The following is a 115343-nucleotide window of genomic DNA, read 5'->3' as shown; positions in this document are numbered from 1 at the left end:
GCCGTAGTAGCAGTATTGACTGAATATAACCATTTTCATCATCTGTGGTGCGGCGCTTGCGCTGCATGTATGACTAACGGGCAGGATAGTTCCAAAATGTGGTAGTATAAGAGGGGTAATTTGAGGGTGTGATGAATCCGTTATATTGAGGAGTGATAAATTGAGGCAAGCAGGATTAGTTTTATTAGTGCTAGTAATAATCTCCTTAGTGTCAGCATGCAGCAGTGGCAACACAGATAAGACCATGAGGTCCGAAACTCCCGTGGAAGCCCTCGAAAAAGGCCAAGTGAAAAAGTCTTTCAATAATGATATAAACACGAATCCTGTTGAGGAATACGTTGAAAAGTTCTCTTATCTGAAACAGCTATCTTTAGAGAAGCAGGAGGCTTTTACTCGATTTAAATCTGAGAGGAACTTGCAAGACCTTTACAATTTCACCCCTGAGGACATGGTGCTGATTTATCTTTACTGTCTATCAATAGGCGATCCAGACTTGATATATGAGATTACTTTTAATGGGGGGCAACTTCCTGACCAAGATAAATTTCGGAAAGATTATTTCGAGTATGCAATGAATTATGATTCCGAAACAGCAGTACATTACAGATATTATGATTCTATAAAAGTGGATGAGAGTACGTCCGAGGAGAATAAGGTAACTGTACTTATTACGGTTAGTATAGAAACAACGACTCATTCCATGGCTTTAGGGCTACAAAAAGAGGATCAAGTATGGAAATTGGATATCTACCATTTGATAAAAGATTATATAAATAAAGCAAGTAAAAACAAAACATAATAGGTTGATTCAGGTAATAAAAGCTATTTCGTAAAACACTGTTAAGCTCCCATGAAAATTAAATTAGCTCAAAACCTGAAAAAGAGCATAATAAAGCAAACCCAGAATAACACTTTTAAAAAAAGGCTGAGCCTCTTGAGTAATCATATAAAGATTGTTAGGTCTTTTAAGCATAAAAAACATCATAGATAACAAACAAAAAGGCAAGGCTGGTGCAACAACCAAAAAAGGATTAATCTCCCATGAGTGCTACCCATATAGGGTGCGACAATCTGTGATGCACCGTGGTGGTCGGAGTCAGACTAACGGTTGGGCTCTATGGCACCATAGCTTATCGACCTTCTTCGCCAGCCATAGTAGAAGTATAGACTGATTTTCCCATTTTCATCATCTGTGGTGCAGCCCGCTCTTGGGCTGCATGCATGGCTAACGGAGAACGATAGTTCAAACAACTAGGGAGCAGACCGCTATGAGCAGCTGCTCCCTTTCGCATTGAAGTAACGGGCAGGAAAGTACAGGGACCATGTGGAATAAATATACAACTATAGCGTATTAGGGGGTCTTGGAATGGGGTTTCCGACACATATTGTATCGGCAGGCGGAATTGTAGAAGATGGAAATGGAAATATCCTATTAGTAAAAGCCCATGACGATGGTTGGGTGTATCCTGGTGGGATAACTGAAGTTGGAGAAAACCTGATTGATGGCGTGATTCGTGAAATCAAAGAGGAAAGTGGAATAGACGCCACTGTTAGCCATTTAATTAGTGTTGTATCGAATACAGCGATCCATAAGTGGTATGACGGTGTGACTGATGTTCCTACGAAGGTCATGTTTGATTTCGTGTGCAAAGCTGTAGGTGGAGAGTTAGCTACTTCTGATGAAACGAGCGATTGCAGGTGGGTTCCAAAGGAAAATGTTCTGGATTTGATTTCTTTACCCGCAATCCGCATGCGTTATGAAGCTTATTTGAACTTTAACGGATCTGTGAATTATATAGAGTTTGTCCCTGCGACAACGTCAGAATGTAACGTCAAGCTTCATAGGCATGTTTAGTTGTACGAGGGCTCGTGTTTTAAGAATCTTTGCACTCCCATGAAAATTAAATCTGCAGTTATTGTAAAAAAGGCAAAGTAAATAAGACGCAGTCCATTCATTTTTTTGAAGGTCACAGCATCCGAAATAAGGAATATTGGTATATCAATGAATTAAGAGACTTCTGCAATAGTTACAGAATAACCTAAGTTTTCTAGTCGTCGAACTGCGTATTTCACAATAGATTGTTGCTTCTGTTTGTCAAAGTAATCTTCCCCTAGGTCCACATACATTTCTTCACGTGTTAACAGATAGTAGGCTATTCTCAACATAGCATGCGCAACAGAGACCGCTGCTCGTTTCCTTCCTTTTCGCGCTGCTGTTCGTCTATACATGGCACCGAGATAGTTCTTTGACGCTGCAACAGAATGGGCTGCTTCAACTAAGGCGGACTTCAGATATTTGTTTCCATTTTTAGCTTTAGCAGATTTTCTCTTTCCTGCATTTTCGTTATGCCCAGGTACAAGTCCAGCCCATGAGCATAAATGCGCAGCACTGGGAAACTGTTTCTTAATATTGGTCCCAATTTCGGCTAAGATTTGTTCTGCCATTCGAGTAGCTATTCCAGGAATTGAATCTAAACGTTCGACATCGTCATGAAATGGAGTTACCCTCGTAGCGATTTCCTGATCTAGAATCACGATTTGTTCACTTAAAAAATCAATGTGCGTTAAAATAGTCTTAATCATCAAGCGTTGGTGAGGGTTTACATAGCCGTGTAGAGCGAGTTCAAGTTCATCCTTTTTTCGCTTCATTGTGCGTCTAGCGAAGTTCGCAAGTTTCTCAGGATCATCTTCACCATCAGCAATGGCATGAAGCATATCACGAGAGGAGACACCCATAATATCAGAGACAACAGAGCTGAGCTTAATATGGGCTCCTTCTAACACTTTTTGAATTCGGTTATGTTGTCTAGCCCGTTCTTCAATGATACTACGACGATATCGAACAAGTTCTCGAAGCTCCCGTTGATTTCGATCTGGAATGAAACTTGCTTTAAGCAGCCCATGACGAAGAAGCTTTGCAATCCATTCTGAGTCCTTGACATCTGTTTTACGCCCAGGCAAAGCTTTCATATGTTGGGCATTCACCACTAAAAATTCAATTCCTTCGGCTTCAAGTAAATTAACAATAGGCTTCCAAAATACACCTGTGCTTTCCATGGCAACGTGAGTACACTCATGCTGTTTAATCCAGTCAATTAATTGTAATAGAAACATAGTTTTAGTTGAAAACGTTTGAATCTCCTTTCCGTTAGACGTTAGAATACATGCGGTAATATTATCCTTATGGATATCCATACCACATGCCCGTTCAATTACGATTTCCACCTTAAAGCATCCTCTCTACGGCTAAATTAGAAAGAGGCTGGTGCAACAATCAGAGTAGGATTAATCTCCCATAAGTGCTTCCCAATAGGGAGCGACAATCTGTGATGCACCGTGATCGTTGGAGTCAGACTAACGGATGGGCTCGTAGGCACCATAGCTTATCGACCTTCCTCTCCCAGCCATAGTAGCAGTATTGGCAGATATAACCATTTTCATCATCTGTGGTGCGGCGCTTGCGCTGCATGTATGACTAACGGGGAACGATAGTTCAACGGATCATGGAGCAGTATGCCAGCGTTGAACCAAGGAATTCTGCATATTATTCCATCTTATGTAGTGGACTTGGCTGCAAGGATGGATAACGGGTGCTTAAGCTGAAGAAGAAGTTTTTGGTCTAAGAACAAAATATTATTAAAAAAACTCGCCGAATGGACGAGGAGGCCACTGAAAAACGTGTGTTTTAAGAATCTGTAAAATGAGCTTAAACAGCTAAAGGCGAATTCCCCTCCATTCTGAGTGAGAATTCGCCTTTATTTTATGTATTCCTCATGCTCTTTACTTTAATAGCGTCAATATCCTTCTCTTTAAAATATTCACTTTCTTGGAAAGTTTGCTGCTCACTATGCTCCGTGGATTTGATGCTCACTGAATAGGTTTTTGATTGTGCTCCCTCTTTATAACATCCTTCTTTGTAGGGGCATTGCTTACACTTATCGATATCAAAATAATAAGTATCCTTTTGATTTTTTCCTACATTCTTTGTCCCCGTACGTGCCCTACGAATTGCCATATGCCCTGCTTTACAAACGTACATCCCTGCATCTTTATTAAACTCAAATTCATCTTCTTTTTTACGAGTACCCTGAGTAATCTGCGGATGTAATTTGGATATGAGTTGCAATTCATTTTGTTTGGCATACTGAATATTTTCTTTCTCAGAATAGGCTGTGTCGCCAATGACTGTATCGATATCCATGCCCGTTTTGCGACTTTTTTCGATTAGTATTTGGAGTTGTTTCCCATCACTTTTTTCACCTGTTGTAACTACGGCAGCTGTAATAATACGTTCTTCATTCATTGCAATATGTGTTTTATAGCCAAAAAAAGAAGAGTCGGCTGTTTTGTGACCCACACGTGCATCTGGATCATTAGAAAATTGAAGGTGCTCCACGTGATCTTCTACGATTTCCTTTAAGTAGTTCAACTTTTCCTTTACCTTTGGATATTCGCGGATACTTTCTTCTTTTTCCACGGCGTCAATTACTTTTTGGCAATAGTCCAGTTCATCCACTAATTCGTTTGTAGTTGTTTTTGGCGGGAATTTATCTTTCATGTTTTCATTGATTTGATAAACGGCCTTGCGCAACAGCTTAGACTTCTCCATCAATATTTCTTTGGGTGATTGCTGATTGAATCGTGATTTCGTGTGGGTAGCATCCACAATAATTGCGCGGCTCTTAATGATTTCTTTTTCCAATGCAATTTCCACCGTTTTTTGAATCAGCATGTCGAGCAGGTTCACATCTTTCAACCGAAGTTTACGAAACTTCGTGAGTGAACTAGGATTGATGACCTCGTCTTCAGGCGCCATATCTAAGAAGTATTTGAGCGACATGTCATATTTAGAACGTTCTACGACATCCACATCGGATAAATCGAAAATCGATTTTAGTAATAAATACTTGAACATACGAATAGGAGGCACGGCATTGCGACCATTATCTAGGCAATATTTATTCTGTAATTCTTCATGAACAAAAGAAAAATCTACGAGGTCATTTATTTGTCGTAGCATATTATCTTTAGGTACGACGATATCGTAAATCGCCATAAATGGACTGAGGTTAAGGGATTGTTGGTTTGAAATCATCCGAGTCACCACCTGAAATTAATACAATCATTATACAGCAAAACAGGACACCCATCCTCGAAAAGATCGAGGATGGGTGTCCTGGAATGGAGTTTTCATGGGCCTCCAAAAGGGGCCTTTATAACTTGAACTTAAAAACATTAGAGGGGCGTAGCGAAGGGGAAATTTGGAACTGGAGGAGCGATAGCGACCGCCTTTGTCTCCGGATTTTAACCGCTAACAGCGGTACAATTCAGGAAATCTGGAGACAACAGCGGCCGGAAGTCCAAATATTCTCCGTAGTTACGACTGACTCCTTAAATGTATGATCTAGAAAGAACTTTTTCAGTGGCCTCATGGACGAGCCTTTTGTGTTTTTATATGCCAATTAATATTCTAAACAGGAATTTTCTATAATAACCCCTAACACAAAACTATAATTCTATAGGGTGTGGTTTGGGCGGGGATACTTTTTGTGGCAGGTCCGTAAATAACAATTAGATCTCGGTTCGCAGGGGTTCTTGAAAAGTGTTGCCCATTTGTTAATACTATTTGAGTATATGGAGAAATATTTAATCGTAATCGTCCATCACTACTCTCCAACTCAGTATTAAAATAATCTACTTTTACATTCTGATATGGGCTATTTTTTACCATGACAAGTGCTTGATATTGTGGAGGGTAAATAAGAAGAGCAGGTGCATTTCCGTCATAATATCCAGTCACGTGATCTCCTACTGCCACTATTACATGGTCTACAAAATAAGTTGTGGGTGACACCACGAAATTTACTAATGCTCCCATTCCGTTTTCTACAGATATTAATTTATAACAACCTTCTACTTTTCCATTTTGACCTGTAAAAAAATCATTAATCATAGTAACAGTCCCGTGGAAAGAATAAAAATTTGTCATACAATACCTCCTTTTGCTTTATAAAGATAATGCACTATTCGTAAAGTCAAATAACCTGTGTTTACAGTATGAAGGTTAATAACTATATGATTGTGCAGATGCCCATAAAGGAAATTCCTCAGTGAATAGTGTGAGTTTATTGCGCTAACGGAGAACGAGAGTTGAATAACACACATTGTTGAGCAGGCGTTACGACAGCCTGCTCATTTTACAATTGTTCTCTACAAGTAAATAATTGTGACATTTTGTTATTATTAGATGAGTAGCACCCATAACTAAGAGAAGAAAATCTATAATAGAAAACGTACTGAAAAGCGAGGTAAAACCTTATGACCCAAGAAGAAGTATTAAGTGGCGGAAATATAAACCATATCGTCCGTATAGGAGACACTGTTCGTCGCCCTACGGGATATTGGAGTCCAAGTGTACATGAACTACTCAAACATTTGGAAAAACAAGGATTTGAGGGGGCACCAGTTTTTTTCGGAATCGATGACTCTGGTCGTGAAATATTGACATTTATTTCTGGAGAAGTCCCAGGGAACGATTATCCAGAACTTGAACCGTACATGTGGTCGGACGAAACGCTTGTGGGTTTGGCACGACTTTTGCGTCGTTTCCATGATGCGACTAAAACGTTCACTCCCAATACGGAGGACAGATGGCAGCTTAGCTATGCCGACGATGCAGAGCACGAAGTGATATGTCATAATGACGCAGCATTGTATAATGTTGTCTTTCAAAAGGGGGCTCCTGTGGCGCTGATTGATTTTGACATGGCTGGCCCAGGGCCGCGTCTGTGGGATATTGCGTATACTCTTTACACATCGGTTCCTCTTGGTTGGTTTACGCCTGACCGTTCTTCTGGAACAACGGAAGTAGTAGCGTACCAGCATGAAAAACATGTTGCAGAGCGACGTCGGCGAATTCATTTGTTTTTTGAATCTTATGGAATTCCTGTCCCAAATAATCTGCAAGAGTGGATTATTCAACGTTTGACTGTACTGTGTGATACGATGAAAAATTTTGCCGTTAACGGAAACCAAGCCTTTCAAAAAATGATTGATGAGGGTCACTTGGCGCATTATGAGAGTGAGATTCGTTTTGTAACAGACCATTTCGAAGATTGGATATAGAAATCGAATATTGAGCCCGGGACACTATAGCTCAATAAACACACTAACAAAGGCTGCCGGCATGATCGGTAGCCTTTGTTCACCTAAACATTCCTGTTAGGGCTAAGAAATAGACTTTGCCAAAAAAGGAGCGCCTCGGTATGATGGGTTTGTCCACGGGTTCGAAACCCAACACCATCAAGGAGGCGCTCTTATCATGAAGTTTAAACAATCAGAAGCACAAAATCAACGAATTGAACGAATTACCACTTCTTATCTTGTAGTAGGCATCGATATGGCCAAGGAAACACATGTAGCACAGGTAACGAATTATCGTGGAATCGTGCTGACGAATCGGCATCTATCGTTTAGCAACACCATTGAGGGCTTTGAAAGGCTGCAACGTTGGATGGAAGCCATCCAGCAAAAGCACCGTTTAAGCAGCGTAATCATTGGTATGGAGCCGACAGGGCATTATTGGTGGAACTTGGCCAACTGGCTTACACATAAAGGATTGCAAATCGTCTTAGTCAATCCAGCAACGACCAAGCGCAATAAAGAAAACCGTGACAATTGCCAATCGAAGAGTGACCCAAAAGACGCACTTGTCATTGCAGATGTAGTAAGCCGTGGCTACTACTATGAACATACGAAACAGACCCACGTGTTTCAGCGGTTACGAACCCTGATGAGTGATCGAGAATTTTGGGTTACGAATAGTGTTCGGTTACAAAATCGCATCATTCGTTGGCTGGATATCCGCTTTCCGGAGTACAGTTCGGTTTTTAAGGATTGGACCTGCAAACGTTCGATGGCCACACTGAAGGAGTTTCCTACGCCTCAGGATCTTGCAGGGCGGTCTATACCGGAGATCATTGCGATATGGAGAAAACATATGCAGCGAGCAGGCGGTTCTTCAGGCACACAAAAGGCGGCTGAGCTCATTGCATATGCTAAGCGGAGTGTAGGAGACGTTACAGCTTTAACTGAAGCAAAGCAAGATTTTGTACGTCTAATCACGGAGTTCGAACGAATTACGGATATGTTAGTAGACATCGAAAAGCAACTCCGCGCATTGCTAGAGGAGATTCCCATGGCCGCCCAGCTCCGTTCCATTAAAGGCCTTGGTCCGATCTTTGTCGCGGCCATCTTAGCAGGTGCAGGTGACCTTAGACAGTATGAACATGGACGTCAGTTACTGCGCAAAGCCGGTCTAAATCTCGCAGAAAGTACATCGGGGAAAAGGAAAGGACAGATCATCATCTCCAAACGAGGAGACTCCAGCCTAAGGAAATATCTATACTTAGCGACCATTCAACTCATCGGAATTAATCCGATCTTTCAAGAATTACATCAGCACAATGTTCAAGTAAAGCACATGAAAAAGCAACAGTCTGTCTTCAAGCTTGTGGGTAAAGTAGCGCGAATTCTGATCGGTATGGTCCATCGAGCAGAAACATTCTCTCCCGAAAAAGCCAGCTATCTCGTTTCACAAGCAGCTTAAGGTATTACCCGTCACGTATATTGATTCGTTCGCGGGATTTTGACAAAGAAAGCACGGAGAACCGAGTTACTGCCCAAAAAGGGCTTAGACCCGTCCGCTAAACGCAATCGGTCTCCACACCTTGGATAAGTATGACGATGGAATGTAAGGGCATAGACCCGTCGAGTCATGGGATGGTAAACACCAGGGCAATTTGTGGAGTTTGCGTGCAGTAGAGTGAAGCGATAAGGAATGGCTGAAGCGATTCCTCTGTTCCCGCATGCCCAAATACTGGACTGACGGCTCTCGCCTCCAGCTTTCCCCACCTTTAATACTAATCCATGGTGATGAAATCCTGCGAATGAGTGAGTATATGTGAGATAACCCATTAAAACTGAGGGACGGGCAGTTTAGCTTAATAATGATGTTTAATCGGGGAATGTTAGAGGAGGAATTTTCCAATAGGCGAATATGATATATAAAGTAAATTACCGAAAAGGGGCATTTTAAAGTGGAATTAAAAGAATTAATTGATCTTCTTACCATCACGGAAGTACGTGGTAATGTGAATGTGAATATAACTGGAATCAAAATGAATTCACAACATGTAAACCCTGGAGATCTGTTTATTTGTGTTCCTAGTATACCTGGCTTCCAAGAAGATCGTCACTATTATGCTGAGAATGCAATCGAAGCTGGGGCGGTCGCCCTTATAGTGGAACGTGATATTAACGTATCTGTACCGACCGTCAAAGTGCCTGATTCACGATATGCTATGGCAGTAATAGCTTCTCATTTTTATGGTTATCCGAGTCGTGACTTAAAGCTGATAGGTGTTACTGGAACGAATGGAAAGACCACTACAAGTCATATGCTTGAATCGATATTGGCGCATGCAGGACTCCGTACGGGATTGATGGGGAACCTTGGGACAAAAATCGGTTCAATGACAATGGAAACTGATATAAATACCCAAGAGCCTCCTGTTTTACAGTCAAATTTAAAGAAAATGAAAGATGCTTCCACCGATTATTGCGTTATGGAAGTGACTTCTCAAGGGTTACATGTAGGACGTGTACAAGGTTGTGAATTTCGAACTGGAATTTTCACGAACTTAACACAAGATCATTTGGACTATCATGGAACAATGGATAATTATCTTGCAGCAAAAGGTTTATTATTTTCAAGAATAGGAAATTCTTTTTCTCCAGACCTATCTCAACGCAAGTTTGCCGTTTTAAATGCAGATGATAATGCATCTTCAATATTCCGTAAATTAACTGCCGCACAAGTCCTAACTTACGGAATTGTTAATGAAGCAGATGTTATGGCAAAGGACATACAGTTGAATGCTCAAGGAACAGTATTTAATTTAGTTTCCTTCGCAGGAACGATATCGATTAAATTAAAAATGGTAGGGACTTTTAATGTGTATAACGCGCTCGCTGCCATAACAGCTTCATTAGCCGAACAGATCCCTCTAAATGCAATCCAAAAAGGGTTGGATAGCCTTAATACTGTGCCTGGCAGAATGGAAGTCATCAATGAAGGACAGGACTTCCTTGTGCTTGCTGATTACGCTCATACCCCTGACGGGTTAGATAATGCGCTCTCGACAGTTCGTGAGTTTGCGAAGAGGAGAGTTATAACAGTTTTTGGTTGTGGTGGTGACAGGGACCGCACAAAACGTCCGGTTATGGGTACTATCTCAGCAAAGTACAGCGATATTGTAATCGTTACATCGGATAATCCAAGGTCAGAAGACCCAACACATATCCTAAAGGATATTGAAGTTGGATTAAAAGAATGTGGAGTAACAAATGCCACTTATGAACTCATCGAGGATCGGAAAAAAGCTATAACAAGAGCCATTCAAATTGCTGAACCTGGGGATGTTGTACTTATCGCAGGGAAGGGGCATGAAACCTACCAAATTTTAAAGGATCGAACGATACATTTTGACGATCGAGAAGAAGCCAGAAAAGCGATTCAAGAAAAAATGTCGGTATAATAGCAGAGATGATTATTGCACTAACATGAAAATTAAAAGGCTGGTAGTCGAAGGAAATTAACAGCACTAAATAAGACGCGGCTCATTCATTTTTTAAAAATATGCAGCGCCTAGGATATTTTTGATCCGTAAATCAGGAGACTTCTGAAATTGTAACGTTATATCCTAAGGTTTCAAGTCTTCGAACCGAATTCCGTACAATAGCTCCAAGTTTCTGCTTATCAAAATAATCTTCACCTAAATCTACGTACATCTCTTTTCTTGTCAGAAGATAATAAGCGATTCTCAACATGGCATGAGCTACTACAATAGCTGCTCTTTTCCTGCCTTTTCGTGCTAAAGTTCGCCTATACATGGCACCAAGATAGTTTTTGGAAGCACCAACGGAATGTGCAGCTTCTGTTAATGCAGATTTTAAATATTTGTTTCCTTTCTTTCCTTTAGAAGACTTCCGTTTGCCTGCGCTCTCATTATGTCCAGGTACGAGTGCTGCCCAAGAACACAAGTGAGCGGCACTTGGAAACTGGCTTTTAATATTTGTTCCTATTTCAGCTAAGATTTGTTTAGCCATTCGAGTGGCAATTCCAGGTATAGAATCTAATCGTTCTATGTCTTCCTGATCTGAGTTGACTCTCTCGGTAACTTCTTGATCTAACTTCGCAATTTGTTCGGTGAGGAATTCAATGTGGGCTAGAATGGTTTTAAGCATCATGCGTTGATGTGGATTTACGTAACCTCGAAGAGCGAGCTCGAGTTCTTCTTTCTTCTTTTTCATGGTTCGCCGAGCGAAGCTTGCTAATTTCTCCGGATCTTCTTCACCATCTGCGATGGCGTGAAGCATGTCCTTTGACGAGACCCCCATAATATCTGAAACAACAGAGCCCAGTTTGATGTTTGCTCCCTCAAGCACTTTTTGAATCCGATTATGTTGTCGGGCTCGTTCTTCAATGATGCTTCGGCGATAACGAACTAGTTCACGTAATTCTCGTTGATTTCGGTTTGGAATGAAACTAGCTTTCAGAAGTCCATGGCGAAGAAGTTGGGCAATCCATTCTGCATCTTTGACATCCGTTTTACGTCCTGGGAGAGCCTTCATATGTTGGGCATTCACGACTAAAAACTCAATATCTTCAGCTTCTAATAGGTTAACAATGGGCTTCCAGAATACGCCTGAACTCTCCATTGCTACGTGGGTACAACCATGTTTTTTAATCCAGTCAATTAATTGCAATAGAAATACGGTTTTAGTAGAAAACGTTTGAATCTCCTTTCCTTCGGGTGTCATTGTACAAGCGGTAATGGAATCCTTATGGACATCCATGCCACATGCGCGCTCAATGAGTATATCCATTGAAAATAAATCCTTCCTACGGCTTTTTATTGGGGGCTGGTGCAAAAACCAAAATAGGATTAATCTACCATGAGTGCTTCCCGAAAGGGAGCGACATTCTGTGATGCACCGTGGTCGTTGGAGTCAGACTAACGGATGGGCTCTAACGCACCATAGTTGATCGACCTTCCTCTCCCAGCCGTAGTAGCAGTATTGACGTTTTTAATCTCTTTTCTACATTTTCATCCTCTGTGGTGCAGCGCTGGGCTTGCGCTGCATGAATGGACGGGCAGTTTAGCGTAGTAGTTAGGTTGATTTTGTTGTGGTAAAATAAGTAAATACTTATAGTGATGGGGGAGAAGCCTTGGTAGATAACGAATTGTATGTATATCACATTGTTACTAAGAAAAAAATGTCTCTAAGACAGGTGATATACTTTGATGACAACCAAAAAAACACCCTGTATCACTTCTTTTTTGAGAAGGAACGTTTGAATTCCAAAGGCGAAGACTTTATTCAGATTCTATACGGTCATTATACTGATGAAGGCTTGAAGATGAACAAAGAAAATGCCGAAATATCGATCAGTTATGTAGGGCAGACAATTAGAGCTATCAGAGAAGTTATAGTTGAAATGGTAAGACTACAAGAATATCCTGAATACCCTTCAAGATTGTCCTGTTTATACGCTGCTAAAAGCTATGAAGACGCATTGAAATGGAAAGATATATTTGATTCATACAATCGAAAAGTTTTACAACTTGTTAAACTGCGGGTTGTAGGAAGTTTCTTTGAGGGCGATGGAAACCTTTTACCGAAAGAAGATGGGGTTCCCTTTTCCTTAAAAATCGAACAGGCTAGGGCGTATTGGAAGGGAAATGTTAAAAATGAACTTCCTGAGCTTTTGATTAATGGAAAAATCGAGGTAGTTGAAATTCTTAAAGATTTCTCCGTTTAATTTACAAGCGTTGCTGAAAGCTGACCAATTATCTAAAGAATGTATGGGTAAAATCAATGTGTACTTAAATAAAGTTAGGCAGACAGAAAAACAACAAACTTCGTTCTACAATCACTAAAGACTAGGCTGGTGCAAAAACCAGAGTAGGATTAATCTCCCATGAGTGCTTCCCGAAAGGGAGCGACAATCTGTGATGCACCGTGGTCGTTGGAGTCAGACTAACGGATGGGTTCTAAGGCACCATAGTTCATCGACCTTCTTCGCCAGCCGTAGTAGCAGTATTGACTGATTTTACCCTTTTTCATCATCTGTGGTGCGGCGCTTGCGCTGCATGTATGGCTAACGGGTGACGATGGATTATTAACGACATAAGGGCAGCCGGTCAGTGGATCGCTGCCTTTGTTCAACATAACGGGCAGGATAACGGAATAAGACATGTAATTTATATAAGTAGCGTTTTAGTTGGTGAGCAACTGAAACAAAATCAAAATTTTGATAAAGATCTATGTTTCAACTTTGCAAAGGAAAGCATTACAACCAATAGGCAAGAGAGGAGGAATATAAAATTAACGTCAATTCGATAAAAAATGAGCTACTCCAACTTGAAAAAAGGTTATTAGAACCTGAGGTTCGATCTTCAGCAAAAGAGCTTTCTAAATTACTTGCGGATGATTTTTTTGAATTTGGTAGCTCAGGAAAGATTTGGAGTAGAAAGGAAGGGCTTAGCCCGAATGGAATTGGTGTCGTCAGAATGCAACTAAGTGATTTTGATATTTATCCTTTATCTGAAGATATAGTCTTAACCACTTATAAAATATTCAACGAAGAAAAAATGCAGCACTCGTTACGTAGCTCAGTGTGGAAATATAAAGATACAAAATGGCAGATGGTATTCCATCAAGGTACGCCTATTGTTTAAGCTAACGGGACACGAGAGTTGAGGAGCTTACTTGGAGGCAGCTCCTTTTTTTGTTGAACAAACGGGCAGTAATGCGAAATCTAAATTAGGTTTACATTCCCAAAGAGATGATGGAGTAGTGTTATGAAAAAGAAGAAGCAGTTGGTAATCATTGGAATTGTTATTTGTAGCCTTATTATAAGTTTATATTGCTTTTATAACTCATTCAAACCAGGATATGTATTTGAAAATGGTACATGGAATTATGTTTCCTATAATGAAGCCGTTGGCAGAAGAGTTAGTCCAATCAAAGTAAATAAGGATGAATTCAAGGTTTTAAAGTACAGTGATTTTGCAAGAGATAACAATAGTGTGTATTTTAAAAACCATAAAATGGAAGGGTCTGATCCTGAATCCTTCAAAATTATTAGCACCAAAGGCAGATATCATTACGCAAAAGATAAGAATATTGTATATATTTACGTTAGTGATGACTGGTTAATATTTAAAGTAATCAATGCAGACCCAGAAAGTTTTAAAGTACTGGAGTATCCTTATTCAAAAGATAAAAACGATGCTTACTGTGGTAGCTTACCACTTTATGTTGATGATGTTTCTAAATTTGAAGTCATCGAGAGAGCACGTTCTTCAACTCTATCTTCGCGTTCCAGCTTCTTGGGTAAAGAAAATGACCCGACAGATAAATCATCAGAGTATGAACGTAGTAAACACGAATATAATCGTAAAAAGTATGGGTTTATTACTGATAGTGTTATTTACTCTGAAGATGGAAAAGCAAAGACGGATAAACTTACTTATATAGGATATAAATTAGTAGAAGATAAAAGATAAAGAGTAAAAGTTATTGATGACAGATAGTGCAGAGACCCATATTATTCATTCAACTATCGGGACACGTTAGTCCAGAGATCCTGGGAGCAGTTTGCCGCCGCGGCAGCTGCTCCTTCTGTCGTTAATACGATAGGGCAGGATAGCGCAGTAACATTGTGGAATAGGATATTGATTTTTATGTTATTTATTCAGGAGGATTTTTTATTGTGGGTTCTGAACAGGATTTTAAAAAAAGGGTACATGAAGTTATTACACAGAAACAATTATGTTCAATTATGAATGACACTAAGTGGGGAATCTTACAAAATGATGTACTAAATAAACTACCATTTACCCCTCCATATCAAGCTAAGTATGTATTAGACGATATACTTTATCCAGAGAACTTCGAAAACGATGTCTGGTATTTAGGGGATTGGATAGAAGGACTTTCACCTTTTTATTCAGTAGAATGGATACGGGTTAGACCAAGGTATCAGAAGCACAAGGGGAATCTGCTTCCTCCTGAATTAATTGACATAACTAAAGAATTTCTTTCAATTTTACATGAATTAAGAATTCCATATAGAGAAGAAAATAATACATTTTTCATTTATGGATATATTTCAAATACAGACTCACTTTCCAAATGATATCTTTAGTATAACTCGATAAATGAGCATCGTAGATACACTAGTTAAATGGAATATTCTAAATCATGAAAGGAGAAAAACATGTCTCAATTCCCTACATTAGAAACAGAAAGATTTGTACTTAGACAGATTAAACAAGATGATTCAAAAGAAATTTTTCAATATTTCTCTAAAGATGAAGTTACGAAATTTTATGATTTGGAGAGTTTTACGAATATCGAACAAGCAGAAGAACTAATTCACAGATGGAATCAGAGATTTGAAAATAATCAAGGAATTCGCTGGGGAATCACTTTGCGGTCGGAAGGCAGTGTAATTGGAACTTGTGGATTTCATGGTTGGGCGAAAAATCATTGTAAGATTGAAATTGGGTATGAACTAACACCAGAATATTGGCAGCAAGGTTTTATGACTGAGGTGATCTCTAAGATAATTGAATTCGGATTTAACAACCTTGGATTAAACCGAATTGAAGCGTTTGTAGAACCAGAGAATATAGGATCAAGAAAGGTACTTGAGAAAGTTGGGTTTAGAGAGGAAGGGATATTAAAGGAGCATTTTTATTGGAGGAATCGGTTTGTTGATAATGTCCTGTATGCGTTGCTTAAGAAAGAACATAAGTTTCGTTAAGTAGGAGTGACACAATAAGAAACTGGCTTCAAGAGCATTCCGCTAACGGGACACGATAGCATCATGACGAACAGGCAGTCGGTATTATTGGCTACCTGTTCAATTATCGGGCAGGTTAGTTTAAAAGTTTCGCGAATACCCTACATATGAAATTATTTATAGAGTCCGTGAATAAGACGTTATTGGAAATAACGCCAAGATACACAAATGAGGAGTACAAAATGATGAATAACCGATTCTCAATGCCAAGTAAATTAGTAAATCAGTCAGAATTACTTAAAACTACAATCATTGAAAAAGGAAGACATTATCAATCTTTGTACATTTTAGAGTTTGATAATTCTGTAAAATATGTGCTGAAAGAAAAAAACGTTAAAGATTCTGGAAGTTTAATGGACGAAGCAGAAAGGCTAAAATGGGTAAATGATGTGATTCCTTCTCCTAAAGTAATAAGTTATCAGGTGGAGAATGGAAAGGAATATTTAGTTATGACCTATATAGAAGGTTGTACTGCGGAAGAATACCAGCAGGAAGAGGGAGATAAAAGTCTAGGCTTTATTTTAGGAGAAGGTTTAAGAACAATACACAATGTTCCCATTGATAATTGCTTTTTCAATGATTTTTTGCCAGAAAAACTGATTGATATGGTCAAAAACAATATTAATGAGAGAAAACATGAAGTCATAGAGGCTATTAATAACTCATTTCCCAACCATACTATTGAGCAACTGATTGATTTTTTGGAGATGAATAAAGCGTCGACAGAGGAACTAGTTTTTACCCATGGTGACTATGGATCTGGAAACGTTATGATAAATAATGGACGTATTGAAGCATTTATTGATTTAGGAGCATCAGGGATATCAGATCCATACTATGATATTTATTATCTTGTAAAAAGTCTTACTTATTATACAGATAGGAAAGAAGAAATAGATGAGTTTATGAAAGGATATGGAATATCTGAATTAGACGAGAATAGAATGAAATTTCATCAAATCATCGATACTTTATTATTGTGATTTATATAGTATTAACTCTAAGAAGGCGTTGACATCCTGTAATACCGTTTTCCTGCTGAGTCGTATTCACTCCTTGATTCTGTCCGAAGCATTTCTAGGAAGAGCAATCAGGCAGACAATTCTGCATGGCGAAGTCCGTCGGACCCGCGCGTCATATCGTTTAGCTAACGGGAAACGGTAGTTCAATTACATTAGGGCTGCCGGATGGCAGCCTTTTCTATACTAATGAACGGGCAGGATCGTGTCTGGATAGTGGAGATTAAGGACCGTGCAACCGCTTCATGTTTGGTATAATACATGGTACAAAGCATTCGAGGAGATGTTCATGATTAAAATACTTGTGGTGGATGACGAGAGTAGCATTCGGGCGGCTGTAGCTTATGCGCTGCGAAGGGAAGGGTATGAGGTGGAGATGGCTGCGGACGGAAAGGAAGCGCTGGATAAGGTAGAGACTTTTCGCCCTACGGTGATGGTGCTCGATGTCATGATGCCACGTGTAAGCGGTTATGACGTATGCCGCAAGCTGGATGGTCGGCCGCGGCCTGCGATTCTGTTGCTGACCGTCAAGGATGATATTGTCGATAAAGTGTTGGGACTGGAGCTAGGCGCTGACGATTACATGACCAAGCCCTTTGATATGCGGGAGCTTCTGGCCAGGGTCAAGGCGCTATCACGCCGGGGAGGTTATGTCCAACAAATGCAACTGGAGCAGCAGGATGTGTTGAGACTGGGAGAACTGTCCGCAGAGCTGTTCAGCCGCGCGGTTTCTATTCAAAGCGAACTGCTGGATTTAACGCCTAAGGAATTTGATCTATTGGTATTGCTGATGAGCAATCCGGGGCGGGTCTATTCACGGGAAATGCTGCTGGAGAAGGTGTGGGATATGGATTTTGCGGGTGGCACCCGCACGGTGGACATCCATGTGCAGCGTCTACGCAAAAAGCTGGGCAGTCACCACGGGCTCATTCAAACCGTTTACGGTATTGGCTATAAAAGCACGGGGTCACCCTAGATGGCCGGCAAATTTCGGCTGGGCCTGAAGGGGGAAATGTCGTTGTTACTCGCCCTGTTGCTCGTATTTATCGTAACCTGCCTGAGCGTGCTGGTGCTGAGCGGTATCCGGGAGAACCAGCGAACGATGCTGGAGCAGTCTTTTACCCGACAGGTAGAAGCCGCCAATCTGCGCGTTCGGGAGGAATATCTGACCGGAAGCAGGATTCCGCCGGATCAGTTTATGAAGCAGACAGGTCAACGGCTGGCCGTGGACTTGGGCGCACAAAGCGGAATGGCGGTGACGGTGTATGCGGTGGATGGCTCATTTGCCGGCACCTCGCTGCCATTTCAGCCTCGGGCTGATGTGCAGGATGCTCTGCAGTTTACGGCTCAGGGGCAGTTGGCATACATTACCGAAGGGGATCAGCTGTTGTTCCTTGCTCCCCTGTACAATGCCGAGCAGCGTCTGGGCACGGTACAGTTTCATGCTTCGCTCGCCGAGCAAAATGCATTTTACGCCCGAATTCGCCAGTTGTTTCTTCTTGCTGGTGCCACCGTGCTGGGTGTCGGTTTCCTAATCGGTTACTTGTATGTCCGGCGGCAGGTCAATGTCATTGACCAGCTGAACAGGGCGGCATCGCAAATTGGTCAAGGGGATTATCTATCGGCCCCTTCGGTAGTCAGAAAGGATGAGCTGGGCGAGCTTGCACAAGGAATCTATGAGATGAGCAGCAGCATTTCCACGTCTGTCGGTGCTCTGCATGAAGAAAAGCAGAAGCTGCTTGAAACGGTTGGGCGGCTGCGAGAACTGGAGCAGCAGCAAAAGCAGTTCATCGGCAATATCAGCCATGAGCTAAAGACGCCGTTAACCTCGATTATCGCGTACGCCGACCTGTTGACTATGTACAGCGATGATCCTACCCTGCTGGACGATGCCGGAAGACGCATCCATGTGGAGGCACAGAGACTGTACAGTCTTGTGGAGAGGGCGCTACAGCTGTCAGCGATGGATGTTTACGAGTTTGAGACACAGGCGGAAGCGATTCCGCTGTGTCCCTTGCTGGAGGAAGCTGTGGCCCGGCTGCAAGGAAAGGCGGGCAGCTGCAAGGTTACGATTCATACTTCGCTTGTTGAAGGTGAGGTGTGGGCCGATCCTGAGAACGTGATGCACATCATGCTGAATTTACTGGACAATGCGATAAAATATAACCGCCCAGGCGGACAAGTTCACCTGCTGAACTACATTGCAGAGTCAGCAGACGGAGCACGCCGGATGATTATCGAGGTTGCCGATACGGGAATCGGTATTCCGGAGAAAGCCGTATCCCGAATATTCGATCCGTTTTATACGGTCAGTAGAGACCGGTCAAGAGCTAGCGGTGGAACTGGACTTGGGTTAGCCTTAGTTCGCAATCTGACCGAGAAGCAAGGTGGAACGGTGCAGCTTGTAGAGACGGGACCGGACGGTTCGCGTCTCAGGGTGGAGCTTCTACTGCATGCCTTCGGTATGGAAAGGACAAAATATATACCAAATGACGAAGCCCGGAATGAATGAGATCATCCGGGCTTTTCGCCGTGATTCAGACAATGCCGGCTTCCCGGATTGTTTACAAGTTCGTTACAAGCCGGATATGTTTATGCAATATTGTCTCTCTATACTAAAGGCCATGGGGGAGCTTTACATCGGGTTGGATCGAAAGGAGACAACAACTGGATCAAGCGGCCCGGGTCACAATAATTTTTTTGAGCAGGAGGTCCCTGATGAACAAAGGGAAATACATCGCCGGTCTGATTGCTATGACCTTGCTGTCTGCGTGCATCTTATTCGGCTGTAACGCAGAGCAGAAGGGCAGAACAGCACAAGTACGCAGCACGCCGGATACAACTGGCCAACCCCGCTCAGGGGCAGGAGGTGGAAAACGTGAACTGACAGTAGTCAAAGAGAGCAAACCGCCTGCTGAGCAGGGAATTGCCGTGCAGCGCATACACCTGATTAATGGCGCAAATATCGAGAAATGGCTCTCAGACCATGAACTGGAGATCCAAGTCACCACGGTGGAGAAACAGGCCACCGCGACGAAGGAAGCGCAATATATCTACCATAGGTTCCGATTTGATCTGGAGACTGGTGAGCGGCTGAGTATCAAGGAACAGACAGGAGCGGATCAGAGAGAAGTCATCAAATCTTTTCTATCGCCAGATGGGAAATACAGCTTCATTCAGACCTGGAAGGACAAATATAAGGCCGTGAATGAGATCAAAAAAATGGCTACAGGGGAGCGGCATGAGGTCGCGGTCGACAATTATATGGAAAGGGGCGGCTGGCTCAATAATGACTCCTATGTTCTTGCCGCCGGCTCGATGAAGGACCGGGGCGAGATATGGAACATATCCGTGGACGGTACCCGAAAGAAGATCGAACTGCAGGATCCTGATGTTGAGAGCTTCACCGAATTTGCTACGGGCAACGGGAAGATTTATTACACCGATGCCAAGAGCCGCATGAAGAGCTTCACCCCCACACAATCCCGGCCAACCTTGCTTGCAAAGGATGTCTCCACCTTGAGTCTGTCCCCTGACAGTCAGCGGATTGCTGTCTCCACCTCAAGGAGCGGCGGGCAGGAAGACTCGCGCCTGCTCATCTACGATACGGGTGGTCATGTACAAGGCTTGCTAATCGGTAAGGGCGATTTGCTGTCCCATCAATCCTGGTCCCCCGATTCCTCCAAGCTGGCCTTCGCGGTCTATACCGAGGATAAGGGCGGCATGAATGGGATCTATATCTTTGATACAGTCTCCGGCAAGGTATCGCCGCTAGGGTTATCGTATTACCCGGTATACCCGCTGAGCTGGAACCCTTCTGGCAATAGGCTGGGTATTACCGTGGACGATAAAGAGAAGCTAATCGTCACGCATATTGTGGATTTCAAAAAATGATATTGTTCAGAAAAAAGGAGAGATTCGTTGTGAAAAAAACACTTTTGACCGCCATCGTATTGGGAATGACTTTATCGGGAGCTGTCGGCGTGTATGCCGGAAGCAAGCTGGAGAAGATCAATGCATATCTGAATCACGGCATTACCTTTGTCGTAAACGGAGCAGATCAATCCTTAACAGACAGTAACGGCAAAAAGCTGGTGCCGATCACCTATCAGAATACGACGTATTTGCCGGTGCGGGCCATCTCCAACCTGGCTGGTATCAATGTAGGGTTCGATGCCGCTAGCCAGCAAATTCGGCTGGAGACGGAACAGGACAGCGATAACCCCGCAGATAAATGGACAACCATCAATTACAGTGAAGCACAGATCAAAGCCATCAAAGAGGCATACGCCAAGTTTGAATCTTTTGAGACGGCCTATGCTCCACAGCAAATGGCCAAACACGACAGCTACGTTAAAGCGGCAGCTACGGGCGATGGAGTCAATCTGATCTTTAAGCAAATGACCGTGAATGTGTCGCCACGGGATTATTCTGATGGCTATAAATCCAAGGAGGTTAAGCTGTCCAACGGCGTTAGCGCGAAGTGGTATACGCCTTCCAAAACGCCGTTGCTGGGTTTCCAATTGGACGACCGGACGGTGACGATTAGCTCCCCTGACGGTTCCCTGAGCAGCAATCAAATTGAACAGGTCGCTGTTAGCGTAGCTGAACTGAAGTAAGGAGTAGAGGGATCGCAACAGTACAGTTTTTTTAAACGAAAAGGAACTGATATGCTCCCCATACAGTAGACAGGTGAAATAGAGAAGACAGCGATCTTAAATGCGAAGCTAGCAGAACGTTATAGCCAGCATCCTGCGGTTATAGGTTGGCATATTTCGAATGAGTTCGGTGGCGAATGTCACTGTGATCTTTGTCAGAATGCTTTTAGAGATTGGTTAAAGGTCAAATACAATAACAGTTTGTATGAGGTGAATCATGCTTGGTGGGCTACTTTTTGGAGTCATACCTACACTTCATGGACACAGATTGAATCCCCGGCTCCACATGGAGAGACACAAGTACACGGCTTGAACCTCGACTGGCGGCGGTTTGTCAGCGAACGGACGCTTGACTTCTGTCAGCATGAGATCAATGTTGTTCGTCCTTACAATCCTGCACTGCCTATTACAACGAATATGCATATGATCGATGGCATTGATTACCGCGAACTGGCCAAAATTCTGGATGTTGTCTCATGGGACGCTTATCCAGAATGGCATTATACCGAAGATGGTGACGATGCTAGACTGGCGGCATGGACAGCGATGCACTACGATTTAATGCGGTCTTTTAAAAAGAAACCGTTCCTGCTCATAGAAAGCACGCCATCTCTTACGAACTGGCAATCGGTTAGTAAGCTGAAGCGTCCTGGCATGCACAAGCTGTCTTCGCTTCAAGCGGTAGCACATGGTTCGGATTCCGTTCAGTATTTCCAATGGCGTAAAAGCCGGGGCTCTAGTGAGAAGTTCCACGGTGCAGTTGTTGACCATAGCGGCCACTCCGAGACTCGTGTGTTTAAAGATGTAACTGAGGTAGGTAAGACACTGGCGGGAATGACAGAAGTAGTAGGTACATCAACTCCAGTAAAAACAGCGATTATTTTCGATTGGGATAACCGTTGGGCGATCAAGGATGCGCAAGGCATTCGTAATTCCGGATTGCGTTATGAGGAGACTGTACTACAGCATTATCGTGCACTTTGGGAGCTGGGCATTCCAGTTGATATGATCGGATCCGGGGATGATCTGTCCGCTTACAAGCTGGTGATCGCACCTATGTTATATCTGATCAGCGAAGAGAATGGAAAGCGTATCGAGAAGTTTGTTGAGCAGGGCGGAACTTTCCTAGCAACCTATTGGTCTGGTGTCGTTAACGAAACGGATTTATGCCATTTGGGCGGATTCCCAGGACCACTGCGTAGAACGCTCGGGATTTGGGCAGAGGAGACAGAGGGGCTGCATAGCCGTGATTTGAATGGTGTTGTTATGCAGGCAGGCAATTCACTTAATCTTAGTGGAGATTATGATGCGCATGAAATTGCTGAGCTGATTCATCTGGATGGTGCGGAAGCATTGGACAATTATCGCAGTGATTTCTATGCCGGTCGTCCAGCTCTTACGGTAAATCGTTTCGGTGAAGGAAATGCGTACCATCTCGCTACTCGTGTGAAAGACGCCTCTTTCTACGTTGAATTGTATGCTGCAATCACTTCTAAGGCGGGAATTACCCGTGCGCTTGATAGTGAGCTTCCAACAGGCGTGACGGCGCAGCTTCGGACGGATGGAGAGAGCGATTATATTTTTGTGCAAAACTTCAGCGGCAGTCCGCAAGCGGTCAAATTAGATGGAGAAGAATACACAGATATGAGCTCAGGTACTGCTGCTCCAGCTGTATTGAATCTAGCAGTAAATGATCTCGCAATGTTGAAGCGCAAATCGTTAGTATAAAAGAAGGCAGGACCTGAGGGATTCAGGTTCTGCCTTTTTAGAATCAATCCGCGAATCGTCCCATCATAATGGTGTTATAGAATTTCCCGTCCCAAAGGATCTTATCGTTCTTTAATGTGCCTTCGATCTCAAAGCCGAGCTTCTGATAAAGTCTAATAGCTTTGTCGTTCGTTTCTAGGACACTCAAAGTGATCTTTTGGATACCAGTGGAGTCGGCCCAAGCAATAGATTCTGCTAAAAGATTCTTTCCAATTCCATATCCCCAATAATCCTGTAGCACACATACTCCGAACTCGACTTTATGAGCGAATCTTGTTAATGAATGGCCTTCGCATCTAGAGAACCCAACGATTTGATCATCAACTACCGCGACTAGAAATAAGTTTCTTGGTTTCTCTGAATCAGATTGGATAAGCTGCTGAAACCCTTTTTCGTCTATAAAAGCCTCACCTGGTTCTCTGTCTAAATTCTCGGTCTCGCCATCGATTTGTACTCTTAATTTGGACAATGCCATAGCATCCGTAGTGATTGCAGATCTAATGGTGTATTGGATTCCTTTCACGGTAAATGTTCGTTGATCAATAATCATTTGTCCTCCGTTACTACTGGTGATTTTAGAAATATAGCTTCGATACCCTCGATAATACGAGTATAATAACCCACATCATGGGGTACAAAATGGGTCATGTCTACATCCTGCTGAATGGTAATTCTATGTCCGTGCGGATCGATTCGAAAACCGTTGATTTGTAGACTATGTATTTCTCCCTGCCAAAATCTCCGGAAATCAGAGAACTTGGTTTTGACAATACCGGCGACCTCTTCTTTTTGCAACTGAAAATCTTCTAGAGAATAGGGATTGTAATAAACAAAAACATGTGCACGCTCATTATCGATAAGGTTATCATTTCTCATACTATAAGGAATTGTTCCTAGCGGGATCAGCTCGTCAAAAGTTAGCTCCAGTCCCAGTTCTTCTTGAACCTCGCGTATTCCACCTTCTACAGTTTCGTGTGCTAGCAAATGTCCGGCGGCCGTGATGTCCAGTAATCCCGCATAATCTTGTTTCTGTTCACTGCGAAGCTGTAAATAGATATAGGGTATTTCCTGATCTTTGCTTATAAACCAGCAGTGGAAAGTCTCATGCCAATGTCCTAACTGATGTACCTCTTCACGTGGGGCCGTACCTATTCGGTTGCCTGCCTCATCAAATATGATAAGTATCTCATTATACATAGGAAAGCTCCTTTGTGATGATTTCTTCTGCCTAAAGCCTATCATAAAAACTTTCGAATTACCGTAAGTGTTAGAGGGGCTCATTGACAACAGCAAAAATGATATGTATATTTTTGGATGTTAATCAAAGGAGGAGTTAAATGAATTTAGTAGCCATGAAGCAGAAAGACTTGGACACTTTAAGTGATGAAAGACTAGGATGGGCCTGTATGGAGCCTACCTTTCAGCAGATTCGCGGAAAATCTCCATCGATCAAATCCGAGGTGATCTCAAAGCTCACAGATGGACAGAAAGCACTTTGCATGTTCAGGGTGATGTATGATCACAGCCGTAATTCCGAAGGGGAGTATTATGCTTGGATCTCCTTCTTGCAAGACCTACCGGGGTATTGGACAGGGGTGATGGGAGGTATTCGATTTTTTGGCGATGATCCAATGATACTTTTGCTTCAGGAAACAAAGGCATTTCTCGAAGAAAGAAACAATAGACTTGGAGTACAGTGGGTTGATGCTGCCATCACGGACCTCGATCGTGACCCTGAGTTGTTGAGTGAGATAAATGATTTATTTGAACGTTTTCAGAACATTGCTGCAGATAGTCACAGGTTGATTGGTGATTATATTCGGGCACATCCGGGAGAATTTATGGAGACAGAGATTCAGTGAACTAATCCGTGGAGGACTATATGAATAAGAGATACAAATTTATTCTTGCATTGAGCATAGTCTTAGTAATCGCAATTATTGCAATCATTTATATACCAAGAATGAAGACTTCAGTTGAAAATGTTTTATTTGATCATATTGATAAAAAAGAGATAACCGAAATTCGAATTAGTAAATCACCCGATTATCAAGATGTTATTGTGAAAGATAAAAAAGTAATTGATGAACTAATAAGTAGTTTTTCCGAGATCAAAATAAGAAAATCCAGAATAAATAAGTTTGAGGAAGCATACTGGATAATTATAAGGATAGGCAATGGGAAATCATATTTAATAAATCTTTATGATAATAATTCTATTGCTATATATAATCCTGATAAAACTAAAAACAAACTTAATACGTATAAAATAATTAGTGAGTATGACTTAGATCCCATTCGGCAGTTAATTAGATAAATCTATTAAAAAACCCGCTGCTTGAAGGCAGCGGGTTAAATATTTTAGGTTGTTTATCTAGCCAACCATCCGCCGTCAACATTAAGAATATGACCATTCAGATAGTCGGAAGCTGCGGAAGCCAAGAATACAGCAGGACCCTTAAGATCTTCTGGTGTTCCCCAACGTGCTGCAGGGATACGATCTAGGATAGCGTCTGAACGATTTTGATCGGCACGGATCGGAGCGGTATTTTCAGTAGCCATGTAGCCTGGTGCAATCGCATTGATGTTCAGACCGGAGCCTGCCCATTCATTGGCAAAAGCTTTAGTAAGACCTGCAACCCCGTGCTTACTTGCGGTGTAACCAGGGACATTGATTCCACCTTGATAGGAGAGCATGGAGGCGATATTAATGATTTTGCCGGATCCTCTTTCCAGGAAGTGGCGACCAGCGATCTGAGACAGAAGGAACACTGTGTTCAAGTTTAGGTTAATAACATCGAACCAGTCTTTTTCACTATGGTCTTTTGCCGGAGTACGGCGGATCATCCCTGCACAGTTCACGAGAATGTCGACATGACCGGTCAGTGCAAGTGCTTGGTCAAATGTGTTTTGCAGGTTGCTATGATCACTTAAGTCAGATTCGATGCTAACCGCTTTTACGCCAAAAGCTTTTGCAGCGTTTACAGTCTCTTCACTTGTATTAAGAGATACGGATGCGATATCCGCACCTGCTTCTGCGAACGCAAGGGCAATGCCTTGTCCAAGACCTTGTGCTGCACCGGTTACGAGTGCTGTTTTACCTGCCAAGCTGAATAATGATGATGACATATAAATTACGCCCCTTTATTAGGTAGATTCATATTCTGGATTACTCGCATTCAATAGTCACTCCTGCTCTACGGAATTGATCAGCTGTATCTGGAGAGAGTCCTTTATCTGTTAGAATAACATCAACCTCTTGCAGAGAAGCGAACGTACGCAGTGCAGTTTGGCCGAATTTATGATGATCCACAACCGCGAACACCTTACGGGCTGTAGATACAAGGGCTTGCTTGAACTCAATTAAATCTCCTGTATAAATGGAGAGTCCATTTTCAATATGAACAGCTGTCGAGGACAGAAATGCTTTTTGAATATTAAGTTGTTGCACATAGGAGACGGCTTCAGGACCGGCCAACATATTGCGGACACGGTAACCCCCGGGAACAACAAGACGAATATTATCCTTGGGAACCAGTTCGCTGATGATGTATACATCATTGGTGACAACCGTTAGAGGCATATTGTCCAGGCGTCGAGCAATTTCAAGCGTAGTACTTCCACCGTCAAGTGCTATGATATCGTCCCGCTCAATATGGTTAAGTGCGCGCAAGGCGATCTCCGTTTTCTCGTCGGAATACTTATCCAGAGGATCCTTTGAGGGCAAAATACCAAACTGGTCGCTTTGTGCTAGCACGGCTCCGCCATGTACTCGCACGATCAGTCCTTGCTCCTCCAGCTTGCTTAAATCCTCACGAATTGTTTTTCCTGTGACCTGTAGCTTATCGCTCAGCTCATTCACCGTTACATCTTTTTGGTTCAGCATAACTTCCATAATCATCTCGTGTCGTCGTATCGGGTTCATCCGCTTGCCTCATCTTTCCGTAATTGATTTATCTCTATTGTAGTTCTTTCATGGATACGGGGTCCATATCATCATATCTTTTATTATCGCCAGCCATACTCCAGATAAAAGTATAGTTATGAGTACCAACACCACTGTGGATGGACCAGCTTGGAGAAATAACCGCTTGTTCGTTTTGCATTACGATATGGCGAGTTTCATTAGGCTCTCCCATTAAGTGGAATACAACGGAATCGTCCGGAAGATCGAAATAGAAATAGGCTTCCATCCGGCGTGGATGTGTATGAGCTGGCATCGTATTCCACATGCTACCTGGCTTCAGTTGAGTCATTCCCATAACTAGCTGAGCACTTTGTACGCCATTTGTATGAATGAAGCGGTGAATTGTACGCTCGTTGGAGTTCTCCAAACCGCCCATCGCACCGGATTCGGATTCAGCCAGAGTGGTTTTGGTAGTTGGATAGGACTGGTGAGCAGGCGCAGAATTCAAATAGAATTTGGCGGGCTTGGAAGCGTCTGCACTTTTGAAGATAACATCTTTAGAACCTTGACCGACATATAGACATTCTTTGAAATCTACTTCATATTCTGTACCATCAACAACAACCGAACCTTTACCGCCAACATTGATGATCCCCAGCTCACGGCGTTCCAAGAAGTAAGTAACCCCAAGTTCTTTAAGGTCAGTTGTAAGTACAACTTCTTCCTTAACAGGATTAGCGCCACCAACGATCATGCGATCTTCATGGGTAAGTACAAGCTTCAGCTCATCTGGTGCAAAAATGACAGGAATGTGGAATTCCTTACGGAGGCGCTCAGTGTCAAACTGCTTAACTTCATTAGGATGGGATGCGAAACGTCTTTCCATGGAATATTCAATCTCCTTCACAAGCATATTTTCGTTCGTATGGGTATAATTTACTCCATTTATGTTCATATTACAAGTGTTTGTTTTTAATTTGTCGTTCACTTTAGTTTATTATTAGTTTTTAACAATTGCCAAATGAACAAAAAATGTGCACAATAGAGCTGAAATGCTTAGTTCTCATTTATAGGATTGTTATCATACTATTGAAAATTGAGATGTGGGAGGTTGAACTTGAATGCTGGAGTCGAAGGGTATTCAGAGTACTTATCAGGACCGTCAACAAGAAATCATTATAAGTATAGCGCTGGAAGCGCAGAGACGACCTCTGCTTGAGAGTGGACTCTGGTTCCACGATGATGTGCGAAATAACTTTTATTATGCCTCGTATCTTTTTGCAGCTGCAGTAGATGATTCTTTGTCGTTGCCTTTTGACCGTGAAGAAGCGAAGCAGAAGGCACAGGATGTGCTGCTTGAGACATTAATGCTACAGAATCGTCAACCTGGCACGGAACTATACGGGCACTGGCCGCTTGGATTGAATCCGGTTCCACGTGAAGCTTCGCCGCATGTGTTGCCTGTGGAAATTATGGGTAGCTTGCTTGTTTACTTTTGCAAAAGATATGGTGGAGCACTAAACGCTCAACTTCGCATTGTCCTGAATACAGCATTTGGACATATTTATCGGAGTAATTTCTTCCGTAAGCCGGTAGTAACCTTTGGACATCATGAAGCGAAATATACAGCAGCAAAGCTGATTTTTGGTACTATGTTTGCAGATGATGTGCTAGTTGAGGATGGTCGGCAAAGCCTGAAGGATACATTGACATACATCCGTTCTAAGGGAATGCCAGAATACGGCAGTCTCCCATGGTTCTGGCATTGGATACAAGCGTTTACCTGCGCTTTGGAGCTTGTCCCAGCAGAGGATACGGATTTAATAACTACTCTTAAAGACATGCTTGACCATCTTTGGAATGTAAGAGCAGAGTTTTATTTACGTGGAGCTTGGGTGGGTGCACATTCTAGAGGTTGGCCACATGATGTACCAGGTGACGCTAATGTGCTTCATGATTATGTTCAATTCGGAGATTTCCAGTTACCTGAGGCGATGCCACGCACAGAATATGCTGGATTGCTATTCTATAAAGCACCGGATGAAGTATTAACAGCAGCAATGAATCGCCAGACGCCAGTGGAAGCTACCAAGATTACACAGAAGGTAGTCCCAGCAGATCCGAACGCTCAACCACTGCTTCATTCCTATGCCTATATTACAGAGGATTTTGCAGCAGGTGGGATGTGGGAGCGAGTAGAGGAATTCGATAATGAGCAGCTTCGTTGGGCTTTTTCCCTGCCTGTGAATGGAGAGGGAGGAGCCAACCAGCTGTATTTCTTCCACCCAGGTCAAGGTTACAATGAAGGAGACCCTCGACACCAGAGTCGTTATATGGAGGTCCTCTATCACAAGAATGTCATTATTTCTTTATTCCCCATTCCTCAGGGTGAAAAGAATACGATCATCGGTGTTCTCCCCCATGGTGAGTGGATGCAAGACCAGAATGCATTGTTCGGTCAGGTTGCAGATACCTATTTCGCAATTTATTTATCTCATTCATATCATCTGCAGGAACGTCTGGGATATATTGAGGTATCCGCTCAAGGGATGCCGGGAGGAGTGATCGTTGAGGCGATCGGTGTCAAGGAATCTGCTGAGCGTGGCATAATCGGACTGGATGCATTCGTAATAGCTATGGCCCATAATGAACCCCAGTTTGAGATGGGAGACGGATTGGCGGCTCATTATACCACCAGTAATGGCGATAGATTGCATTTGAGTATGGAGGGTGAGTCAGAGCTACCGCGAGCTTTGCTGAATGGTGTAAAGATTTCTTTGGAGAACTATACGGTTTAGTGGGACCTAACCATAGTTGTGAGTAAAGTTAGGATGGAGTCGACCTTAAGGTCGGCTTTTTTTATATGTAAATATGCGATAAGATCCGTTAATATCCCATTTCCCAATAGAGTTCCGTGTACCAAAAGGTCCGATGACATTCTAATGCATTTACTGCAACAGAATTTGTTATTACACCTGATTTGATTGAATGAAGTGCAATAGAATCTAATTATTGCGTATACTACACTGCCGCTTCATCTGGAAATTTAATCCTAATAAAAAACAGCTTTCCTTTAAGGGCAAGGCTTTCGCGATGTTATTAGTAATTAATTACATTAATCCCTAAATTATTGAGAGACATTTATCACAATAAAGGTTAATATCTAAGTGAGACAAATGAATGAATGCGCTTTCTTAAATCCAATCAAACCTAACTCAATGAATGCGAGGGATTTACTGTGACAGGAACTGAATTTCGTGTAGAGAATGATTTTCTAGGTAGCAAACAAGTAGATAAGGACGCATACTATGGGATTCAGACATTACGCGCAGTAGAGAATTTTCCAATTACGGGTTATAGAGTGCACAATGAGTTAATCAAAGCGATGGGGATCGTAAAGAAAGCCGCTGCGCTTGCAAATATGGAAATTGGCAGGCTCTATCGTGGGCTTGGAGAAGTTGTTGTTAAAGCAGCGGATGAGATCATCGAAGGTCAATGGCACGAACAATTTATTGTAGACCCTATACAGGGTGGTGCAGGTACCTCGTTAAATATGAATGCCAATGAAGTCATTGCTAACCGAGCATTAGAACTGCTTGGTCATGAGAAGGGAGACTATCGCCATTTGAGTCCCAACTCTCATGTGAATATGGCGCAGTCTACAAATGATGCATTCCCGACGGCCATTCATATTGCCACGCTTTCTCTTTTGGAACAACTGCTTGTGACTATGCGAAGAATGCATGGCGTGTTTGCAGATAAAGCCAAGGAATTCGATCCGGTTATAAAAATGGGACGCACGCATCTGCAAGATGCAGTGCCGATTCGTCTGGGCCAAGAGTTCGAGGCTTATCGCAGAGTACTTGAGAGAGATATCAAACGTATTGAACATACACGCCATCATTTGTATGAAGTAAATATGGGTGCAACTGCTGTAGGAACTGGATTAAATGCTGACCCTCGATATATCGAAGTGGTTGTAGAGCATTTGGCTGAAATAAGTGGATTGCCATTAGTTACTGCAGATCATCTTGTGGATGCTACGCAAAATACAGATGCATATACAGAAGTGTCTGCTTCCCTAAAAGTATGCATGATGAACATGTCTAAGATCGCCAATGATCTGCGGCTTATGGCCTCCGGCCCACGGACTGGATTTAATGAGATTTCACTGCCAGCTCGCCAACCTGGATCTTCTATCATGCCAGGAAAAGTAAACCCAGTTATGGCTGAGGTTATCAATCAGGTGGCTTTTCAAGTGATAGGGAATGACCATACGATCTGTCTGGCTTCCCAAGCAGGTCAACTGGAGCTAAATGTTATGGAGCCTGTGCTAGTGTTCAATCTCATTCAGTCCATCAGCATCATGAACAACTCCTTCCAAGTCTTCACAGACTTCTGTCTGGCTGGTATTGAAGCCAATAAAGAGAAGCTAGAGCGGGATGTGGAACGGAGTGTCGGAATCATTACCGCGGTTAACCCACATTTGGGCTACGAAGTGGTTTCTCGTATTGCTCGTGAGGCGATTTTGACAGGAGAGTCTGTACGGGAATTGTGCCTTAAGTATAATGTGCTATCCGAAGAAGAGCTGAATCTGATTCTGGACCCTTACGAAATGACGCATCCGGGGATCGCAGGCGCAACTTTATTGCATAAAGAGTAGGGGATTTCCTAAACATCAAGCCCTGACTTGGTCATCCGTCTCCTACAATATTTTAAAAGAACCTACTTCAACGATGGTTAGAAGTAGGTTCTTTTGCGTTTCAGGCTTACAGGAAAAAGAATGAGCGTAATAAACCACGCTTCCTTGGTGGAGAGGGTAACCTTGTAGTTGTAACGGGATGGGAAGCTTCATTAGACGTGAAGGCGTTGCCTTTTGTAACTTGCATTGGTTCTAGGGATGCCGCTAATTGTTTGATCATTATGCGCAGATCCTCAAGCTCCTCACGCTGCTGAAGCAACTGTATCATGACTACTTCGTCGGCTTTTTGATCGAGTGTACGTTCAATATAATGAATCCGGGACAATATATCTTGCATAGGCTCAGCGTCTGTGGGATGAAGTGGATCTTGCGGTGACGTGGACATCTGATTTTCGTTCGATACAGTTAATTGCATGCTTTCCAGTGGTTCTCCGTGATTAATGCGATCTTTAATATGACTAAGCAAGCTGATTTGCTGCTCTGAGAATGTATAGTGGCCAAATCGGTCCTTTGGAAAAAAATCAGGGAACATAGCAGCCCAACGTTTGATCGTTGTTTGGCTAACAGACAGCAGCTCTGCGGCATCCTTTGTTTTCAGAATTTCCATTTTGATTCCTCCAGTTCAGGTAGTCATGTTATGAGTAATTCGTTATTTAGAAGCGGCTCCCTGCACGGTTGACAAAGGAAGTGCGGATTCGATAAACAAAGTGTAATTACGAGCAATCTCACCATTCTTGTATTTCACTATCTTGCTTTTACATTCTAGAATGAGTACAGATGACCCTGAAGCGGGGTATACTTGGTTTAGAGGTGAAGCGTATGGATAGGAGTGGAGAAGTGGAAAAGATGACCGAGGAGCAATGGCAAGCTATTTTGCAAAATGATGCAGCCTATAATGATAAATTCTTCTATGCTGTGAAGACTACGGGAATCTTTTGCCGACCTTCCTGTAAGTCCAAAGCACCTAATCGAGAGAATGCACGTATCTTTCAAAATGCAGAAGAAGCGCTAGAATCTGGATTTCGTTCCTGTAAAAGATGCAAACCGACGGGTGAGCGACTGCCTGATAAGGAATGGGTGGCTGTAATAACTGAATATATCGACAAACATTATCAGGAACCTCTTACTCTTGAAACGTTGGCTGAAGTGTGTCATGGCAGTCCCTATCATTTACATCGAACCTTTAAGAAAGTTTTGGGAATCACTCCAGTGGATTATATACAACAAAAGAGAATCGATAAGGCATCTGAATATTTGGTTACCACGGAGCGGGCAGTAGCTGACATTGGATTACACGTGGGTCTGCCAAATACTTCGTATTTTATTACCTTATTTAAGAAAAAAATGGGGCACACCCCAACGCAGTATCGTCAGCTTAACAAATTAGAATTAACGAATCATTCTGAATTATTTTTGGAGGAACAAAAACATGGAGAGTAGAACAAATGCGATCATATACTGGACATTGCTAGCTTATAAGGAATGGAGTTTCTATATCGTAGCATCGGAGAAAGGATTAAGTTATGTGGGGTCGCAGCAGAAGCCATTCGAAGAAATGAGTGAGTGGGTTACGCGTCGTTTTCCTGGAAATGAACTGGTGCAGGACGATGAGAAAATGGCGTCATATGTACAGGAACTGATCGAATATTTGCAAGGGAAACGGCAGATGTTTAGTATTCCTTTCGACTACCATGGGACTCCATTTCAACTTACAGTGTGGAAAGCACTTTGTGAAATTCCATATGGACAAACGTGGTCTTATTCGGACATCGCCACATATATTCAAAAGCCAGCTGCAGTACGCGCGGTAGGGACGGCTATTGGTGCGAATCCAATACTAATTACGGTTCCTTGTCACCGAGTAATTGGCAAGAATGGAACATTAACTGGTTACCGTGGGGGATTAGAGATGAAGACGAGGCTGCTTAATTTAGAGAGTGGAAAGCTTGCTCAAGAATTATGAACCATGAGATCCAGTACAAAACCCCAAAGACCTTACTAAATAAAGGGACGGGTTATCTGAACGGTTACAGTCATTCCTTAAATCCATATACCGGCTGCACTTATGCTTGTTCCTTTTGTTATGTGCGTCAAATGCCCGTTTCGCTATTTCGCAAAGAGGAATGGGGAACATGGGTAGATGTCAAACAAGAAGCAGCAGCTATTTTACGCAAAGAACTCCAGAAAGCTAAGTCTAAGGGACCGGTCTCCATCTTTATGTCGTCAAGTACAGATCCGTACCAACCGATTGAGCTCAAGGAGCAGGTAACAAGAGCTTTGCTGGAGGTTATGTTAGAGAACCCGCCTGATTTTCTGTTCGTGCAGACGCGTAGTCCGCTCGTACGCAGAGATATGGATTTACTATTACGCTTAGAAGGTAAGGTTCGCGTGAGCATGACAGTAGAGACGGACCGTGAAGATATTCGCCAAAAATTCACACCCAATGCTCCGCCCATTTCTGCAAGATTAAAGACACTGCAATTACTGCGTGAAGCAGGCATTCCTGTTCAGGCTACAATCGCTCCGGTATTGCCAAGCAGCTCGTCCTTTCCAGAGATTCTAAGGGAATTGGTGGATAGAGTCTGTATCGACGATTATTTTATGGGAGATGGCAGTGGGGGCAAACGTACACGGAGATTAGGTATTTATTCCCTTTATGAAGAGTTGCAGCTAGAAGATTGGTATGATCCAGCGGCATATCGTAGGGTGTACGATGGACTCCGGAGTGTTTTTAATGAAGATGAGCTTTTCTTGAGCCAGAAGGGGTTCGAGCCTTAAACTGAAACATGTTATAATAAACGAGAGCATTCATACTTAGTATTTTAAAATATAAGAAAGTATACGCTTTGCATCTATATGTTCTTATATTTCTCGCATATACGCTTTGCGTCCTTATAAGGACGCCGAAGGCGTTTATGCTTGTATACTTAATACCTGTAATCGCTTATTGGAGGAGTAGAGTGGCAAAAGCAAAAGTGGCCAAGCGGCCCACAAGAGATGAATTTGTACTTGAGGAGCTAGGTAATCAATTAGTTGAAGCCAAGCAAGAAGGTTCTGAGATTTTATTGACCGTATGGGGAAAAGAAGAACAGGTGCGCGGAACGATTGTAGAAATGGACTCGCGGACTGGAAAAGTACACATCAGTAAAAACGAAGGTATCGAAAAAGTTCCGTTTATGGATATTATGCAAGTTAATTATCCCAGAGATTAATGGGAACGCAGCAATAAGAGGTCCTGTGAGCCATGTTGGCTTTGGGGCCTCTTTGACCATAAAATATCGAATAGATTATAGAGAGGTAGATCAGATATGGCAGTAACCAAAACCAACGCGATACGAATTCTAGATGCGAAGAAAATTGGATATGAAGTGTTTGTTTATGACAACGAGGATGGACTAATCCATGGTACGGCAGTTGCGGAGAAGATTGTAAAGGCGGCAGAGACGGTTTTTAAAACTTTGGTCGCTCATAGTGGAGCAAATCTTTATGTGTTTGTAATTCCAGTTGCCGAAGAGCTTGATCTAAAAAAGGCGGCCAAGGCCGCCGGAGAGAAAAAGATTGAGATGTTGCCAGTGAAGGATTTGCAGAAGTGGACAGGTTATATCCGTGGTGGATGTTCACCAGTCGGTATGAAAAAGCTATATCCAACGTTCATTGACATCAGCGCGGAAGGGCTGGAAACGATAGCCGTCAGTGCTGGAAAGATTGGTCAGCAAATGGACGTATCACCGCAGGTTCTTGCTGGGGTAATAAATGCAAAATTCACAGATCTAATTAAATAGATGAGCAACAAGAAGACCTAAATACTCCTTCAAGGCTGTGCCTGTAGTGGAGATTGCTCCTGGCGAAGGAGTGAACTTTGAGGGTTGCAGCGAAAATTCAGCGCTGGCGATATAATCAGTAGGATAAGCTTGCGCTGTTAGCCCTGCATTCTTGAAGTGCTGCATCGCACGGGGCATATGAAAGCCAGAAGTGACTAGAACAGGACGCTTAAGTCCTTTCGCTTGTAGGATTGCGGCGGTATTTACAGCATTCTGCTCCGTGTTGAGGGATTGATTGTCGGTCAGGATATCCGCTTCGGAGATGCCTAGTCCGAGCAGTTGTCTTTTGGCGATATCCGCTTCATTACCGCTGTCAGAGAAGACTTGTCCACCAGAGAATAGGATGGGTAAACCACTGGCATTATGTAGTCGTAGAGCTGTAATTAGCCGATTCGCTGCTGATCCATATAAGTTGCCCTCGCCATCAATATCCGGTGTCCCAGAGCTTGCGCCTCCACCAAGCACGACGATGACATCTCCTTGCAATGTATCCGGTTGTGGATATTTTTGTTCTAAACCTCCGATTAACGCATCACTGACTAAAGGAGTCATGGAGAAATACATAAGCAGTGTAACGCCAAGCAGAACAAGTGCTGGACGACGATTCTTTTTCCATAACCAAATGACAAGACCGAGCAGAAGAATGATGAATAGGCCTGGAGGAAGCACAAAGCTGTATACAAATTTGATGATGTAAATCAACAGTATCAACCGCCTTCGTAAAATATGAGTACAGGTTGTATTGTAACATGAGATGGGGTGTTCTAAGTTGCACTAAAGACCGGAACGGTCTTTTTATTTGATGAGATACCAAATATAGAGCTAGACTGGGAACGGAGGATTTCCCAATACACCATTGAGGAAGGTGAGACGATTGGTTAGTTTTCCTGTTGAAGAGCAATTGTATAAAACTACGCTAGAGCACGGTCAGTTAAAGTTGTTTATATACGCAAATCCCGAGTTTATGAAGGTGCGACCTGCAATTCTGTTTTTTCATGGTGCGGGATTTTCAACCAATAAAGTCACACCGAATCAATTTCAAAACCACGCCAATCATTTTGCTTCACTAGGTTATTTATCAATTTGTGTTGAATATCGACCGCTTCAAGTTGAAGGATTATTTTCACCAATCGATTGTATACTTCATGCGAAATCAGCAATTAGATGGGTCCGAAACAAATCAAGTTCATTAGGAATTGACCCTAATAAAATTACAGTAGCAGGTGCCTCTGCTGGTGGTTATTTAAGCCTTTGCTGTGCGATGCTGGAACAATTTAATGATAATTCTGATGACTTAGCAATTAGTTGTGTTCCAAATGCTGTAGTTGTTTTTAACGGTGGAGTGGACACTATCCAACTTATTACAATGTTCCCAAGCTTAGCAGAAGAACTCTCTCATGCTTCGCTTATACAACATGTTAGAAGTGATTTGCCGCCGTCTATATTATTCCATGGTACATTGGATGAGAATGTTCGACATGAAACAGTTAAAGACTTCGTGGAGAAGATGAAACAGAGAGATAACGACTGTACACTGATTTCGTTTGACGGTATGGGTCATGGATTTTTTAACTTTGGTCAGCATGAAAATATACCTTACGAAAGAACAATTAATGAGACCGAGCGTTTCCTAAGGGCTAATATGATGTTATAGGCTTTATTCGTTTAACGGGAAAGGTTAGTTAATCGAAACAAGGAGTAGATTGCCGCGGCAGCTGCTCCTTGTTTTATTAAGCTATTTGGCAGGATAGTTGAATAAATGTTTAATATTTCTCAGGAAGTTGTTAGATACATAGTCATTACAAGGGTGCGTCCGAAACAAAAAAGTTTTTCCTAAACTACCCAACCTTTTTCGTTTTCGCTGCAGTATATATTTGAGTGCCACCGATAAGAAGGGGTTTTAGAACATGAATAAACAACATGCTGACCGTGTCATCAAGGATTACATCAAGCCGCTATATGGTTTTGCTTTGAACAAAACGGGAAAGATCGCCGAAGCTGAGGAGCTGGCGGGAAGAATTACGCTGGAAGTATACCAAGCGCTTCTCAAAAAGACAGAGTTACTGGATCTGAACAGCTACGTCTTTAAGATTGCGCATTATGTGTGGGCGAGATTCGTAGGCGAGAAAGTAAAAGCTTCCAACCAAATGCGGATTGATGACTATGAGGTGTTGGCCGGAGACGAGGGCTTCGACGAGATCATCCGTCAAGAAACGGCTGGTGCATTGCGGCGGGAAATAGCTTTTTTATCTCACCAGCAACGGGAAATCGTTGTCAAGTACTATTACGGTCGAATGAAAATTAGCGAAATCGCGGCTGAGATGGGTCTTTCTAGCGGCACGATCAAATGGCACTTATTCGAAGCGAAAAAGGAGCTGAAACACAAGATGAACACAATTCGATCGATGGGTAATCTCGGCATCAATCCGATTCGCATGACAGGTTTAGGGCATAACGGATCCCCAGGAACCAAAGGCGACACCGCCGACTTTTTAGCGACGGCGATCAGACAAAACATCGCTTTCTCAACTTATCACAAGCCGCTCACGGTTAATGAAATCGCCGAAGAACTGGGCATTTCACCTGTATTTATCGAGGATGAAATCGAACTACTGGAAGAATATGGTTTTATGGATAAATTATCGGGTAGAAAGTATCGTACCAATATGTACATTGATGATCCGTCCCCAATGAAAAGCGAGGTACTGTACCCATTGTTCAAAGAATATGCGGAGATTGCGGTTGAGCATTATTTCAAAATGTTTTTCTCGATGGATGAAGTGTTCCAAGAGACAGGTGTCTACATTCCAGGCGGCGATGTCAATCTACTGTTGTGGAGCCTCATTCCGTATGCTGGTAATCAATTGAGCTTCAAAGAACTCAATAGGGTTAGCCATGAAGAGGTTTCCGTCAGCCGCAAAGATGGCGGCCATTACGCCGCTCATGCAACGATCCACAGAGAATTTGACGTCAGTTTTGATCCTAAACAATATTATTATAGTGGAGATATGAATCGGGATTCGGATGAGCTTGCACTAAAGGCATGGCAGGTCGATACGTGGTGGTGCGGCAGACAGGACAGTTGGCGAGACAATCTGAGTTCGGATTTCATCAGTCTGATGCATGTGATCAATGGAGATTTACCGCAAAACGATGTGAACATTGACGCCTATCGCCGTCTTTTCGACAAACAATATTTGCTGCGAACGGAATCTGACCTTGAAGTTAACATTGTTTATTGCAAGGATAAGCAAACAGGAGAACGACTGCATGCGGCGATTCCGCAACCGTCCGAACGAATCAAAGAAGCTGCCACGAAATTAGATCAAGCTGTTTATCAAGTGAACCTCGATGGACAACCAGATCATGCGCATAAATATGTGCGTTACTGGTCACAGAACTGCATGGCGTCGGGAACAATACTTGCTTTCGTACTCAAATATTTAGTCGACATCAGCATGTTAAAAGTTCCTGATCCGCATCGGAGAAATGGCATTTCCACAATCATGTTCATGAATCAAAGCTAGCTTCAAATTAATCACAAGAAAATGAAATATTTAAAGTACCAAAGACCTTTCAAAGCTGAAAATAAAAAATGAGGCTGGTGCAGCAACGAGAGTAGGATTAATCTCCCATGAGTGCTTCCCAAAAGGGAGCGACAAACTGTGATGCACCGTGGTCGTTGGAGTCAGACTAACGGATGGGCTCTAAGGCACCATAGTTGATCGACCTTCCTCTCCCAGCCATAGTAGCAGTATGGACAGATTCGTCGATCCATTTTCACCATCTGTGGTTCAGCGCTTGCGCTGCATGTCTGGCTAACGTGCAGGATAACGCAATCATGGCTTTAAAGTTTGGCATGGTCCACCATAAATTATCGTACAACTTATCAGATTGGCTAGCATTTATATGGTAATATGATGGTAATTAAAGTAATTAAATTGTAGTGAATTTATATTAGGCATATCGAAAGGTGGGATACCAATGGGATACATACAAAACATACGAAAAAAAATTGGTCATGACAGGTTGATTGCTGTGGGCGCAGGTATCTTCGTTTATAAAGATGGAAAAGTGCTTTTGCAGAAGCGAAAAGATAATTTGTGTTGGGCATTGCATGGCGGTGTTGTTGAAATGGGTGAAAAAGTCGAAGACGCCGCAAAACGTGAGTTATTTGAGGAAACAGGCTTAGTTGCCAATAAACTTGAACTATTAGGGGTTTTCTCAGGTGATGATAGGATGTATACATACACCAACGGCGATGAAGTATACATGATAGGAATCATTTATGTGTGCAATGATTTTTCAGGGAAGTTATTATCAGAAACCGACGAAACTTTGGAAATTAAATGGTTTGACATTGATAATTTGCCGCAGGAAATAAACCCACCAAACATAAAACCTCTGGCAACATTCGTTGATTTTATTAAACGCACATAAATGGGAAGGGGATTTATTAGTTTTTCTGAGGAACAAAGTAAATAAAAGAGTAAGTTCTAACGAAGAATCCATTCCATTATCAGGAGTGGTTTTGTGCTTATATATTGATATATTTTTTGTGGTCAACTGTACTTTTGTGTTTGGATATATTACGGTGAACTTGTAGAATTACGGTCATTGCGTTAACGGAAAACGATAGTGGAATAGCGGTTGCTTCGGCAGCCGTTTTTTTATTTGCTCAACGAAAGGGCAGGATAATTTAGTTATATCCATACTTTACCTCCACTTACATGGTAAAATACACCAAGTAAGTTCTGCTCTTATAAACTGCTTATGGCCAAGAGTTCTTTGCGTCTTACATCTGTCCATATTTTTGATGATATTTTTTTCATTCAAAACATTTAGTTGAATCAAATACCTTAACTAGAAGGAGTAAATGAAATGATAGAATTATCTAAAGAAGAGTACGCTAACGTTTTGCCGCTGCTGAAAAATCTAGCGTATGAACCTGTGTTCGCATATTCCGTTATTGACCAAAATCAATCTGGAAAAGTGTTTGTTGATTCCAGCGTAAATCCTACCTGCAGTCTTATTATCAATTCATATGGACAATATTTTTTGGCCAGGAGTGGAGACAATGAACGCTTCATGAATGATGTAGTTGGTTTTTTGCTAAATGATCAAAACCATTCAAATTACTACGATCTTTATGCTTCAACACCAGAACTATTATTTCAAATTAGCGAAAGATTAGCGGGAAAGACTGTATTATTACACCGATCTTCTTTTACTTTCGATCTATCCAAATTCCAACATCTAAAAACCCTTAACGCATTGCCAGAACAATTTGTACTGGAACGAATGGACGATACGCTGTTCGATAAATATAAGAATGAAATGGACTCCTCATATGACTCGCTATGGAGTTCGGCACAACAGTTTATGGATCGAGGGTTTGGTTATTGCGTTCTGAAGGATGATCATTTTGCAAGTATTTGCAATTCTTTTTTTGTAGGTAGAGGGTACGCAGATCTCGATATTGTAACCGTGGAGGAATACCGGAATCAAGGGTTAGCATCACTTACGGGTACAGCTTTTATCAAACATTGTTTGAACCATAATTTAGTACCGAATTATAATTGTGACGCAGGTAATCAACGATCGATCCAGTTAGCGACAAAGTTAGGGTTTGTGAAAAACAATAATTATCCAATGTTATGGTGGCATCAGGATCAGAGTATAATAAGTGATTATTTGCAAAGATTCAATTATTCAAACCATTCAATCGAGTAGCACAAGGAGTTTGTTGTTACGCTAACGGGACACGTTTGTTGAATAGCCAGGGAGCAGATTACTGCGGTAGCTGCTCCCTGTTTTCATTGAAGTAACGGGCAGTTTAATTCAAGAGAAACTAGGATGGATTTATGTGGTAAAATATAAATATTTGATATATTAGGAGGAAACCTGTAAATGTATGATATTTGTATTAAAGAAATTACAAAGGATAATTGGGAAGAAGCATTTGAGCTATCAGTACACGAGAGCCAAAAAACTTTTGTTCCTAATGTTGCAGAATCACTAGCGTTTGCTTATATAAAACCTTGGGATGAGGCTTTAGACCCTTATGTTTTGTATGAGAATAATAGAATTGTTGGTGCGTTTTATATTAGCTATACACCAGACAGTGAGGATAATTATTGGATTTGTGGATTTCAGATTGATAAGGCACTTCAAGGTAAAGGGTACGGAAAACAGTCTTTAAATAAAATTATTGAATTTATAAAAGAAAAACACCGTAAATGTAAGGTTATATCTTTAACAGTAGAGAAAGAAAACAAGCAAGCTATCGATTTATATGAGAAAGCGGGGTTTATAAGCCAAAATCAAGTAAATAGCTATCAGCAACCTATATATAAGTTAAAGCTTGAATAATTAATACTTTCCATTATTCAACTCCCATGAAAATTAAATTAGCTCTAAACCTGAAAAAGAGCATAATTTTTCATCTTCTGTGGTGCAGTGCCGCTCTTGCGCTGCATGAATGGCTAACGGGCAGGTTACCTCAATAAACTAAGTGATGGATAAAATGTAAATATAAGAGTTTTATCCTAAACTATTGGAAAATATTGTGGTACAATGTCCTTATTCGGTTGTTTCAAGGGGAGGGAAGATACCGTGCTAAATACTCAGGATATTGCAATAGAAGCATTAAATTGTTATTCAATTACTTATCAATCAATAGCTCATATTGGCCAAAATGCAAACACCATCTATAAAGTGACAGATAAAGAAAGTAACTGCTACAGTTTGCGAATACATCTATCAAAAAATGATTCGATGGAAAGTATTTGGTCTGAGGAAAAAGTCATCCATTCAGAAATGATTTGGCTGGAATCATTAACAAATGATACTGATCTGGTGTTGCCATCACCTATAAAAAATAACATTGGTGAATATGTTACTAAGATAGCCGAAATGAACTGTACATTGGTAAAATGGGTTGATGGTGAGCAAAAACAATTTGTTCCAACAGTCAATGATGCCGAGTGCGTAGGCGAATTGATCGGAAAGCTTCATAAACAATCATCTTTTTGGAAGATTCCGCCATCATTTACTCGACCGTCCTTTGATACTTCTAGAATTTCACAATCATTAGAAAAGCTCAAACAGCTTGCTAACGGTGGTGAGCTCAATAAAAATGATGTGGAAATTCTGCAATTGGCCGGAGAGTGTGCAATTTTAATGATGAACGACATAGAAAGAACACCTGGCAATTGGGGGATAATTCACGCAGATTTGATTCCAAGTAATTTTGTGTTTCATGAACAAGAAGCTAGAGCCATTGATTTTGGAGCTTGCGGGTTCGGATATTATTTATTCGATTTAGGTTGGACACTTTCTTATATCCACCCAGCGTTCAGAAGCCAGTTGCTAAAATCATACGAAAAACAATTCGACCTGCCTCATAACTATGTTCAACAATTGGAAGGCTTCTTTTTAGCAGCCCAACTCGAAACAATGAATTTTTGGCTTGGGTTGCCTGAATCTAATGAGTGGTTACCCAGTCACATTAGTAAATTAGCAAGTCGGGAATTTAAGTTATATGTAAATAAAGAAGAATTTCTCTTAAGTGGTACTCCTTACTGGGAGTAGTTTGTTCATCTAACGGGGAACGTTAGTTCAATAAAGCAAAGGCAGTCTAAAACTATACGTTCTTTGAACAATGAAAAAAAGGATCAACCAGAATGAACTGGTGTTTTTGGTTTTATAAGTATTTCTGTAGGAGTTGTATCGTAAGTAACTTCCGTCGCGCCAGTTATATAACACAATAAAGCTATTGGCTGTTATGAGGTAGAGGGGTTATAGAGAGAAATATGATTTTAGAATCTGATAAGGCTTTTTAACTTGGAATTTCCTTAACGTTGTAAATCCGCATTTTCCTGACGAACTCCCTAGATGAGCTGTTAAATTGAAGTTCACAACGGTAAGACTCCATCAAGTATACAATCGGGAAAGCGAACGTAAGCTCTTTTATACTGCATGTACGTGCGCAATGCATCGGCTTTTGCTTTATAAGACAGGGGAATGTACGCCATTTATTCAGGCACTGAGTACGACCTTGTATGAGGTAGATCAAAGCGTTGCAAGATAGCTCAATAAAACAGTGGCAGTCTAGGATTTTTTTTCCCATCCAAGGCTGCCGCTGTTTCTATTATTGGGGTCAGTATAGTTTCATTGGTAAACTATTGACTTCATATCTTGTCGGTATGGATCACCAATCCCAAACTGTAAGAGCTATTAAAATAGATAACACCATAATAGGCAATAACATGATACATAGTGAAACAATTGATGCAATAAATTGAAATATGACACAGAACTATTACACTATTATTGACTAAATCTCCATATAGGTGTATTATTACACTACAACAAGAGGGAGGAGATCATTTGGATAAAAAAGAGTTTATTAAACTGGTAAATGCTAAAATAAAGCTCATCCGTATTGAAAACGATTTATCACAGGACAAAATGTCTGAAATTATCGGTTTATCAAAGAAAACATTAGTAGAAATCGAAAAAGGTAGAAGCACCCTCACATGGGCAGGTGCAGTTTGTGTCGCAACGCTTTTTGAACATAGCGAGATTATCCAGATGACGTTTGGGGATGCTGTTAACGAAATTATCAAGACAGTCGCTTTTACACATTACACCAATAGTCCCCCCAAGACTCTAGGAGGGAAAGTATGGTGGCGACAAATAAGAGAGTTAAATGGTTATAAAATACAACAAAATGTTCTTTCTCAACATTATAGAATGCTAGATAAAGAGAACGGTAGAATATGTAGTTCATTTGAATTGGATGAAATCGAAAAAAGATTTACGGAACTGATAAAATCGTTGGAGTAGACTTACTGAAAATTATTGGATTCATAGCAAACTCTGATATCAAACAATGGAAGGAATTGAGTAATATGAAAAAAGTGACCATCACAACACTAGCTATCGTTATGGCAATGGGATTTTCAACTTATACATTTGCAAATACAAATACAAAACCTGAAGTCTCCAAAGAGGAGCTAACGTATCTCAAATCAATTAATCCAAGTATTACAAGCACAAAAGTGGATTCGCTAATGAAACAAAGAAACCAATTAGACGAACTGTATAAACAATTTGAGAAATTAGAACTAGATTATGGAATTCTCGTTGATAATACAAAAGATCCAAATAAAGAACCGAAAATTCTGGATGACTTAACAGCAGAGCAGTGTGAAAAACACTTTCAGTTGAGCGACAAAATTTGGAGTGAAGAGCTACGGTTTTTAGATGCTCAATATAAAGCTGGTCTCATAAAGGAAGATGATTATAAATTGGATAAGAGGAATTTCGAAGATTTAAGAGAAAAAGATTCATTAAATAACGCTAGTTGATGCCACACGGGATTTTGAATATGACAACTGTCAGAGGACAAGAACATACACACATAAAAAGTCGCCATAGTGGCGGCTTTTTTGTATTCGTTTGAAGGGTCTTGACCATGGTTTCTTCAAAATTATCAGTAATACGATTGTATAGTGCTGAAAAAGGAGAAACATTAATAAAAAGGCAGTTATCTTCAACTACCTTCTACTAATGGTTATTAAGAAAATCAATGTGCTTTATAATATCTCGATTGGATACTCAAATCAAGATGAGATAGAACTATGGGAAATGTTGAATTTGAATGGCGATATATTAATAACTAGTCATGATTAACCTATCTGATTACTATAGTTTTCTTGCTTTGATTACAAAAGTTACAGGAAGCATCTTTGCTTTTTTTGCAAAATCGTCGTTATCGTCTCGCGATTGCATAATTTCATCATCAGATTGCTCAATCATTTCTTCAATGACAAAACCCGCTTTTGAGAGCGCATTCACATAAGTTGATAGTTTACGGTCCGATAGTGTTAGCGTACTTTCGTCAAGAGATACCGAATACCAAGATTCATCGAAATAACATTTTTTAAAAACAAGCATATCATTTTCTGCAACAACACATTTGTGTATAGGGTGAGACCAACTGAAAATAAATACGCCGTCTTTTTTTAGGTAAGAAGCAATCCTGCTAAAAGTACCCTCAAGGTCGGTTGTCCAGCCTATCGCATAAATCGAATAAACAAAGTCAAAATAATCTTCAGGTATGCCACATTTTTCTTCCATGGGAGAATAGATTAATTTTGCTGAAAGACCGCACGCCGTCAAATATTGCCTTGTCTTTTCGATTTGGTTTTCTGATAGATCCATACCCCATAGTTCAGATGCTTTGCGTTCCCCGTGATATTGCAAAGATTGACCGCTTCCACAGCCTATCTCCAGCATCTTTTTTCCTGAAACATCGCCAAAAAGTTGGCATTTTTCTTCTGAGACAAATGCTCCATATAAAGGAAGTGCGGTTGCTCCTAAAATATCATTTCCTTTTGTATCCCAAAATAAGCTGTTTGTTTCATGAATAACATTCTTGTCCATGTCGACCGAGATGGCGCTGCCAACCTCGCCAGCGCCTATAATGTTTGTTCTATAAACAGAATTCTTATCCATGTCGGTACCATCCTCCAATATAAATAATATGAGTCTAAACGTATATCCCGACTTGCGCGTTATCCAAATAACACATATCGAACACGAACACTCTGCGCTATTGATCCCCAAATAATGTACCATTTTTCTATGAATACATCCACCTAAAATCTTCCATCCGGCATCCATTTGATCTCGCAGACTTATTACGCTAACGGTCAGGATACTTCAATTACTGTAAAGAAAATTAACCTTGCAGATGATCGAATACTCACCTAATATGGAATAATGTGGATGCCATTTTCAGGAGGGGAAGTATGATTTCAGTCAGTCAAATGAAATTCGAAGATTCTTTTAGGCTACGTGATATTGATCGTTCAGAAACGATAGATCTCATCTATAAATGCAAGAACGGATTTCTTGAGGAAATTATGGCAGAGCATGAATGCCCTAATTGGGTAGAAGACGAATATAATGAAATTATTTCACGGTATGAGCATGAACTCAACAACGGTGGGACGGCGTTCGGTGCGTACAATGGGGATAAATTGGTTGGATTCGGTGTCTTAGCTAATAAATTTAGAGGGAAAGAGCATAACCAACTTCAGATAGATCTTATGTATGTAACCCGCGAGTACCGCAGACAAGGAATAGCTAGCCGAATATTGGACGCGTTAAGTAAAGAGGCAATTGAAAAAGGAGCGGAGTACTTATATATCTCCTCTACTGAAACTGAATCCGCCGTAAAGTTTTATTCAAGTCATGATTCTAGAATCACGTCAGAAGTTGATGAAGAGTTATTTGAAAAAGAACCAAATGACATACATATGATTAAGAGACTTTGAAACTTAACTAGCTGAAGACAATAGATCAATCACGAATGACGGCAGTCGGCCATACGATCGGCTGCAGTTTTCACATAAACCGTAAGCACTTCCAGCGACAGACTAAGGGTAAAATGTGAAGCGATAGCAACACGGATATAAATTGCAATATATGTAATTATAAAGGATGCTTCCAAAAGCGTGGATTTCATTAATAAAAATGATAATGGAAAGTTGGAGGATTATGTTGAGTGAAGTGTTTTTGGTAAGTCCAACTATGGAATTAAGGAATGAATACCTCTTATTCTATCAAGAGTGGGTAGAAAGCGGGGAAGATATGGTTCCTTGGGTCATAAGTAAAGACCCTTCAGATTTTAAAGCGATGGTTCAATCTTTAGTTGATTCTTCAACAGGAGAAGGTCTTCCAGAGGGATGGGTACCTGACACAACATTTTGGTTAGTAACAAACAATAATAAAATTGTAGGTGCTGTGAACATTAGGCATAAATTGACACAAAAACTGCTGAACTGTGGTGGGCATATAGGTTATGGAATCCGCCCATCGGAAAGACGAAAAGGATGTGCAACTAAATTATTAGCATCATCATTGGAAAAAGCAAAGGAACTAGGGATAAATAAAGTCCTTGTTGTTTGCGATGAAAGTAATTTAGCATCTGAAAGAACAATTCTAAAGAATGGCGGAGTAGCAGACGCAAGATATGTGGAAGAAGACGGAAACGTTATAAAAAGATTCTGGATTGATGTGTAACAAGACCTAGTGTTTGATAAAAGAGAAGTTCAATTAAAGAAACCACTCCATTGCGTCAGGAGTGGTTTTGTCTTTATGACTGATAAATATTTTGTGGTCAAATTGCACTTTGTGTTTAGATACATTACGGTGAACCGCATCATAAAGTGTGTGAAGTCGCTTAACTAAAGGAGAACGCTAGTTTAATCAATATTCTAAAACCTCCTATTAGAAGCAAACTAGAATTAATTGCTCTAGTAGGAGGTTTTATTATGATTTTAAGCGAACTTTGGCGTCATTATGAAGCGGACAAGTGACTCGAGGGGTTTAGTCCGAATACATTGAAGGCACAGATGCGGAAGGAAATAATGTGGGGGTTTGGGGAGCGATGAGTGACTTGAGTGGAAATTTTGAAAGGTGGAAGGAAGGAGGTAAATATTTAGCAGAATACGAAGTTACTGACGATTCACTTCCTCCAAATGGATGGACGAAGTGGACTATCCCTGCATTCAAATATGTTGTGTCTAAATGTACGCAGGAGTCATATCAAGACGTTTTGAAACACATGCTTTCGAACTACGTGCCAAAGAACAATTATGTAATTTCCGGAGCAATTCAAGAGTTTTATAATCCAAAAGATAGTAGTGGAGAATTGTATTTATACTTTCCTGTTGTTTCCACGACAGTTTCTCCTTGTTGTTGTTAAGCGATAGGGCAGGATAGCTCAATAATTTCACGAATACTCTACATATAGAGTTATTTAAGAAGTTCGTTAATAATCCGTTATCTGAAATCACAATAAAACCAAATTGGATGGTGAAAAGATTTGAAAGAAAGAATTATATTATCTCAGGCAACTTTAGACGATGTAGAATTCATTGTTGATAAAAAAACTTGCACTTCCTTATGGCACTTCGAAGATTCTATTTCATCCGATAAGGAAGCAGTTAGGAAGAATGTAGTAGAAAAAATTAATAGTGATTGGTATAAACAATACATAATAAAGCTTGATGATCCAAAAAAAACACCTATAGGAGAACTGCATATTCATTGGTATGTAAAAGAGCGTGAAAGTTGGGAAATTGGTTATTGTATCTTTCCTGAATATCGAGGGCATGGATATTCTGTAGAAGCTGCAAAAATAGCGTTGAAGTATGCTTTTGAAGATTGGAATGCGCATAAAGTGGTTGCTATGTGCAATGAATTCAATATCGCTTCATACAAGGTGTTGGAAAGGACAGGAATGGTCAGAGAAGGGGTATTTAGAGAAGAACTATCCTGGCAAGGTAAATGGGTAAATCAATTCTTTTACAGTATACTGGACAGTGATTATCGAGAAATGAATCTGTAAGGGCGGATGTGCTTGAAAAGTGATTTTACACTAGTTTTTTGAAGGAAGCTTCTTAGCTGCCGCTTTCCGAGCGTTGAAGCATATCATATTAAGCTCCCATGAAAATTAAATTAGCTCTAAACCTGAAAAAGAGCATAATAAAATAGACTCAGAATAACACTTTTTAAAAAAAGGTTGAGCCTCTTGAGTAATCATATAGAGATTGTTAGATCTATTAAGCACAAAAAACATCATATAGACAACAAACAAAAAGGCAAGGCTGGTGCAACAACCAAAAAAAGGATTAATCCCCCATGAGTGCTACCCATATAGGGTGCGACATTCTGTGATGCACCGTGGTGGTCGGAGTCAGACTAACGGTTGGGCTCTATGGCACCATAGCTTATCGACCTTCTTCGCCAGCCGTACAAACAGTATAGACAGGGGTACCCATTTTCATCCTCTGTGGTGCAGCGCCGCTCTTGTGCTGCATGAATGGCTAACGGGAAACTATAGCACAACGACAACAGGCTGCCGGCATAATCGGCAGCCTGTTACGCTAACGGGCAGTAGAATACAACAAGGAAGGTAAGCGAAATGTAAAAACAATTTGACATTATTTCTGCGTTGTTTTATGATTCTAAATGTAAAAAGTTTTTTACATTTAGAAGGTAAGGTGATTTTTTATTGAAGAATAACATTAGGGATATTAGAAAAAGAATGAAGATATCTCAAGAAGACCTTGCAAATAAGTGCGGCGTTACAAGACAAACCATTAATGCCATTGAAAATGATAAATACGATCCCACGTTAACTTTGGCATTTAGATTATCTTTTCATCTTGAAACTACAGTTGACAAATTATTTACTTTCGAGGAGGACTCAAAATGAAACTGCGTAAAGCTGATGAAATGGAACAATGCCAAACTGAAAAATCCGCCAAAAATGCATATATATTTTTTACCCTAGCATTGTTAGTTTGGTCTTTATTCAACTTTTTCACTAAAGGTGAAACAGGTTGGGAATTTCCAATCTTGATGATAGGTAATACAGTCTTCTTGTGGTCAAAAGTTTTCTATAAAAGAAAAACGCAATGACAAAGACATGTTCGTTATTGAGCTCCCATGAAAATTAAATTAGCTCAAAACTAGTAAAAGAACATAAGAAAGAAGACCCAGAAAAACACTTTTTAAAAAAAGGCTGAGCCTTATGTGTACTTAAATAAAGTTAGGCAGACAGAAAAACAACAAACTTCGTTCTACAATCACTAAAGACTAGGCTGGTGCAAAAACCAGAGTAGGATTAATCTCCCATGAGTGCTTCCCGAAAGGGAGCGACAATCTGTGATGCACCGTGGTGTCGGAGTCAGACTAACGGTTGGGCTCTATGGCACCATAGCTTATCGACCTTCTTCGCCAGCCATAGTAGCAGTATAGACTGATTTTCCCATTTTCATCATCTGTGGTGCAGCGCTTGCGCTGCATGTGTGGCTAACGGGCAGGTTAGTACCAATGGACGTTGTACAAATTCAAATATAATCATTTTCATGTTAGTTCATACCAAGTGTTGTACTGTTAAGTTATGAATAAGAGTTGAACACTTGTTTTGATAACGGAGAGCAATTAATAAAATAAAAGACAAAGGGCTATCCAGCGGATGGCTGCCTTTAAGAAAGAGAGTATTTATGCAAATAGAATCGCTTATTTATAGCGATAAGTTGTGGCAAGTCGTTGCTGAGTATGCGCAGAATTGTTCATGGAATGCAGGAGTCAATTTAGCGAAACAAATGAAAAAATGCCATTTTTCAGACTGGGAAAGAGTTTTTGCAGCACTTGATGGTGATCACATTGCTGGTTATTGCACTTTAGCAAAAACCGACTGTATACCTGATGTTTCCTATACACCTTATATCGGGTTTGTGTTTGTGGGAGAGCAGTACAGAGGCAATCGATTAAGTGAAAAGTTGATTTTATCTGCCTTGGCATACGCGAAGGAACTGGGTTTTGATAAGGTATACCTTGTCAGTGACCATGTTAATTTGTACGAAAAATATGGTTTCGTGAAGATAGATGAGAAAGAAGCACCTTGGGGAGCAATGGAGACCATTTTTATGCACCTGACGTAACGTGCTGCTATCTATCAAAGAACCACCCCGAAAGGGAGGGACTTAAAACTTGCCGTTACATATAGCGCGGTGAACCTTATCGAAAATAAGGTAAAGGTCATTCCGCTAACGGAGAACGTTAGTTGAATAGCACATATTATTGAGCAGGCTGCCGAAGCCTGCTTATTTTTGTTAACCTAACGGGCAGGCTAGCGTAAACAAAATGATCAAAAGTATTAACCATACGTAGTTAATTACATTTCGGGATTAGCGCAATGATCTTCGGCAGCTTCGTTTGGTTAACGGGGGTAGTTTAAGTAAATGTAAATATTTACTTGCGAACTAATGTTCGGTATAATAAACTTGATTCCATTACAAAAAGGAGATGTTGGATATGTATAAACACATTAAAGATTTTGCCGCAACTTGGCAGAATGAAACGGAAGCAACAATGCGGACACTGGAGATGCTGACCGACGAGTCTCTTGGCCAACAGATAACAAGCGATCATAGAACGCTTGGACGTGTTGCATGGCACCTTGTACAGACGTTGCACGAAATGCCATCTCGGACGGGACTGTCTTTCGAAGGACCGGGCGAAGATATGCCGGTGCCAGCTTCGGCAGCAGACATCGCGTCAGTCTATAAGAGGACCTCACAAGCGCTCCTTGATGCTATACAGTCCAGTTGGAAAGATGAGAATCTGCTTATCATGAGCGATATGTATGGTGATCAATGGCCAAACGGCTTAATGCTGGATATTCTCGTAAAGCATGAGATTCATCATCGTGGTCAGATGACAGTCCTGATGCGTCAGGCAGGCCTTCGTGTGCCGGATCTTTACGGCCCGACAAAAGAGCAGTGGGCCGAGTACGGAGCGCTACCTCCAGTAATTTAGAGTAAGATTATATCCGCTTTGGCCGTTTGGCTATAGTGGGATTTATAAGTATTTTATCATAGGATTGAAAGTGGTGGCTTGAATCATAGACAAGAGGATACCATCGGACTGAAACTGTTGATTCTATTGAACTACCATGAAAGAACGGGTCAACTTTCATGCTCTGTGGTGCATTGCAGAGCATGCATGGATGGCTAACGGGTAAGTTGAGCCACGCGGATTGAGGTTAAGATTTATTGAACTACCATGAAAGAACGGGTCAACTTTCATGCTCTGTGGTGCATTGCAGAGGATGCATGGATGGCTAACGGGTACGTTAGTTGAATAGCACATATTATTGAGCAGGCTGCCGAAGCCTGCTTATTTTTGTTAACCTAACGGGCAGTATAACGTAGTGGCATTCTAGATAAAGATATAGCTAGGAATTCCGATAAATGCTAATAAATATTGTTATATAAAACAATCGCAGCTTTTAAATTACTAAAAGGGTTTTTTTCACGCGTAATATCGCTCCAAGTAATGCTCAAACTCAATAGACGCCTGCGTTTGGGCAAGTTCTTCAATCAATCTGCTTCGGTCCCACAGCGTAACGCCAAGTTTGCGCGCTGTTTTGGCGGCGGGCGCCGTTAAGGTGGAGTTCGTGACCACCATTGCCTCATTGCAATCATAGAACGATTTGCCCGCAAAGACTTCTTGCACAGCCGAAACTCCAACGGTTCCGCTGTACCTCTTGCATTGGACGGCGATTTCACTTTCACCTTTCATGATTATCAAGTCCACGCCATAGTCGCCGCTTGCTGGCGTTAATTTCACCATATATCCTTTCCGTCGGAATACGTCCGCTAAAAAAAGCTCAAATTCCACGCCTTCCATTTTGTCCACCTCGTGGATGTCAGAAGCTATGAGTATGTATTCTTCGAGTATTCGCTTTTTATAAGCAGTAACTATTGATATCTGCTTTTCTGCCTCAATTAAAACATCGTCATTAATTATCTTACGGTCTGGCGGTACCAATTCGGGAATTAGCTGTGGTTCGGGCATTTTCATCTCGTCGTCACGCCAAAAAAAGATAAATATTATTACGATGAAAATGCTGGCAGATATCCAATAATCGTCAAAACCCTTATAAAACTGCCAACCCAAGAAGCGTTGTGCTAAGGCTTCTACAGAAATTAGCGCTATTTGTATAAAAATCGAAGCCCACCATCCCATGACGCCAAACATCAAACCCACGCCAAGTATGCATGCAAACATTTTCTTCGCTAGATATTTGACGAGCTCTGAAGCAAGATTGTCCTTGTATTTTCTCATGATGACTTTGTTTTCATCTATTATTTTTTGAAAAGAAGTGCGGTACTTCAGTTCTTCCGCTTTATAGATGCGTTCAATCTCGCAGTCCACGCAAAATGCCATGATTTTGTTGTTCTCGATTTTCTCAAACATCTCTTCTTTATGTATTGGACAGTGCCTTTCCATATGCTCTCCCCCTTTCATCTTTCAGTATATCACGCGCTGGTTTTATTCCTTGTTAAATTGTTGATTTTCTGATAAATCTAACGGGAAACTTTAGTTGAATGATACACAATAATGAGCAGACGCTACGGTAGCCTGCTGTTTTCGTTGAAGTAACGGGCAGCATAGTTAAACCAATATTGCTAGCTTTCAAATGTAATTGACATGAGTCTAATTGAGTGGATAATATTGGTCTATAGCAGAAGACCGCACAGGAAAGTGCCGAGAAAGCCTAATCCGACTCTTCACATTTGAAATATTTTCAGAAAGGGCAGTGAACCTCTTGTATAAGGTGCTCATTGATACTTGTGTTTGGCTTGACATGGCCAAGGATTATCAACAACAAGCAACACTAGCAGCTCTTAATGATTTAATTCTTCAAGGTGAAATTGAGTTGATTTTGCCGAGAACCATAATTGATGAATTCGCACGAAATAAAGAGCGTGTAATTGAACAAAGTAGTCGAAGTATCTCCAGTACTCTAAAAAGAGTAAAGGACGTTGTTGAAAAATTTGGCGATCCACAACAAAAGAATGTGGTTATATCACAACTTAACGATGTTGACCATCGTTTGCCTCTTATAGGCGAGGCAGCAATCGAAACAGTTAGTTGGATTGATAAGATCTTTAACAAGAGTTCAATTATTGAAATCTCAGATTCAGTAAAGATTAGAGCTGCACAGCGTGCTATTGAAAACCGCGCCCCCTTTCATAGGCAGCGTAATGGAATTGGTGATTCAATTTTAATAGAAGTTTATTCGGACTTGATTAACGAAGAAGATGCCTCTGGAAGTAAATTTGCATTTATTTCCCACAACACTAGTGATTTCAGCCATCTAACAGCAAGTAAGAAGTTGCCTCACCCAGATATAGAAAATTGTTTTGCTATTTCAAAATCCTATTATTTTATTTCCTTAAGTGAGGCATTACAACACATCCAGCCCGAACATATTGAAGAGTTAAGCGATGAGTATTATTGGAACGAAGAGCCAAGGAGATTAACTGAAATCATCAAGGAAATTGACGAACTAGTAACCAAGGTCTGGTACAATCGACATCAGATCAGACGAGAAAAAATTGAAGCTGGACTCATTCTTATTGTGGAGAAGGAAGACTTCCCCATAAAAAATCATGCTACTCGACCAATTCAGCGGAATATTTGGGAAGGTGCACTTGAAGCGGCAGCTAAGGTGGAGGAAAGATTTGGGCTAGAAAACTTGGGACCATGGAATGATTTCGAATGGGGAATGATTAACGGTAAACTGTCAGCGTTACGATGGATCCTAGGTGATGAGTGGGATATGCTGGACACCTAAGATTGACCTGTTCTTAAGAGCTCAATTTGTTGGCGCTGAGTATTGCCACTTACATATAAGTTTTAGGTTAAAAAGCTTATATGGATATTTCCGCATTATTTGACATCAAAACTGGGTGAACTAACGAGAAACGTTAGTTCAATAACAGCAATCTAGAACTTGATTTCCAGCCCAAGACTGCCGCTGGTTTATATTGAATTCAGTCTAATATTAATTATTCGGGAGTTTGACGGTGTTGCTATTCAGAAATTCGCATAGAATCTCAACGAATCCAGTCTAAAGCTTTATTTTTTTCGGACAATTCATTCACCTTATTAAGTTGAGAGGAATTTAGATGAATTTTTTGAATGCCATTAGAATTCAATTCACTAAAAGAAGGACTGGTTTTCATCAGAAGAACAATTAAGACTTGGACAATCGGAATTTTGGTCCTTCTTGGAGTTTTTCAGGTACTCTCCTGGGAGATTAATGTATCCGAGCGCATTTACGGGAAGCTAGACCGTTATAAAGGCTATGAGCTGCGCGAAGAAAAGCATGAAGAATTATCTAAAAGAGCATACGCAAATGGTCGTCTATGGGGAGATGTCACGGCTGAGGGATATGAAGCTGGCGGTGTAGAGGACACCTTTTATGAGAAAATGTCAATCGAAGAGTACCGCAAATTGGCAGGAATGTTATTGGACGAGAGAAAATTGGACTTTTATTGTTGGGGAGCTGATGATTGCGGAGATCTTCCGACAACAGAGCAGCTTAATGAGTGGTTCGGTGCTAATTGGGGCTCCAAGAATATGCCGGTCAATGCATTCAGGTCGGGATTTATTGATGCCTTTGTTGAATACCTGGATTAAATCAAGAGTGAACTGGGGGAATCAAATTGCCAGGTTTAAGCCAAGCAGTCGACATTAACAATCCCAAAGCAGTTGTAAGAAAAGTGTTCAAAGATGCTATAAGGAATTCCATATTCTTTGGAGTTGCAGCACTTATCGTGGCATACATAATCACCGGGCTAGAGTGGAGGATTTTCGGATTAATTCTGGCTATTATTATCGCAATTCCAATCGGAATCAATATTGTGAAGTACGTGATTCTGGACTTGCCTTTGACGATACTTGCAACGGTAGTTCTTGTATGGGAAAAATCCAAGAATAAAGCCGCTGCGAATGCAACGTCGATCTATTTCATATCTTTACTTGGCAACGTAATTCAATTTTTCGAGAATACCATCGGACTAATCATTATCTGTTACCTGTATCGCGCTTATTATGACAAAGATTTACTTGGAATTTTACGATTCTTCGGCATAAACTAAGAAGTTCGGATAGGATAAAGGAGGGCTCTCGACTCTATGTGAAACTGGGAGTTTAACTTTTCTAGACCACTTGTAGACTTTGGTGAACAGGTAGTTTTGGAGTCTGCATGATTGTGCGACGACCATGTGACATATTTGTTACGCTAACGAGAAACTATAGCTCAATAACACCAGGACGAAGCTACCGACATGAATCGGCAGCTTCGTTGTGCTAACGGGCAGGATAATGTAATATTCCATCATGCAACCGGCGAAATATTCGGTTTCATGTTCAGTTCTTGGGTAAATTAGCTCAATAAATTCTATAAATAAGATTATCTATGGTATAATATGTAAATATATTTTAAAAATACTAAAGCGTTATGAAATGGTGGACTAAACGAATGGAACGTACAATTCAATTAATGGAAACCCATTTAAATATCGATCTTGGAAATTCGCCCTTTTTAAAATTAGATAAAGGGTTGCAAATTCCATACTCTTCGATTAAGGGGATAACAACAGGTAGACCCATACCAAATGCTTTCAAGCTTTATGGTGCTTCTTTTGGAGGAAAAAGAAATGGATTATTTAGATTCAATGGAGGTTATCATCTCTACTTTTTTAATAATGAGGTTGATACCCTTCATTTTGACTTGAATAATTTTCTTGTTGGTAAATTTAAAATATCAAAGTTAATCATTGATGTTAAAAACCCTGAAGAAATAAGTAAAACTATCTCCGAAAGATTGACGTGATAGTTCAATACCGAAAGGTCTACCGCACTGGCTTTTCTCAACTAACGGGCAGTATTCGATAACAAAAATCCATGATCTAATAACAATTCTCCATTTATCTCCTATTGGAAAAAGGATATATTGTTTTCAAACAATAAGATTATAGGATGGTGATGTAAATGGAAAATTGCCTTATTTGTAATCGAATCAATATGATAAAAGAAGATACAAATAAGTATTTTGTAGCAGAATTAGAAACAGGGTACGTGGTAATAGGAGACCACCAATATTTCGAAGGCTATACACTATTTCTATGCAAAGATCATAAGTGTGAACTTCACGAACTAAATAGAGAATTTAAGGAAAAGTATCTTGTGGAAATGAGCATAGTATCTGAAGCCGTATTTAATGCTTTCAAACCAGATAAGTTAAATTATGAACTTCTTGGCAATGGTGATTCTCATATGCATTGGCACATTTTCCCGAGAAGACTGACTGAACCAACCCCAAAGTTTCCTGTTTGGTGGACACCTAAAGAAATCATGTATGCAGATGATGTTAAACCCAGCGATGAAGCATTGGAGGCAATGAAGAAAAAGTTATTACATGAGTTGAACTTTTTAATATTTAACTCCCATGAAAATAGAATCAGCTCAAAACCTGAAAAAGAGCATAATAAAGAAGACCCAGAATCACACTTTTTAAAAAAAGGCTGAGCCTTATGTGTTCTTTAATAAAGTTAGATAGAGCGAAAATAACAAACTTCCTTCCACAACCAAAAAAGGCTAGGCTGGTGCAAAAACCAGAGTAGGATTAATCTCCCATGAGTGCTTCCCAAAAGGGAGCGACAATCTGTGATGCACCGTGGTCGTTGGAGTCAGACTAACGGATGGGCTCTAAGGCACCATAGCTTATCGACCTTTTTCGCCAGCCATAGTAGCAGTATAGACTGATTTTCCCATTTTCATCATCTGTGGTGCAGCGCTTGCGCTGCATGTGTGGCTAACGGGACACGATAGTTGAATAACACACAAAATTGAGCAGGCTACAGAAGCCTGCTTATTTTTTTTTTAGCTAAAAGGCTTGATCGAGGAATCAATGGATAGCTGGTGAGGGATATAAAACAGCGGGTGGCCAAAGGCCATCCGCTGTTCTGCTTAATGTACATGCACCTGTGTATTCATCCGTAACTGCTGCAGCTGTGAATCCCATGTGATCGAAAGATCGAGTCCCTTCTCGAAGAGTTGATAAGGAGCAGCGACAGCACCTGTTAAAGAAGATACAGATTCAGGGAGCTCGATAGCTTGGTCATCCACTAGAATAATACTGTCCCCACCGCGAAACGTGAAGGATCGGCCTTCATATGCAATCGTATAGGAAAGTGTGCCCGATGGATCTTGATTGGTCGCAAACTGAGCTCCGAGTGCTCGGGTAATCGTAGTTATCGGGATATGAACTGTATTTGCACTCACTCGCGGAGCAAATATCGAGTTGATCACTTGTCCATCAATCATGATGTCTACAGCAATATTGGTCTTAATCGGGAGATAGATCATGTCATCGGGTGAATCTGCCGTTGCGCCAACTGAATTAAAATGGTTGCCGCCCCAACCCCATACTTCGCCGCGTTCAGAGATCGCCTGATTGTGGTAGGTTCCTGCGCTGATCGATTTGATCTTAGGTAAGCCGTTAACCTTGCCTTGCTTGCCTGTAACCGTTCTTCCATAGCTATATACATCGCCTGCTGTCGTTAGGAACAGTGTGTAAAAGCTAGCTGCTCGTACTTCTTTAACAGTCAATTTAGGTTGAACGGGAGTTAGCTTTCCCTTGGCGTCCAAAGTCCTGACTTTGCCTTTCTTGTCTAGCGCGTATAAGGCTTGCTCATTTGAAGTGACGGAACGAATATTGGATAATCCTTTCATCAGTACAGGCTTAGTAGGAGTCTTAATATTGGAATTGAACATGAGTGATGGTTCATTCCAGCTCCAAACGGTGCCATCCCGTTTCACGGCATAGATTTGGTTGTTGAATACATGTATCTGCACTACATTCGCAATGCCGCTCACAGCAGCAGGCTTCCGAACGCTGTTCGTATCATTCTTATTCAACTCACGCTGCCACGACCATACGCTCCCGTCTTGACGAAGCGCTACACCGAAGTCCGAACCTGATGCAACAGTAACTGCATTTATAATTCCTGCCACCTGCTGAGGCAGTACAGAATGGATCGTATTGTCATCTGAATGCGGTGCTGTTCCCCATGTCCACACCGTTCCATCCGCCTTAACAGCGAGATTGTGTCCGTTTCCGCTAGTAGCAATATGCTTGATATCCGACAACAAGCTTAGACGAACAGGCCCGTCTGTTTCCGATATGGTAACGGTTTCTTGTATCCCTATTTCGCCTAATAGGTTGCGTCCCCATGTCCATACCGAGCCGTCCTTGCGAAGAGCGATCGAGTAATAATTACCTGATTCGACTTGCGTGAATTGCAAGGCATCATGGATTCCTTTCTCCGAAGCAGAAGCGGATACGGGAATCGCTGTCCCGACAAGCACAATGATCATGGCGATGATCAGCGGCTTAAAGGCAATTGATGCTGCGGAATGCCGGATTGGTGAAGATTGAGTCTTGTAGATTGAATTAGGCAATCTCATGGAATGTCCATCCCTTTCGTAAGATTAGTATGAGTAGGTATATACTAGGTAGACGCAAGTTGTTGTAAAAAAGTTCCAAAGGGTATTTTGGGGTGAATGAACTTTGATCCAAGTAGCGGCAGCAATCATTGAGAACGATGAAAGTCAGGTCCTCATCGCTCGACGTCGACAGGTTAGTCGTAAGCGAGTATGTGGGAGTTTTCAGGCGGTAAGTTGGAGCACGGGGAATCCGTTGAAGTGTGCTTGAAGCGAGTTTATTCAATACGATTCGGCTTGATTCTTGTACGGCAATGCCGGCATCGATCGGCAGCCGTGTTGTGCTAACGGGCAGTTTAGACTTCCATGAATAAAAGAGGTATTTATGGTATTATATGTGATTATGGATTATGAAATAAATTGATTATTTGAAAATGGGGGAATCAAAATATGGAACGTAAAATTCAACTAATGGATACCTACGTAAATATCGACTTTGGAAACTCACCCTTTTTAAAATTAGATAAAGGGTTGCAAATTCCATACTCTTCAATTAAGGGAATAACAACAGGTAGACCGATACCAAATGCTTTTAAACTATATGGTGCTTTATTAGGAGGAATGAGAAATGGGTTATTTAGAGCAAATGGTGGTTATCAACTGCACTTTTTTGAAAATGAGCTTAAAACTCTTCATTTAGATTTGAATAGCGTTAAAGTTGGTAAGTTCAAAATATCAAAGTTGATCATTGGTGTTGAAAATCCTGAAGAAATAAGTAAAAACATTTCCGAAAGAGTGAAGTGATAATTTGTTGATGAACTGTTCTTTGAACTCCCATGGAAGAACGCAATTACTTCCATAATCTGTGGTGTCGCGTGAGCGACATGGATGACTAACGGGACACGATAGTTGAATAAGCAGGCGCTGCGAGTGTATTCTTCCAAGCCTGTGAATGCTTCGCCGGATCATTTTTCTGCCATTGGTCGATATGTATATATGGAGAACCAAGGGTGTAATCAATGCATTACCGATACAGGAGGACTGGAGAAGTTCATTTTCACCGTTCGTAAATATCTAACTAGAAAACGGCTGCCCTTAAAAGGGAGGCCACTGAAAAAGTCCTTATCTTATAAACAGGGATGGCCTTCCTCAAGAAAACGAGGAAGGCCATCCCTGTTTTGCTGTATACTGGTTGTTTTAATCTAGGTGGTGTCTTGGATGATTTCAAACCAACCAACATAAAGATGCTGGAATGTACGGCAGAACATAAAGAACAAGAAATATTTCAAAAAAGCGATGATTTCAATCAGAGATCGAGAGAGCGCCCTCGTTCAATACAAGAATCATCTACTGTTGGCATCCTATATGGTCTTATTTTATTTATACAGTTAATATAAGTAAGGAATAAATGTGTTTGTTTTTTTACGGTAACGCTCGAAATCATCGCCATATTTCTCAGCAAGGTGCTTATCCAGCATTGGAATATTGTAGAACGCGAAGAAACAGAACAACCATAGTGGCACGAGCAATGCCCAAGCGTTCCATGCGACGAGTGCCATCGCAAGCACCCATAACACATCGCCGAAATAATTAATATGGATCGAATAGCGGAAGTAGCCGCCTGTGTACAGTTTTCCTTTATGTTCAGGATTTTGTTTCCATTGATGACGAAGCCATTCGGCATGCGAATTTAGGAGTGAACCTATGATGAAGATGACGACAAATACAATGTCCCATCCATTCAACGGCTTGTTATGGGTCAAGCTGAGAAGAGGAATAACGATATAATACAACGAAAAAGCCGTCGGAACACTAAACGCCTCCTGCCATGACATAGGTCTTCTTAAAAGAAAAAACATCGTAAATTTCATCCGAACGAAAACGATTAAAATAAGGATGAATAGAAGAAAATTCCGTCCTGAGTCACCATTCGTTAAGTTCCAATGAAATACAGCATTTAAAACCTCCACGCCATCAAAAAAAAGCAGCCAGCCGGAAATTGCCAAAATAATCGTCTCCAGCGTGAATAAGGTAAGGCGAGGGTACCAATAGCCCGTGTTTTGATTGTACAGAGTTTTCATGTTGCGCCTCCTAGTTATGAAATTATATTATATGATATTTCAAAACTTATTATAGCTCAACTTTATTTGATTCGCTATATAATTTTGAAATTTGACATCGCGATCGTTAAAAATTAAAGTTGGATAGTAGGGGTGATCGCAATTGAACGGATTTGAGAGACGAACGGAACAGAAGAAACAGCTTATATTAGCCATAACGAAAGAGAAGCTGAACCATGACAGGTTTCATACAGCAACGATTAAAGAAATAGCCAAGGAAGCAAAAGTATCTCAAGTATCCATTTATAATTATTTCGGTAGCAAGGACGAGCTGTTATTTGAAGCTATCGGCGAAATGATGGAGGAACAGCTGAAGAGATATGAGCATTTATTAGAAGACCAGATGCCTTACCCAAAGCTCATGTATACGGTAATGATGGAGGAAATGAAATTTATTAAGGTCATTAATGACTGCATGAAGCAATCTGCTGATATTGTTGCGATGCAGGAGAGAGTGGATCGGTTTCTGGAGATGAAGTTCATTCCGTTTCTGTTGAAGCTTGTTCAGCGTGGGCAGGAAGAGCAGTATATGGCTGAGGGCTTGAGGGAAGACGAACTGCTCTTTTATTTCAACATGTACCAGAAAGCGATGAACCAATTCCAAGAGACTGGCCGTTCCGATCATGCTGTTATTTCCGAAGAACGCTTTATTCAATTTTTCTTCAAAGGTCTTATGGGGGATATGCGGGATGCTAAAATAGAAAAGAGGTAATTATTGATTTGAAAAATAGCTTGATTTTAATTTTTAATTTTGGTTAATTTGTAATGACACTCATCTGAGATCGGAATTCATTTATATGAGAGTGGAGATCTAATTTAACAAACAAAAAGATAGATTAATTTATAATTTAAAGAGTGACTTGTCTAAAAAACAGGTTGCTCTTTATCATTTTAAAGAAAGGACTGAAACAGAGCTGTTCTTACCATGCTGTAATTCTGTAGATGTTATTGAACTCCCATGGAAGAACGCAATTACTTCCATAATCTGTGGTGTCGCGTGAGCGACATGGATGGCTAACGGGAAAACGATAGTTTGATGATAATCACTGATGAGCAGGCTGCGGCAATCTGCTCATTTTATTAAGCTAATGGGCAGGATAGTTTAGTTATACCTGATATTTACCTTATATAATAAAACTTCCCATGGTTAACTAGAAGTAATGTGAACATAAAGACAATAGGGGGATTTGTGATTTCTAATGAAAATATAGATATTGATGAAATAGACCTATTGACTGGGAGTCCGAGTGATTAATTCTTCGTCTTACCCTACTTAAGCTCCGCTGGTGCAACAACAAAAAAAGGACTAATCTCCCAAGAGTGCTACCCATATAGGGTGCGACATTCTGTGATGCGGGTAGTTATGCTCAATAGGAAGGAGAATACTAGATATTAAGCAAATTGGTAATTGTGCCCTGCGTTTTTAAAGGAGAACCCTTAAATTGGAGGAATTTAGATGACTTTTGAGTATGGAAAACTTACATATTTAGAAATAAAAGAAAAGATTGATGAAGGTTACATGGCAGTTCTTCCTACTGGATGTACTGAACAACAAGGTCCACATACAAGTGTTGATTTTGATACATGGCTTGCATCCGAATTATCAATTTCTGCTGCAGTAAGAGCTAACGAAAAATATGGTGCGAAATATCTGGTTGTTCCCACTATTCCGTATGGTCCAACACCAGAACACAGAAATTACGGTTATGGCTTTATAGATATTCCGCAGGATGTATATGAAGGTTTGATTTATTCTGTATTAAAGTCACTTGCTCAGCAAGGATTTAGGAAAATTGTGATTTTCCGAGGTTGCGGAGGTCACCATTTAAACAATGTTGCAGAGAGGTTTAATAACGATTTTAAAGGGGGTTCGGTTGCTGAAATTCCGCACTATCCGTTTTACGATGTCTGGTGCAAATATGGAGACCCAAATTTACCTGGAGGGCATGCTGATAGTTTTACCACTTCGCTGGCATTGTTTAAGAGAAAAGAAACTGTAAGGGAAGACAAAATTTATAACCCTTACAGTGAAGAGCCGGATTGGGCAGACCCTAATCTGGATTTTTCTAAATACTCTAAAACAGGTGTTATTGGTGACCCAACTCAAGCAACAGAGGAACTAGGTGAGAAGCTCTGGAACAGCACTGTGGAGGCGGTAGCTGACACTTTTAGGGATGTAGCGTTTAAATAATGTTTTGGGGAATAAGAAGACTACCAGTGATTACCAAACTAAACTCCCTCGGGAACTATAGCTTTATATGGACCACAACTAGGTAACCCGATAATTGGAAAAAGAAATATGATGTTCCATTAAACTACCATGAAAGAACGAAATAATTTTCATCCTCTGTGCTTCATTGATGTTCTTGCAATGCGTGCATCACTAACGGAGAACGATAGCTCAATAAACACGATAAGGCAGCCGGTCAGTCAACGCGATCAGCTGCCTTTATTCAACTAACGGGCAGTTTAGTTTAAGGAAAAAGTCTATTGATACATAGGAATGAATTTGATGGATTGGACGAATGTGAGCGGCTAATGCCTCTCTGAATACCATTACAGAAATGATCAGTAAAGGCTGATTAACCTCGTACCAAGTATAGCTACAGACAATCGTAAGGATGTAAATTGAGTGCCATTCCAAGTCATTAGGTTTTCGACATACCCTAATGTATCGGAGTTAGAAGTACCAATAATACGTTGAATAGCAAGTAAATCATAACCCATACTTTTTTCGTTTGTAACTATGGGATATAATGCACCTAAAGCAAGAACCTCACCTTTGATTGGTTGCTTAAGTTTACCATTTTCGTTGTAATATTGTGATAAGTAGTCATAGCCTTTATTACTAATGTCTATTGTAAACAACACGTCAAGATGAGGACTTCCTACGCTCACTTTGTAAAAATCTTCATAATTTACATTGAACTTATACTCTTTATTATATTTTTCAACATCAAACATTTCATGTAGAATGTTATTCTTGAAGGAATAAATATAAAAAATACCATATCCGCCGCTTCCTCCAGAATCAATACTTACTAAAATGTCCTGTACATTATCCTTAGAAAAATCCCCAAGGAATAGCCTAGCACTATATCCCGCATTGTTTTGAAGATTTACCGTTGTACTTTGATTAGAATGTCCATCTTGAATAATAAGCGTAATATTATCTGCAAAGATTCCATTGGATTTATTTCCATATAAATACACGTTATCAATTATTCCGTCCCCATTTACATCGCCTTGTTTCATATCAAGCAAAGATATTTTTCTTAAATGAGTATAGTTACCATACGAATGCTTTTGAATTTGTTTGTACAAATTAAACATCCCCTTATCATAAGTCGAATACCCTATGCCTACAAATATGTAGGTTAATGACTATATGATTGTGTAGATGCCCATGTAGGAAATGAAAATTCATTATTGAGCAGCGTAGTTTATTAAACTCCCATGGAAGAACGCAATTACTTCCATAATCTGTGGTGTCGCGTGAGCGACATGGATGGCTAACGGGACACGTTAGTGGAATAGCGGTAGCTTCGGCAGCCGTTTTTTATTTGTTCAACTACCATGAAAGAACGGGTCAACTTTCATGCTCTGTGGTGCATTGCAGAGGATGCATGGATGGCTAACGGGCAGTTTAGTTGAAGATTAATTACGGAGAACCGTACCATAAATAAGGGCAAGTTTTTTTGCGGAATTCCTTGCGGGGCATGGGTTTAAATATCTGTGTGTATGTTTCGGGGCAAGGAGAAGCTAGAAAGGTTCATAAGGTTATCGTGTTTTTAGTGAAACATCCCCGTCACACCCCACGGAAAGAAGAGGGGATGGTGAACCGGAGGTGGTACCCCAGGGCTGGGAAAGAAAAGTGTCAGAAGTGTCGATGCTGGCAGCGAATGCGCTTCTGACGGTACTTTCCTCATTCTTGCATCCCTCCTGAAAAAGAAAATGACCCCTCGAAAAGGGGTTTTCTACTGAGTCAAGAATATGATATATGTACCAAAATTTATTTGAATCGGCTTTAAGCTAGTGGGCAGGATACCACGACACATTAAAGGAGAAGCAACTACATTGGGCACAAAATGTTGCGAAGCTATTTACTGCCTCGCCTATACTTTAATTCGAGAGGGGGGACTAAGATGGAGTGGTTGGAGCGGATGAATCGGGCGATAGACTATATTGAGGCAAACCTGACTGGGGAGATCGAGTTGAGGGAAGTTGCCCACATGGCCTGCTGTTCGTCGTATCAGTTCCAACGGATGTTCTCGTTCATAACGGACGTGACACTGGCGGAGTACATTCGGAGGAGACGACTGACGCTTGCCGCGCTGGAGCTACAGCATAGTGGAACGGAGAAGGTGATCGATGTAGCACTGAAGTACGGATATGAATCACCAGTCTCTTTCGCGCGGGCGTTCCATGCGCTACACGGGATCACGCCAGCCATGGCCCGCCAGGAGGGGATTGCTCTTAAAGCCTACCCCCGTCTATCCTTCCTTATCACAATCAAAGGGGCAGAGGCAATGAATTATCGAATTGAAACGAAAGAAAGTTTTGAAGTGTTCGGCATTGAGGGTATATTCCGCGTCGATGGGGGCGGGGAAGCACCGCAGACACCAGCGAAGCTGTGGGAGCAGAGCCATGCGAACGGCGACGTGAAGCGGCTTGAAGCGTGTGCAGGCGATTTGCCAGCGTTCGTCTGCCAGGATTTGTATCCAGTACATGCGGTATGCAGCTACCGGAAAACCGGACCGGACACATTCCCGTACATGTTGTGCGCCTTCAAAGACGATGGTAGCAACACAGAAGGGTACACCTCGGTAAATATTCCGGCACATACATGGGCGATTTTCCCGTCAGAGCCGCATCCTTGGGATCAGTTCGGCAAGACGATCGAAACGCTATACAAACGCTTTTACACGGAATGGCTCCCGACGTCCGGCTATGAGCAAGTGGACGGGACAGAGTTCGAAATGAACGGCGTGAAAGACGGCCTCAACTATATCGAACTATGGTTTGCAGTACGTAAAGTGTAGCTGGTGCATAGAGCTCAATTAAAGCCATCCCAAAAGGGATGGCTTTAAAACTTGCCGTTACAGACAGCGTGGAGAACCATACCACAAGTAGGGCGAAATTTTGGTACTTAACTGCTTAAAGGGCAGTATAACGTAAAAAAGGACCATAAGTATCCATTTTTATGTGGGTCATGCGATGGTTGTTAAACTGCTCCAAACCGCTGAAAACAGTGGTATTACTCGTTCCACAGTGTATTCCGCGAGTAAGCAATGGCAGAAAATCGTTGGTTTCTACGAAAAGCACGGTTTTAAGATGTGGTTTGTTCAAATGTACCGATAAGCGACACATGATTACGCTAACGGGACACGATGGTTCAACTATAACAAGGCTGCCAGCACGATTGGCAGCCTTGCTGCGCTAACTGGCAGTTTAGTGGAACAAACGGTCTAAAACTCTTCTCATACTGAAGCTTAGAATTATGGTATAATTCGGTAAAATATCATAGGATTAGGTGAGTGACTTGACGTTAATAAATAATAATCTCCTAAAATTGGTACAAGGGACTGTAAAAAAATTTATAGATCCTAAAGCAGAAGTTTTAAGCATTGAAAGCACGCCTATTAATATGGGCATACAAGCAGTTGAGTTAATGCGCCATAGTGTACTAATAAAGATACTTGACGAAACATCGAAGTTGTCTCTTGTTTCAAAACATGCAACCAGGATAGAACGGCAGGTACTGACAAGGCTTTACTCACAAAAAGTAAGTGCGCCTTTTTCTTTGTCATATGGTTCTGAAGTAGATGAGAGGTCTCTTATTTGTATACAGGATGTTGATTATCAAACGGACTATAGAAACATAAATATTAGGTTGCTTCAGAAAAGTGAAACGAATGCCCTATCGCACATTCACATCTCTAACTTTGGTCAAAGGAAAGAACTTTCATGGTTACCTGAAGTAGACAGCTTCCATATTGAAAAGATGATATACGAGCGGTGGAAACCTCAATGGCAAGCAGCTAAGGGGAACGAACAGTTTATAGACGTCTTCGGGGAATACATACCCTTAGTGGAAGCTGTGGCTAATACGATATTCGAGGATATACAATACGTAATAAATGATGAGAACAGCCGAACATTAATTCATAACGACCTTAATCCAGGAAATGTGTTGGTACAGAACAATACTGATGTAATCTTTATTGATTGGGAAGAAGCAAGATATGGCTCTTTATTTCTAGATATCCCTCTGCGTTGTGGTACCTCGGAACAAATTGAGGAATATAGAGGGTTATTGGCTGCTAAAAGCATAGAATTTCCTGATGTTCATTTCAATCAAATGTATGCAATCGCCTCTCGCTACCTAGGACTTAGATATATGAGTTGGAATTTAGGAGCTTGGACTAGTAATTCACACGCCAAAGATGACTTAAAGAAATACTTGGACATGGTGGTGTGAACTTCGCTAAGCTAACGGGACACGCTAGCTCAATAAACACGATAAGGCAGCTCGTCAGTCAATGCGATCCGCTACCTTCATTCAACTATACCAGCTAATAGCTTGTCAAGATTACCAGTAAAGTAAAGCCCAATCATATGTTATATTTAAAAGTAGGTAAGCCAAATAACCCCCCAATTGTATTGTATTTGGAAGGTTATACCATTGGTTTCGTATTAAGCAATCCGGAATGTTTTTTTGTTTTTCATGATGGCATATAGCCAATGCACCAATTTATTGGCACATGCGACTAGAGCCACTTTATGTGGTTTTCCTTTGGCTCTCTTACGATTGTAGAATTCTTTGATTCGTATATTACGAGCGCGAATTAATCCGCATTGGACAGCCAAAACCAGCGCGTAACGCAACTGCCTGGAACCACGTTTCGTGATTCGATTTCGAGTTGCTGTAAACTTACCTGAAGCAAAGACACTTGGATCAATGCCTGCAAAGGCGACTAGCTTTTTAGGATGATCAAATCGGTCGACTTCTCCAATTTCAGATAAAATTGTTGCCGCAATTTTATGCCCAATACCAGAAATCGACTGAATTAATTCATATTCTTCAATGTCTTCAGCCAGAGCATCTATGTTCTGTTCCAATCCAGTAAGATGCTCTTGGTACTGAAGAATGAGGGTAATAAGGACTTTCAAATTGATTAAGTGGCTTGCATACATGTTTGCTGAAATGGGTTTTGTTTTGCCGCAACTAGCAGCCGTTGCACCCGTTGGTTAATCCAGTCCTCTGAACGCCCCCGTTTTGAAGAAAGCAGTTCTTTCATCTTAGATTTGAGTGTGTTTTCATCCGTCTGTAATACTGAATATGAGGTTGGGAATTCACTTAAAAACTGTAATGAAATACCGGAATACATAGCTCCAAAGACACCTTTGTAAGCAGGGAAAACCTGATCTAAAACAGCTTGGAATTGTAGTTTAGTCTGTACACACATCTTTGAAAGAGAGACTCATATTGTCTTGTAAGATAGCGCAGATTGAGAAGTTGCACACCTCTTTTCTTAAACGGTTCAAATTCTTCTTTGTAGTACAGCTCTCCCAATAGGTAAGCGTCAGCAGCATCCGTCTTTACTTTACGAAGTTGAGACTTCCTAAGCCGATTTGAGATGAGCGGATTAATAACAATATAAATATAATGATGTTCCTCTAGGAACTGAACAACGGGACTTTGATAATGACCGGTTGCTTCTAGAATAAGCAAAGGACGTTGTTGAGATGCAAATTCAACTTCTGTTAAAACTTGAAGGAAATTTGCTAAACCATCTCGAGTGTGCTCGAAGTGGAATATCCCTTGGAATGGCTTTTCGCGCTCTAGAAAGGCTTGTCCATGGCTTTCTTCTTTAGAAATATCTAGACCGATAACTGGATTCATTTCATCTCCCCTTGTAAGTGTAGATTCACCGGCATCCCCTAAGGTTGATCTTCTTGTCGCTCCATAGCATCGCTTGTTATACGGGATCTTACGTCCCAACCAGCCTCAATCATGGTCATGACAAGTAGGGGTGAACATTATAGCTCTCGGGATCAAGTCCCACGGGCAGGTACGTTCGACCAGGCTACTTTAATCCTCTATGCAAATGAAAAAAGGATCAACCAGAAAGAACTGGTTGATCTCATAATACGAACGGGCAGGAGAGTTAAAGATCAAACGCGGGGAACCTTACCATAAGTGACGGCGAAAAGTTGAGTTGAAGGTTGAAGCTTTAATGCTAAATCTATCAGGAATAGTTCTCCATCATTTGATATAAATAATTTCGAAAGTCTTCAACATAGGTTTTGGGCTCTACAACTTTTAGATGAGTGCCGAAGCTTGCTAAAAGTTGAAATCCCATACGATTTTGTGGGACATAAATGGTTGCTAATAAAAATCCAGAACTATGGTCTTCAATACTTCTTCGACCATACCTTTCGATGATTTGATCTTTTATGCTAGGCGATATCCATGCCTTAATCGTGACGAATTCAGGTAGATAATTTGCTTCGTGTACTTGCTCTGACCAATCGTCTCTAGGATGAAACGCGCGTTCATCCATAGTAATATGATCGATCCGAGATAACTTGAAAGTTCGATATCCCTGTCGATGTAAACAGAATCCTTTCAAGTACCAACTTGATTCCCTAAAATGCAGCTCATAGGGCTCGATCATTCTATTCGTTACAGCCCCGTCTTTATCTGTATAATCAAACGAAACCAGCCTTTTCTTTAAAATGGATGTTTGACATGTCTTTAAGGTTTCAAGAATCTCGGACCGACCTTCCCATTCATAAAACGACAGTTGAATGGAACGATTCAGAGACAAAGGACTAACCATTGCCTCTATTTTTTTTATCGTTCTTTCAACTTCTTCAGTAAGGAGGATTTGTTCCAATCCGCCGAGCGCAGCTAATATATTCTGTAAATCGGAGCTGCTTAAAAGGCGTTTATCCACCTTGTATTCATCCATTATGCCGTACCCGCCTTTGACCCCATTGATAGAGTAGATCGGGATGTTCGATAAGCTCAGTGTTTCCATATCGCGAAGGATCGTTCTTTTGGAAACATTGAATAGTTGTGAGAATTCCTTTGTAGATATAATCTCTTTTCTCAGCAATATCATGATAATCGAAATGAGTCTCTCCACTTTGTCCATAATTGCCCTCTTTTTTTCTACATGATTTCAAAATGGTGACACTAAGATGTCACCTTTTGTCCATTATACTACATGTATCACAAGAAGGAGGAATTGCAATGTTTAATCCAACCGATTTTCCCAAGCCCACCCTTATTTCAGTCAACGGTGTGGAACTCGAAGTCTTTGAAGCAGGCCGACAAAATTTAGGAAAACCTATTGTACTCTGTCATGGCTGGCCAGAGCATGCCTTTTCTTGGCGCCATCAGGTGCCCGCCCTTGTCGCAGCGGGCTACCATGTCATCGTCCCAAACCAGCGGGGTTATGGCAACTCATCCCGTCCGAGCGTAGTAACAGACTATGACATTGAACACTTGTCGGGTGATCTCATCGCACTTCTCGATCACTACGAATACGAAGATGCCACCTTTGTCGGTCATGATTGGGGTGCAATGATCGTTTGGTGGCTGACCTTATTGCATCCAAACCGTGTAAATAAAGTGATAAATCTGAGCATGCCTTACCAAGAGCGCGGAGAAAGACCCTGGATCGAGTTCATGGAAGAAATACTTGGCGGCGACTACTATTTTGTCCACTTCAATCGACAGCCGGGTATCGCAGACGCCGTATTAGAAGAAAATACATTCCAGTTCCTTCGCAACATTTACCGGAAGAACGAGCCACCCAGAGCGCCTCAGCCAGGTATGGCGATGATTAATCTTGCCAGAGCAGAAACACCACTCGGCGAACCCATAATGAGCGACAGCGAACTGGCCGTTTTCGTCTCCGCCTTCAAATCATCAGGCTTCACGGCAAGTATAAATTGGTACAGGAACCTTGACCGCAACTGGCGCTTATTGGCGGACGTGAACCCAATCATCCAACAGCCTGCACTTATGATCTATGGCGACCGGGATGTGATCCCGAAGTTTGAAAAACTAACGAAGTTCGTGCCCAATGTGGAAGTGGTCAATCTGAATTGCGGTCATTGGATCCAGGAAGAAAAGCCGGAAGAAACAAACCAAGCGATTTTAAAATGGCTGGAACAATGGGAGATGTAGTTTTTTTCAACAACCAAGAAGAGTTTAACGATTGGTTAGAAGAACATCATGCTGAAGCTAGTGAAATTTGGGTGGGCTATTTTGGGATAAGTACAGGGCGTGCAAGCCTTACTTGGTCTGCATCAGTAGATGCCGCTCTTTGTTTTGGGTGGATTGACGGTATACGAAAAACCATTGATAAACAAAGCTATAAGATTCGCTTTACTCCGCGCAAAGTAAATAGTGTATGGAGTGCTGTGAACGTAAAGAAGGTAAAAGCACTAATACAGCTTGGAAAGATGAGACCAGAAGGAATGCACGTCTTTAACAACAGAACCGATGCACAAGGCTATTCCTCTGAACAAAGAAACGTGGAACTTGCCAAAGAATATGAAGAACAAATCAAGGCAAATCAAACAGCCTGGCTATTCTTCACTAATTTATCACCATCCTATAAAAGAGATTCTATCTGGTGGGTAATGAGCGCCAAGAAAGAAGAAACACGATTAAGAAGGCTTGGAATATTGATCGCTTCATCTGAAGAAGGGCTAAAATTTCAACATTGCAAAAAAAATATTACAGAATAAGGAAATATAAATAACAAAAGAATCGTTAAAAGGATTTTTGGTACTGCATAAATCTGGGTCTATTGTTTCCCTGATCTTTAGGAGAGAGGAGCTACTGTATTTCTCAATCATTTAGGGTTTAATTCTCATCAAAAGTCAGAACGTTTTAAATGCGAGGCATAAATCAAATCGCTAAATGAAGAAGGGATGAAACAGCTCATCCAAAATCGCAACCCCCTTCATTTTTATGGTACAGCCGACCCTCATGATCTATGGTGACCGGGATACGGTCCAGAGGTCTGAAAACCTGACAAAGTTCGTGCCTAATGCGGAAGTGGTCAATCTGGATTGCGGTCATTGGATCCAGCAAGAAAAGCCGGAAGAAACAAACCAAGCGATTTTGAGATGGCTGGAAGAGCAGAATGATGCTGAATAGAGTCGCTTAGCAAGCAAAACTTAGAAAAACAATAAGGACACCCAAACAGGCAATGTCATTAAGTTAAGCTCAAAGGTAAGAACGGGAATAAAAATGGAATTCAAAACGGCATGGGAAAGCCCCGTGCCGTTTGTTTTTTACTTCACGCAAGGAAAAGGCGTATAACTAACAAAGCAGAAATACTGCAATAATTGAACAGGCGGAGAGAAAAGCATCGCTCTATGTTCTGTTCCAATCCAGTAAGATGCTCTTGGTACTGAAGAATGAGGGTAATAAGGACTTTCAAATTGATTAAGTGGCTTGCATACATGGTTTGCTGAAATAGGTTTTGTTTTGCCGCATCTAGCGGCCGTTGCACCCGTTGGTTAATCCAGTCCTCTGAACGCCCCCGTTTTGAAGAAAGTAGTTCTTTCATCTTAGATTTGAGTGTGTTTTCATCCGTCTGCAATACTGAATAGGCGGTTGGAAATTCACTTAAAAACCGTAATGAAATACCGGAATACATAGCTCCAAAGACACCTTTGTATGCAGGGAAAACCTGATCTAAAACAGCTTGGAATTGTAGTTTAGTCTGTACACACATCTTTGAAAGAGATTCATATTGTCTTGTAAGATAGCGCAGATTGAGAAGTTGCACACCTCTTTTTTATAAGGTTCAAACTCTTCTTTGTAGTACAGCTCTCCCAATAGGTAAGCGTCAGCAGCATCCGTCTTTACTTTACGAAGTTGTGACTTCCTAAGCCGATTTGAGATGAGCGGATTAATAACAATATAAATATATTGATGTTCCTCTAGGAACTGAACAATGGGACTTTGATAATGACCGGTTGCTTCTAGAATAAGCAAAGGGCGTTGTTTAGATGCAAATTCAACTTCTGATAAAACTTGAAGTAGATTTGCTAAACCATCTCGAGTGTGCTCGAAGTGGAATGTCCCTTGGAATGGCTTTCCGCGCTCTAGAAAGGCTTGTCCATGGCTTTCTTCTTTAGAAATATCTAGACCGATAACTGGATTCATTTTATCTCTCCCTATAAGTTTAGATTCACCGGCATCCCCTAAGGTTCTTCTTGTCGCTCCATAGCATCGCTTGTTATACGGGATCTTACGTCCCAACCAGCCTCAATCATGGTCATGACAAGTAGGGGTGAACATTATAGCTCTCGGGATCAAGTCCCACGGGCAGGTACGTTCGACCAGGCTACCTTAATCCTCTATGCAAATGAAAAAAGGATCAACCAGAAAGAACTGGTTGATCTCATAATACGAAAGGGCAGGATTGCGGAATAAGGGCTTAAATGAAATGAAATCTGAGTAGAGGAGGTAAAAAAGTGAAAAGACCTTTAGGAGTGACTTTAATTAGTTGTTTTTACATAATTGGTGCATTAGTATTAATTTTCACAGCAATATTCTTTAATGCAGATGCAGATGAATTTGGCATAGCCTATAGGTTTGGTTTACCAAACTTTCCAGAACAATTATTTAGGGTTATATTGGCTGTTGCTTCCCTTATCCTCATCTATGGTTATATGGGTTTAAAAAAATGGGGATTTTGGTTAATGATTATTTACTCATTTGGATTCGGTTTAATAAGTTATAATCTATTATCATCGCATAATCAACAACCATTCATAGGGAATGTCAGTTGGTCAGTAATTGTATTAATTTATACGTTTTTTGTTAGAAAGTCCTTTTTCCTCACAGAAAAGGATGAATAATTCAATGAATATATTCAAGCTAACGGGACACGTTAGTTCAATAAAGCAAAGGCAGTCTAAAACTATACGTTCTTTGAACAATGAAAAAAAGGATCAACCAGAATGAACTGGTGTTTTTGGTTTTATAAGTATTTCTGTAGGAGTTGTATCGTAAGTAACTTCCGTCGCGCCAGTTATATAACACAATAAAGCTATTGGCTGTTATGAGGTAGAGTGGTTATAGAGAGAAATATGATTTTAGAATCTGATAAGGCTTTTTAACTTGGAATTTCCTTAACGTTGTAAATCCGCATTTTCCTGACGAACTCCCTAGATGAGCTGTTAAATTGAAGTTCACAACGGTAAGACTCCATCAAGTATACAATCGGGAAAGCGAACGTAAGCTCTTTTATACTGCATGTACGTGCGCAATGCATCGGCTTTTGCTTTATACGACAGGGGAATGTACGCCATTTATTCAGGCACTGAGTACGACCTTGTATGAGGTAGATCAAAGCGTTGCAAGATAGCTCAATAAAACAGTGGCAGTCTAGGATTTTTTTTCCCATCCAAGGCTGCGCTGTTTCTATTATTGGGGTCAGTATAGTTTCATTGGTAAACTATTGACTTCATATCTTGTCGGTATGGATCACCAATCCCAAACTGTAAGAGCTATTAAAATAGATAACACCATAATAGGCAATAACATGATACATAGTGAAACAATTGATGCAATAAATTGAAATATGACACAGAACTATTACACTATTATTGACTAAATCTCCATATAGGTGTATTATTACACTACAACAAGAGGGAGGAGATTATTTGGATAAAAAAGAGTTTATTAAACTGGTAAATGCTAAAATAAAGCTCATCCGTATTGAAAACGATTTATCACAGGACAAAATGTCTGAAATTATCGGTTTATCAAAGAAAACATTAGTAGAAATCGAAAAAGGTAGAAGCACCCTCACATGGGCAGGTGCAGTTTGTGTCGCAACGCTTTTTGAACATAGCGAGATTATCCAGATGACGTTTGGGGATGATGTTAACGAAATTATCAAGACAGTCGCTTTTACACATTACACTAATAGTCCCCCCAAGACTCTAGGAGGGAAAGTATGGTGGCGACAAATAAGAGAGTTAAATGGTTATAAAATACAACAAAATGTTCTTTTTCAACATTATAGAATGCTAGATAAAGAGAACGGTAGAATATGTAGTTCATTTGAATTGGATGAAATCGAAAAAAGATTTACGGAACTGATAAAATCGTTGGAGTAGACTTACTGAAAATTATTGGATTCATAGCAAACTCTGATATCAAACAATGGAAGGAATTGAGTAATATGAAAAAAGTGACCATCACAACACTAGCTATCGTTATGGCAATGGGATTTTCAACTTATACATTTGCAAATACAAGTACAAAACCTGAATTCTCCAAAGAGGAGCTAACGTATCTCAAATCAATTAATCCAAGTATTACAAGCACAAAAGTGGATTCGCTAATGAAACAAAGAAACCAATTAGACGAACTGCATAAACAATTAGAGAAATTAGAACTAGATTATGGAATTCTCGTTGATAATACAAAAGATCCAAATAAAGAACCGAAAATTCTGGATGACTTAACAGCAGAGCAGTGTGAAAAACACTTTCAGTTGAGCGACAAAATTTGGAGTGAAGAGCTACGGTTTTTAGATGCTCAATATAAAGCTGGTCTCATAAAGGAAGATGATTATAAATTGGATAAGAGGAATTTCGAAGATTTAAGAGAAAAAAATTCATTAAATAACGCTAGTTGATGCTACACGGGATTTTGAATATGACAACTGTCAGAGGACAAGAACATACACACATAAGAAGTCGCCATAGTGGCGGCTTTTTTGTATTCGTTTGAAGGGTCTTGACCATGGTTTCTTCAAAATTATCAGTAATACGATTGTATAGTGCTGAAAAAGGAGAAACATTAATAAAAAGGCAGTTATCTTCAACTACCTTCTACTAATGGTTATTAAGAAAATCAATGAGCTTTATGATATCTCGATTGGATGCTCAAATCAAGATGAGATAGAACTATGGGAAATGTTGAATTTGAATGGCGATATATTAATAATTTGCTAGTCATGATTAACCTATCTGATTACTATAGTTTTCTTGCTTTGATTACAAAAGTTACAGGAAGCATCTTTGCTTTTATTGCAAAATCGTCGTTATCGTCTCGCGATTGCATAATTTCATCATCAGATTGCTCAATCATTTCTTCAATGACAAAACCCGCTTTTGAGAGCGCATTCACATAAGTTGATAGTTTACGGTCCGATAGTGTTAGCGTACTTTCGTCAAGAGATACCGAATACCAAGATTCATCGAAATAACATTTTTTAAAAACAAGCATATCATTTTCTGCAACAACACATTTGTGTATAGGGTGAGACCAACTGAAAATAAATACGCCGTCTTTTTTTAGGTAAGAAGCAATCCTGCAAAAAGTACCCTCAAGGTCGGTGGTCCAGCCTATGGCATAAATCGAATAAACGAAGTCAAAATAATCCTCTGGTATGCCACATTTTTCTTCCATGGGAGAACAGATTAATTTTGCTGAAAGACCGCACGCTGTCAAATATTGCCTTGTCTTTTCGATTTGGTTTTCTGATAGATCCATACCCCATAGTTCAGATGCTTTGCGTTCCCCGTGATATTGCAAAGATTGACCGCTTCCACAGCCTATCTCCAGCATCTTTTTTCCTGAAACATCGCCAAAAAGTTGGCATTTTTCTTCTGAGACAAATGCTCCATATAAAGGAAGTGCGGTTGCTCCTAAAATATCATTTCCTTTTGTATCCCAAAATAAGCTGTTTGTTTCATGAATAACATTCTTGTCCATGTCGACCGAGAAAGCGACGCCAACCTCGCCAGCGCCTATAACGTTTGTTCTGTAACCAGAATTCTTGTCCATACCGGTGCCATCCCCCAATATAAATAATATGAGTTTATACGTATATCCCGACTTGCGCGTTATCCCAATAACGCATATCGATCACGAACAGGCTGCGCTATTGATCCCAAAATAATGTACCATTTTTCTATGAATACATCCACCTAAAATCTTCCATCCAGCATCATTTTGATCTCGCAGACTCATTGCGCTAACGGGACACGCTAGCTCAAGCAGGTTAGAAGATTAAAACCTCTCTTTAGAAGCAAACCTAGTTGTAATAGCTTCTAAGGGGAGGTTTTATTATGAAGTTAAGTGAGTTGTGGCATCTATATGAGGCTGATAAACGAATTCAAGGATATAGTCCGAGAACATTGAACGCCTACGTCCTCCAAAACAAAATGCTAATGACGGAACTAGGTGATCCCGAGATAGCGGAGATTACATTGCCAATGCTGAAGCAATATTTGGCGAAACAAGCAGAACGTTTGAAGCCAAGCAGCCTAGGGCATCGAATTCGTTTCGTCCGATCCCTATTTCGCTATGCGTATGAAGAGACTTACCTGACTTCAAATCCTTCTTTAAAACTAAGAGAACCCAAATTGGACAAGCGAATTCCTAAGTTTTTAGTCGAGGAAGATGTTATTCATCTTAAGATCTCCTGCCAATCATTAAGAGAAAGAGCGCTGCTTGAGCTTCTCTATTGTACTGGCTGTCGAGTCGGGGAAGTAGAGAGGATAAACATCGAGGATCTCAACTGGGAAAACTGCTCTATAGTCGTAAACGGTAAGGGCTCCAAGCAGAGAGAAGTGTACTTTACGATAGAGTGCAAAGTATGGTTAAGGAAGTACCTGACCAGTCGTGGAGATACCTGTAAAGCCTTATTCGTAACGGATACCAACCCAACTAAACGCATGGCTATTCCTACAATAAGGTGGGCATTAAAACGGCTTGCAGATCGAGGAGAGATTGAAACGAATGTTTATCCGCATCGCTTTCGACATACCTATGCTTGCCAACTCCTTGATAACGGTGCTCCCTTGGATTTCATCCAAGGTATGTTGGGTCATGAGAAAGCCTCAACCACGCAAATATACGCACAACTTCGTGGCGAACGCAGGAGAGAAATGTATCGACGATTTTTTTAGCATATAATAGCGGCAGATCCCTTTTAGAAATCTGCCGCTATTCAACTATTCCAGCTAATAGCTTGTCAATATTTAATTATTAATGGCCGATTCCTGAAGTGGTATACTTAAAAAAAGATATGACAAATAACCGTCCCCTTCGGCACAGGAATATATTTCATCTTTTTCTATTTCATGCTGCTCATTCTAGACGAAATGCTTCTTTTGAAGTCAAGATGGCAAAAATCCAGTGGATGAGTTTGTTTACACAAGCAATTACCGCTACTTTGAACAGCTTTCCTTCAGCACGCTTTTTATCGTAGTAAGCTCTTAATTTCTTGTTTCTATTACTACGAATACCACAGCGCACAGCTTGATACAGGGCTGTACGAAGCCTTCTCGAGCCATGTTTCGTGATTCGATTTTGGGTTGCCACAAACTTACCTGAAGCAAATACACTGGGATCAACACCAGCAAAGGCCACCAGCTTCTTTGCATGATCGAACCGATCGATTTCTCCAATCTCAGCCAAAATTGTTGCAGCAATTTTCGTGCCGATACCGGGTATCGATTGGATTAAATCATATTCAAGTAACTCTTCAGCCAGGGTCTCTATCGATTTATCAAGGTCTGATAGATGGTCCTGGTATTGAAGAAGTAATTTGATGAGCAGCTGCATGGAGATCAAATGACTTGGAAAAGCCGTCTCCTTAAAGGGATTTCGCCTTGCTGCAGCCGCTAGGATTTGAGCGCGTTCCAAACACCATGAGACGGATCTGCCGCGTCCAGTAAGACGTTGGATCGTTGTTGTAATCTCTTCCACAGTCATATCCAGGACTTCTTTAGACGTCGGGTGTAAGGCTAGAAATCGAAGTGAAACTTTCGAATAAAGGTCACCAAACACGCCATGGTATTCGGGAAAAACTTGATCCAGAATGGCCTGGAATTGTAGTTTTGCTTGAACATACATACCCGTTAGGGATTCATACTGTCGTGTTAGATAGCGTAAATTCATGAGATGCTGACCCCGTTTTTTGAGGGGTTCAAACTCTTCTTTATAGAACAGCGCCCCAAGTTGATAGGTATCAGCAGCATCCGTCTTGACCCGTCTTAAATTAGTTTTTTTGGCTTCATATGAGATTAACGGATTAATGACGATGTACAGATACTGGTGCTCATCCAGAAACTGAACAACAGGGCTATGATAATGACCTGTTGCCTCCATTACAATGCAAGGTCTCATCCCAGCAGCTGATTCCACTGCTCTAACATAATTAAGAAAAGACGATAATCCCTCTAGATCATGATTAAATCTAAAGATCTTCCCATGAGGTACTCCACGGTCTAAAAAAGCTTGTGCATGGCTCTCTCCCTTGGACACATCCAAACCAATGACTGGATTCATGACATCACTCCTGTAGTATTTTCACCGGCAACCCCTAACCTTCTTGTCTTCCACACTATCGCATGTGATACGGGATCAACGTCCCAACCAGCCTAACCATGGTTGAACAAGTAGGGGGGGATGAACAGAATAGCTCTCGGGATCCAAGTCCCACGGGCAGAAACGTTCGATCCCCGGCTACCGCTATCTTACGACCATACAAAAAAAAGGTCGACCAGAAAGATCTGGTGACCTCATAATACGAAAGGGCAGAATAGTTGAATCTTATTAAATTCTCATCATATCGAATTCGAGACAAGGAACAGGAATGTCTCGGAGTATATCAGGAAGCGAAAGTGATTAAAAAGTTTGTTTCATCGAAATATAGAGCGTTATCAATTCATTGGAACCGCCTTACGGACCAAAAGGTATGGTAGTGTTAGAAGAAGGAGGTAATCCCTCCTACGAAGATTTTTTTCGTGTCAGCACATTTAAAAAAAGTAGACTGTATAGTATTCCGACCAGAAATGTGGGGGGGAAGAAGAGACACATTAGTAATTGTCCTTCAGGAGAGGTCAATCGTCCTCCAGTTACTAAAATAGGGAATATGAATCCGACTAAAATAGAACCAAGAATATTCAAAAATATTTTTAAAGTCTTCTGAGTAACTTTCAAGTCGATTACATAACAAATAAGAAATATTAGTGGAACTAATATAAGTAAATATAAGAAAAATGTCGAAAATACTATACCTTTATACTCATCATTAGAAATAGTTTGGTTGAATATGACTTGGCTACCTTTTTGGTAAAGCCATGCACCGATTGTATATGCCAATAAAACCCCGAGTGTTCCAAGAATATACCTAAAAGGATTTTTCAAAAAATCACCCCATCTGATTATCTTATAATAATTATAACCCAATAAACCAAAGAAAGTTACCAAAAACTAGGTTTGACTATTGCATGGAGAGATGATGATTCTGCTTTATTCTGGATTGAAGAAAAGTTGGCTTGGATTGTGGGAAGGTGATGAATACAAAACTCCTTATCATCCATCGCTTAGACATGTAGCATTTCGAGTTGATTATGAATTTTTGAAGCAATCAACTCATTGGCTAAAGGATCGGGGTATTCAACCTGTTCCATTTGGTAACCGAGATAATGTAGTACCTTTTGTTCGCCCGTATTCAGAGAATGCTTCAGTATATTTTGATGACTCAGATGGGAACTCGCTCGAGTTTATGTGTTATGTTGAAGTGCCAGTGGATTTGAAGAATATTACATGAAAATTATCCATAGATGAGTGGGAAGGGCTATTAAAGAATTAGCGTAGCTTGTTCAATGATGGCAATGACTTCTGATAACAGTTATTAAGCTCCCATGAAAATTAAATTAGCTCAAAACCTGAAAAAGAGCATAATAAAACAGACTAAGAATAACACTTTTTAAAAAAAGGTTGAGCCTCTTGAGTAATCATATAGAGATTGTTAGATCTTTTAAGCACAAAAAACATCATATAGACAACAAACAAAAAGGCAAGGCTGGTGCAACACCCAAAAAGGATTAATCCCCCATGAGTGCTACCCATATAGGGTGCGACATTCTGTGATGCACCGTGGTGGTCGGAGTCAGACTAACGGTTGGGCTCTATGGCACGATAGCTTATCGACCTTCTTCGCCAGCCGTACAAACAGTATAGACAGAGGTATCCATTTTCATCCTCTGTGGTGCAGCCCGCTCTTGGGCTGCATGTATGGCTAACGGGAAACGAGAGCTCTATGTAAGCAGGCTGCTAGCTAAACGGCTCCCGCTAAACTATCGGGGAGTTAGCCTAAGGAATATAATTGTTTCGAAGGGGATGGGATATAAATGACAGAAAAACACTTGTTTTTATTTGGCGGAGGGGCACCATTCAATGAAAGTTTAGGTGAAAAGTTCGCGAATTTATCATCTAATGGCTCAAACAAGGTAGCAATAATGTTTATTGAACAAGACGGTTGGAAGGAATACATGCCTAAATATACAGACTTATTAGAACGGTATGGCGTAATGAATTTTGAATATTTAAAATTGACCTCATCACCATCAATTGAATTAAAAGAACAGCTTCGTTCATCTACGGGAGTAATTATTTGTGGCGGTGATACAGAACTTTACAGGGAATACATAGTTGAAACGGAACTGGGAGACTTGTTGAAAGAACTGTACTTACAAGGCATTCCTATTGCGGGTTTTTCAGCGGGAGCTTTAATAAGCCCAAATGTTTGTGTGATATCACCTGTTGATAACAGAAAAAATGAGCAGCTATTTTTAAAAGGTCTCGGATTGGTAAATAATTTCGTGATATGTGCACATTTCTCAAAATGGAACGAAGAAAAGAACTTACTACTAGCACTTTCGAGAACCAATCTTTCTATTGGTTATGGGATTGATGATGGTTCTGGGATATATCTAAGAAATGAGCTGCTTTCGCAGTCTGCGGGGCAAGTTTATTTTTATCACGCTAATAGATCTAATAAATTTTTCACTGATTAAGCTAACGGGACACGATAGTTAAATATAAAGGGTTCCACATATTATACATGACTAATATGCGGAACCCTTTGTTATGACTGAAATTTATAAATTTAGGTCTTGATAAACTCGGAAAATAAATTATTAGATTAAGAAAAAAAGTTTTAGACTGGCGTGCCAGTGGTGAGGGGCTGGTATTCAATTAATATCACCCTTCCTAATACCTGATCTTTGTTAAAAATAAATAAAAAGAAGGAGCTTTTGAGAGCTCCTTCTAATGACGGCGGCTAATATTGGTTGAGTCGATCAAATCACACTAAAGACAAAAGAAACATGGAGTAACAATGATCAATCGGTCACAATTTCATAAGGCTCATCATTAACCGATTAAGTCATTTTCATTAGTGGCTGCTGATAACAACCATCCAACGAGTTTGCTTAAAATGTGCGTTTACAGAGAATAGTCTTTGACACACACCTCCGCCTCTATGCTGAGTGGATTAATTCCTCTTGTAGTTTTTGCACCAAAAGGTTCAATGGAACCACACCTCTCTTCGCGCCGTCGATAATTATGATGTCCGATATCCAACTTGTTTATACAAAGTATTATGCAGTTATCATCGAGCAGTTGCAGCTCACGCTCATGGAGCTTCCGAATGAAGCCGCCTGCGGCTCGCACATGTTCAAATGGGTGCCACATTGCTGAAGGTGGAGATTATGTACGTATGTTACATGCCGTACCGAATGAGTTCAATTATGGTAGATTTCCAGCGTTCGGAGCTTGCTTGCTGATCTTACTCAAGAAATAAGCCGGACATCTGAACTAAGACTTCTTAAAAATCTGAGACCTTTCGAGCTGGATGACTTTTATCATCACCGAGTGAAAGAGTCCTTCTCGTTTTTTCTTGCACAAAGCAATGCTGAATTACAGTTAACGTAAACCAAAGCCCATCCCTGAGATGGGCTTTTTTTTGTTCTCGATAAGATAGATAGCTATATATGGACGTTGCGTCATTACGCTAACAGGCAGCATTCCTGTAATGAGTAAGAATGACGTTTGAACAATAAAAGACCTCTTGATATCATAAGAATTGTCCTAAGCTGGCCAGCAAAAGGGACGAATTCGAATATCAGGAGGCAGATAATATGAATTATAACCAAAATGAGAAGATAGCTCAAATTACTTCTCAAACGCTAATAGTTGGCGTAGATATCGCTAAGTACAAGCACGTTGCACGCGCACAGGATTTTAGAGGGCAGGAGTTCAAGAAGGCTTTCCATTTTGAAAATACGAACTCAGATTTCAATCACTTTCTAGGTTGGATTCAACAACTAATGAAAGATCAAGGAATGGAAAAAGTAATTGTAGGAATGGAACCAACAGGTCACTACTGGCTCAATCTAGCTCACTTTCTTAAAGAACAACGTATTCAATTTGTCGTAGTAAACCCGATGCATGTAAAGAAGAGCAAGGAGCTAGACGACAATTCACCTACAAAAAATGATGTGAAAGATGCTAGGGTAATTGCACAGTTAGTCAAAGATGGGAGATATGCTGTACCCAATATTCCACAGGGAGTGTACGCAGAACTTCGAGTGGCGAAAAAGATACGAGATCTTCTATCTGTTGACCTACAAGCGGTTCAAGGACAAATCCACAACTGGCTAGATCGCTTCTTCCCTGAGTTTCTTACCGTATTTAAAGACTGGGAAGGAAAGTCGGCATTACAGCTTTTAAGGCTAAATGTATTACCACATGAATTAAGCAAGATTTCCGATCATGAGATCTTAACGCATCTCAGAAAAGCTGTTAGCCGTGCGGTTGGACTCAGTAGAATATCTGAACTCAAAGAAGCAGCAAGTCATTCGATTGGCATTCTTGAGGGTTCGACAATGGCTAAATTAGAGTTACGCACGTTAATAGATAAGTATGAACTCATAAATAATAGATTCGAAGAACTGGATTCAAATATAGATGGTTTACTTGAACAGATTCCAGGTGTTGAACAAATGTTAGCGATTACGGGTATTGGTAGAGATACGGTTGCAGGCTTCTTTTCAGAGGTAGGAGACCTCAGTTATTACTCTCATCCTAAGCAGATCATAAAATTAGCTGGGCTGAGTCTGAGGGAGAATACGTCTGGAAAGCATAAGGGACAAACAAAGATTACAAAGAGAGGGAGAAAAGCACTCAGGGCGCTTTTCTTTCGAGTAGCCATGCCTTTAGTCGCTAAGAATAGTGCATTCAAGGCTTTACATCAATATTTTACAACACGGTCAAATAATCCTTTGAAGAAAATGCAGTCCCTGATCGCAATATGTAATAAGCTTATACGGATTCTGTTTACGATTGGCAAGAAGCAGTATGAATTCAGTGAAGAGCATATGTTAAGGGATATTCCCCATATGGCAGAACTAACGAGAGTAGCTTATGTTTCTTTTGAATAATTCTTGAAGTAAAGTAGCAGGTAACCACATTTGAAGCACGGATTAGTCAGTAAAACAACTATAATACGGACAAAGATCCTGTCGGGCAGCATAACTGACATCCACATCATGGTAAGGTTGGACGAAGGAATTTTAGAGCGAAGACTCTGTGAGATTTGGGAGGGTAGACCTCCATGAAATATGTGGACATCCATCAGTGCGACCATAACTACATCTATTGCCACTTTTTGGATATGAGTGGTTAAGATATACGGATCGTTTTTTCTCCACATATCCAAAATTATCCTAATAATTCATCCCTATTCCAGTATTCAAATGCTCAAATACCAATGATGCTATGAAAACTTAAGAAAACAGGAGAAAATGAGAGCTAATGCTTTCTTCATAGAGGCAGTTTAATTAAACAATTCAATTAGAGTATTAATGACTTTTTCGCGATTGATTTGGTTTTATCAGATTTTATCGTATGAAACAGGTGGTAGACACATTAAAATGTCAGGATTTTATAAAGATGTGTCCGTATAAAATAAATACTAGACGTATGGAATGAGCTATTATATATATGCGGAGATGTTAAGTGAAATACCAATAATTAATTATTAAGAGGTGTTTTATGAGAGATCATGATTCAGAGTCCGAATTGGAATGGCCGAACCTTGTAAAAACAAAAGTGGAGTAAAAGCCTGAAAGCAATTATTTCACGACGTATTATGACTAAGAGAGGCGTGATTATAGAAATGAAAAAAATCTATGTGGTAAACAAAACTCATTTTGACATTGGTTTTACCGATTTAGCAGAAAATGTATTGCACAAGTATTGCCATGATTACATTCAAAACGCAATCACTTTAGCTGAAGACTTAAGAAAAGAGGGCAAAGACTTTGTTTGGACAACAGGTAGCTTTATTATTGAATATTACTTCAAAAACATGGATGAAGAAGCTTGTGAAAAGCTAGACGGCGCCATAAAGAAAGGTTACATTCGCTGGCACGCAATCCCGTGTACGTTTGAATCTGAAACTATGACACCTCAAACTTTACATTACATGACTTCAATCTCAAAGAAGTTAGATGCTCGTTATGGATACAAAACAACAAGCGCAAAGATGACTGACGTCCCAGGACATACTATCGGGATTGTTGATGAGTTATATCGTCAAGGAATTAAATTCCTACACATTGGTGTAAATGGCTCGAGCTCAATTCCGGAAGTTCCAGATACATTTCTATGGAAGAATGGCGAAAGTGAGATAATTGTCTCTTATTCAGACGACTATGGTGGCGTAATCGGAATTGATTGCATGGATAACAAGCTGGCGTTTATGCATACTCATGATAATAGTGGTCCAGGAACAAAAGAGAAAATTAACGTCTTTTTGTCAAAAATGGCGAATGAGTATCCAGACTATGAGCTTGAAATGACTTCAATGGATCAGTTTGCAAATGAAATTTGGGAAGTACGTGACCAACTGCCAGTTATTACAGAGGAGATTGGGGACACATGGATTCACGGAATGATGTCTGATCCGAAAATCATTCGTGATTATCGGATTTTAACTAATTACATGTCTGATAACAAAATAGAAAATGATGATGCTAATTTCTATGCGATGTTAGTTCCAGAGCATACTTGCGGAATGGATATCAAACGCTATTTCAGTGACTATATGAATTATGAAAAGAAAGACTTCCAACGAGCGCGTAGTTTAGACCAAATTACCGATCTTGATTTAACCTACGCTTATGGAATTGTTAAAGATGCAACTGTTGGCGAAATGCAATTCACTTATAATGAGTGGACTGATCGTTCGTACAAATTTTATGAGTCTTCATGGAAAGAACAACGCAAGAACGTTGATCGTGCAATAGCTTGTTTGGAGCCTAAAGATCAAAATAACATTAAAAAACTTATCGAAGTTCCATATCATATCTTTGAAAACCAAGGTATTGAATGTGGTTTGGAAGAATTGATTTCGGTAAACGGGTATCAAGTTATGTTTGCTAGCGATGGTTCAATTAACCACTTAGAAAAGGATGGAACACTTTACTTTGATCAGGACAACAAACTCGGGGTTCTGAGCTATACAATTGCTGGGCAAAATGACTATGATAACCTACGTTGCAACTATTTGCGTGAATTACAACATAATTGGTGGGCAATTGACTTCTTAAAGCCAGGAATGGAAATTCAAAAACGCATTCAATTGAATGAAAATTTCACACCACATTTTGTGAAATTAGTTAAGGAAAATGATTCGATTATTGCAACTTTAAAGTATAGCCAAAGAGCTGTGGAGGAGTATGGTGCTCCAAGAGTTGTAAAGGTTAAATATCAATTTGGAGATAAAGTTGAAATTGCACTTTTATTAAAGGATAAAGATGCAATTCGTTATCCAGAAATTTATTCTTTTGACATTACACCACGTTTGAATTCGCCGTACTTAACTAAGATTCGTAAAATTGATACCGTTATTTCACCTTTTGAAGTGGTAGGTCACGGAAATAAGTTGCAACACATGATTGAAGAGTTAATTTACGATGGTAGCGATAAAAAAATCAATATTAAACCTATTGATGCCCCTCTTTTGGGAATCGGAACAAATAACAATCTAAGTTATAACAACAAATACCATCAAGACAACAATAAATTTACGTTTACACTATTGAACACAACATGGGGAACTAATTTCACGATGTGGTATGAAGAAGATATTTTCGCTCGTTTTGAGTTAGTGTTGGGATAAAAATTTCCTGCGAACATAATTCACTCTGTTCACAGGGTAAACGATTATTACACTGGAAATGGGCATACGCCGATGCCTCTTCATCAAAAAAAAACAGTTTATTCTCTTATCTAGACTGTTTTTTAGGTACATTTAGACCGTTTAAGCGATATTCCTTCAAGATGTGTTTGATAAAGTATTCTCAGGCTAGGTCATTACGCTCCCTCGAAATGATTCAGTATCCTCACTCTAGCTCATGAATTCGCAGGATTTTACCCTATGGTAAGTGTAAGTGAAGAACACATGGAGGAGGCGGTGGCTGGGGGATATCAGAAAGGGCATGCGGGAACAGAGGTCAGGTTTCCATCACCCATATTGTTCCATATATGCACGTCTCCACTTTACCCTAGCGATTTTCGCTCCCATGTCTCAACGGGTCTATGCCCTTTCATTCCTTCGTCACATCTTACTAAGGGGTGGAGGTCGGTCTTTCTAACGGAATGGGTCCGAGCCCTTTTGCGTAACGTCTCCCGATACTCCGTGCTTCTTTCATCCTGCGAATACATGAACTGGTGAAGTCGACAGGTGTTATGCTGCTTGTGGAAAGACTTTTGTGGAGTCGTAAGCTTCACTGCTCTTAGCCAGGCCAACAAGCATGCGTGCAACTTTACCGCATAATTTCATAATGGACTTCATTTTCTTTAACTTCTTTACCTCGACGTTATGGTGGTGCAAGGCCCTGACATCCGGATTGGTCATGACCATACACATCGTCATGAGATACAGAAAACGCCTTAGACGCGGGCGGCCGCGCTTGCTAAGCACCATTTTCCCACGCCATTTCCCAGAGCTGGCTTCAGCTAAATTTAGACCCGCATGACGAAGCAAGGCATTTCCGTGTGAGTAACCACTAAGATCACCAGCTTCTCCTAACACACCGGCTAGACTGGTTACATTTACACCTCGAATGGTAAGTAACTTTTGGACATAGGGAATGCGCTCCAATACGAGATGTACTTCGTGTTCAATCTGCTCAAGTTGGCGCTGTGCCAAGTCGTATTCTTCGAGCAGTTGACCCAAGTGTAACTTGTAGGCTTGTAGCGCCTTTGAAGCACCAACGCTGCGTTTAGCCAGCGTTATAAGCTGCTCGGCCCGCCGCAAACCCGCATGACGCTGCACATATTGTTTCCAACCAGCAATGACTTGCTCAGTCGTTAATCGGCTAATTTCCTTCGGGAGAGGAAACAGCCTTAAGGTAGCAATGCTACTCGTGCAGGTGAGAATTTTAAAGACATGCCGAAGTTCAGGGAACACAATATCTACCCAGCGATGAATTTGGTTAACAGCGCTGTTAAGCCGTTTCGTACCCGTGTCCCGATTGGCCATGAGAATACGTAGCTCCTCGTAGGCCTCCGGGTGAAATCGTACAGGGGAATAGTAGCCATTTTTGACCATATCCGCGATGACGAGTGCGTCTTTGCGGTCGCTTTTGGATGGGGTATTGTCGCGATTTTCTTTGTTCTTTTTAACGAGATGTGGATTCACGAGAACAGCCTCAATTCCTTGGTCTGAGAGCCATCGAGCCAGGCTCAGCCAGTAATGTCCGGTGGGCTCCATACCCACAATGATTTTGCTCAGCTTGTAAGACTTGAGCAGATCTTGAACCCAGCCTCCGAACAGGCGAAAGCCCTCGTCATGGCTGCCGAACTCAAGCGGCGATCCCAAAGCAATTCCCCGATAGCTCACTGCGCGAGCAACATGCGTCTGCTGGGCAATATCTACACCGACGACCAGATGCAAAGAGGAAATGTTTTCAATGAGTTGATTTTGCTTGTCTTGAGCTTTAAACTTCATAGTAGAGCGACCTCCTAAATGGTGAGATTAAAAGGGCTGTAGACCCGTATCCAACTCCCATGTTACAGAGGTGCTCTTTTTTGTTCAAACTCCAAATTATTCAGTTTACAGGAATTCTAACGGGACACGTTAGCGGAGCAGAATGCCGCGGCAGCTGCTCCTCTTGTTGTTCAACTACTGGGCAGAATAACGTTATGGTAAGATGATGCCAATAGAACACATGGGGTGCAAAAATGAGAATGTATGCTCTTCTTATAGAACAATAGGGGACATAAGTAAAGTAATGATTTATGAATCAAAGAATGGTGTTTATGTAATTCTATTTGAAACTCATGAAAATAAGGGTGCAAATGCTGACTATTGTTATGAAACATTAGGAGAAGCAATGGATTTCTGCAATAAGGAACTAAACATAGTTGAAGAACAGTGGTTTGTTATAAACGATCCCAAAGACGGGGAACAACACGATATTATTTATTAAACCAGTATTCACAGCATTGAGCTAACGAGGAACGTTAGCTCAAATACGATAAGGCAGCCGGTCAGTCAACACGATCGGCTGCCTTTATTCAACTCCCATGGAAGAACGCAATTACTTCTATAATCTGTGATGTCGCGTGTGCGACATGTATGGCTAACGGGCAGAATAATGGGGATAACTTGAAGAAATTAAATAACATGGTAAAAGGATCTGCTGGATAGTGTAAGTTGATTTGAATGAGAATGGTACTGTTTAAAAGTATAGGATGTGATGAAGTAAATGCAATATTTCATAGGTATTGTTCCTCCTGATGAATACAAAGAACAAATCGCGGCATTTCGTAATCGTTGGGCTAGTAATCGTCTTCAGGCTGTTGTAGAGCCTCACATTACTGTCAAAGCGCAAGGAGGGCTTACGGAAGATATGCACTGGCTTGAAAATGTAAGGGGTACTTGTTCATCGGTCCAATGCTTTCAGTTGTCACTCTCAGAGCCAGGATCATTTGGGAATGCCGTTACATTCCTTAGCGTTGAATCGAAAGATGTATATGATTTACACAAGCGACTGGTAGATACGGTATCACCATCACCTGAACTTATCAAACGTTACCTGGAATTGGATCGCTTCCATCCTCATTTGACCTTGGGGCAAACCTATTGGGGCATGAACGAAGCAGAGATTGAAGAAATGAAGCAATCAGCGATGCACGCTCTTGTTCCCTTTCCGACCTTTAACGTGAAATTTGTGCGTGTATATAAAGAAATTGAACCAAACAAGTACGTACCTTTTGAAGATATCAAATTTGGACACTAATTGTAACTTACTCATCTAATAACAACCAATATTAACATACGAAGTGATTCAGCTAACGGGCAGGATTGTTTAATAATGTGAGCTGTTGTTGTTTGAGTTATTGACAGAATATTGCAAATATCTTATATTGAACTTAATTAATAATTACCAAATACGATGAAGAGGACAAGTAGATACGGAAACGCCGTTCAGGGAACTGCCGGTTGGTGCGAGGCAGCGGATATCCGAATCAAAAAATCACCTCAGAGCTGGCCCCCGAATTATAGTAGATGGGCCCGGGATTCTACCGTTACAAAGAAGCATCGTTGTTGGACGATGGCTAAGTGGGCGTTTATTATAAACGTCAATCAGGGTGGTAACGCGGAGCAACTCCGTCCCAAATGGGATGGGGTTTTTTTGCGTCTTCATAAATTAATTATTAAATTGGAGGGTTATCGAATGAGTAAATTGATGGTTACAGAACGTTTGACATTACGGCAACTTGAATTTGATCATGCTGAAGCTTTGGGTAGGGAATGGTGCAGTTCAACAGGCAGGGTTAAAGATCAGGAGTACTTTTGATAAATCAGCAAACCGTAAGAAAGAACGATTAGTTCGAAAAATCCGGAAAAACGTTGAGCAGATGAAAGGGTGACATTGTAATGCAATTCAAGTTGTATACGGATGTGCATGAGTTTTACATTAATACCTATGATGTGCTGATGCGTCATGAAGCACAAAATTTGATTCCTCTTGGAAATATCATAATTGGGCATGAAGGAAGAGACAAAACAGATTGGCGTGACCCTGTAAATTGGCTTATGGCAACTATTTCGGATGCTAAGGGCATACAACTTACCGCCATAATGACACCGCCACACAATATTACGCTTTATGCAACAGACAACATAATTAACCCAGAAGCTATAAACTGTCTGATAGATGGGCTGAAAGACCGTGAAATTCCAGGTGTGACAACCGAAAAAACCTTGGCAGAGTATTTTGCCAAAGAATATACCTTGCGCAAGGGAATAACTTTTAAAACAACCATGAGCCAACGTATATATGAACTTACGGCAGTAAACCCAGACATTCAAGAGGTTGGTATCGTTCGATTGCTAGATGAAAAGGATATTCACTTTTTCCCATACTGGGCTGAAGCATTTTATGCAGCGGGGAGTTATGGCAAAACAGAAATGTCCATCCCGCAAGATGCAGACCCTTACCTCTACCGAATAGCATCGAAAAAAATCTATATTTTAGAGGACAACGGGATACCCGTTTCTATGGCAGGATATACAAGGGTAATGCAGACGGCTATTGGCGTGGCATTTGTATATACCCCTCCATATGAGCGCAGGAAGGGTTACGCTACTTCAATTGTGGCGCAAATAAGCCAACTTGCATTGGATAAAGGATTTACTAAGTGCGTCTTATATACGGACTTAGCAAATCCCACATCTAATAGCATCTATCAAAAGATAGGCTATATGCCAATTTGTGATTCGCTCCAGTTAAAATTTGAATAGTAGAATGATGCGGACAGAACTTCTACTACCTTAGAAAATAAGAGCATAGTATACAGTAAAGATACGGCGGCGCGTTATCGTGATGTACCGCCGTTTTTTCGTGAACCGAAACAGTAAAACATGTGTAATCCGGTATATTGCTGTTGATTCATCAATATTGATAATTATTCGGATTCAATTCAAGTATTGAACTCCCATGAAAATTAAATCCGCAGTTATTGTAAAAAGGCAAACGTAAATAAGACGCAGTCCATTCATTTTTTTGAAGGTCACAGCATCCGAAATAAGGAATATTGGTATATTAATGAATTAAGAGACTTTTGCAATAGTTACAGAATAACCTAAGTTTTCTAGTCGTCGAACTGAGTATTTCACAATAGATTGTTGCTTCTGTTTGTCAAAGTAGTCTTCTCCTAGGTCCAAATACATTTCTTCACGTGTTAACAGATAGTAGGCTATTCTCAACATAGCATGTGCAACAGAGACCGCTGCTCGTTTCCTTCCTTTTCGCGCTGCTGTTCGTCTATACATGGCACCGAGATAGTTCTTTGACGCTGCAACAGAATGGGCTGCTTCTAACACTTTTTGAATTCGGTTATGTTGTCTAGCCCGTTCTTCAATGATACTACGACGATATCGAACAAGTTCTCGAAGCTCCCGTTGATTTCGATCTGGAATGAAACTTGCTTTAAGCAGCCCATGACGAAGAAGCTTTGCAATCGATTCTGAGTCCTTGACATCTGTTTTACGTCCAGGTAAAGCTTTCATATGCTGGGCATTCACCACTAAAAATTCAATTCCTTCGGCTTCAAGTAAATTAACAATAGGCTTCCAAAATACACCCGTGCTTTCCATAGCAACGTGAGTACATTCATGCTGTTTAATCCAGTCAATTAATTGTAATAGAAACACAGTTTTAGTTGAAAACGTTTGAATCTCCTTTCCGTTAGACGTTAGAATACATGTGGTAATATTATCCTTATAAATATCCATACCACATGCCCGTTCAACTACGATTTCCACCTTAAAGCATCCTCTCTACGGCTAAATTAGAAAGAGGCTGGTGCAACAATCAGAGTAGGATTAATCTCCCATGAGTGCTTCCCAAAAGGGAGCGACAATCTGTGATGCACCGTGATCGTTGGAGTCAGACTAACGGATGGGCTCTAAGGCACCATAGTTGATCGACCTTCCTCTCCCAGCCATAGTAGCAGTATTGGCGGATATAACCATTTTCATTATCTGTGGTGCGGCGCTTGCGCTGCATGTATGGCTAACGGACAGTTTTGCTCAATGAATTCAGGAACTTTTATCCCGACTAAACGTCATTTTTTAAAGCAGTAATATAATTGCAGATTCGCCAAGTAAAGGACCAAAGTAAGGAGGGATAGCACATGAGAAAACACAGTTTTTATTTCCTGTGTACAGCAATGGTTTTTTTGATGATTGTTGGGTGTTCTAATAATAAGCAACTACCAGATGAGCCTGTAAGACCGACGATTACATTACAAGAACAGAATATTGAGTATCTCGAAGGTCAATCTTGTTGGTTTGGTACTAACACAGAGGTAGGTGTATGTGCTGATCCTCCGCATCCGACTACTTTTAATAAAAGCATCAAAGAAAAAGCAGTTGTTGCAGACTCTGGAGGGGTTATCAGGATTAAGTTTCCGATTAAGCCTGATAATTTTACGTTAACCGTTGTCAATTCAGATGGCGGTGAGGAATCGATAGGTAAACCAGATCAATACAGTTACAAACTTTCATTGAAGCCAGGGTATTATGAATACATTCTTTCTGCAGTATGGGAAGAAAGAAATACTGCTAGTTACCATTTTGGTATTCAAATAATCGAATGAGCGTATCTATAAAAATCGGTTCATTAAGCTATCAGGGAACGATAGTTGAGGAGCTTGCTTGGAGGCAGCTCCTTTTTGTTTGCTGAAGTAACGGGCAGTTTAGTGCCATCCGATTTATTGATGGAAAAATGATAATTATTTGTAGATCCAATGAAATATAATGGATTGGGGGGTGTTGTTAAATGACAACTTCGGAAATACAAGCCGTTTTCATTGATAGGGATGGAACAATTGGTGGTTCAGAAGAAGTTATTTTTCCTGGATCATTTGAATTATTTCCATTCACTACCGATTCTTTGAGAACATTGAAGAATGCCGATATACTAATCTTTTCGTTTACAAATCAACCTGGAGTATCTCGTGGAGATGCGCAGTTTGATGATTTCCAGGATGAACTCACTTCGTTTGGTTTTGACAAAGCTTTTATTTGCCCACACCAACATGGAGAGGGATGTACCTGTCGAAAGCCCTCGCCAGACATGCTTATTCAAGCAGCGCTAGAGTATGGTCTGAAGTTGAAGAATTGCGTTGTTATTGGTGATAGATGGACGGATATGATTGCGGCTCAAAGGGCAGGATGTATGAAAGTTTTGGTGAAGACGGGTTCGGGAGAAAAGGATATGGCTAAATATCGTAGTAATCAATTCTTCGGAGAATGGCTTGAAGCTGTGCCAGATTACATAGCAGAGGATTTATCAGATGCTGTTAAATGGATCATCATGAAGTAAAATGTTTTTCAACTCCCATGAAAATTAAATCCGCGAAAAACCTCAAAAAGACAAAAATAAATTAGACCTAGCCGAATGATTTTTAAAAAAAGGCTGAGCCTGAGAAGAGTTATGAAATTAAAGTACCAAAGACCTTTCATAGCTGAAAATAAAAAATGAGGCTGGTGCAGCAACGAGAGTAGGATTAATCTCCCATGAGTGCTTCCCAAAAGGGAGCGACAATCTGTGATGCACCGTGGTCGTTGGAGTCAGACTAACGGATGGGCTCTAAGGCACTATAGTTGATCGACCTTCCTCTCCCAGCCATAGTAGCAGTATTAACAGAGATGACCATTTTCATTATTTGTGGTGCAGCGCTTGCGCTGCATGTATGGCCAACGGGCAGTATAGTTGAATGAATTTGGTGCAATCAATAGGTCAAAAAAGTCAAGGACCGCATAGACGGTCTTTTTTTATTTAACATGATCTTTGCGTAGCAGAACTGTAAACTAAAAAAAACTTCATAAAACAGCATAAAAATGATGTTTTTCACAATAGAATCTTTACAAAACGGCATATTAATGAATATAATTGATTTGTTATAAAGGGAAAAGTGAATGTTCAGGAGGTATAATGCGTGCCAAAGGAAGACACTGGGATGTTTGCTGAAGAGCGTCGGGAAAAAATCCAAGCATTATTGAATGTAGAAAAACGTGTAATGGTCAAAGACTTAGCGGAAAAGTTCCAGGTTTCCATCGATTCAATCAGGCGTGACCTCTCCATTATGGAGGAACAGGGATTGCTCAAGAAAACCCACGGCGGAGCGATTCCATCCACGAAGGTTCGACAAGCCCCACCTCCACCAGAAATCCGATACGGCGAAGGAACTCCGCAAGGTAATGCGATTGCTAAGCTTGCTGTATCGTATATTCGGGAAAGCGATACTGTATTTATTGGAAGCGGATCTTTATCTTATGTGCTATTGAAGCATCTGCCTGAACAAATGCCACTTACAATCGTTACAAATAGCATGCGGGTAGCCGATTCTTTAAGGGAACGACAATGGATTGAAACCTACCTAATTGGTGGTCGGGTAAAGCCGTCAGGAAATATTACTGACGTTCTAGCGACAGAATTTATCCGTCTGTTTAAGTTTGATGTCAGCTTCGTCACTGGAGGAGGCATCTCGGAGGAAGGGATTTTTGTGGCCACTCCTGAAGTAGGGGCATTCGGTCGGGCGGTATCTGTTGCATCCCGTCGGTGCATCGGAATTGCCACGCACCAATCTCTTGGCAACGAAGGGTTTGCGAAAGCTGGCCGGATTGAAGATTTAGATCTGTTAATTACTGATGAGGATGCAGATCCGGAGGCAGTCGAACAAATTCAAGCACTTGGCGTTAAGGTGATCGTAGCCCAGCTAGAGGAAAAATGACTGAAAACACAGAGTAGTTATATTAAGACTTTAGAAAGGATGTGGCGATTTTGTTTTATAGAAGGAAGTTTTACATTGTAAAAAATGAGTTTGTTGATATTTTTAATGCACATTTTAATGAAACTAATTTGCCGAATCAGATTAAACATGGGGCTCAACTAGTTGGAAGATGGATGGTACCGAGTAATGAATCAACCACTGAAATATTCGCTATTTGGGAGTACGACAGTTATGAAAAGTACAAGGAAATAGAAACGATTGTTAGAGGGGACATTGAACACAGAAATCGAATAAATAAGTGGTATGAAGAAAATGGTGGTAGAGAATACGTTTATAGGCAGTGTATTTTAGAGGTTAAAAACGAGCAGATATTTTCTACTTTGATGAAGAATGAATTCACTAATCATGAAGTGCAATTTTGGCTTAAGAACTAATGAATTAAATTTATATACTTTCGGCTCCGCTAACGGGCAGGCTGATTTAGGAAATAAAAGGAAAATATATTACAGATAACGAACATTAAATTGATAATTGTGAATGTGAATTTTTAAAAAAGGGGGATTGCAATGGTTTCAATTGTTCAAATGATACTTAATGATTCTTATAAAATTCGTGACATCGACCGTTCGGAAACAATCAAATTGAAGTACAAATTAAAGAACGGGGTACTTGAAGAAATAAAATCACCACATGAATGTCCCAGATGGAAAGAAGATATTTATCTAGAGATAATATCCCGATATGAATATGAACTCACCAACGGTGGTACGGCTTTTGGAGCATTTGACGGAGATAAATTGGTCGGGTTTGGTGTCTTAGCTCATAAGTTGAGGGGTTATGATAATGATAGGCTTCAGATTGACCTTATGTATGTGACACGGGAATATCGAAGAAGAGGAATCGGTAGCTTTATTATGGAATCACTGAGTACAGTAGCAATTGAAAAAGGGGCGAAGTACTTATATATATCGTCTACCGAGACTGAATCTGCGGTGAAGTATTATACTAGTCATGGTTCAGCTATTACATCAGAGATTGATTCGGAATTATTTGAAAAAGAACCTAATGACATTCACATGCTAAAGAAATTATAACCACTAGAATACAGTTGGATATTAAGCTAATAACGATAGTGGAATAGCGGTTGCTTCTCGCAGCCGTTTTTTATTTGTTCAACTCCCATGAAAATTTAATCCGCGAAAAACCTAAAAAAGACAATAATAAATTAGACCTAGCCGAATGATTTTTAAAAAAGGCTGAGCCTGAGAAGAGTTATGAAATTAAAGTACCAAAGACCTTTCAAAGCTGAAAATAAAAAATGAGGCTGGTGCAGCAACCAGAGTAGGATTAATCTCCCATGAGTGCTTGCCAAAAGGGAGCGACAATCTGTGATGCACCGTGGTCGTTGGAGTCAGACTAACGGATGGGATCTAAGGCACCATAGTTGATCGACCTTCCTCTCCCAGCCATAGTAGCAGTAAGGACAGATTCGTCGATCCATTTTCACCATCTGTGGTGCAGCGCTTGCGCTGCATGTATGGCTAACGGGCAGTATAACGGGACAATAACAACCCAAATTATGGTAGAATGGAGCACGAGGCTGTGAAATGAAAAGAGGGGCGTGGCAGGGTGAATGATCAGGTTGTTCAGAAAGCTGGAGCGTTTGTACTAACCAATAAAAGAATGGCATTTATGATGGGACCGACTGTGGATCAATCGGAACTTGCTATTGTTAGACTTGGCGGGCATAGAGAGGGGGCTGAAACGGCTTGGGAATGTGCCCAACGTGAAGTTCTTGAAGAGTCTCAGATGCGAATAACTCCTTTAACGCCTTCAATGACTTTTTATTGTCCCAATACTAGGTTTGACATTGATATAGAGTTGGAACCTATTGATAAATTTCAAAATGCAAGCATTGAACCACGCCCATTGATTGTGGGACATCAGAATTCAGTACAAAGCATAACTCCTATTTTCCTGGCATCATCAGACGACGAACCAGTACCCAGTATGGAGACTAAAGCATTAATGCTCTTAACTCGTAAAGAAGTTATTCTTCTATGCTCCGGAACAATAACTTTAGATGAATTCCAAACTTTGGGTGGAAAAGTCATATTTGGACAACATATTGATGGGAATTTACCATTCAAACCATTTGGACATCTACGTATGCTTTCAATTATTCTAGAACACTATCCTAATGTAATTTCAACCTCAATGTTTTGTTAAAAGTTAAACTCCCATGAAAATTAAATTAGCTCTAAACCTGAAAAAGAGCATAATAAAATAGACTTCGAATAACACTTTTTAAAAAAGGTTGAGCCTCTTGAGTAATCATATAGAGATTGTTAGATCTTTTAAGCACAAAAAATATCATATAGATAACAACCAAAAAGGCAAGGCTGGTGCAACAACCAAAAAAGGATTAATCTCCCATGAGTGCTTCCCAAAAGGGAGCGACAATCTGTGATGCACCGTGGTCGTTGGAGTCAGACTAACGGATGGGCTCTAGGCACCATAGTTCATCGACCTTCCTCTCCCAGCCATAGTAGCAGTATGGACGTTTGAAGATTTAGGGATCGCCGTTACTAGTCTAAATGAGCAGTCTCAACAAATAGGCACCATTGTCAGCACCATTAAAGGAATATCTGAGCAAACGAACTTGTTAGCGCTTAATGCGGCAATTGAAGCTGCCCGATCAGGTGAAGATGGGAGAGGATTTGCAGTGGTTGCTAGTGAAGTTCGCAAATTGGCTGGCCAGACAAGTGAAGCAGCCGAGCGAGTTTCTGGGATGATTGAAGAAATTAGATTGAGCATTGGAAATGCCCATCAATCCATGAGTAAAGGTCAAAATGAAGTCGCAGCAGGGGTTCAAGCGATTGATGATACGGGTAAAGCATTTGAACGTATTTTGCAGGCCACCCGGGCCATCGTAGATCAGGTAAAAGAATCCTCGTCCGCCTCACAACAGATGTACGCAAGTTCTGAACAAATATCTGCTGCGGTGATGGAGGTCGAGCAGGTTTCATTGAACACAGCTTCGGCTGCACAGACTGTATCTACTGCTGTTGAGGAACAGATTGCTTCCATGAAGGACATTGCGGCATCTGCTCGCAAGCTGCAAGAGGGTTCGGATGAGATGCGTGCTTTAGTAAATCAGTTTAAATTGGGATAGATGTTCATACATAGAGTTACAGAAACGGAAATCGAGTTACAAAAACGGAATATGCAAAATACTAAAGAGGGAGACTACCCCCTCTTTTTGTTATGTCGACAGTTATACGACATTTCTGTCATTCCATTCTTCTATTATTTTCCTAAAGTTATCTTGTCGTTAGGAAGTATTCCTGCTATAGTCATACTGACTTATTAAATACGTTTAATAAGTCAGTATGACTATAGGTGGGAGAGCCATGGCAAGTGATAAACGACTTCCTTCACAGCAAATGAAATCTGAAATTATTCGAAATATTCGAACAGCATTATTAGAATTAGGAAGAGCTACGAAAGCGGAGTTAAGTCAAAGATTACAATACAGTTTTCCAACGATCAGTAAATTTCTAATGCAGATGGAAGAGACCGGAGAAGTAACGATCATCGGTCTTGATGAGTCAAGTGGTGGAAGAAGGGCGATAAGATACGCCTATAATCCGAATTATCGATTAGGGATGGCTATTTTTTTGGAAAAAAATGAAACGAATTATACCATCTATAATTGCATTGGTGATGTAATAAAAGAAGGGAATTTGCCCAGTATTCTTGAGGAAGATGTAAGTAAACTGGTCACGCTTATAGAAGTTGAAAAAAAAGCCAATCCAAAGATTCATTCTGTGGCTATTGGTGTTCCAGGCGCGGTGAAACATGGGAAGATTTTTCTGATCCCAGGCTATGAGAAATATCAGAATCTAGATTTGAAAAGATGTATAGAAGATCAGCTCTCTATCCCGACGATCGTGGAAAACGATATGAATGCTGCTGTAATCGGCTATATGACGCAAAGAAATTTGAAGGAAAGTATTTCTCTGATGTATTTGTATTTAGGGAAAAATGGTCCGGGAGCAGGGATAGCGGTTAATGGTGAAATTGTTCGAGGAAAGACGTTTTTTTCAGGGGAAGTTCAATTTGTACCCCAGTATGACAATAGAAATTTCATAGATGCATTAACATTAACTCGAAATACTGGTGGATCTAGGATGCGGTTGGATCATAGAGTGGATGCAATTAGTCGATTAGTGGCTACAATCACCTCTATTTTGAATCCGCATTATATTATTTTTTGTGAGGATGAATTAGATCCAGCTATGCTCAATCAAATCGAAGATCGAACTGCTACATACGTTCCTAAGGAACATCTTCCAGAGTTAGGGGTAAGTGACTTGAAGCGTGATTATCTGAATGGATTACAAAGTCTTGGATTAGGTTTATTAGTTTCACAACAAATAGATTAGAACCATTAAGGAGATAACAATGGCAACTTTTTTTCTTATTATTATTTATTTAGCATTTATTAGTTTAGGACTGCCAGATTCATTGCTTGGATCCGCATGGCCGGTAATGAGAGTGGACTTAAATGCTTCATTAGGTACTGCTGGAATCCTTTCGATGGTTATTGCAGTAGGCACAATTGTCTCCAGTTTGATGAGTGGTACAATCCTTAAACGTTTTGGTACGGGGAAAGTGACCCTTGTAAGCTGTATTATGACGGCTGTAGCTTTACTTGGTTTTGCATGGTCACCTTCGTTAGTATGGCTAATTGTTGCTGCGGTTCCACTCGGTTTAGGTGCGGGATCTGTAGATGCCGGATTAAACAGTTATGTTGCTACGCACTATAAAGCCCATCATATGAGTTGGTTACATTGTTTCTGGGGAGTAGGCGCTACGCTGGGTCCTATTATTATGGGATCTTTTATCTCTGGTGAAGGTTTATGGCGACAAGGTTATCTTACAGTTGCTTACATTCAATTGAGCTTAGTTATTATTCTGTTCGTTACGTTGCCTTTGTGGGATAGAGTGGCTGGAAGCAACAGCAACCCGAATGCTGAAAGCGATCAAGAGTTAAATCATCCGGAGCTAGAGCAAGCCGCTGAGAATACAAAACCTTGGAAATTAAGAGGGGTTAAACTTGCGATGTTAACCTTCTTATTTTATTCTGCCATCGAAACGAGTATGGGGCTTTGGGGGAGTAGTTTTCTTGTGAATATCAAAGACATCCCTGCATCAACTGCAGCGACATGGGTGTCGTTTTTTTATCTAGGGATTACCTTTGGCAGAATGGTGACGGGTTTCATCACTTTTAGAATGAGTAATAAAAAGCTAATTCGATATGGTCAACTCATTGCTTTAATCGGTACAGTGCTGTTAGTGTTACCACTTCCCACAATAGTTTCGCTGGTAGGATTTATGATTATAGGTCTGGGGTTAGCCCCCATTTTCCCATGTATGCTACATGAAACCCCTGTACGTTTCGGGAAGAAGCATGCCCAGTCGATTATGGGCTTTCAGATGGCAACAGCTTATACTGGTACCACGCTGATGCCACCTTTTATCGGCTTACTGGCATCGAATTTTACGCTGGGTATTTTCCCTGCGATTATCGTTTTCTTCGCTATCGTCATGCTCTTATGTACAGAAAAGCTTAATAAATACTCAGCTAAAGTAAATGTAGGTTAAATTTGAATTGAATATATTACGGACTAACCCTTCATATATATAGATGTAGAAAGGGGGAACCGTAATGTGGTTGTTAATGGTTATAGGAGTTGGATGTCTCTCCGGTTTTATTTTGTTCAGAAAGAATACTTTGCCCGTCTGTCATGAGCTTCCTCAAGGACTGGAGAGATTGTCCATCATCATTCCCGCAAGGAATGAAGAATATAATTTACGTTACCTGCTCGATTCACTTCAGTCTCAAACCATTACACCCTATGAAATTATTGTTGTGGATGACTTCTCGGAGGATCGGACCAAAGAAATTGCCGAGAGCTATGGGGTTAAGGTTATTGCGAACAGCAGTCTCCCTGAGGGATGGACAGGTAAGAGCTGGGCAGTCTGGAATGGATATTTACAAGCCACAGGCGATATTTTTGCTTTTCTGGATGCGGATATCCGATTAAAGCCTAACGCTTTGGCGTCATTGTTAACAGCAAGGGAGCTATCGAAAGGCGTCATTTCGGTAGTTCCTTTTCATCATACAGAAAAGCTGTTTGAGAAGCTCGCCTTAATTATGAATATGCTGGGGATCTTCACGTTCACCTCTGTTTTTGAAAGGAATAACGCCAAAAAAGGGCTGTACGGTTCGTGTATCCTGGCTTTAAGGCAGGATTATGAAAAAGTTAATGGTCATCAAAGCATTAGATCTGAAGTGCTGGATGATTTGTCTTTAGGAGAGAAGTTTATCGCGGCAGGTATTCCTATTAGAAATTTTATCGGGTATGGCTTAGTTTCGTTTCGCATGTATCCGAAGGGGATAAAGAGTGAAATTGAAGGATTTAGTAAAGGTGCTGTCTTAAGTACTTCAACGATAAGTCCGCGAACGATTATTCCAATCGCACTTTGGGTGGGCGGGCTTATCGTCTCAGAAACCGTGTTTATTTTTGCGAATACTTCATGGGGATTGCCGTTACTCATTGGTTATCTCCTTTATATGTTCCAGCTCTTTTATTTTATAAAATATGTAGGTATATTTGGCATCGTTATTCCTGTATTTCACGTGGTTGCTACCCTTTTCTTTATCTTGATCATGCTTTATTCGATATATCAGGTCGTTTTTCTGAGGCATGTAAGCTGGAAAGGAAGGCATATCCAGGTGGGAGGCCATAGGGACTAATGATCATATTGTGGGTCGCGGGTTTATTCTTGTCGGGATCTCTTATGTTTTCCTATTGGCTTGGACTAGCGCGTAAAAAGAATCTAAAAGTCATAGGCGACGGTAATCCGGGAGCTTTAAATCTTTGGAAATCGTCCGGTTATAAATTAGGCGTTTTGGGGATTGTATTGGATTTTCTAAAAGGGTATTTGCCACTTCTATGGGTGATGGGAAGTCATTATAGTCAGGGGTATCTCATTGTTCCGTTAGCTTTAGCTCCCATTGTGGGTCATGCCTTTTCTCCCTTTCTTAAAGGAAAAGGTGGGAAGGCAATTGCCGTAACCTTTGGGGTATGGAGTGCATTGACGGGATTTAAAGCCTCCTTAGCGTTAGCAGTGATTCTAGCTGTGTTGAAAGTACTGAGTAGCTGGTACAAAAGCAGAGGCAAATCTCCTGTATCGGATGGTGTGCAAGTGGTTAGTGGAATGTTGCTTCTTTCCGTTTTTTTGTATATCAGTAAGTGGTCTGCTCCTATCTTATGGGTATGGTTTGGGAATTTAGTGATCCTAGCGTATACGCACAGATTAGAATGGAGTACATGGATAAGGAAGCATTCAACAAGGGAACGAAAAGGAACATAATATAGGCCTGGTATAAACGAGGGTGTTCCAACAGCCATTTAATGGCTGTTGGAACACCCTCGTTGAGTTAAGCAATAATTTTGTCTGTCTAACATTAGTGTTCAATGATTGATGATTTACGCTTTGACACAGCACGGATTATTAACGCAGAAGCTAAAAGTAGGAATGTTGCAGTGGCAAGGACAACTATAAACGACTTATCAAAAGCCGATTGTGCGGCTTCAACGAGTGTGGATCCAGCTGCGGTAGGCATGTTTTCTGCGGCTAGAAGAGCTTCGTCAAGGCTGTCACGAACGAACGGTGGGACTGTTAACCCATCAGGGAGAACTAATGATGCAGTATAGATGAATGACGCAAGACTGCCCAAAAGCGTAATACTTAGAGTGCTTCCAAGTTCGAACGATACTTCCTCTATAGATGCTGCCATGCCAGCTTTTTCGACAGGGACATTTAGCATGATTGAATTTGAGGCGGCTGTCATCGCACCCCCAAGACCTGCACCCAGAATCATTAAGGCTGCGAACTGTAAGAATATACTCCCATCATGGAAGAGTAGAAGGGCTCCCATTCCTATACCTGACACTAACAGACAGACCCACTGTACTTTTACCTTGTCAACACGATGCAACACTAATCCGATTAGTATCCCTGAGATGAAGGACGCTATCGAAGTAAATACAACGTACAAACCCGCTTCTAAAGGTGAATACCCAAGAATAAGTTGGAGCCGCTGGGTGACGATCAGTTCCATTCCAATTAGTGCGAAACAAGACAATAGAGCTGTAGCCACTCCAGTAGAAAAGCGTGAATCTTTAAAGAGTGTAAAATCTATTAATGGATTCTGGCTCTTACGTTGATGGCGCATAAATAAGATCATAGCTACGACACCAATCACGGCAGATAACAAAGCGACTACATATGAGCCTTCACGTCTGCTGATCTCCTTAATAGCATAAACAAGCCCAACTAAACCGATCATAATTTGAACGGAACCAATGAAATCCCATTTTTTATTCCTATTTCCTTTAAGATTTGGGATTAGTAAGATGGTCAAGATCAGTGCGAGAATAACTATAGGAATATTGATGAGAAACACTGATCCCCACCAGAAATGTTCCAATAATAAGCCGCCGATGAGCGGACCCATTCCCGCACCGACAGAGGAGACAGATGCCCAAATACCAACGGCCAATGAACGCTCACGCTCATCTGAAAAGGTAGTTCGAATAATGGAGAGTGTTGCAGGCATCATCATGGCTGCACCAATAGCAAGCAGGGTACGCGCAGCAATAAGAACAAGAGGTGTCGGCGCGTAAGCAGCGATCAGTGAAGCCATCCCAAAGATAGTAAGACCCATAACGAAGAGTTTTTTATGCCCAAGACGATCGCCTAGTGTTCCTAGACCGAGTAATAATCCTGCCATTACGAGTGGATAAATATTTACTATCCATAGTTTTTCCGAAGCAGAAGCAGCAAGATCATGCGTTAGTCGTGGTAGAACTGAATAAAGTACGGTCATGTCGATGACAATCATAAATAGTGCGCTGGACACAATCGCCAGCACGATCCAGCGTTGAAATTTAGATAGATTTGATGAAACCATGGGTAATCCTCCTAAGTTGATAGTTGCTAATAACGTTACCTTGACAAGGTAATGGTGTCCGTTATTGTACTTTGAGGTATAGGGTAACCCGATAGTCAAGAGGAGTGATTTGAATGTCTACTGATTATGATCAATACTTTACAACGAGTGAGTTCGCTAAGGTATGCGGGGTAACGAAGCATACGTTATTCCATTATGATGACATTGGTATATTAAAACCGGAGATCGTGAAGGAAAACGGATATCGTTATTATTCATATAAGCAGTTTTATATCTTTGATATTATTGCCGTATTGAAAGAGACAGGAACATCGTTGAATGAGATCAAAGAATATATAAAAGATCAAAATACATTGCATTTTTTATCCATGCTTAAGCAAAAACAGCTGCAGTTGGTTGAAGAACAAAGAAAGTTAGAGCGAATGCAGAGGCTGTTACAAGGGGCTATTGATATTACGAATCGCGCGCTCCAAGTTGATTGCGGAGAACCCTGGGTGGAGGAGTGTGATGAAGAGTATTTTATAGCGGTTAGACTTTCGAAGGAGAAAGGTGAGAAGGATCATGTTCGAAAAATATATCGAATCTTCGATTATTGCGATGAACATCATCTTGAATATGACTTTCCTATAGGTGCGATCATTTGCAAATCTAATCTGGAGGAAGGGGTCTATGATCCCGATTATTATTGCAATAAAATCAGTTATAAACATAACGGAGAGTTCCTATATATCAAGCCAAAGGGTAAATATTTGATCATGAATCACAAGGGATCTTACGAAAGCTTACCTCCGTCCTATAAGAAGCTAAAGTCTTATATTGCCGAACATAATTTAACCATAACCGGCAACGCATACGAATATGACTTACTGAGTTATATAGCTGTTGGGGATCCAGATAAGTATGTCATACAAATCGCGATCCAAATATAAATTAACTATAAAATGAATTCGACTTAATCACTATTGGTTCCACTCTTTGTTGACGATGGTCGACTTTGATCTTTATAATTCATCTATGATGATTCCAATCCTTTCAACTAAACTATATATCCCTCTGCCTAGGTCGAACGTTGTAAAACGTACTCGACTAATTGAGAAAATGAATGAAGGGCTGCATCGCAAATTGACGCTCATCTCAGCCTCTGTTGGCTTTGGTAAAACGTCACTAGTCAGTGAATGGCGTGCCAGTTGTGATCGACCGGTCGCTTGGCTATCTATGGATGAAGGCGATAATGACCCTGCTTGATTTCTGTCTTATCTTGTTGCTTCTTTGCAGACGATAGCACCGAACATGGGGGAAGGTATCTTAGGTCTGCTTCAATCCCTGGAGGCGCTCCGATCGAGTCGCTTCTAATTCCGCTACTTAATGAAATCTCTGCCATCCGACTCCTTTTATTCTCGTCCTCGATGATTATCACGTGATTAAGGCCAGTACGATTGATCAGGCAATCTCCTTACTTATCGAGCGTATGCCGCCACAAATGCATTTAGTTATAGCCTCACGCGAAGATCCACATCTACCTATAGCCCGTTTACGTGCTCGGGACCAATTGACTGAAGTGCGCGTCAAAGACTTACGGTTTACCTTCTCAGAATCAGCTGAATTTCTTAATCAAGTAATGAGCTTAAACTTAACACGGGAAGAAATCGGTCTTCTTGAATCCTGCATAGAAGGCTGGGTTGCCGGATTACAGTTAGTAGCACTTTCTATGTTAGGCCATACAGATAAGGTTAGCTTTATTAGGTCTTTCAGCGGAAGCCACCGCTACATACTTGACTACTTGCTTGAAGAAGTGTTGCAACAGCAATCTGCAGCGATTCAGACTTTTCTGTTGCGAACATCGATCCTCGATCGGATGTGCGGTCCTCTATGTGATGCAGTTCTTAATAGTGGAACCGAGGCTAATCTAATTCCTGATTTTACTGGGCAAGAGATTCTGGAATATCTAGAACGCACCAATCTATTCATCGTTCCACTAGATCACGAGAGAAAGTGGTATCGCTATCATCATCTTTTTTGCAGATTTATTGCGGAAGCGGCTACAGCAGAACAACAATTCAAACATAGCTCATGACAAGTGGGACGTAGATGAATTACATGTAATTGCAAGCATATGGTATGAAGATAATGCACTGGAATTAGAAGCTTTTCAACATGCCGTAGCGGCTAAGAATATTGAGCACGCCGCTCGTCTGATCCATGGGAAAGGCATGCCTTTGCTTTTTCGGGGGGCTGGTGCAGTGAAGCCAGTTATAAAATGGCTGAATTCACTGTCAAGGGAAGAAATGAATACAAGACCCTCGCTGTGGGTGATGTTTGCTTCTGGACTTCTAATGGTGGGTCATATGAGTGAAGTGGATGAGAAGTTGCAAGCGGCTGAATAATCCATCCAAGATGCTCTGGAAGATGATGAAACTAGAGATCTTGTCGGACATATTGCCTCCATTCGCGCTACGCTAGCTGTTAGCAAGCACCAGTCCGAAACCATCCTTGATGAGTCGCGGCTTGCACTCGAAAATCTGGCTCCAGGTAACTTACCCGTTCGTACTGATGCAAAAAGTATAGCTTCAGTACGGTATTGACTTATAGATACTAAAGGATTGTTTTTATTTACAACAGCCCCAACTTACGAGCAAGAGCAACGGCTTCCGTTCGTCGTGAGACCTGCAATTTATCAAAAATAATCCGGTTATGCCCTTTAACCGTACTGAGCGCAAGAAACAGACGCTCGCTAATCTCACGATTCGAGAGTCCTTGGGCAATGAGGTTCAGCCCTTCCAATTCTCTGACACTCAGTGGCTCGATTAGGGATTTAGGCGACGGAATCAGACGCTGATCGGATTTAACTTCCCTTCTCCATTTCTCAGCTTCAAATCCTTCCAACAACTTACCTAAATATTTCGGCATAAACTCATTTGTTACAGCTTCACTAAGCAACTTGTAGATCGGAATACCTTCGTCTACAAATATCCGGATGAAGCCGCCTGGCTCAGCCAATATCATTACGTCTTGTAGTTGTTGTATGACCTTCGACTTTTCGCCATTTGCATGCTGAGCAACAGCTTGGAGGATCATCACCTTGAGACATTCATCCTTCTAACCTTTTATCTCCGCCTCCTCACGCAGCGCCCCCAATACCACTAGTGCAGCCGAAGGATTTCCATGTGCTAGAAATACCCGAGCCTGACTGATAGGAAGCTCATGCTTCTGCGCTAGAAGAGCAGCTTCCTCCAGCTTACCCAGTCGAAGCAACAACATCACTCGCGCAGCAGCAATATCAGGCAACTGATCTACGAATTGATGTTGGCGAGCGAAATGCTCGGACTTATCTAAACGAGCAGCCGCACGCTCTTCCTCACCATGCACTAGCATCAATTTTGCGAGAAAAATCTCACAAGCAACCACTCTATCTGTGTGATCAAACTGCTTCACCAGTTGGAGTGCTCGTTCTGCATGTCGCTTAGCCGCTTCCAAGTCATTCCATTCATAATATATACGAGCTAAGCCAAGATAAGCCTCGCAGGCAATTGGCATGGGAGGTTCCCCTGTCAGATTCAGAACATTTTGATAGGTTTCAGCCGCGACATAAAACTCGTTATCTGCTTCTTGTAAGTTCCCTAATCCGAGGGTATCCATAATCGTGATCACACCATGCCCGATCCTTTGGCTGATTGATAAAGCTTCGGAATAGGCTGCATTAGCCAAAAATGAGGTCTAGGAGGAAGCCCATGAAAGCAATGGTATGCACAAAATACGGATCACCAGATGTTCTTCAGCTCAAAGAGGTGGAAAAATCTATTCCGAAGAGCAATGAAGTATTAGTAAAGGTTCGCGCGACTACCGTAACTGCTGGGGATCTTCGGGTTCGAGCTTTCAATAGTCCTTTCTTACTCTGGATTCCTATGCGATTAGTATTAGGTCTTACCAAACCTAGAAAATCAATCCTAGGTGTGGAATTAGCCGGGGAGATTGAAGCGATAGGAAAAGATGTAACACGATTTAAAAAGGGTGATCAGGTTTTTGCATTAACCGGTATGAATTTCGGGGCTCATGCTGAATATGCGGCTCTGCCAGAGAGTGGGTTGATGGCTATCAAACCCGCCAATGTTACCTATGAAGATGCTGCTTCCGTTCTTTACGGGGGAACTACAGTGCTTTATTTTCTAAGAAAAGCAAATATCCAGTGCGGACAAAAAGTTCTTATTTATGGAGCTTCAGGAACTGTAGGGACTATAGCGGTACAGCTTGCTAAGTACTTTGGGGCTGACGTTACTGCAGTATGCAGTGCTGGGAATTTTGAATTAGTGAAGTCACTGGGAGCCGATAAGGTTATAGATTACACGAAAGAGGATTTTACAACTAGGGAAGAGCGTTATGATATTATTTTCGATGCCGTCGGAAAAGTCTCGAAATCAAAATGCAAGAAAGCTCTAACTACAAAGGGGTCCTATGTGACCGTTGATGGTCAGGGGATCGCGAAGATACGTAATGAGGATATTCTTTTTCTCCAAGAACTTTTGGCTGCAGAAAAGTTAAAGTCGGTTATCGATAGACGTTATCCGCTGGAACAAATTCCAGAGGCTTATCGATATGCGGAAACAGGGAGGAAGAAGGGGAGTCTAGTCATTACGTTGTAGGAATGATGCATTTCATAAACAGGCTTCCTTCGTTTATTTCGAGGGAGGTCTGTTTTTATAGGGTCAAAATGTTGGTGGTAAAAGAAGCAGCGTAACGTAATCATAAGCTTCTCCGGATTTTCACTGCTAAGGGAATTAAATAAAAAAATCTGGAGACAACAGCGATTGGAACAACGGTCCGTTCGCGGAGCGTCCACACCAAGTGCCAATGTCAATCCTACTTAAAAATGAAGGGTGTCCCAAGCACTGCGGAGAATGAATAACGAATGATCAATTAGGGAAATCTGTAAATTGACATAACACCAAATGGTGTTATAATAAAAACGAAACCAAAAGGTGTTACATTAAAATAAATTTTGGAGGCCATTTATGCAAACTCAAGGACCACTACAAGACATTCGTCAAACAATTACACTCAATGCGCCAATTGAAAAAGTATGGAAAGCTGTTTCCACTGCTGAAGGAATAGCTGCTTGGTGGATGCCAAGTACATTCGAGCCAGTGGTAGGTCATGAGTTCATCCTGCATGCTGGACAATTCGGGGATTCCCCTTGTAAAGTTACAGAGATTGATGAGCCGAACCGTGTCGGTTTTAATTGGGGGAAGGATTGGCATCTTGTTTTTGAATTGAAAGAAATTGATGGAAAAACGGAGTTCACCGTGATCCACTCTGGATGGGACCCTGAGAAGGTCACTGAATTTGGTCAACCGCATCCAATCGTTCGTGGCTTTATGAACGGCGGCTGGGAGAAAATCGTCCAAGAAAAACTTCCTGCTTATATCGAGGCTTAATATGCCTGTCGCTGAATCTGGACATGATGTATTTCAAGCTATAGCAGATCCTACCCGCCGCAGTCTGCTAAAGCTGCTTGCTAATAAGGAAATGTCCATAGCATCCATTACGGAATGCTATCCGATCAGTCGAACCGCTGTGAATAAGCATCTACAGGTTTTGTTCGATGCACAACTTGTTAGTAGTCAAAAGGTCGGTCGGGAGACTCGGTACAAGCTACAGCCAGAGCCTTTGCTGGAGCTACAGGATTGGCTTACCTTTTTTGAACAATACTGGGCCAATAAATTGTCTGCGCTCAAAGAATATGTTGAGGCAGATTTAGATGAAAAGTGATAAACCGGGAGGCGTGAAATCGCGCTTCTCGTTTTTTTATTTTGATATAATGGAAATTAAGCTATACGATTGATGCCAGCCATAGGTGGTTAGGTGGTTTGTACATGGAAACTTTTGAATAACAACTTTAGTTGCTTGTTAAATATCATGATTCCCTTTAGTCTAAAATTAAACTATTGGAAGTAAATTTAATGTCAGAAAAAGTTAATCAAGAAGGCAGTCAACCAGAAGTGAAGTTGTGTCTGTACGGACATTACCATTAGAGCCTCCACTGAGCTTCAACTGTTTAAGCTTTCCAAGGAAGATTTTATTCAAATGCTGGAGACGCGCCCCGAGCTAAGCATATATAAGAATCAATATATGGCTTCTGATGCGATGCGTATTTTTTGAAAGGCTCTACTATTTTTTCTAACATAGAATATCAGGTGCTTCGTTCACTGCTCGATAAAATTACAATTTGCGAATACTCAGCTGGAGTGTCAGTTGTAACAGAGGGCGAGCCAGGGGACGCATTTTACATATTAAGATCTGGTCAAGTAAAAGTGGTAAGTGAAAGCCATGGGGTATTGCTAAATAAGCTGCAAGCTGGTGATTTTTTCGGAGAATTAGCTCTGCTAAAAGGAGAACCTCGTAAAGCTACGGTTAGAACGGTAGAGAACGCAACACTTTTTCGTCTTTCCAAAGAAGATTTTGATCATCTTATAAGCGATTATCCGAAAATTAAGGAAGCGATCCTTCGGATAGCTTCGAATTACAGTGACAGTAATCTCCTCGATCAGAAATCTGAAGATTTCTCAGAGCCACCTATGGAACCAAGCGAATCTACTTCGATGGTCAAATCAGCCATAGAGGGACGGATCAAATCTAAGCCTGCAAAACCTTGGCGAAAGTTCCCCTTTATTCTGCAGCAAAGTGAAATGGACTGTGGTCCCACCTGCTTAAGTATGATATGCAAATATTACGGTGTATCTGTTCCAATTAATCATATCAAGTCCAATATGCAAATCAGGAACCTCACTCCAAGACTTGATGGAAAGTGCACAATCTCTTGGATTTGAAGCAGAGGGGATAAGAGCAACACTCGCGAATCTATCCGATATCCAGCTTCCAGCCATTGCGCAACAGGTGGAGAGTGGATTCGTACGCTAGGAACGATTCAGTTTTGTATTTTAGCTCCCGTTATGTACTTCAAGGCGATATGTCCGCAGGGGAACTGGTAGCTTTTACTGTATTTTTATCAACGGTAACTCAGTCGATCTCTTATATTATTCACATGCTCGATGATCTGATGGAAGCACGTATTTCTATGGAAAGATTAGATGATGTATTTCAATCTCGGCTAGAGCAGTCAGAGCAATCGCAGCTTAGAACACTTGTGAATGTGAAAGGTCATGTTTCTTTTGAAAATGTTACCTTCCGTTATGAGGTGGATGGGAAGAATATTCTGCAGAACGTTAACTTAGAGATCAAGGCGGGCCAAACTGTTGCATTAGTAGGACGAAGTGGATCGGGGAAATCAACGATTGCGAATCTATTATTGAATTTGTATTCCCCTTCAAGTGGAACGATACGTGTGGATGGACATGAACTGCGAACCATAGATGCAATTTCTTTATGCCAAAAGATTGGGGTAGTGCAGCAAGATACAGTGATTTTTCGGGGGACGATTCTTGAGAATATTGCTTTAGGACAGCAGGATGTCGCTTTTAGTGAAGTTGAAGCCTCTGCGATGTTAGCGGGCGCTCATGATTTCATTAATGAGCTTCCGCTTCGTTATGATACGTTGATTGGTGAAAGTGGAATTAGATTATCTGGTGGGCAAGCTCAAAGAATCGCGATTGCACGAGCATTACTTGGTAATCCTCCATTATTGGTGTTTGATGAAGCAACGAGCGCACTAGACACGGAGTCGGAACAGAAAATTCAGAATAATATGGATCTTATGAATAAAAATAGAACCACGTTAATTATCGCGCATCGATTAAGTACAGTTAAGCATGCGGATCGTATCATTGTGCTAGATCAAGGCGTAGTTGTGGAAAGCGGAACCCATGAAGAACTTTTGCAGGCAAAAGGCCTGTATTATTATTTAGTCAGTCAGCAATTATAATCAGTTAGATTAGCCACGTTCATTGAATGTGGTTTTTTTGTTTTTTTTCTAGAAAATGGATAATTGAAAATGTTTAACGCTGTTTAAACCTTCGTTTAAATTCAGTTTATAAATGGCGCTTATTATCACAATATAATCTGAAACGTTGGAGGAATTACAATGGTGCATGTAAAAAATAAGATCCTAACACCAGACCATGACGATTGGGCCGTCGAGGCACGTGGCCTGGTTAAAACCTTTGGTGACAATCGCGCGGTGGATGGCGTGAATTTGAACGTGAAAGCAGGTACGATCTATGGAGTCCTTGGTCCGAATGGAGCAGGAAAGACTACCGTCATTCGGATGCTGGCAACCTTACTTCGCCCCGATGCAGGTTCAGCGCGAATCTTCGGGCACGATGTGGTGAAGGAATCGCAGATTGTTCGACAATTAATTGGTATGACAGGACAATATGCCTCAGTCGATGAGTCATTAAGTGCTACAGAGAATCTTATTATCTTCTCTCGGCTATTAGGGCTTGGGCGCGCAGAGTCGCGGCAAAAAGCAACAGAATTACTGGAAGAGTTTGGTTTGACTGAGGCGGCTAAACGGCCCCTTCGAAATTTCTCTGGCGGAATGCGTCGTCGTCTGGATTTGGCAGCTAGTCTTATTGCACAACCACCGTTAATCTTCCTAGATGAACCAACTACAGGGCTTGATCCTCGGACCCGCTCACAAATGTGGGTTACCATTCGCCGGTTGGTGAATACGGGGTCAACGGTTCTTCTAACTACACAGTACCTTGAAGAGGCAGATCAACTGGCAGATCGGATCGCAGTTATCGATCGTGGGCAAGTCGTTGCAGAGGGCACCGCCGATGATCTGAAAGCGTCAGTGGGTACCACATCACTATACTTGAAAGTTCAAAATCTAAAAGATATTGAACTAGCTCGTCAGCGCGTGGAACATGTGCTCCAAATTCAGTCCGTGGTATCGTACGAAACTGGGAAAATAACTGCACCGATGGCGAACGCCGACATAGTTACAGACCTACTGATTGCTCTTCGCGAGGAAGGTATCCTCTTGGCTGAGATGAGTGTGCAGAAACCGACGCTTGATGAAGTATTCCTAACGATTACTGGTCATGCTGCTACGGATGATGCGTTACCAGCGTCCCAAGCGTCAAACATTAAGGAGGCAGCAAGAGTATGAGAACTACTACAATAAATTCGGGTGTTAACCGCCAATTGAAAAACCATACGAGTTTCCGGCAATCCGTACGCAACTCGTTAACGATGGCTTATCGTGGGATACTGAAAATTCGACGTACCCCTGAGCAATTGTTCGATGTTGCGCTTCAGCCAATTATTTTCACGCTGATGTTTACCTATATCTTTGGAGGGGCTATATCTGGTGACGTGGTAAGTTATTTGCTTGTTATTATCCCCGGTATTCTTGTGCAGACAGTCATTACTACCTCAATCGTTACTGGCGTCCAATTACGTGAGGACATGGATAAAGGCGTGTTTGACCGATTCAAGTCACTGCCAATTGCTCGTATAGCTCCGTTAGCGGGAGCCTTGTTGGCTGACACGATTAGATATACGATTGCTACTGTACTTACTTTTGTCATGGGCTACATTATGGGTTACCGTCCTGATGGTGGTCTGGAACATGTCGCAATCGCTGCACTTCTTGTTATTGTCTGTGCTTGGTCGATTAGCTGGATCTTCGCTTTCTTCGGTGTGATTGCCCGGACTGCCTCTAGTGTACAGGGGATATCGATGATTGTGTTGTTCCTACTTACGTTTCTATCTAATGCCTTCGTGCCTGTCGACACGCTGCCTAACTGGTTACAATGGTTTGTTAAAGTCAATCCAATCTCACATCTCGTTTCTGCAGTACGACAACTTACTAACTTTGGAACCGTAGGTTGGGACTTTG

The 115343-nt window shown here is 41.0% G+C and carries 112 protein-coding genes, 4 pseudogenes and 1 other annotated feature (1 of these 117 running past the window's edge); of the genes and pseudogenes, 89 read left to right on the top strand and 27 right to left on the bottom strand.

Features of this window, described 5'->3' with window-relative positions:
• Positions 1 to 160: 160 nt before the first annotated feature.
• On the top strand, positions 161 to 799 hold the full coding sequence (locus MHH52_RS17165; protein WP_340003755.1) for a hypothetical protein: 639 nt from the start codon (positions 161 to 163) through the stop codon (positions 797 to 799).
• Positions 800 to 1366: 567 nt separating this feature from the next.
• Positions 1367 to 1855, top strand: a complete 489-nt coding sequence (locus tag MHH52_RS17160) for an NUDIX domain-containing protein (protein WP_340003754.1) — start codon at positions 1367 to 1369, stop codon at positions 1853 to 1855.
• Between the two features lie 152 nt (positions 1856 to 2007).
• Here the strand turns inward: MHH52_RS17160 and MHH52_RS17155 are convergent, their stop codons facing one another.
• The 3 genes from MHH52_RS17155 to MHH52_RS17145 all read right to left on the bottom strand — a co-directional run bounded on the left by MHH52_RS17155 (position 2008) and on the right by MHH52_RS17145 (position 5989).
• Positions 2008 to 3225 carry an IS110 family transposase gene (locus MHH52_RS17155; protein ID WP_340003753.1) on the bottom strand — a complete coding sequence of 406 codons (1218 nt, stop codon included), beginning with the start codon at positions 3223 to 3225 and terminating at the stop codon, positions 2008 to 2010.
• Between the two features lie 535 nt (positions 3226 to 3760).
• The gene (locus MHH52_RS17150) at positions 3761 to 5095 is read right to left on the bottom strand and encodes an IS1182 family transposase (protein ID WP_340003752.1); all 1335 of its coding nucleotides are present in this window, start codon (positions 5093 to 5095) and stop codon (positions 3761 to 3763) included.
• Between the two features lie 402 nt (positions 5096 to 5497).
• Complete coding sequence (locus MHH52_RS17145) at positions 5498 to 5989, bottom strand: hypothetical protein (RefSeq protein WP_340003751.1); 492 nt, start codon at positions 5987 to 5989, stop codon at positions 5498 to 5500.
• A 329-nt stretch (positions 5990 to 6318) separates the two neighbouring features.
• Between MHH52_RS17145 and MHH52_RS17140 the strand changes: the two genes are divergently transcribed.
• The 3 genes from MHH52_RS17140 (at position 6319) to MHH52_RS17130 (ending at position 10598) form a co-directional block, all read left to right on the top strand.
• Positions 6319 to 7125: an aminoglycoside phosphotransferase family protein gene (locus tag MHH52_RS17140; RefSeq protein ID WP_340003750.1), complete on the top strand. Its 807-nt coding sequence runs from the start codon at positions 6319 to 6321 to the stop codon at positions 7123 to 7125.
• A gap of 196 nt (positions 7126 to 7321) precedes the next feature.
• Complete coding sequence (locus tag MHH52_RS17135; protein ID WP_340003749.1) at positions 7322 to 8608, top strand: IS110 family transposase; 1287 nt, start codon at positions 7322 to 7324, stop codon at positions 8606 to 8608.
• Positions 8609 to 9098: 490 nt separating this feature from the next.
• Complete coding sequence (locus MHH52_RS17130; protein WP_340003748.1) at positions 9099 to 10598, top strand: UDP-N-acetylmuramoyl-L-alanyl-D-glutamate--2,6-diaminopimelate ligase; 1500 nt, start codon at positions 9099 to 9101, stop codon at positions 10596 to 10598.
• A 133-nt stretch (positions 10599 to 10731) separates the two neighbouring features.
• On the opposite strand, the gene MHH52_RS17125 is transcribed toward MHH52_RS17130, so the two are convergent.
• Positions 10732 to 11949, bottom strand: a complete 1218-nt coding sequence (locus tag MHH52_RS17125; RefSeq protein WP_340003747.1) for an IS110 family transposase — start codon at positions 11947 to 11949, stop codon at positions 10732 to 10734.
• A 343-nt stretch (positions 11950 to 12292) separates the two neighbouring features.
• Between MHH52_RS17125 and MHH52_RS17120 the strand changes: the two genes are divergently transcribed.
• The 11 genes and pseudogenes from MHH52_RS17120 to MHH52_RS17070 form a co-directional block, all read left to right on the top strand.
• A complete protein-coding gene (locus tag MHH52_RS17120) occupies positions 12293 to 12886 on the top strand; it encodes a DUF2441 domain-containing protein (protein ID WP_340003746.1) in 594 nt (197 codons plus the stop codon).
• A 565-nt stretch (positions 12887 to 13451) separates the two neighbouring features.
• Positions 13452 to 13805: a DUF4440 domain-containing protein gene (locus MHH52_RS17115; RefSeq protein WP_340009709.1), complete on the top strand. Its 354-nt coding sequence runs from the start codon at positions 13452 to 13454 to the stop codon at positions 13803 to 13805.
• A 123-nt stretch (positions 13806 to 13928) separates the two neighbouring features.
• Positions 13929 to 14636, top strand: coding sequence for a DKNYY domain-containing protein (locus MHH52_RS17110; protein WP_340003745.1), 708 nt, complete (start codon positions 13929 to 13931; stop codon positions 14634 to 14636).
• A gap of 206 nt (positions 14637 to 14842) precedes the next feature.
• Entirely contained in the window at positions 14843 to 15268 is a 426-nt protein-coding gene (locus tag MHH52_RS17105) for a DUF6678 family protein (RefSeq protein WP_340003744.1), read from the top strand.
• Positions 15269 to 15349: 81 nt separating this feature from the next.
• Positions 15350 to 15898 carry a GNAT family protein gene (locus tag MHH52_RS17100; protein ID WP_340003743.1) on the top strand — a complete coding sequence of 183 codons (549 nt, stop codon included), beginning with the start codon at positions 15350 to 15352 and terminating at the stop codon, positions 15896 to 15898.
• A gap of 221 nt (positions 15899 to 16119) precedes the next feature.
• On the top strand, positions 16120 to 16920 hold the full coding sequence (locus MHH52_RS17095; RefSeq protein ID WP_340003742.1) for a phosphotransferase: 801 nt from the start codon (positions 16120 to 16122) through the stop codon (positions 16918 to 16920).
• A 325-nt stretch (positions 16921 to 17245) separates the two neighbouring features.
• Positions 17246 to 17932, top strand: a complete 687-nt coding sequence (locus tag MHH52_RS17090; RefSeq protein WP_340003741.1) for a response regulator transcription factor — start codon at positions 17246 to 17248, stop codon at positions 17930 to 17932.
• Entirely contained in the window at positions 17933 to 19468 is a 1536-nt protein-coding gene (locus MHH52_RS17085; protein WP_340003740.1) for a HAMP domain-containing sensor histidine kinase, read from the top strand. It abuts the gene before it with no gap.
• 206 nt (positions 19469 to 19674) lie between these two features.
• Positions 19675 to 20850: a hypothetical protein gene (locus tag MHH52_RS17080; protein ID WP_340003739.1), complete on the top strand. Its 1176-nt coding sequence runs from the start codon at positions 19675 to 19677 to the stop codon at positions 20848 to 20850.
• 29 nt (positions 20851 to 20879) lie between these two features.
• Positions 20880 to 21575: a hypothetical protein gene (locus tag MHH52_RS17075; protein WP_340003738.1), complete on the top strand. Its 696-nt coding sequence runs from the start codon at positions 20880 to 20882 to the stop codon at positions 21573 to 21575.
• 81 nt (positions 21576 to 21656) lie between these two features.
• Positions 21657 to 23342: pseudogene (locus MHH52_RS17070) on the top strand (beta-galactosidase); the annotation flags it as partial.
• 43 nt (positions 23343 to 23385) lie between these two features.
• On the opposite strand, the gene MHH52_RS17065 reads toward MHH52_RS17070, so the two are convergent.
• The gene (locus MHH52_RS17065; protein ID WP_340003737.1) at positions 23386 to 23931 is read right to left on the bottom strand and encodes a GNAT family N-acetyltransferase; all 546 of its coding nucleotides are present in this window, start codon (positions 23929 to 23931) and stop codon (positions 23386 to 23388) included.
• Complete coding sequence (locus tag MHH52_RS17060) at positions 23928 to 24578, bottom strand: NUDIX domain-containing protein (RefSeq protein WP_340003736.1); 651 nt, start codon at positions 24576 to 24578, stop codon at positions 23928 to 23930. The genes MHH52_RS17065 and MHH52_RS17060 overlap by 4 nt, the downstream gene beginning before the upstream one ends.
• 140 nt (positions 24579 to 24718) lie before the next feature.
• On the opposite strand from MHH52_RS17060, the gene MHH52_RS17055 reads away from it, so the two are divergent.
• Together MHH52_RS17055 and MHH52_RS17050 are read left to right on the top strand one after the other, a co-directional pair.
• Complete coding sequence (locus MHH52_RS17055) at positions 24719 to 25243, top strand: hypothetical protein (RefSeq protein ID WP_340003735.1); 525 nt, start codon at positions 24719 to 24721, stop codon at positions 25241 to 25243.
• A gap of 20 nt (positions 25244 to 25263) precedes the next feature.
• A complete protein-coding gene (locus MHH52_RS17050; RefSeq protein ID WP_340003734.1) occupies positions 25264 to 25698 on the top strand; it encodes a hypothetical protein in 435 nt (144 codons plus the stop codon).
• Between the two features lie 53 nt (positions 25699 to 25751).
• On the opposite strand, the gene kduD is transcribed toward MHH52_RS17050, so the two are convergent.
• Genes kduD through kduI form a run of 3 tightly spaced genes read right to left on the bottom strand, consistent with a single transcriptional unit; the run spans position 25752 to position 28174 of the window.
• On the bottom strand, positions 25752 to 26510 hold the full coding sequence (kduD, locus tag MHH52_RS17045; protein WP_340003733.1) for a 2-dehydro-3-deoxy-D-gluconate 5-dehydrogenase KduD: 759 nt from the start codon (positions 26508 to 26510) through the stop codon (positions 25752 to 25754).
• Between the two features lie 40 nt (positions 26511 to 26550).
• Positions 26551 to 27306 (bottom strand): DeoR/GlpR family DNA-binding transcription regulator, encoded by a 756-nt coding sequence (locus tag MHH52_RS17040; protein WP_340003732.1) that lies wholly within the window; start codon positions 27304 to 27306, stop codon positions 26551 to 26553.
• Positions 27307 to 27340: 34 nt separating this feature from the next.
• Positions 27341 to 28174, bottom strand: coding sequence for a 5-dehydro-4-deoxy-D-glucuronate isomerase (gene kduI, locus MHH52_RS17035; protein ID WP_313641427.1), 834 nt, complete (start codon positions 28172 to 28174; stop codon positions 27341 to 27343).
• 235 nt (positions 28175 to 28409) lie between these two features.
• Here kduI and MHH52_RS17030 point away from each other — a divergent pair, with 235 nt between their 5' ends.
• On the top strand, positions 28410 to 30086 hold the full coding sequence (locus tag MHH52_RS17030; RefSeq protein WP_340003731.1) for a hypothetical protein: 1677 nt from the start codon (positions 28410 to 28412) through the stop codon (positions 30084 to 30086).
• Positions 30087 to 30526: 440 nt separating this feature from the next.
• Entirely contained in the window at positions 30527 to 31951 is a 1425-nt protein-coding gene (gene aspA, locus MHH52_RS17025; protein WP_340003730.1) for an aspartate ammonia-lyase, read from the top strand.
• Between the two features lie 106 nt (positions 31952 to 32057).
• Here aspA and MHH52_RS17020 read toward each other — a convergent pair whose 3' ends face one another.
• Positions 32058 to 32597: a MerR family transcriptional regulator gene (locus tag MHH52_RS17020; protein WP_313641430.1), complete on the bottom strand. Its 540-nt coding sequence runs from the start codon at positions 32595 to 32597 to the stop codon at positions 32058 to 32060.
• Positions 32598 to 32836: 239 nt separating this feature from the next.
• On the opposite strand from MHH52_RS17020, the gene MHH52_RS17015 reads away from it, so the two are divergent.
• From MHH52_RS17015 to ybaK, 5 genes are all read left to right on the top strand, one after another.
• The gene (locus MHH52_RS17015; RefSeq protein WP_340009707.1) at positions 32837 to 33430 is read left to right on the top strand and encodes a bifunctional transcriptional activator/DNA repair enzyme AdaA; all 594 of its coding nucleotides are present in this window, start codon (positions 32837 to 32839) and stop codon (positions 33428 to 33430) included.
• Complete coding sequence (locus tag MHH52_RS17010; RefSeq protein ID WP_340003729.1) at positions 33420 to 33953, top strand: methylated-DNA--[protein]-cysteine S-methyltransferase; 534 nt, start codon at positions 33420 to 33422, stop codon at positions 33951 to 33953. The genes MHH52_RS17015 and MHH52_RS17010 overlap by 11 nt, the downstream gene beginning before the upstream one ends.
• Entirely contained in the window at positions 33950 to 34768 is an 819-nt protein-coding gene (locus tag MHH52_RS17005; protein WP_340003728.1) for a radical SAM protein, read from the top strand. Before MHH52_RS17010 ends, MHH52_RS17005 begins: the two co-directional genes overlap by 4 nt.
• 182 nt (positions 34769 to 34950) lie before the next feature.
• Positions 34951 to 35202: a YolD-like family protein gene (locus MHH52_RS17000; RefSeq protein WP_042189285.1), complete on the top strand. Its 252-nt coding sequence runs from the start codon at positions 34951 to 34953 to the stop codon at positions 35200 to 35202.
• Between the two features lie 96 nt (positions 35203 to 35298).
• Positions 35299 to 35772, top strand: a complete 474-nt coding sequence (ybaK, locus tag MHH52_RS16995) for a Cys-tRNA(Pro) deacylase (protein ID WP_340003727.1) — start codon at positions 35299 to 35301, stop codon at positions 35770 to 35772.
• Here the strand turns inward: ybaK and MHH52_RS16990 are convergent.
• Positions 35761 to 36513, bottom strand: a complete 753-nt coding sequence (locus tag MHH52_RS16990) for a YdcF family protein (RefSeq protein ID WP_340003726.1) — start codon at positions 36511 to 36513, stop codon at positions 35761 to 35763. The genes ybaK and MHH52_RS16990 overlap by 12 nt on opposite strands.
• A 163-nt stretch (positions 36514 to 36676) precedes the next feature.
• Here MHH52_RS16990 and MHH52_RS16985 point away from each other — a divergent pair, with 163 nt between their 5' ends.
• From MHH52_RS16985 to MHH52_RS16950, 8 genes are all read left to right on the top strand, one after another.
• Positions 36677 to 37465: an alpha/beta hydrolase gene (locus MHH52_RS16985; protein WP_340003725.1), complete on the top strand. Its 789-nt coding sequence runs from the start codon at positions 36677 to 36679 to the stop codon at positions 37463 to 37465.
• A 253-nt stretch (positions 37466 to 37718) separates the two neighbouring features.
• Positions 37719 to 39338, top strand: coding sequence for a sigma-70 family RNA polymerase sigma factor (locus MHH52_RS16980; protein WP_340003724.1), 1620 nt, complete (start codon positions 37719 to 37721; stop codon positions 39336 to 39338).
• Positions 39339 to 39795: 457 nt separating this feature from the next.
• Positions 39796 to 40251 carry an NUDIX hydrolase gene (locus MHH52_RS16975; RefSeq protein ID WP_340003723.1) on the top strand — a complete coding sequence of 152 codons (456 nt, stop codon included), beginning with the start codon at positions 39796 to 39798 and terminating at the stop codon, positions 40249 to 40251.
• A gap of 441 nt (positions 40252 to 40692) precedes the next feature.
• Positions 40693 to 41544 (top strand): GNAT family N-acetyltransferase, encoded by an 852-nt coding sequence (locus MHH52_RS16970; RefSeq protein WP_340003722.1) that lies wholly within the window; start codon positions 40693 to 40695, stop codon positions 41542 to 41544.
• Between the two features lie 177 nt (positions 41545 to 41721).
• Complete coding sequence (locus MHH52_RS16965; protein ID WP_340003721.1) at positions 41722 to 42183, top strand: GNAT family N-acetyltransferase; 462 nt, start codon at positions 41722 to 41724, stop codon at positions 42181 to 42183.
• Between the two features lie 243 nt (positions 42184 to 42426).
• Complete coding sequence (locus MHH52_RS16960) at positions 42427 to 43404, top strand: phosphotransferase (RefSeq protein ID WP_340003720.1); 978 nt, start codon at positions 42427 to 42429, stop codon at positions 43402 to 43404.
• A 798-nt stretch (positions 43405 to 44202) separates the two neighbouring features.
• Complete coding sequence (locus MHH52_RS16955; protein ID WP_340003719.1) at positions 44203 to 44661, top strand: helix-turn-helix domain-containing protein; 459 nt, start codon at positions 44203 to 44205, stop codon at positions 44659 to 44661.
• Positions 44662 to 44726: 65 nt separating this feature from the next.
• Positions 44727 to 45185 carry a hypothetical protein gene (locus MHH52_RS16950; protein WP_340003718.1) on the top strand — a complete coding sequence of 153 codons (459 nt, stop codon included), beginning with the start codon at positions 44727 to 44729 and terminating at the stop codon, positions 45183 to 45185.
• A gap of 337 nt (positions 45186 to 45522) precedes the next feature.
• Here the strand turns inward: MHH52_RS16950 and MHH52_RS16945 are convergent, their stop codons facing one another.
• Positions 45523 to 46335 carry a class I SAM-dependent methyltransferase gene (locus MHH52_RS16945; protein ID WP_340003717.1) on the bottom strand — a complete coding sequence of 271 codons (813 nt, stop codon included), beginning with the start codon at positions 46333 to 46335 and terminating at the stop codon, positions 45523 to 45525.
• A 296-nt stretch (positions 46336 to 46631) separates the two neighbouring features.
• Here MHH52_RS16945 and MHH52_RS16940 point away from each other — a divergent pair, with 296 nt between their 5' ends.
• The 9 genes from MHH52_RS16940 to MHH52_RS16900 all read left to right on the top strand — a co-directional run bounded on the left by MHH52_RS16940 (position 46632) and on the right by MHH52_RS16900 (position 52218).
• The gene (locus MHH52_RS16940; RefSeq protein WP_340003716.1) at positions 46632 to 47159 is read left to right on the top strand and encodes a GNAT family N-acetyltransferase; all 528 of its coding nucleotides are present in this window, start codon (positions 46632 to 46634) and stop codon (positions 47157 to 47159) included.
• Positions 47160 to 47382: 223 nt separating this feature from the next.
• Positions 47383 to 47907 (top strand): GNAT family N-acetyltransferase, encoded by a 525-nt coding sequence (locus tag MHH52_RS16935; protein ID WP_340009705.1) that lies wholly within the window; start codon positions 47383 to 47385, stop codon positions 47905 to 47907.
• 367 nt (positions 47908 to 48274) lie between these two features.
• A complete protein-coding gene (locus tag MHH52_RS16930; RefSeq protein WP_340003715.1) occupies positions 48275 to 48592 on the top strand; it encodes an AraC family transcriptional regulator in 318 nt (105 codons plus the stop codon).
• Positions 48593 to 48712: 120 nt separating this feature from the next.
• On the top strand, positions 48713 to 49237 hold the full coding sequence (locus MHH52_RS16925; protein ID WP_340003714.1) for a GNAT family protein: 525 nt from the start codon (positions 48713 to 48715) through the stop codon (positions 49235 to 49237).
• Positions 49238 to 49562: 325 nt separating this feature from the next.
• Positions 49563 to 49808: a hypothetical protein gene (locus tag MHH52_RS16920; protein WP_340003713.1), complete on the top strand. Its 246-nt coding sequence runs from the start codon at positions 49563 to 49565 to the stop codon at positions 49806 to 49808.
• A 95-nt stretch (positions 49809 to 49903) separates the two neighbouring features.
• On the top strand, positions 49904 to 50107 hold the full coding sequence (locus tag MHH52_RS16915) for a helix-turn-helix transcriptional regulator (RefSeq protein WP_340003712.1): 204 nt from the start codon (positions 49904 to 49906) through the stop codon (positions 50105 to 50107).
• Complete coding sequence (locus MHH52_RS16910) at positions 50104 to 50313, top strand: hypothetical protein (protein WP_340003711.1); 210 nt, start codon at positions 50104 to 50106, stop codon at positions 50311 to 50313. Before MHH52_RS16915 ends, MHH52_RS16910 begins: the two co-directional genes overlap by 4 nt.
• Before the next feature lie 587 nt (positions 50314 to 50900).
• Complete coding sequence (locus MHH52_RS16905) at positions 50901 to 51341, top strand: GNAT family N-acetyltransferase (RefSeq protein WP_340003710.1); 441 nt, start codon at positions 50901 to 50903, stop codon at positions 51339 to 51341.
• A gap of 373 nt (positions 51342 to 51714) precedes the next feature.
• Positions 51715 to 52218 carry a DinB family protein gene (locus MHH52_RS16900; RefSeq protein ID WP_036683089.1) on the top strand — a complete coding sequence of 168 codons (504 nt, stop codon included), beginning with the start codon at positions 51715 to 51717 and terminating at the stop codon, positions 52216 to 52218.
• A 495-nt stretch (positions 52219 to 52713) separates the two neighbouring features.
• On the opposite strand, the gene MHH52_RS16895 is transcribed toward MHH52_RS16900, so the two are convergent.
• On the bottom strand, positions 52714 to 53661 hold the full coding sequence (locus tag MHH52_RS16895) for a restriction endonuclease (RefSeq protein WP_340003709.1): 948 nt from the start codon (positions 53659 to 53661) through the stop codon (positions 52714 to 52716).
• Positions 53662 to 54004: 343 nt separating this feature from the next.
• Here MHH52_RS16895 and MHH52_RS16890 point away from each other — a divergent pair, with 343 nt between their 5' ends.
• From MHH52_RS16890 to MHH52_RS16870, 5 genes are all read left to right on the top strand, one after another.
• The gene (locus MHH52_RS16890) at positions 54005 to 55045 is read left to right on the top strand and encodes a PIN domain-containing protein (RefSeq protein WP_340003708.1); all 1041 of its coding nucleotides are present in this window, start codon (positions 54005 to 54007) and stop codon (positions 55043 to 55045) included.
• Positions 55046 to 55392: 347 nt separating this feature from the next.
• The gene (locus MHH52_RS16885) at positions 55393 to 55893 is read left to right on the top strand and encodes a hypothetical protein (RefSeq protein WP_340003707.1); all 501 of its coding nucleotides are present in this window, start codon (positions 55393 to 55395) and stop codon (positions 55891 to 55893) included.
• 26 nt (positions 55894 to 55919) lie between these two features.
• On the top strand, positions 55920 to 56354 hold the full coding sequence (locus MHH52_RS16880; RefSeq protein ID WP_340003706.1) for a hypothetical protein: 435 nt from the start codon (positions 55920 to 55922) through the stop codon (positions 56352 to 56354).
• A 383-nt stretch (positions 56355 to 56737) separates the two neighbouring features.
• Positions 56738 to 57091, top strand: coding sequence for a hypothetical protein (locus tag MHH52_RS16875; RefSeq protein WP_340003705.1), 354 nt, complete (start codon positions 56738 to 56740; stop codon positions 57089 to 57091).
• Between the two features lie 191 nt (positions 57092 to 57282).
• Positions 57283 to 57786, top strand: a complete 504-nt coding sequence (locus MHH52_RS16870; RefSeq protein ID WP_340003704.1) for an HIT family protein — start codon at positions 57283 to 57285, stop codon at positions 57784 to 57786.
• Between the two features lie 441 nt (positions 57787 to 58227).
• Here the strand turns inward: MHH52_RS16870 and MHH52_RS16865 are convergent, their stop codons facing one another.
• A complete protein-coding gene (locus MHH52_RS16865; protein ID WP_340003703.1) occupies positions 58228 to 59727 on the bottom strand; it encodes a stalk domain-containing protein in 1500 nt (499 codons plus the stop codon).
• A 426-nt stretch (positions 59728 to 60153) separates the two neighbouring features.
• Between MHH52_RS16865 and MHH52_RS16860 the strand changes: the two genes are divergently transcribed.
• Positions 60154 to 60507: a hypothetical protein gene (locus MHH52_RS16860; protein ID WP_340003702.1), complete on the top strand. Its 354-nt coding sequence runs from the start codon at positions 60154 to 60156 to the stop codon at positions 60505 to 60507.
• A 584-nt stretch (positions 60508 to 61091) separates the two neighbouring features.
• Here MHH52_RS16860 and MHH52_RS16855 read toward each other — a convergent pair.
• Positions 61092 to 61784, bottom strand: a complete 693-nt coding sequence (locus MHH52_RS16855; RefSeq protein WP_340003701.1) for a DUF1295 domain-containing protein — start codon at positions 61782 to 61784, stop codon at positions 61092 to 61094.
• Between the two features lie 142 nt (positions 61785 to 61926).
• Here MHH52_RS16855 and MHH52_RS16850 point away from each other — a divergent pair, with 142 nt between their 5' ends.
• Positions 61927 to 62535, top strand: coding sequence for a TetR/AcrR family transcriptional regulator (locus tag MHH52_RS16850; RefSeq protein ID WP_340003700.1), 609 nt, complete (start codon positions 61927 to 61929; stop codon positions 62533 to 62535).
• A gap of 744 nt (positions 62536 to 63279) precedes the next feature.
• Positions 63280 to 64014 (top strand): creatininase family protein, encoded by a 735-nt coding sequence (locus MHH52_RS16845; protein ID WP_340003699.1) that lies wholly within the window; start codon positions 63280 to 63282, stop codon positions 64012 to 64014.
• Between the two features lie 377 nt (positions 64015 to 64391).
• Here MHH52_RS16845 and MHH52_RS16840 read toward each other — a convergent pair whose 3' ends face one another.
• Positions 64392 to 65147, bottom strand: a complete 756-nt coding sequence (locus MHH52_RS16840) for a VCBS repeat-containing protein (protein ID WP_209445887.1) — start codon at positions 65145 to 65147, stop codon at positions 64392 to 64394.
• 821 nt (positions 65148 to 65968) lie between these two features.
• Here MHH52_RS16840 and MHH52_RS16835 point away from each other — a divergent pair.
• Positions 65969 to 66865, top strand: a complete 897-nt coding sequence (locus MHH52_RS16835) for an AraC family transcriptional regulator (protein WP_340003698.1) — start codon at positions 65969 to 65971, stop codon at positions 66863 to 66865.
• Positions 66866 to 67365: 500 nt separating this feature from the next.
• On the top strand, positions 67366 to 68304 hold the full coding sequence (locus MHH52_RS16830; RefSeq protein WP_340003697.1) for a phosphotransferase: 939 nt from the start codon (positions 67366 to 67368) through the stop codon (positions 68302 to 68304).
• A gap of 215 nt (positions 68305 to 68519) precedes the next feature.
• Here MHH52_RS16830 and MHH52_RS16825 read toward each other — a convergent pair.
• A pseudogene (locus MHH52_RS16825) lies at positions 68520 to 69729 on the bottom strand (IS110 family transposase).
• 346 nt (positions 69730 to 70075) lie between these two features.
• The gene (locus tag MHH52_RS16820) at positions 70076 to 70987 is read right to left on the bottom strand and encodes a YafY family protein (RefSeq protein ID WP_340003696.1); all 912 of its coding nucleotides are present in this window, start codon (positions 70985 to 70987) and stop codon (positions 70076 to 70078) included.
• Positions 70988 to 71085: 98 nt separating this feature from the next.
• Here MHH52_RS16820 and MHH52_RS16815 point away from each other — a divergent pair, with 98 nt between their 5' ends.
• The 3 genes from MHH52_RS16815 (at position 71086) to MHH52_RS16805 (ending at position 73008) form a co-directional block, all read left to right on the top strand.
• Entirely contained in the window at positions 71086 to 72027 is a 942-nt protein-coding gene (locus MHH52_RS16815) for an alpha/beta hydrolase (RefSeq protein ID WP_339248231.1), read from the top strand.
• Entirely contained in the window at positions 72003 to 72593 is a 591-nt protein-coding gene (locus MHH52_RS16810; protein WP_340003695.1) for a YdeI/OmpD-associated family protein, read from the top strand. The genes MHH52_RS16815 and MHH52_RS16810 overlap by 25 nt, the downstream gene beginning before the upstream one ends.
• A 226-nt stretch (positions 72594 to 72819) precedes the next feature.
• The gene (locus MHH52_RS16805; protein WP_053781983.1) at positions 72820 to 73008 is read left to right on the top strand and encodes an alpha/beta hydrolase; all 189 of its coding nucleotides are present in this window, start codon (positions 72820 to 72822) and stop codon (positions 73006 to 73008) included.
• Positions 73009 to 73150: 142 nt separating this feature from the next.
• On the opposite strand, the gene MHH52_RS16800 is transcribed toward MHH52_RS16805, so the two are convergent.
• Both MHH52_RS16800 and MHH52_RS16795 read right to left on the bottom strand, forming a co-directional pair.
• Entirely contained in the window at positions 73151 to 73513 is a 363-nt protein-coding gene (locus tag MHH52_RS16800) for a hypothetical protein (protein WP_340003694.1), read from the bottom strand.
• Positions 73514 to 73551: 38 nt separating this feature from the next.
• A complete protein-coding gene (locus MHH52_RS16795) occupies positions 73552 to 74025 on the bottom strand; it encodes a transposase (RefSeq protein WP_340003693.1) in 474 nt (157 codons plus the stop codon).
• A 311-nt stretch (positions 74026 to 74336) separates the two neighbouring features.
• On the opposite strand from MHH52_RS16795, the gene MHH52_RS16790 reads away from it, so the two are divergent.
• The 3 genes from MHH52_RS16790 to MHH52_RS16780 all read left to right on the top strand — a co-directional run bounded on the left by MHH52_RS16790 (position 74337) and on the right by MHH52_RS16780 (position 76513).
• Positions 74337 to 74723: a hypothetical protein gene (locus MHH52_RS16790; protein WP_340003692.1), complete on the top strand. Its 387-nt coding sequence runs from the start codon at positions 74337 to 74339 to the stop codon at positions 74721 to 74723.
• A gap of 807 nt (positions 74724 to 75530) precedes the next feature.
• On the top strand, positions 75531 to 75989 hold the full coding sequence (locus tag MHH52_RS16785) for a helix-turn-helix domain-containing protein (RefSeq protein ID WP_340003691.1): 459 nt from the start codon (positions 75531 to 75533) through the stop codon (positions 75987 to 75989).
• Between the two features lie 65 nt (positions 75990 to 76054).
• The gene (locus tag MHH52_RS16780) at positions 76055 to 76513 is read left to right on the top strand and encodes a hypothetical protein (RefSeq protein ID WP_340003690.1); all 459 of its coding nucleotides are present in this window, start codon (positions 76055 to 76057) and stop codon (positions 76511 to 76513) included.
• Positions 76514 to 76854: 341 nt separating this feature from the next.
• On the opposite strand, the gene MHH52_RS16775 is transcribed toward MHH52_RS16780, so the two are convergent.
• Positions 76855 to 77667, bottom strand: coding sequence for a class I SAM-dependent methyltransferase (locus MHH52_RS16775; RefSeq protein ID WP_340003689.1), 813 nt, complete (start codon positions 77665 to 77667; stop codon positions 76855 to 76857).
• 284 nt (positions 77668 to 77951) lie between these two features.
• Between MHH52_RS16775 and MHH52_RS16770 the strand changes: the two genes are divergently transcribed.
• On the top strand, positions 77952 to 78794 hold the full coding sequence (locus MHH52_RS16770; protein WP_340003688.1) for a tyrosine-type recombinase/integrase: 843 nt from the start codon (positions 77952 to 77954) through the stop codon (positions 78792 to 78794).
• Between the two features lie 181 nt (positions 78795 to 78975).
• Here MHH52_RS16770 and MHH52_RS16765 read toward each other — a convergent pair whose 3' ends face one another.
• The gene (locus tag MHH52_RS16765) at positions 78976 to 80178 is read right to left on the bottom strand and encodes an IS110 family transposase (RefSeq protein ID WP_340003687.1); all 1203 of its coding nucleotides are present in this window, start codon (positions 80176 to 80178) and stop codon (positions 78976 to 78978) included.
• Between the two features lie 864 nt (positions 80179 to 81042).
• Here MHH52_RS16765 and MHH52_RS16760 point away from each other — a divergent pair.
• The 4 genes and pseudogenes from MHH52_RS16760 (at position 81043) to MHH52_RS16745 (ending at position 87865) form a co-directional block, all read left to right on the top strand.
• A pseudogene (locus MHH52_RS16760) lies at positions 81043 to 81445 on the top strand (VOC family protein).
• A 583-nt stretch (positions 81446 to 82028) separates the two neighbouring features.
• Positions 82029 to 82694 (top strand): Type 1 glutamine amidotransferase-like domain-containing protein, encoded by a 666-nt coding sequence (locus MHH52_RS16755; protein ID WP_340003686.1) that lies wholly within the window; start codon positions 82029 to 82031, stop codon positions 82692 to 82694.
• A gap of 1125 nt (positions 82695 to 83819) precedes the next feature.
• A complete protein-coding gene (locus tag MHH52_RS16750) occupies positions 83820 to 85121 on the top strand; it encodes an IS110 family transposase (RefSeq protein ID WP_340003685.1) in 1302 nt (433 codons plus the stop codon).
• 710 nt (positions 85122 to 85831) lie between these two features.
• Complete coding sequence (locus MHH52_RS16745; protein ID WP_340003684.1) at positions 85832 to 87865, top strand: DUF5054 domain-containing protein; 2034 nt, start codon at positions 85832 to 85834, stop codon at positions 87863 to 87865.
• Positions 87866 to 88432: 567 nt separating this feature from the next.
• Here the strand turns inward: MHH52_RS16745 and MHH52_RS16740 are convergent.
• Positions 88433 to 89698 (bottom strand): IS110 family transposase, encoded by a 1266-nt coding sequence (locus tag MHH52_RS16740; RefSeq protein ID WP_340003683.1) that lies wholly within the window; start codon positions 89696 to 89698, stop codon positions 88433 to 88435.
• A gap of 202 nt (positions 89699 to 89900) precedes the next feature.
• Between MHH52_RS16740 and MHH52_RS16735 the strand changes: the two genes are divergently transcribed.
• From MHH52_RS16735 to MHH52_RS16720, 4 genes are all read left to right on the top strand, one after another.
• Entirely contained in the window at positions 89901 to 90179 is a 279-nt protein-coding gene (locus MHH52_RS16735) for a hypothetical protein (protein ID WP_340003682.1), read from the top strand.
• Positions 90180 to 90458: 279 nt separating this feature from the next.
• Positions 90459 to 90992, top strand: a complete 534-nt coding sequence (locus MHH52_RS16730; protein ID WP_340003681.1) for a 2'-5' RNA ligase family protein — start codon at positions 90459 to 90461, stop codon at positions 90990 to 90992.
• A 147-nt stretch (positions 90993 to 91139) separates the two neighbouring features.
• Positions 91140 to 91374, top strand: a binding site (T-box leader).
• Positions 91375 to 91430: 56 nt separating this feature from the next.
• On the top strand, positions 91431 to 91553 hold the full coding sequence (locus tag MHH52_RS16725; protein WP_340003680.1) for a hypothetical protein: 123 nt from the start codon (positions 91431 to 91433) through the stop codon (positions 91551 to 91553).
• Positions 91554 to 91633: 80 nt separating this feature from the next.
• A complete protein-coding gene (locus MHH52_RS16720) occupies positions 91634 to 92500 on the top strand; it encodes a GNAT family N-acetyltransferase (protein ID WP_340003679.1) in 867 nt (288 codons plus the stop codon).
• A gap of 309 nt (positions 92501 to 92809) precedes the next feature.
• Here the strand turns inward: MHH52_RS16720 and MHH52_RS16715 are convergent, their stop codons facing one another.
• Positions 92810 to 93523: an IS110 family transposase gene (locus MHH52_RS16715; RefSeq protein ID WP_340003678.1), complete on the bottom strand. Its 714-nt coding sequence runs from the start codon at positions 93521 to 93523 to the stop codon at positions 92810 to 92812.
• A gap of 371 nt (positions 93524 to 93894) precedes the next feature.
• Here MHH52_RS16715 and MHH52_RS16710 point away from each other — a divergent pair, with 371 nt between their 5' ends.
• The 11 genes from MHH52_RS16710 to MHH52_RS16660 all read left to right on the top strand — a co-directional run bounded on the left by MHH52_RS16710 (position 93895) and on the right by MHH52_RS16660 (position 103944).
• Positions 93895 to 94359, top strand: coding sequence for a hypothetical protein (locus MHH52_RS16710; protein WP_340003677.1), 465 nt, complete (start codon positions 93895 to 93897; stop codon positions 94357 to 94359).
• Positions 94360 to 94541: 182 nt separating this feature from the next.
• The gene (locus MHH52_RS16705; protein ID WP_340003676.1) at positions 94542 to 95087 is read left to right on the top strand and encodes an HAD-IIIA family hydrolase; all 546 of its coding nucleotides are present in this window, start codon (positions 94542 to 94544) and stop codon (positions 95085 to 95087) included.
• A 637-nt stretch (positions 95088 to 95724) separates the two neighbouring features.
• Entirely contained in the window at positions 95725 to 96498 is a 774-nt protein-coding gene (locus MHH52_RS16700) for a DeoR/GlpR family DNA-binding transcription regulator (RefSeq protein WP_340009703.1), read from the top strand.
• A 50-nt stretch (positions 96499 to 96548) separates the two neighbouring features.
• Entirely contained in the window at positions 96549 to 96932 is a 384-nt protein-coding gene (locus MHH52_RS16695) for an NIPSNAP family protein (protein ID WP_340003675.1), read from the top strand.
• A gap of 132 nt (positions 96933 to 97064) precedes the next feature.
• Positions 97065 to 97592, top strand: a complete 528-nt coding sequence (locus tag MHH52_RS16690; RefSeq protein ID WP_340003674.1) for a GNAT family N-acetyltransferase — start codon at positions 97065 to 97067, stop codon at positions 97590 to 97592.
• Between the two features lie 535 nt (positions 97593 to 98127).
• The gene (locus MHH52_RS16685) at positions 98128 to 98727 is read left to right on the top strand and encodes a hypothetical protein (protein ID WP_340003673.1); all 600 of its coding nucleotides are present in this window, start codon (positions 98128 to 98130) and stop codon (positions 98725 to 98727) included.
• A 295-nt stretch (positions 98728 to 99022) separates the two neighbouring features.
• Positions 99023 to 99673, top strand: a complete 651-nt coding sequence (locus MHH52_RS16680; protein WP_340009701.1) for a methyl-accepting chemotaxis protein — start codon at positions 99023 to 99025, stop codon at positions 99671 to 99673.
• Between the two features lie 238 nt (positions 99674 to 99911).
• Positions 99912 to 100946, top strand: coding sequence for an ROK family protein (locus MHH52_RS16675; RefSeq protein ID WP_340003672.1), 1035 nt, complete (start codon positions 99912 to 99914; stop codon positions 100944 to 100946).
• A gap of 19 nt (positions 100947 to 100965) precedes the next feature.
• Positions 100966 to 102168 carry an MFS transporter gene (locus tag MHH52_RS16670; protein WP_340003671.1) on the top strand — a complete coding sequence of 401 codons (1203 nt, stop codon included), beginning with the start codon at positions 100966 to 100968 and terminating at the stop codon, positions 102166 to 102168.
• 64 nt (positions 102169 to 102232) lie between these two features.
• A complete protein-coding gene (locus MHH52_RS16665; protein ID WP_340003670.1) occupies positions 102233 to 103324 on the top strand; it encodes a glycosyltransferase family 2 protein in 1092 nt (363 codons plus the stop codon).
• Positions 103324 to 103944, top strand: a complete 621-nt coding sequence (locus MHH52_RS16660) for a glycerol-3-phosphate acyltransferase (protein ID WP_340003669.1) — start codon at positions 103324 to 103326, stop codon at positions 103942 to 103944. Before MHH52_RS16665 ends, MHH52_RS16660 begins: the two co-directional genes overlap by 1 nt.
• 94 nt (positions 103945 to 104038) lie before the next feature.
• Here MHH52_RS16660 and MHH52_RS16655 read toward each other — a convergent pair whose 3' ends face one another.
• Entirely contained in the window at positions 104039 to 105547 is a 1509-nt protein-coding gene (locus MHH52_RS16655; protein WP_340003668.1) for an MFS transporter, read from the bottom strand.
• A gap of 113 nt (positions 105548 to 105660) precedes the next feature.
• Between MHH52_RS16655 and MHH52_RS16650 the strand changes: the two genes are divergently transcribed.
• The 4 genes from MHH52_RS16650 (at position 105661) to MHH52_RS16635 (ending at position 107931) form a co-directional block, all read left to right on the top strand.
• Positions 105661 to 106476 (top strand): MerR family transcriptional regulator, encoded by an 816-nt coding sequence (locus MHH52_RS16650; protein ID WP_340003667.1) that lies wholly within the window; start codon positions 105661 to 105663, stop codon positions 106474 to 106476.
• Between the two features lie 55 nt (positions 106477 to 106531).
• Positions 106532 to 106792, top strand: a complete 261-nt coding sequence (locus MHH52_RS16645; protein ID WP_340003666.1) for a hypothetical protein — start codon at positions 106532 to 106534, stop codon at positions 106790 to 106792.
• 172 nt (positions 106793 to 106964) lie between these two features.
• Positions 106965 to 107621, top strand: coding sequence for a hypothetical protein (locus tag MHH52_RS16640; protein ID WP_340003665.1), 657 nt, complete (start codon positions 106965 to 106967; stop codon positions 107619 to 107621).
• On the top strand, positions 107575 to 107931 hold the full coding sequence (locus MHH52_RS16635; protein WP_340003664.1) for a hypothetical protein: 357 nt from the start codon (positions 107575 to 107577) through the stop codon (positions 107929 to 107931). The genes MHH52_RS16640 and MHH52_RS16635 overlap by 47 nt, the downstream gene beginning before the upstream one ends.
• A 226-nt stretch (positions 107932 to 108157) precedes the next feature.
• Here the strand turns inward: MHH52_RS16635 and MHH52_RS16630 are convergent, their stop codons facing one another.
• Together MHH52_RS16630 and MHH52_RS16625 are read right to left on the bottom strand one after the other, a co-directional pair.
• Entirely contained in the window at positions 108158 to 108454 is a 297-nt protein-coding gene (locus MHH52_RS16630) for a LuxR C-terminal-related transcriptional regulator (RefSeq protein ID WP_340009700.1), read from the bottom strand.
• Positions 108455 to 108478: 24 nt separating this feature from the next.
• Positions 108479 to 109252: pseudogene (locus tag MHH52_RS16625) on the bottom strand (LuxR family transcriptional regulator); the annotation flags it as partial.
• A gap of 23 nt (positions 109253 to 109275) precedes the next feature.
• Between MHH52_RS16625 and MHH52_RS16620 the strand changes: the two are divergent.
• The 7 genes from MHH52_RS16620 to MHH52_RS16590 all read left to right on the top strand — a co-directional run.
• Positions 109276 to 110184, top strand: a complete 909-nt coding sequence (locus tag MHH52_RS16620; protein WP_340003663.1) for an NAD(P)-dependent alcohol dehydrogenase — start codon at positions 109276 to 109278, stop codon at positions 110182 to 110184.
• 369 nt (positions 110185 to 110553) lie between these two features.
• Positions 110554 to 110976 (top strand): SRPBCC domain-containing protein, encoded by a 423-nt coding sequence (locus MHH52_RS16615; RefSeq protein WP_340003662.1) that lies wholly within the window; start codon positions 110554 to 110556, stop codon positions 110974 to 110976.
• A gap of 1 nt (position 110977) precedes the next feature.
• Positions 110978 to 111310: a metalloregulator ArsR/SmtB family transcription factor gene (locus MHH52_RS16610; RefSeq protein ID WP_340003661.1), complete on the top strand. Its 333-nt coding sequence runs from the start codon at positions 110978 to 110980 to the stop codon at positions 111308 to 111310.
• Between the two features lie 425 nt (positions 111311 to 111735).
• Positions 111736 to 112368, top strand: coding sequence for a cyclic nucleotide-binding domain-containing protein (locus tag MHH52_RS16605; protein WP_340003660.1), 633 nt, complete (start codon positions 111736 to 111738; stop codon positions 112366 to 112368).
• Positions 112369 to 112472: 104 nt separating this feature from the next.
• On the top strand, positions 112473 to 113420 hold the full coding sequence (locus MHH52_RS16600; protein ID WP_340003659.1) for a peptidase domain-containing ABC transporter: 948 nt from the start codon (positions 112473 to 112475) through the stop codon (positions 113418 to 113420).
• A gap of 159 nt (positions 113421 to 113579) precedes the next feature.
• Complete coding sequence (locus MHH52_RS16595) at positions 113580 to 114611, top strand: ATP-binding cassette domain-containing protein (RefSeq protein WP_340003658.1); 1032 nt, start codon at positions 113580 to 113582, stop codon at positions 114609 to 114611.
• Positions 114608 to 115343: the 5' portion of an ABC transporter permease gene (locus MHH52_RS16590; RefSeq protein ID WP_340003657.1), read on the top strand. It continues 80 nt past the right edge of the window; the window shows 736 of its 816 coding nt (coding positions 1-736); the start codon lies at positions 114608 to 114610; the stop codon falls past the right edge of the window. The genes MHH52_RS16595 and MHH52_RS16590 overlap by 4 nt, the downstream gene beginning before the upstream one ends.

The sequence above is a fragment of the Paenibacillus sp. FSL K6-0276 genome (genome assembly GCF_037977235.1).
GTDB lineage: Bacteria > Bacillota > Bacilli > Paenibacillales > Paenibacillaceae > Paenibacillus_AQ.
Note: the sequence above shows the minus strand (reverse complement) of the source record. Positions and strands in the feature narration are given on the sequence as shown.

Bases quoted from the DNA above. Each gene is read 5' to 3' on its own strand.
- MHH52_RS17160 (WP_340003754.1), top strand. From the start codon at position 1,367: ATGGGGTTTCCGACACATATTGTATCGGCAGGCGGAATTGTAGAAGAT.
- MHH52_RS17150 (WP_340003752.1), bottom strand. From the start codon at position 5,095: ATGATTTCAAACCAACAATCCCTTAACCTCAGTCCATTTATGGCGATT.
- MHH52_RS17145 (WP_340003751.1), bottom strand. From the start codon at position 5,989: ATGACAAATTTTTATTCTTTCCACGGGACTGTTACTATGATTAATGAT.
- MHH52_RS17140 (WP_340003750.1), top strand. From the start codon at position 6,319: ATGACCCAAGAAGAAGTATTAAGTGGCGGAAATATAAACCATATCGTC.
- MHH52_RS17135 (WP_340003749.1), top strand. From the start codon at position 7,322: ATGAAGTTTAAACAATCAGAAGCACAAAATCAACGAATTGAACGAATT.
- MHH52_RS17125 (WP_340003747.1), bottom strand. From the start codon at position 11,949: ATGGATATACTCATTGAGCGCGCATGTGGCATGGATGTCCATAAGGAT.
- MHH52_RS17110 (WP_340003745.1), top strand. From the start codon at position 13,929: ATGAAAAAGAAGAAGCAGTTGGTAATCATTGGAATTGTTATTTGTAGC.
- MHH52_RS17100 (WP_340003743.1), top strand. From the start codon at position 15,350: ATGTCTCAATTCCCTACATTAGAAACAGAAAGATTTGTACTTAGACAG.
- MHH52_RS17095 (WP_340003742.1), top strand. From the start codon at position 16,120: ATGATGAATAACCGATTCTCAATGCCAAGTAAATTAGTAAATCAGTCA.
- MHH52_RS17090 (WP_340003741.1), top strand. From the start codon at position 17,246: ATGATTAAAATACTTGTGGTGGATGACGAGAGTAGCATTCGGGCGGCT.
- MHH52_RS17085 (WP_340003740.1), top strand. From the start codon at position 17,933: ATGGCCGGCAAATTTCGGCTGGGCCTGAAGGGGGAAATGTCGTTGTTA.
- MHH52_RS17080 (WP_340003739.1), top strand. From the start codon at position 19,675: ATGAACAAAGGGAAATACATCGCCGGTCTGATTGCTATGACCTTGCTG.
- MHH52_RS17065 (WP_340003737.1), bottom strand. From the start codon at position 23,931: ATGATTATTGATCAACGAACATTTACCGTGAAAGGAATCCAATACACC.
- MHH52_RS17060 (WP_340003736.1), bottom strand. From the start codon at position 24,578: ATGTATAATGAGATACTTATCATATTTGATGAGGCAGGCAACCGAATA.
- MHH52_RS17055 (WP_340003735.1), top strand. From the start codon at position 24,719: ATGAATTTAGTAGCCATGAAGCAGAAAGACTTGGACACTTTAAGTGAT.
- MHH52_RS17050 (WP_340003734.1), top strand. From the start codon at position 25,264: ATGAATAAGAGATACAAATTTATTCTTGCATTGAGCATAGTCTTAGTA.
- kduD (WP_340003733.1), bottom strand. From the start codon at position 26,510: ATGTCATCATCATTATTCAGCTTGGCAGGTAAAACAGCACTCGTAACC.
- MHH52_RS17040 (WP_340003732.1), bottom strand. From the start codon at position 27,306: ATGAACCCGATACGACGACACGAGATGATTATGGAAGTTATGCTGAAC.
- kduI (WP_313641427.1), bottom strand. From the start codon at position 28,174: ATGGAAAGACGTTTCGCATCCCATCCTAATGAAGTTAAGCAGTTTGAC.
- MHH52_RS17030 (WP_340003731.1), top strand. From the start codon at position 28,410: ATGCTGGAGTCGAAGGGTATTCAGAGTACTTATCAGGACCGTCAACAA.
- MHH52_RS17020 (WP_313641430.1), bottom strand. From the start codon at position 32,597: ATGGAAATTCTGAAAACAAAGGATGCCGCAGAGCTGCTGTCTGTTAGC.
- MHH52_RS17015 (WP_340009707.1), top strand. From the start codon at position 32,837: ATGACCGAGGAGCAATGGCAAGCTATTTTGCAAAATGATGCAGCCTAT.
- MHH52_RS17010 (WP_340003729.1), top strand. From the start codon at position 33,420: ATGGAGAGTAGAACAAATGCGATCATATACTGGACATTGCTAGCTTAT.
- MHH52_RS17005 (WP_340003728.1), top strand. From the start codon at position 33,950: ATGAACCATGAGATCCAGTACAAAACCCCAAAGACCTTACTAAATAAA.
- ybaK (WP_340003727.1), top strand. From the start codon at position 35,299: ATGGCAGTAACCAAAACCAACGCGATACGAATTCTAGATGCGAAGAAA.
- MHH52_RS16980 (WP_340003724.1), top strand. From the start codon at position 37,719: ATGAATAAACAACATGCTGACCGTGTCATCAAGGATTACATCAAGCCG.
- MHH52_RS16975 (WP_340003723.1), top strand. From the start codon at position 39,796: ATGGGATACATACAAAACATACGAAAAAAAATTGGTCATGACAGGTTG.
- MHH52_RS16970 (WP_340003722.1), top strand. From the start codon at position 40,693: ATGATAGAATTATCTAAAGAAGAGTACGCTAACGTTTTGCCGCTGCTG.
- MHH52_RS16965 (WP_340003721.1), top strand. From the start codon at position 41,722: ATGTATGATATTTGTATTAAAGAAATTACAAAGGATAATTGGGAAGAA.
- MHH52_RS16950 (WP_340003718.1), top strand. From the start codon at position 44,727: ATGAAAAAAGTGACCATCACAACACTAGCTATCGTTATGGCAATGGGA.
- MHH52_RS16945 (WP_340003717.1), bottom strand. From the start codon at position 46,335: ATGGATAAGAATTCTGTTTATAGAACAAACATTATAGGCGCTGGCGAG.
- MHH52_RS16940 (WP_340003716.1), top strand. From the start codon at position 46,632: ATGATTTCAGTCAGTCAAATGAAATTCGAAGATTCTTTTAGGCTACGT.
- MHH52_RS16935 (WP_340009705.1), top strand. From the start codon at position 47,383: ATGTTGAGTGAAGTGTTTTTGGTAAGTCCAACTATGGAATTAAGGAAT.
- MHH52_RS16930 (WP_340003715.1), top strand. From the start codon at position 48,275: ATGAGTGACTTGAGTGGAAATTTTGAAAGGTGGAAGGAAGGAGGTAAA.
- MHH52_RS16910 (WP_340003711.1), top strand. From the start codon at position 50,104: ATGAAACTGCGTAAAGCTGATGAAATGGAACAATGCCAAACTGAAAAA.
- MHH52_RS16905 (WP_340003710.1), top strand. From the start codon at position 50,901: ATGCAAATAGAATCGCTTATTTATAGCGATAAGTTGTGGCAAGTCGTT.
- MHH52_RS16900 (WP_036683089.1), top strand. From the start codon at position 51,715: ATGTATAAACACATTAAAGATTTTGCCGCAACTTGGCAGAATGAAACG.
- MHH52_RS16895 (WP_340003709.1), bottom strand. From the start codon at position 53,661: ATGTTTGAGAAAATCGAGAACAACAAAATCATGGCATTTTGCGTGGAC.
- MHH52_RS16885 (WP_340003707.1), top strand. From the start codon at position 55,393: ATGCCATTAGAATTCAATTCACTAAAAGAAGGACTGGTTTTCATCAGA.
- MHH52_RS16875 (WP_340003705.1), top strand. From the start codon at position 56,738: ATGGAACGTACAATTCAATTAATGGAAACCCATTTAAATATCGATCTT.
- MHH52_RS16870 (WP_340003704.1), top strand. From the start codon at position 57,283: ATGATAAAAGAAGATACAAATAAGTATTTTGTAGCAGAATTAGAAACA.
- MHH52_RS16865 (WP_340003703.1), bottom strand. From the start codon at position 59,727: ATGAGATTGCCTAATTCAATCTACAAGACTCAATCTTCACCAATCCGG.
- MHH52_RS16860 (WP_340003702.1), top strand. From the start codon at position 60,154: ATGGAACGTAAAATTCAACTAATGGATACCTACGTAAATATCGACTTT.
- MHH52_RS16855 (WP_340003701.1), bottom strand. From the start codon at position 61,784: ATGAAAACTCTGTACAATCAAAACACGGGCTATTGGTACCCTCGCCTT.
- MHH52_RS16845 (WP_340003699.1), top strand. From the start codon at position 63,280: ATGACTTTTGAGTATGGAAAACTTACATATTTAGAAATAAAAGAAAAG.
- MHH52_RS16835 (WP_340003698.1), top strand. From the start codon at position 65,969: ATGGAGTGGTTGGAGCGGATGAATCGGGCGATAGACTATATTGAGGCA.
- MHH52_RS16820 (WP_340003696.1), bottom strand. From the start codon at position 70,987: ATGGACAAAGTGGAGAGACTCATTTCGATTATCATGATATTGCTGAGA.
- MHH52_RS16815 (WP_339248231.1), top strand. From the start codon at position 71,086: ATGTTTAATCCAACCGATTTTCCCAAGCCCACCCTTATTTCAGTCAAC.
- MHH52_RS16810 (WP_340003695.1), top strand. From the start codon at position 72,003: ATGGCTGGAACAATGGGAGATGTAGTTTTTTTCAACAACCAAGAAGAG.
- MHH52_RS16805 (WP_053781983.1), top strand. From the start codon at position 72,820: ATGGTACAGCCGACCCTCATGATCTATGGTGACCGGGATACGGTCCAG.
- MHH52_RS16800 (WP_340003694.1), bottom strand. From the start codon at position 73,513: ATGTATTCCGGTATTTCATTACGGTTTTTAAGTGAATTTCCAACCGCC.
- MHH52_RS16795 (WP_340003693.1), bottom strand. From the start codon at position 74,025: ATGAATCCAGTTATCGGTCTAGATATTTCTAAAGAAGAAAGCCATGGA.
- MHH52_RS16780 (WP_340003690.1), top strand. From the start codon at position 76,055: ATGAAAAAAGTGACCATCACAACACTAGCTATCGTTATGGCAATGGGA.
- MHH52_RS16775 (WP_340003689.1), bottom strand. From the start codon at position 77,667: ATGGACAAGAATTCTGGTTACAGAACAAACGTTATAGGCGCTGGCGAG.
- MHH52_RS16770 (WP_340003688.1), top strand. From the start codon at position 77,952: ATGAAGTTAAGTGAGTTGTGGCATCTATATGAGGCTGATAAACGAATT.
- MHH52_RS16765 (WP_340003687.1), bottom strand. From the start codon at position 80,178: ATGAATCCAGTCATTGGTTTGGATGTGTCCAAGGGAGAGAGCCATGCA.
- MHH52_RS16755 (WP_340003686.1), top strand. From the start codon at position 82,029: ATGACAGAAAAACACTTGTTTTTATTTGGCGGAGGGGCACCATTCAAT.
- MHH52_RS16750 (WP_340003685.1), top strand. From the start codon at position 83,820: ATGAATTATAACCAAAATGAGAAGATAGCTCAAATTACTTCTCAAACG.
- MHH52_RS16745 (WP_340003684.1), top strand. From the start codon at position 85,832: ATGACTAAGAGAGGCGTGATTATAGAAATGAAAAAAATCTATGTGGTA.
- MHH52_RS16740 (WP_340003683.1), bottom strand. From the start codon at position 89,698: ATGAAGTTTAAAGCTCAAGACAAGCAAAATCAACTCATTGAAAACATT.
- MHH52_RS16735 (WP_340003682.1), top strand. From the start codon at position 89,901: ATGATGCCAATAGAACACATGGGGTGCAAAAATGAGAATGTATGCTCT.
- MHH52_RS16730 (WP_340003681.1), top strand. From the start codon at position 90,459: ATGCAATATTTCATAGGTATTGTTCCTCCTGATGAATACAAAGAACAA.
- MHH52_RS16725 (WP_340003680.1), top strand. From the start codon at position 91,431: ATGAGTAAATTGATGGTTACAGAACGTTTGACATTACGGCAACTTGAA.
- MHH52_RS16720 (WP_340003679.1), top strand. From the start codon at position 91,634: ATGCAATTCAAGTTGTATACGGATGTGCATGAGTTTTACATTAATACC.
- MHH52_RS16710 (WP_340003677.1), top strand. From the start codon at position 93,895: ATGAGAAAACACAGTTTTTATTTCCTGTGTACAGCAATGGTTTTTTTG.
- MHH52_RS16705 (WP_340003676.1), top strand. From the start codon at position 94,542: ATGACAACTTCGGAAATACAAGCCGTTTTCATTGATAGGGATGGAACA.
- MHH52_RS16700 (WP_340009703.1), top strand. From the start codon at position 95,725: ATGTTTGCTGAAGAGCGTCGGGAAAAAATCCAAGCATTATTGAATGTA.
- MHH52_RS16690 (WP_340003674.1), top strand. From the start codon at position 97,065: ATGGTTTCAATTGTTCAAATGATACTTAATGATTCTTATAAAATTCGT.
- MHH52_RS16675 (WP_340003672.1), top strand. From the start codon at position 99,912: ATGGCAAGTGATAAACGACTTCCTTCACAGCAAATGAAATCTGAAATT.
- MHH52_RS16670 (WP_340003671.1), top strand. From the start codon at position 100,966: ATGGCAACTTTTTTTCTTATTATTATTTATTTAGCATTTATTAGTTTA.
- MHH52_RS16665 (WP_340003670.1), top strand. From the start codon at position 102,233: ATGTGGTTGTTAATGGTTATAGGAGTTGGATGTCTCTCCGGTTTTATT.
- MHH52_RS16660 (WP_340003669.1), top strand. From the start codon at position 103,324: ATGATCATATTGTGGGTCGCGGGTTTATTCTTGTCGGGATCTCTTATG.
- MHH52_RS16655 (WP_340003668.1), bottom strand. From the start codon at position 105,547: ATGGTTTCATCAAATCTATCTAAATTTCAACGCTGGATCGTGCTGGCG.
- MHH52_RS16650 (WP_340003667.1), top strand. From the start codon at position 105,661: ATGTCTACTGATTATGATCAATACTTTACAACGAGTGAGTTCGCTAAG.
- MHH52_RS16645 (WP_340003666.1), top strand. From the start codon at position 106,532: ATGGTCGACTTTGATCTTTATAATTCATCTATGATGATTCCAATCCTT.
- MHH52_RS16630 (WP_340009700.1), bottom strand. From the start codon at position 108,454: ATGCCGAAATATTTAGGTAAGTTGTTGGAAGGATTTGAAGCTGAGAAA.
- MHH52_RS16620 (WP_340003663.1), top strand. From the start codon at position 109,276: ATGAAAGCAATGGTATGCACAAAATACGGATCACCAGATGTTCTTCAG.
- MHH52_RS16615 (WP_340003662.1), top strand. From the start codon at position 110,554: ATGCAAACTCAAGGACCACTACAAGACATTCGTCAAACAATTACACTC.
- MHH52_RS16610 (WP_340003661.1), top strand. From the start codon at position 110,978: ATGCCTGTCGCTGAATCTGGACATGATGTATTTCAAGCTATAGCAGAT.
- MHH52_RS16595 (WP_340003658.1), top strand. From the start codon at position 113,580: ATGGTGCATGTAAAAAATAAGATCCTAACACCAGACCATGACGATTGG.